The organism is Roseofilum sp., from assembly GCF_982964205.1.
Map to the genome: position 1 here is coordinate 36,982 of NZ_CEZBFX010000003.1, position 98,776 is coordinate 135,757.

The 98,776-nt window shown below is 45.0% G+C and carries 78 protein-coding genes and 2 pseudogenes; 42 read left to right on the plus strand and 38 right to left on the minus strand.

Annotated features, from left to right (window positions below; translation table 11 throughout):
• The 11 genes from AC3A14_RS01380 to AC3A14_RS01430 form a co-directional block, all read right to left on the minus strand.
• Nucleotides 1-2,202 (minus strand): hypothetical protein (locus AC3A14_RS01380; RefSeq protein ID WP_487778897.1); only part of this gene is annotated, 2,202 nt, incomplete at its 3' end.
• Nucleotides 2,203-2,310: 108 nt separating this feature from the next.
• Entirely contained in the window at nucleotides 2,311-2,769 is a 459-nt protein-coding gene (locus AC3A14_RS01385; protein ID WP_318732715.1) for a hypothetical protein, read from the minus strand.
• 151 nt (nucleotides 2,770-2,920) lie between these two features.
• Nucleotides 2,921-4,672, minus strand: a complete 1,752-nt coding sequence (locus AC3A14_RS01390; RefSeq protein WP_318732714.1) for a pentapeptide repeat-containing protein — start codon at nucleotides 4,670-4,672, stop codon at nucleotides 2,921-2,923.
• Nucleotides 4,673-4,807: 135 nt separating this feature from the next.
• Nucleotides 4,808-6,313: a hypothetical protein gene (locus AC3A14_RS01395; RefSeq protein WP_318732713.1), complete on the minus strand. Its 1,506-nt coding sequence runs from the start codon at nucleotides 6,311-6,313 to the stop codon at nucleotides 4,808-4,810.
• Nucleotides 6,314-6,332: 19 nt separating this feature from the next.
• Entirely contained in the window at nucleotides 6,333-7,115 is a 783-nt protein-coding gene (locus AC3A14_RS01400) for a TIGR03943 family putative permease subunit (protein ID WP_318702157.1), read from the minus strand.
• A 9-nt stretch (nucleotides 7,116-7,124) separates the two neighbouring features.
• A complete protein-coding gene (locus AC3A14_RS01405; protein WP_318732712.1) occupies nucleotides 7,125-8,153 on the minus strand; it encodes a permease in 1,029 nt (342 codons plus the stop codon).
• Nucleotides 8,154-8,306: 153 nt separating this feature from the next.
• A complete protein-coding gene (locus tag AC3A14_RS01410; protein WP_318732711.1) occupies nucleotides 8,307-10,598 on the minus strand; it encodes a GumC family protein in 2,292 nt (763 codons plus the stop codon).
• Between the two features lie 75 nt (nucleotides 10,599-10,673).
• The gene (locus AC3A14_RS01415) at nucleotides 10,674-11,999 is read right to left on the minus strand and encodes a polysaccharide biosynthesis/export family protein (RefSeq protein ID WP_318732710.1); all 1,326 of its coding nucleotides are present in this window, start codon (nucleotides 11,997-11,999) and stop codon (nucleotides 10,674-10,676) included.
• Nucleotides 12,000-12,006: 7 nt separating this feature from the next.
• On the minus strand, nucleotides 12,007-12,735 hold the full coding sequence (locus AC3A14_RS01420; protein WP_318732709.1) for a cyanoexosortase B system-associated protein: 729 nt from the start codon (nucleotides 12,733-12,735) through the stop codon (nucleotides 12,007-12,009).
• A complete protein-coding gene (gene crtB, locus AC3A14_RS01425; RefSeq protein WP_318732708.1) occupies nucleotides 12,728-13,645 on the minus strand; it encodes a cyanoexosortase B in 918 nt (305 codons plus the stop codon). Before crtB ends, AC3A14_RS01420 begins: the two co-directional genes overlap by 8 nt.
• Before the next feature lie 56 nt (nucleotides 13,646-13,701).
• Entirely contained in the window at nucleotides 13,702-14,847 is a 1,146-nt protein-coding gene (locus AC3A14_RS01430) for a DegT/DnrJ/EryC1/StrS family aminotransferase (RefSeq protein WP_318732707.1), read from the minus strand.
• A 122-nt stretch (nucleotides 14,848-14,969) separates the two neighbouring features.
• Here AC3A14_RS01430 and AC3A14_RS01435 point away from each other — a divergent pair, with 122 nt between their 5' ends.
• Both AC3A14_RS01435 and AC3A14_RS01440 read left to right on the plus strand, forming a co-directional pair.
• The gene (locus tag AC3A14_RS01435; protein ID WP_318732706.1) at nucleotides 14,970-15,329 is read left to right on the plus strand and encodes a Dethiobiotin synthetase; all 360 of its coding nucleotides are present in this window, start codon (nucleotides 14,970-14,972) and stop codon (nucleotides 15,327-15,329) included.
• Nucleotides 15,330-16,183: 854 nt separating this feature from the next.
• The gene (locus AC3A14_RS01440) at nucleotides 16,184-17,362 is read left to right on the plus strand and encodes a homospermidine biosynthesis protein (RefSeq protein ID WP_318732705.1); all 1,179 of its coding nucleotides are present in this window, start codon (nucleotides 16,184-16,186) and stop codon (nucleotides 17,360-17,362) included.
• Nucleotides 17,363-17,661: 299 nt separating this feature from the next.
• Here the strand turns inward: AC3A14_RS01440 and AC3A14_RS01445 are convergent, their stop codons facing one another.
• From AC3A14_RS01445 to AC3A14_RS01455, 3 genes are all read right to left on the minus strand, one after another.
• A complete protein-coding gene (locus AC3A14_RS01445) occupies nucleotides 17,662-18,414 on the minus strand; it encodes an MORN repeat-containing protein (protein WP_318732704.1) in 753 nt (250 codons plus the stop codon).
• Nucleotides 18,415-18,501: 87 nt separating this feature from the next.
• A complete protein-coding gene (locus tag AC3A14_RS01450; protein ID WP_318732703.1) occupies nucleotides 18,502-19,383 on the minus strand; it encodes a hypothetical protein in 882 nt (293 codons plus the stop codon).
• Nucleotides 19,384-19,543: 160 nt separating this feature from the next.
• Nucleotides 19,544-20,317, minus strand: a complete 774-nt coding sequence (locus tag AC3A14_RS01455) for an RNA polymerase sigma factor SigF (RefSeq protein ID WP_318702144.1) — start codon at nucleotides 20,315-20,317, stop codon at nucleotides 19,544-19,546.
• Nucleotides 20,318-20,685: 368 nt separating this feature from the next.
• Here AC3A14_RS01455 and AC3A14_RS01460 point away from each other — a divergent pair, with 368 nt between their 5' ends.
• A complete protein-coding gene (locus AC3A14_RS01460; RefSeq protein WP_318732702.1) occupies nucleotides 20,686-21,381 on the plus strand; it encodes a RibD family protein in 696 nt (231 codons plus the stop codon).
• Nucleotides 21,382-21,479: 98 nt separating this feature from the next.
• Nucleotides 21,480-22,664, plus strand: coding sequence for a GNAT family N-acetyltransferase (locus tag AC3A14_RS01465; RefSeq protein ID WP_318732701.1), 1,185 nt, complete (start codon nucleotides 21,480-21,482; stop codon nucleotides 22,662-22,664).
• 35 nt (nucleotides 22,665-22,699) lie between these two features.
• On the opposite strand, the gene pdxR is transcribed toward AC3A14_RS01465, so the two are convergent.
• Nucleotides 22,700-24,154, minus strand: a complete 1,455-nt coding sequence (gene pdxR, locus AC3A14_RS01470) for a MocR-like pyridoxine biosynthesis transcription factor PdxR (RefSeq protein ID WP_318732700.1) — start codon at nucleotides 24,152-24,154, stop codon at nucleotides 22,700-22,702.
• A gap of 121 nt (nucleotides 24,155-24,275) precedes the next feature.
• On the opposite strand from pdxR, the gene AC3A14_RS01475 reads away from it, so the two are divergent.
• The 6 genes from AC3A14_RS01475 (at nucleotide 24,276) to katG (ending at nucleotide 32,694) form a co-directional block, all read left to right on the plus strand.
• On the plus strand, nucleotides 24,276-24,941 hold the full coding sequence (locus AC3A14_RS01475) for a pyridoxamine 5'-phosphate oxidase family protein (protein ID WP_318732699.1): 666 nt from the start codon (nucleotides 24,276-24,278) through the stop codon (nucleotides 24,939-24,941).
• A gap of 295 nt (nucleotides 24,942-25,236) precedes the next feature.
• Nucleotides 25,237-26,904, plus strand: coding sequence for a BCCT family transporter (locus AC3A14_RS01480; protein WP_318735836.1), 1,668 nt, complete (start codon nucleotides 25,237-25,239; stop codon nucleotides 26,902-26,904).
• 78 nt (nucleotides 26,905-26,982) lie between these two features.
• Nucleotides 26,983-28,011 (plus strand): dihydroorotase, encoded by a 1,029-nt coding sequence (gene pyrC / locus AC3A14_RS01485; protein WP_318732698.1) that lies wholly within the window; start codon nucleotides 26,983-26,985, stop codon nucleotides 28,009-28,011.
• A 71-nt stretch (nucleotides 28,012-28,082) separates the two neighbouring features.
• The gene (locus tag AC3A14_RS01490; RefSeq protein ID WP_318732697.1) at nucleotides 28,083-29,924 is read left to right on the plus strand and encodes a nuclease-related domain-containing DEAD/DEAH box helicase; all 1,842 of its coding nucleotides are present in this window, start codon (nucleotides 28,083-28,085) and stop codon (nucleotides 29,922-29,924) included.
• 42 nt (nucleotides 29,925-29,966) lie between these two features.
• Nucleotides 29,967-30,296, plus strand: coding sequence for a low molecular weight protein tyrosine phosphatase family protein (locus tag AC3A14_RS01495; protein ID WP_413039080.1), 330 nt, complete (start codon nucleotides 29,967-29,969; stop codon nucleotides 30,294-30,296).
• A 235-nt stretch (nucleotides 30,297-30,531) separates the two neighbouring features.
• A complete protein-coding gene (gene katG, locus AC3A14_RS01500) occupies nucleotides 30,532-32,694 on the plus strand; it encodes a catalase/peroxidase HPI (RefSeq protein WP_413039081.1) in 2,163 nt (720 codons plus the stop codon).
• A gap of 167 nt (nucleotides 32,695-32,861) precedes the next feature.
• On the opposite strand, the gene uvrB is transcribed toward katG, so the two are convergent.
• Entirely contained in the window at nucleotides 32,862-34,850 is a 1,989-nt protein-coding gene (gene uvrB / locus AC3A14_RS01505; RefSeq protein ID WP_318702136.1) for an excinuclease ABC subunit UvrB, read from the minus strand.
• Between the two features lie 187 nt (nucleotides 34,851-35,037).
• On the opposite strand from uvrB, the gene AC3A14_RS01510 reads away from it, so the two are divergent.
• Both AC3A14_RS01510 and AC3A14_RS01515 read left to right on the plus strand, forming a co-directional pair.
• Complete coding sequence (locus AC3A14_RS01510; RefSeq protein ID WP_318702135.1) at nucleotides 35,038-35,553, plus strand: hypothetical protein; 516 nt, start codon at nucleotides 35,038-35,040, stop codon at nucleotides 35,551-35,553.
• Nucleotides 35,554-35,847: 294 nt separating this feature from the next.
• Complete coding sequence (locus tag AC3A14_RS01515; protein WP_487778898.1) at nucleotides 35,848-36,981, plus strand: RNA-guided endonuclease InsQ/TnpB family protein; 1,134 nt, start codon at nucleotides 35,848-35,850, stop codon at nucleotides 36,979-36,981.
• Nucleotides 36,982-37,001: 20 nt separating this feature from the next.
• Here the strand turns inward: AC3A14_RS01515 and AC3A14_RS01520 are convergent, their stop codons facing one another.
• Nucleotides 37,002-37,163, minus strand: a complete 162-nt coding sequence (locus tag AC3A14_RS01520) for a hypothetical protein (protein ID WP_318702132.1) — start codon at nucleotides 37,161-37,163, stop codon at nucleotides 37,002-37,004.
• An 873-nt stretch (nucleotides 37,164-38,036) separates the two neighbouring features.
• Between AC3A14_RS01520 and AC3A14_RS01525 the strand changes: the two genes are divergently transcribed.
• The gene (locus AC3A14_RS01525) at nucleotides 38,037-38,678 is read left to right on the plus strand and encodes a PEP-CTERM sorting domain-containing protein (RefSeq protein ID WP_318731764.1); all 642 of its coding nucleotides are present in this window, start codon (nucleotides 38,037-38,039) and stop codon (nucleotides 38,676-38,678) included.
• A 188-nt stretch (nucleotides 38,679-38,866) separates the two neighbouring features.
• On the opposite strand, the gene AC3A14_RS01530 is transcribed toward AC3A14_RS01525, so the two are convergent.
• A complete protein-coding gene (locus AC3A14_RS01530) occupies nucleotides 38,867-39,310 on the minus strand; it encodes a rhodanese-like domain-containing protein (protein WP_318731763.1) in 444 nt (147 codons plus the stop codon).
• 606 nt (nucleotides 39,311-39,916) lie between these two features.
• On the opposite strand from AC3A14_RS01530, the gene AC3A14_RS01535 reads away from it, so the two are divergent.
• From AC3A14_RS01535 to AC3A14_RS01560, 6 genes are all read left to right on the plus strand, one after another.
• A complete protein-coding gene (locus AC3A14_RS01535; protein ID WP_318731762.1) occupies nucleotides 39,917-41,746 on the plus strand; it encodes an AAA-like domain-containing protein in 1,830 nt (609 codons plus the stop codon).
• 37 nt (nucleotides 41,747-41,783) lie between these two features.
• Entirely contained in the window at nucleotides 41,784-44,261 is a 2,478-nt protein-coding gene (locus tag AC3A14_RS01540) for an AAA-like domain-containing protein (protein WP_318731761.1), read from the plus strand.
• A gap of 661 nt (nucleotides 44,262-44,922) precedes the next feature.
• The gene (locus AC3A14_RS01545) at nucleotides 44,923-45,789 is read left to right on the plus strand and encodes a hypothetical protein (RefSeq protein ID WP_318731760.1); all 867 of its coding nucleotides are present in this window, start codon (nucleotides 44,923-44,925) and stop codon (nucleotides 45,787-45,789) included.
• A gap of 56 nt (nucleotides 45,790-45,845) precedes the next feature.
• Entirely contained in the window at nucleotides 45,846-47,216 is a 1,371-nt protein-coding gene (locus tag AC3A14_RS01550; protein ID WP_318731759.1) for an aldehyde dehydrogenase, read from the plus strand.
• A gap of 7 nt (nucleotides 47,217-47,223) precedes the next feature.
• Nucleotides 47,224-47,892: a DUF4033 domain-containing protein gene (locus tag AC3A14_RS01555; RefSeq protein WP_318702125.1), complete on the plus strand. Its 669-nt coding sequence runs from the start codon at nucleotides 47,224-47,226 to the stop codon at nucleotides 47,890-47,892.
• Nucleotides 47,893-47,932: 40 nt separating this feature from the next.
• Nucleotides 47,933-48,799 (plus strand): Uma2 family endonuclease, encoded by an 867-nt coding sequence (locus tag AC3A14_RS01560; protein WP_318719067.1) that lies wholly within the window; start codon nucleotides 47,933-47,935, stop codon nucleotides 48,797-48,799.
• Nucleotides 48,800-48,970: 171 nt separating this feature from the next.
• Here the strand turns inward: AC3A14_RS01560 and AC3A14_RS01565 are convergent, their stop codons facing one another.
• From AC3A14_RS01565 to AC3A14_RS01580, 4 genes and pseudogenes are all read right to left on the minus strand, one after another.
• Nucleotides 48,971-49,981, minus strand: coding sequence for a dihydroorotate dehydrogenase-like protein (locus AC3A14_RS01565; RefSeq protein ID WP_318702123.1), 1,011 nt, complete (start codon nucleotides 49,979-49,981; stop codon nucleotides 48,971-48,973).
• A gap of 97 nt (nucleotides 49,982-50,078) precedes the next feature.
• The gene (gene nifJ, locus AC3A14_RS01570) at nucleotides 50,079-53,639 is read right to left on the minus strand and encodes a pyruvate:ferredoxin (flavodoxin) oxidoreductase (protein ID WP_318731758.1); all 3,561 of its coding nucleotides are present in this window, start codon (nucleotides 53,637-53,639) and stop codon (nucleotides 50,079-50,081) included.
• Between the two features lie 298 nt (nucleotides 53,640-53,937).
• Nucleotides 53,938-54,171 (minus strand): HypC/HybG/HupF family hydrogenase formation chaperone, encoded by a 234-nt coding sequence (locus AC3A14_RS01575; RefSeq protein ID WP_318699306.1) that lies wholly within the window; start codon nucleotides 54,169-54,171, stop codon nucleotides 53,938-53,940.
• A gap of 189 nt (nucleotides 54,172-54,360) precedes the next feature.
• Nucleotides 54,361-54,714 (minus strand): annotated as a pseudogene (locus tag AC3A14_RS01580) (DEAD/DEAH box helicase); the annotation flags it as partial.
• Between the two features lie 397 nt (nucleotides 54,715-55,111).
• Here AC3A14_RS01580 and AC3A14_RS01585 point away from each other — a divergent pair.
• Nucleotides 55,112-55,624: an RNA polymerase sigma factor gene (locus AC3A14_RS01585; RefSeq protein WP_318699304.1), complete on the plus strand. Its 513-nt coding sequence runs from the start codon at nucleotides 55,112-55,114 to the stop codon at nucleotides 55,622-55,624.
• A gap of 824 nt (nucleotides 55,625-56,448) precedes the next feature.
• Entirely contained in the window at nucleotides 56,449-58,554 is a 2,106-nt protein-coding gene (locus tag AC3A14_RS01590) for a lipoxygenase family protein (RefSeq protein WP_318731756.1), read from the plus strand.
• 1,023 nt (nucleotides 58,555-59,577) lie between these two features.
• Here the strand turns inward: AC3A14_RS01590 and AC3A14_RS01595 are convergent.
• Nucleotides 59,578-59,724, minus strand: coding sequence for a hypothetical protein (locus AC3A14_RS01595; RefSeq protein WP_318731755.1), 147 nt, complete (start codon nucleotides 59,722-59,724; stop codon nucleotides 59,578-59,580).
• 190 nt (nucleotides 59,725-59,914) lie between these two features.
• On the opposite strand from AC3A14_RS01595, the gene AC3A14_RS01600 reads away from it, so the two are divergent.
• From AC3A14_RS01600 to AC3A14_RS01615, 4 genes are all read left to right on the plus strand, one after another.
• Nucleotides 59,915-60,397 (plus strand): PIN domain-containing protein, encoded by a 483-nt coding sequence (locus tag AC3A14_RS01600; protein ID WP_318731754.1) that lies wholly within the window; start codon nucleotides 59,915-59,917, stop codon nucleotides 60,395-60,397.
• On the plus strand, nucleotides 60,384-60,572 hold the full coding sequence (locus tag AC3A14_RS01605; RefSeq protein ID WP_318731753.1) for a hypothetical protein: 189 nt from the start codon (nucleotides 60,384-60,386) through the stop codon (nucleotides 60,570-60,572). Before AC3A14_RS01600 ends, AC3A14_RS01605 begins: the two co-directional genes overlap by 14 nt.
• A gap of 207 nt (nucleotides 60,573-60,779) precedes the next feature.
• Complete coding sequence (locus AC3A14_RS01610) at nucleotides 60,780-62,468, plus strand: 4Fe-4S binding protein (protein ID WP_318731752.1); 1,689 nt, start codon at nucleotides 60,780-60,782, stop codon at nucleotides 62,466-62,468.
• Nucleotides 62,469-62,656: 188 nt separating this feature from the next.
• A complete protein-coding gene (locus tag AC3A14_RS01615) occupies nucleotides 62,657-63,370 on the plus strand; it encodes a class I SAM-dependent methyltransferase (RefSeq protein ID WP_318731751.1) in 714 nt (237 codons plus the stop codon).
• Nucleotides 63,371-63,455: 85 nt separating this feature from the next.
• Here AC3A14_RS01615 and AC3A14_RS01620 read toward each other — a convergent pair whose 3' ends face one another.
• Nucleotides 63,456-64,205, minus strand: coding sequence for a Uma2 family endonuclease (locus AC3A14_RS01620; protein ID WP_318698364.1), 750 nt, complete (start codon nucleotides 64,203-64,205; stop codon nucleotides 63,456-63,458).
• A gap of 59 nt (nucleotides 64,206-64,264) precedes the next feature.
• On the opposite strand from AC3A14_RS01620, the gene alaS reads away from it, so the two are divergent.
• Both alaS and AC3A14_RS01630 read left to right on the plus strand, forming a co-directional pair.
• Entirely contained in the window at nucleotides 64,265-66,901 is a 2,637-nt protein-coding gene (gene alaS, locus AC3A14_RS01625; protein ID WP_318731750.1) for an alanine--tRNA ligase, read from the plus strand.
• Nucleotides 66,902-66,992: 91 nt separating this feature from the next.
• Nucleotides 66,993-67,583, plus strand: coding sequence for a Uma2 family endonuclease (locus tag AC3A14_RS01630; RefSeq protein WP_318731749.1), 591 nt, complete (start codon nucleotides 66,993-66,995; stop codon nucleotides 67,581-67,583).
• A gap of 54 nt (nucleotides 67,584-67,637) precedes the next feature.
• On the opposite strand, the gene dndD is transcribed toward AC3A14_RS01630, so the two are convergent.
• Both dndD and dndC read right to left on the minus strand, forming a co-directional pair.
• Nucleotides 67,638-69,665: a DNA sulfur modification protein DndD gene (dndD, locus tag AC3A14_RS01635; RefSeq protein ID WP_318731748.1), complete on the minus strand. Its 2,028-nt coding sequence runs from the start codon at nucleotides 69,663-69,665 to the stop codon at nucleotides 67,638-67,640.
• 51 nt (nucleotides 69,666-69,716) lie between these two features.
• On the minus strand, nucleotides 69,717-71,357 hold the full coding sequence (gene dndC / locus AC3A14_RS01640; RefSeq protein ID WP_318731747.1) for a DNA phosphorothioation system sulfurtransferase DndC: 1,641 nt from the start codon (nucleotides 71,355-71,357) through the stop codon (nucleotides 69,717-69,719).
• A gap of 98 nt (nucleotides 71,358-71,455) precedes the next feature.
• Here dndC and AC3A14_RS01645 point away from each other — a divergent pair, with 98 nt between their 5' ends.
• Entirely contained in the window at nucleotides 71,456-72,655 is a 1,200-nt protein-coding gene (locus tag AC3A14_RS01645; protein WP_318731746.1) for a DNA sulfur modification protein DndB, read from the plus strand.
• Nucleotides 72,656-72,912: 257 nt separating this feature from the next.
• A complete protein-coding gene (locus tag AC3A14_RS01650; protein ID WP_318731745.1) occupies nucleotides 72,913-73,347 on the plus strand; it encodes an NUDIX hydrolase in 435 nt (144 codons plus the stop codon).
• Here AC3A14_RS01650 and AC3A14_RS01655 read toward each other — a convergent pair.
• The 3 genes from AC3A14_RS01655 to AC3A14_RS01665 form a co-directional block, all read right to left on the minus strand.
• On the minus strand, nucleotides 73,328-73,984 hold the full coding sequence (locus AC3A14_RS01655) for a hypothetical protein (RefSeq protein WP_318731744.1): 657 nt from the start codon (nucleotides 73,982-73,984) through the stop codon (nucleotides 73,328-73,330). The two genes, AC3A14_RS01650 and AC3A14_RS01655, sit on opposite strands and share 20 nt — an antisense overlap.
• A 102-nt stretch (nucleotides 73,985-74,086) precedes the next feature.
• A complete protein-coding gene (locus AC3A14_RS01660) occupies nucleotides 74,087-74,416 on the minus strand; it encodes an MgPME-cyclase complex family protein (RefSeq protein ID WP_318698356.1) in 330 nt (109 codons plus the stop codon).
• Nucleotides 74,417-74,528: 112 nt separating this feature from the next.
• A complete protein-coding gene (locus tag AC3A14_RS01665) occupies nucleotides 74,529-75,254 on the minus strand; it encodes a pyridoxine 5'-phosphate synthase (RefSeq protein WP_318698355.1) in 726 nt (241 codons plus the stop codon).
• Nucleotides 75,255-75,376: 122 nt separating this feature from the next.
• Between AC3A14_RS01665 and AC3A14_RS01670 the strand changes: the two genes are divergently transcribed.
• The 6 genes from AC3A14_RS01670 (at nucleotide 75,377) to AC3A14_RS01695 (ending at nucleotide 85,062) form a co-directional block, all read left to right on the plus strand.
• Nucleotides 75,377-76,498: an RNA-guided endonuclease InsQ/TnpB family protein gene (locus tag AC3A14_RS01670; RefSeq protein ID WP_487778899.1), complete on the plus strand. Its 1,122-nt coding sequence runs from the start codon at nucleotides 75,377-75,379 to the stop codon at nucleotides 76,496-76,498.
• 183 nt (nucleotides 76,499-76,681) lie between these two features.
• The gene (locus AC3A14_RS01675; protein ID WP_318698354.1) at nucleotides 76,682-78,379 is read left to right on the plus strand and encodes an ATP-binding protein; all 1,698 of its coding nucleotides are present in this window, start codon (nucleotides 76,682-76,684) and stop codon (nucleotides 78,377-78,379) included.
• Nucleotides 78,380-78,472: 93 nt separating this feature from the next.
• Nucleotides 78,473-81,631 (plus strand): PAS domain S-box protein, encoded by a 3,159-nt coding sequence (locus AC3A14_RS01680; RefSeq protein WP_318731742.1) that lies wholly within the window; start codon nucleotides 78,473-78,475, stop codon nucleotides 81,629-81,631.
• Nucleotides 81,632-81,646: 15 nt separating this feature from the next.
• A complete protein-coding gene (locus AC3A14_RS01685) occupies nucleotides 81,647-82,756 on the plus strand; it encodes a hybrid sensor histidine kinase/response regulator (protein ID WP_318731741.1) in 1,110 nt (369 codons plus the stop codon).
• A gap of 649 nt (nucleotides 82,757-83,405) precedes the next feature.
• On the plus strand, nucleotides 83,406-84,401 hold the full coding sequence (locus tag AC3A14_RS01690; RefSeq protein WP_413039099.1) for an RNA polymerase sigma factor, RpoD/SigA family: 996 nt from the start codon (nucleotides 83,406-83,408) through the stop codon (nucleotides 84,399-84,401).
• 127 nt (nucleotides 84,402-84,528) lie between these two features.
• Nucleotides 84,529-85,062, plus strand: coding sequence for a hypothetical protein (locus tag AC3A14_RS01695; protein WP_318731739.1), 534 nt, complete (start codon nucleotides 84,529-84,531; stop codon nucleotides 85,060-85,062).
• Nucleotides 85,063-85,065: 3 nt separating this feature from the next.
• Here the strand turns inward: AC3A14_RS01695 and AC3A14_RS01700 are convergent, their stop codons facing one another.
• Both AC3A14_RS01700 and AC3A14_RS01705 read right to left on the minus strand, forming a co-directional pair.
• Complete coding sequence (locus tag AC3A14_RS01700; protein ID WP_318731738.1) at nucleotides 85,066-85,626, minus strand: ExbD/TolR family protein; 561 nt, start codon at nucleotides 85,624-85,626, stop codon at nucleotides 85,066-85,068.
• Nucleotides 85,627-85,676: 50 nt separating this feature from the next.
• Nucleotides 85,677-86,087, minus strand: a complete 411-nt coding sequence (locus AC3A14_RS01705) for an ArsR/SmtB family transcription factor (protein WP_318698348.1) — start codon at nucleotides 86,085-86,087, stop codon at nucleotides 85,677-85,679.
• Nucleotides 86,088-86,230: 143 nt separating this feature from the next.
• Here AC3A14_RS01705 and AC3A14_RS01710 point away from each other — a divergent pair, with 143 nt between their 5' ends.
• Nucleotides 86,231-86,398 (plus strand): metallothionein, encoded by a 168-nt coding sequence (locus AC3A14_RS01710; RefSeq protein ID WP_318731737.1) that lies wholly within the window; start codon nucleotides 86,231-86,233, stop codon nucleotides 86,396-86,398.
• Nucleotides 86,399-86,468: 70 nt separating this feature from the next.
• Here AC3A14_RS01710 and AC3A14_RS01715 read toward each other — a convergent pair whose 3' ends face one another.
• Nucleotides 86,469-87,170, minus strand: a complete 702-nt coding sequence (locus AC3A14_RS01715; RefSeq protein ID WP_318731736.1) for a MotA/TolQ/ExbB proton channel family protein — start codon at nucleotides 87,168-87,170, stop codon at nucleotides 86,469-86,471.
• A 184-nt stretch (nucleotides 87,171-87,354) separates the two neighbouring features.
• Between AC3A14_RS01715 and AC3A14_RS01720 the strand changes: the two genes are divergently transcribed.
• Nucleotides 87,355-87,657: a YkvA family protein gene (locus AC3A14_RS01720; protein ID WP_318731735.1), complete on the plus strand. Its 303-nt coding sequence runs from the start codon at nucleotides 87,355-87,357 to the stop codon at nucleotides 87,655-87,657.
• Between the two features lie 57 nt (nucleotides 87,658-87,714).
• Here the strand turns inward: AC3A14_RS01720 and AC3A14_RS01725 are convergent, their stop codons facing one another.
• Together AC3A14_RS01725 and hslO are read right to left on the minus strand one after the other, a co-directional pair.
• Entirely contained in the window at nucleotides 87,715-89,790 is a 2,076-nt protein-coding gene (locus AC3A14_RS01725) for a hypothetical protein (protein WP_318731734.1), read from the minus strand.
• A gap of 242 nt (nucleotides 89,791-90,032) precedes the next feature.
• Entirely contained in the window at nucleotides 90,033-90,935 is a 903-nt protein-coding gene (gene hslO / locus AC3A14_RS01730) for an Hsp33 family molecular chaperone HslO (protein WP_318697911.1), read from the minus strand.
• A 119-nt stretch (nucleotides 90,936-91,054) separates the two neighbouring features.
• Between hslO and AC3A14_RS01735 the strand changes: the two genes are divergently transcribed.
• Nucleotides 91,055-91,444 (plus strand): hypothetical protein, encoded by a 390-nt coding sequence (locus AC3A14_RS01735; RefSeq protein WP_318731733.1) that lies wholly within the window; start codon nucleotides 91,055-91,057, stop codon nucleotides 91,442-91,444.
• A gap of 154 nt (nucleotides 91,445-91,598) precedes the next feature.
• A complete protein-coding gene (locus tag AC3A14_RS01740; protein ID WP_318731732.1) occupies nucleotides 91,599-92,837 on the plus strand; it encodes a molybdopterin molybdotransferase MoeA in 1,239 nt (412 codons plus the stop codon).
• Here the strand turns inward: AC3A14_RS01740 and AC3A14_RS01745 are convergent.
• Together AC3A14_RS01745 and AC3A14_RS01750 are read right to left on the minus strand one after the other, a co-directional pair.
• Nucleotides 92,834-93,324: pseudogene (locus tag AC3A14_RS01745) on the minus strand (DUF29 domain-containing protein). The gene AC3A14_RS01740 and the pseudogene AC3A14_RS01745 overlap by 4 nt on opposite strands.
• 149 nt (nucleotides 93,325-93,473) lie before the next feature.
• Nucleotides 93,474-93,662 carry a hypothetical protein gene (locus AC3A14_RS01750; protein ID WP_318697908.1) on the minus strand — a complete coding sequence of 63 codons (189 nt, stop codon included), beginning with the start codon at nucleotides 93,660-93,662 and terminating at the stop codon, nucleotides 93,474-93,476.
• Nucleotides 93,663-94,075: 413 nt separating this feature from the next.
• On the opposite strand from AC3A14_RS01750, the gene AC3A14_RS01755 reads away from it, so the two are divergent.
• The 3 genes from AC3A14_RS01755 to AC3A14_RS01765 all read left to right on the plus strand — a co-directional run bounded on the left by AC3A14_RS01755 (nucleotide 94,076) and on the right by AC3A14_RS01765 (nucleotide 97,269).
• On the plus strand, nucleotides 94,076-94,399 hold the full coding sequence (locus AC3A14_RS01755) for a hypothetical protein (RefSeq protein ID WP_318697907.1): 324 nt from the start codon (nucleotides 94,076-94,078) through the stop codon (nucleotides 94,397-94,399).
• Nucleotides 94,400-94,461: 62 nt separating this feature from the next.
• Entirely contained in the window at nucleotides 94,462-95,181 is a 720-nt protein-coding gene (locus AC3A14_RS01760) for a DUF1997 domain-containing protein (RefSeq protein ID WP_318697906.1), read from the plus strand.
• A gap of 177 nt (nucleotides 95,182-95,358) precedes the next feature.
• Nucleotides 95,359-97,269 carry a serine/threonine-protein kinase gene (locus tag AC3A14_RS01765; RefSeq protein ID WP_318697918.1) on the plus strand — a complete coding sequence of 637 codons (1,911 nt, stop codon included), beginning with the start codon at nucleotides 95,359-95,361 and terminating at the stop codon, nucleotides 97,267-97,269.
• Between the two features lie 10 nt (nucleotides 97,270-97,279).
• On the opposite strand, the gene AC3A14_RS01770 is transcribed toward AC3A14_RS01765, so the two are convergent.
• Together AC3A14_RS01770 and xth are read right to left on the minus strand one after the other, a co-directional pair.
• The gene (locus AC3A14_RS01770; RefSeq protein WP_318720108.1) at nucleotides 97,280-97,927 is read right to left on the minus strand and encodes a response regulator transcription factor; all 648 of its coding nucleotides are present in this window, start codon (nucleotides 97,925-97,927) and stop codon (nucleotides 97,280-97,282) included.
• 13 nt (nucleotides 97,928-97,940) lie between these two features.
• Entirely contained in the window at nucleotides 97,941-98,732 is a 792-nt protein-coding gene (gene xth / locus AC3A14_RS01775; RefSeq protein ID WP_318697904.1) for an exodeoxyribonuclease III, read from the minus strand.
• Nucleotides 98,733-98,776 lie beyond the last annotated feature (44 nt).

A 98,776-nucleotide genomic window follows, 5' to 3' on the forward strand; every position in this document is an offset into this window, starting at 1 on the left:
TTCTAAAGATTCCTCTAATGCGGGAGGCTCTAAAGTTTCTTCTGTCTCCCACAATTCTTCTGTCTCTGAACTCGCGAATGGATCTTCTTCTATTTCTACCAATTCTTCTTCTAAAGATTCCTCTAATGCGGGAGGCTCTAAAGTTTCTTCTGTCTCCCACAATTCTTCTGTCTCTGAACTCGCGAATGGATCTTCTTCCATTTCTACCAATTCTTCTTCTAAAGATTCTTCTAATGGGAGAGTCTCTAAAAGTTCTTCTGTCTCTGAACTGGCAAAAGAATCGTCTTCCGTTGCCACCAATTCTTCCACTTCTAAGGATTCTTCTAATACGGGAGTTTCTGACAGCTTTTCTGTTTCCCACAATTGTTCTGTTTCTGAACTCGCGAATGGATCATCTTCCGTTTCCACCAGTTCTTCCGTTTCTAAGGATTCTTCTAATGCAGAACTCTCTGATGTTTCTTCTGTCTCCCACAATTGTTCTGTTTCTAAACTAGCAAATGGATCTTCTTCCATTTCCGCTAATTCTTCTGTTTCTAAAAAATCCTCTAATGCAGGATTCTCTGAAAGTTCTTCTGTTTCTACCAATTCTTCCTTCTCTATGGATACTTCCTCTGAGGTAGGAAAGGGTTCCTCTTGTTCTTGGTCGTGGCTTTCAGTAACTATTTCTTCTAGAATCGCTTCCTCTAAGGATTCTTCAGAAGGGGTTTTATCGGCAGATTCAGTGGGGATTTCTATTGATGCTCCATATTGGGCATCAAATTCTGCCATAATATTATCTTCGTCAGAAAATTCAAAATTCGGTAAGCTTTCTTCGGGGGGTTCAGAACTTTCAACAGAGGATTCTTGCAGGTCGGTTAGCCCTAAATTGCTTGAAGAATCAGCACCCTCGACATCTGCGTCCAATATACCGATGAAATCTTGATCGTTGGATGCAGTAATTTCAGATACTTCCGAGATGGGTAGATCGGCGCTTTCCATTTCTGATGAGACTACATCAATAACTGGAAAAGTTTCTAATTCTGAGTTAGTTAGATTAGCGGATTCTTCTACTGTGTCGTTAGTTTCTGTGCTTAATTCTTGAGTGTTTATGTCAGAATCAAAGGCTGCCATAATTTCATCTTCTTCGGGATCAAAACTGGAGAAAGATGAATCGGTTTCTGATTCTGAAGAATCTAGGTTTGGAGTGGATAAGTCTGTGTTGAGTTCGGGAATTTCGGGAGAGTCTTCAATGGGAATTAAGGGTGGTTCTTCGATCGCCCCAGCATCAATAATTTCTTCGGTTGTTTCTAAATCTGATACAACCGAATCTGAGTAGGTGGCATCAAAGGCACTCATGATCTCCTGTTCTTCATCATCTAGAGGTTCTTCAGATTCGATATCTAGAAGATTACTCTCTTCATTGGACGGTTCTGGCGCGAGTGGCTCTTCGGGTTCAGAGGCTTCTGCGGATGAGGTGATAGCAACGGCGGCGGCTGTAAATCCGGCAGCAGCAGCAATAGTTTCTAGGCTGAGATCGGTTTGTTTTTGGCTCTCTGATGGCGATTCGGGTTCATTTTCCCCAAAAATATCATCCAGGGGGTCTGAGGGGGGTTGGGGCTTAGTTTCCGTGGGCTGGGTATCGAAGGAGTCAAAAAAGTCATCTTCTAGTTCTTCTGATGGAGATGGGGAGGTTTCTGGGTGGCGATCGCCTTTTTCTTGGATAGTTTCCTCTACTGTTTCTGCCACTGGAGGGACTTCTACCTCCCACTCCACTTCTGCGACTTCTTCTAAAGAGGAAGAACTATTCTCTGTGTCTTGAGCCGCCACACTTTCGAGATGAGTAACCACCGTCTTAAACTCTTGCTGTTGCATCTCCGCCCACAAGCCAAAGAGTTTTTGAATACTGTTGAGATTGCGTTTAATAATTTGCCGACTGGAGCGAATCTGATTAATATGGAATTCCCGCAATTCTGTAAATGGCCCATTCCCAACAAAGTGGCTACCGACTTCTGTATCGATTTCACCATCAACGATATTAATTCGGCTATGCATCCGATAACCGGGCTGGGCTTCGGGTTCCTCATCTGGGTTGGCACTATAGGGATCGGCTAAGGATATCCACGTAGTGATTTCCAGTTCTATTGATTCACTTAAGGCGGTTTTCAAAGCCTCAAGGAGTTCCCCAGCTTTAATTGCTTCCCGAAAGTCGTCAGTGGCTGCCATGATGATAGTTCCTCGTTAATCGATGCCGGAAGCCGATACTCGACCCCACTTGAGCAAACCTGAACCTCTGTCTATGCTATCTGAATTTGCACAGGTTTGATACCCTTCTTAGGAATCTATCTGACTCTTGAGTAGGTTAGATGATTTCGAGCTAGAGAGTTGGGCTGCTTGAGCAGAAGAGATTTTCTTCATGCTTGCTGCCAAGATAGCAAAGAGTTGCTCTAGATTATCTAAGTTTTGTTCCAGAATATCGCGGCTTTCGTCTATTTGACTTATGTGAAAGTCTTTGAGATCGGTATAAGGGCCATTACCTACAAAGTGGCTCCCTACTTCGGTATCGATTTTGCCTTCAACAATATTGATGCGAGTCCGCATCCGATAACCCGATGTTGAAGGCTCTGGAGCATTTGAGTGAGTGGGATGAGATTGAGCCGTACGTTCATAGTGAACGCCGTCAGCAACCCAAGTTTTAATATCAAGTTCGATCGCTTCGCTCAGAGCGATTTGTAGAGCATCTTTGATCTTTCCGGCTTTGAGCGCGGCTTTGAAGTCATCACTGGCTGCCATGACTCAATCCCCCTATCGATTTTGTGTCTCTGATTAGGCTTTTTAGCCCGCTTTAGAATAATTATCCGCGATTGAGCATGAATGATCAAGGGGGTTGCTCATTAAGCGGCAGGGAATAGAGGCTCGATCGGGCGATCGCCTTGATGCCTGTCTACTCGGAGGAATTGTCCTGTTTCTGCTTTTTCCACAAAATCGCGATCGCCACCCGCACCGACTTCCCCATCATGGAAAGCCGCATTTCTGGATAAGCCTTCTTTTCCCATTGAATCAAACTCTCTCGAAAGGCTTCATCTTGCTGCGATCGTTGCACAATAGCTGACACAATCACCTTTTTCTGGAGTTGCTCCAGGGCAATCCCTTCCTGTTTCAAATAATTCAATAGCCGCTGGATATTATCCACAAACTGCTCCGGCATTTGTGAAAACAGGATGGACTTAATTTGCTTCGAGGTTTCCTGATACAACTGCTGCTGGCGATCGGCCATCGGCTTAGGAGGAGGGGGGGGTGGCGGACTCTGATTCACAACCGGCCGAGACACCGGTAAATTCGGATGCTTAAGCATAGCCAACAATTGATGGCGACACAACGTAAACCGTTCTTTAACTTCTGGATATAAATTTAGGATTTGTTCAGAAATAATTTTGGCATTGACCACATGATTGGCCAATAATCGCAGCAAATACTGATGATCCATCGGGACATAGGACTCAATCGTTAAGTGCAACTCCAAATTTTCCTGTTGCAACTCTGCCAAAGTGAGGATCAAAACCTCCCAATTGGGCGGTTCACTAAACAAAACTTCAATCGTGGTGCTACTTTCTTGATATTCTTGACCCAGTTCTCCCGGCTCAAAGTTGCGATCCACTGGATAGCGACTGGCTGGACTTTTGGTTGTAAAATTAAACCGTCTCCACAAAAAATGACAACTAACCTTCGATAAATCAACGCCCTCAATTTTCCAATTTTGGATACAAGCACCGTTTAAATTTGCACCATCTAAAATCGTCCGGATTAATCGAGTTTCTAGTAACAACGTATCCGTCATATCGGTTTCACCCAAATTGGCATCGCTCAAATAAGAACCACTTAAATCCGCCCTTCTGAGATTAGAGCCGCGTAAATTAGCATGACTCAAATTACCCTGTAATAAATAAACATCTTCTAAATTAGTACGCAATAAATGGGCATTCTTGAAACTTGTTTTCAGCAAATAAGCTCCCGCTAAATCTGCCCGACTCAAATCGGCTTGATCCAAAATGGCATCACTTAAATCCGCCCCCGTCAGAATCACCCGATGTAAATCTGCTCCTGTTAAATTAGTCGATCGCAAACAACAGTTGAGTAAATTCGCCTCCGTTAAATTCACCTCAACTAAAATGGCATTGCGTAAATTCGCCTCCTCTAAGTGACTCTCCCGTAAATTCGCCCCCGTTAAATTTGCCCCCGTTAAATTCGCATAACGAAGATTCGCTTCCATTAACTCAGTTTTACTTAAATTGACACTCGTCATTTTTGCCCGCTCTAGATTAATTTGATCTAGGGTGGAATTTTGTAAATCTGCGCTCGTTAAATCTGCTTCTGTGAGGATTGCCCAATTGAGTTCTGCCTCCTGCATTCGAGATAACCGTAAATCTGCCTTCGTTAAATTAGCACCACTACAATTACAACCCTTTAACTGACTACTGGTTAAAACGGCATTACTTAAATCAGCATGTCGAAAACAAGCACCTGTAAGATTAGCTTCATTAAGGGATATCCAAGTTAAATTGGCTCCGGTTAAATCTGCTCCAGTCAAATCAATTTGACGCAGATTCATGCCACTGAGGTTAGCTCCACTGAGATCTACATGGGCAAAATCCCGTTCTCCTTGTCGATAGCGATTGAGTAGCTCTTGTGTTTCCATGAAAACTGGTGATGAGTTCCCTGAACTGGAGTAAAATCGGGTTAAAATTGACCGGAGCTTTTACTCCAATCCCCCTTAGTGTACTTTCAACCGGTTTACCATAGGAGGAAATTAGAACCCAATTGGATCAGTCTCTTAAGGTAACCATTGGGGATAGAAGCCTTTTAAGGGAAGAACTTCAGGCTTAATTTGAGGGTCTTCCATCAGTTTTTGAGCATCGATAATCGGTAATATCCAAAGATTACTGTTATTGCTCTGTGAGTTATCTGGGGTAGGCGGAGGGGGTTCTTCCAGGATATCAGCTTGATTATGATCGAATAGAAGAGCGACTCCATCAGGGGATAAACTCATCTCGATGTCCCGTTGATTCGGTAGACCAATTAAGGGAATTTGCTCAGTAGTTTCTAGATTAATGGCAGTAATATAGGGCAGTTCTTGGTAGAGTTCTCCAGGTAACAGTTTGGAGAGTAGACAGTAGAGCGTGGTTTGGGTCGGATCAAATTCGCATTCTCGAATTGAGCCATTGGTTTTGAGCAGTTCTTTTTCAGTTCCTTGGTTGGTAATTAGATAGAGCGATCGCGTATAGTCGGGATTAAATTTGATCATTGTAGCGGCTGAACCATCTGGCGCAAAACTGAGAACTTGACCAAATTTGGGCAGAAAGTTTAAGGGTTGGTTTGTCGATTCAGATTGATCCGGATAGAGGGGAAGCAGAGCAACTCCTTCTCCTTGGAGCAGGGCAATCGCCTGGGAATCGGGAGTAATTACAAACTCTCCTCCCGGTTGATTTTCAAGGGGATAGGGGTCTCCTTTTTCTGGAATTAGCCATAGTCCAAAGTCGCTCGGATCTTCACGATTCACCCGTTGTACGACAATGGTTTTACCGTCAGGAGACAGATCAAAGGCCAGGTTTTGATGGGTTTCGTTGTCTAAAACTTCATCCACAATACCAGCATTTTCCTCGGATTTTAAGCCCGTAGTGGTTGTGTAGAGTTTTTGCTCAATAATTTCATCTGCCGCTTCTTCCGTATCTCGGGCGGAAAATAGGATGCGATGGCGATCGGGATAAGGCTTAAAGTCCATCACAACCAGATTAGGAGGAGTGAGAATCTCTAGATGATTCTGGGTCAGGTTATACAGAATTAAGCGCCCAGACTCTTCATTTTCATTGCCAATATAGACAAACACGCGATCGCGAGTTCTAAATTCACCAACAAAGGGTTGAATTATAGTTCCTTTTCTAACATCAGAATATTGATCTTTTGCCCCTTCAATTTGTATCTTGAATTGAGTGCCATAGGGCGCAGGCTTATTTAACGTATAAGCCATTCGCCGACCAGCCCAACTCGTTTTACCTGATAAAGACGGTTCGATTTTAAGATTATTCTCTACACTTTCCCGATCCATGGGATGGCTAAATTGCAGAATAAATGCCTTGTCTTTTGCTGTAATGACTCGATCGTTCCAGGTGAAAGCTCTTACTCTAGGAGCCGCATTGCTGCCTGTAATAATCAAAAGCAACATGACGACACAAAGAACGCTGACCACACTGACTACAACTCGATCGAGCGGTTGCCAATCCTTGACTTTAGGCTGGATTTTATCGGCGTAAAAATCCATTAAATAGTTGGGAAGATTCATTCTTTAATCAATTTCTTAATTAATAGTTATAAGGATTTTTGGGTTCTGGAATTGGCTGCACCTCCTGAGCCACAATCACCAACTTGCGGTTATCATTCAAAACTTCAGTCGCCATTGCTCCCTTAATTTCTACCCAACTATCTTGAGCATAGGTCTCGCGAGATTCTGGAAATTTGACTGGTAAACCAATAGGATAAGCATCTGCCGCGCAACACGTAATAATAAATCGAGACACTAATCCATATTCGGGCGGAAAATCTGGAGGATGAATCACAAATCCACTCACCTGCACGTTTTGCCCTGTATAGGCATCGGGTTCAGGATACACATTCAATGTTCTCACCCATTCCACCAAAGATCTATCCTCTGGTTTAGTCACATTTGTAAATGACTGAGGTGTAATTTCAGTAATCGGGATAAAATCATTAACTCCCCGCTTCAAAGCCGTTTCTGAAGTAAACGCTTGAGGTCTAACGGTTAGACCCACAATGGCGGTAAATAATAACAGATAGCAGCTTAAGCTCTGGGGTAATAAGCTCACATGCTCTCTCACATTGGCGGCATTTCGAGGACGCTCAACCAAACTTTTTTGGTAATGCTTCCACAGTTGCCATCCCTTCACTCCACTGAGTCCAAGTAAACATGCTCCAGCAATAATGATCAGCCAATGGTAGGCTGGGTGAATCAGTAAATTCAATTCTCCACTGATCCATAATTTAATTAATAAAAATCCCCATAATCCGGTGGTGACCACATCTAAGGTGGGAAGCCAACGCTGAGGCAAACGGAATTGATTCATCATTCTTGAAAATTAATCAACCATGTGATATAGAAAGGTCAACACAAAAGTTAACTGGGCTGCTAAAACCAATAAATAGATAATCGCCCTGGGTTTGAACATCGATAACATCAAGCCTACACTTTTGATATCAATCATCGGCCCAAAGACCAGAAAAGCTAATAATGAAGCGCTGGTAAATGTGGAGGCAAAGGAGAGGGCAAAAAAGGCATCAACGGTAGAACAAATCGAGACCACTGCCCCTAAAATCATCATGGCAACAATTGAGGTGACAGGGCCGGTACCGACCGCTAGGATGAGATCGCGAGGCATTCCTACTTGAATCAAAGCGGCGATCGCACTGCCAATCACCAATACTCCCCCCAGCTCCCGTAATTCCTGTAGGGCATTATCCATAAACAAGCGCCAGCGATAAGACCAAGGCTGTTTAACTAAATCCTGGGATAATTGGGTCATTTCCCAACTCGATTCATCCAGCTTTAGCCGTTTGCCTTGCTCGCCAATAATATAGGTTCCTGATGTCAAGAGGGACAAGGATTCATCTTTCTGTTCATCCCAGTCAGAATCTTTAAGATCGCAAGCCGGCATTAAGCGCACCATACCCGGCTGCAACAAAGGGCGTAAATCTGCTTGTGAACTGAAGATCCAAGCAATTCCTGTCGCAATGAGCAATGAAAAGATGACCCGAAATACGACCAATTCCGGTTGGTCTCGAAAGGCTGTCCAAGTTGACCAAATCACCACCGGATTAATGGTTGGTGCAGCCAGCAAAAAGCCCACTGCCACTGAAGGGGGAAATCCCTGAAGCAAGAACCGGCGAGCAACGGGTACGTTACCACATTCACACACCGGAAACAGAAAGCCAATCGCACTTCCTGCTAGCGCTCCGAGTAAGGGTTGTTTGGGAATCAATTGTAGCAGTTTGCGCTCATCGATAAAAAACAGGAGCGCACTAGAGAGGATGACTCCCAGTAAGAGAAAAGGAAAAGCTTCAACAATGAGGCTTAAAAAAATCGTAAAGGCAGTTTTGAACTGAGTCATTGGGTTCAAAGGTTCAAATGGGTGAAGAGCGCTCCTTCAGGATCAAATGGGAGGAAAGGGTTTGCCCAGTTATTGTATCTGAAAATTCTTCATAGAATATCAAACCCCTGTCGATCCTTTCTCCAATGAGTTCCTGCATCCGGTTCGGTGAGGTTATGGTTTTGTGCTTTTTTCTCCAGGTCGTGATGTGGGAGTCTTGCCATTACCATTATGACCGTTACGACCATTATGACCGTTATGGCCGTTATGACCATTACTATAAGAGTGATAACTTCCCTTATAACCATTGAGGATAGGTTCAGAGTCAGCCTCTTTATTGAGTTCAGCCGTTTCGACGATCGGAGGTGGAGGTAGGGGCTGAATATTCATTTCTTCTGCATTAATGACAACGCCCAATAAACGGTAGTCTTCCGAATCTTCTAGGAGGTCAATTTTGTCGGCTAAATCGTTGCTGACGGTATAACCGGCACGGGTGACGAGGATTATGCCATCGGTATAGCGCTCTAGAATTAGAGGATCGTTACAGAGGTTGAGGGCAGAAGCATCAACGACGACGAAGTCAAACCGTTTACGGGCATCTTCGAGGAGAAGACGCATTTCTGCTGATTCCACTACAGCGGCTGCATATTCATAGGGGCCAAAACTGGGAACCATGTAGAGGTTTTCAATGTTGGGAACCAGGCGAATACAGTCACTAATTTGGCTATAGTAGCGCAGGGGTTCAAGGGTGGAGTTGGAATCGGGAACGATTTTTAGGGTTTCGGCATTGGACGGGTTGCGTAAGTCGGCTTCGATGAGGAGGGTACGTTTTCCGGCTCTGGCGGAGGCGATCGCCAAATTATAGGCGGTCACACTTTTTCCTTCCTGGCGATCGCAACTGGTAACTAGCACTACTTTCGGTTTTTCTTCCACTTGCCGCAGGGTAGAGCGGAACCGTTCATAACTATCCAAATAGGGAGAATGGCGAGAGAGCATCATGGGAACCTCTCCCCCAGAACCATCCCACTCTTCCACGAAGGGTAAAATCCCCAAAATTTGCACTTCGCGCTCGGTGACAAAGGCTTGAATATCTTCCAGCGTTTGCATAGTGCTGGCTAAAACCATACCCAAACCAAAGATGGCTCCTGCACCCAAAATCATACCCCCGACTGCCCCTGCCGGTAGGAGCAGCATAATGGGTAAAGGGGCTGGAGGGGTAATCTTTTCGCCTAGTCTGGGAGGTTGGGCAATATTTAAATTGCCCACGGTTTCCGCTTCAGCCGTTTGAGCATCAATCAGTTTGGCTTGAATCGTGTCATAAAACTGTTTGGTCAAGACCACCTGTTGTTCTAATCTTGCCCGTTCTGCTTGCGTGTTGGGCAACCCAGCATATTCCTCGATTAATTCTGTGGCAATAGTTTTAGCCACTGCTAATTCTTTTTCTAAGGTTTCTTTCTGGGTTTTGAGTCCGACCAATTCTTGGGCGATCGCCTGCCTAGCCGGATCGAGGCTACTATCCTTACGAATTTGCTCACCACTTCTCAATGGTGCCGCCAATCCATCCCCTCCGACTACCTCAGTCGCTCGCACCGTTAACAAATTTTCTGTTGATGCCAATTGTCGCCTTAACTCAATCATTTGTGGATTATCCGGGCGCAGGGTTTGACTGAGCAATAATTCTTGAGACTCTAACTCATAGAGCTGAGTGCGCAACCGGCCAATAATCGGATCGGCACTTAAGGCGGCTGAAGCATAGGCTTGATCGGGATTTAAACCCAACTGCTGTTGCAGACTCGCCATTTGGGTTGTCACAGTCTGAATTTGCAATTCTAACTGTCGCTGCTGCTGCTCATTTTGCGTAATTAATCCGGGAAGTTGAGTCCGTTTTATTTCAGCAAACTCCGTTTGCCGAATAAACACTTCTAGCTCATTTTCCGCCTTGCGTAGCTCTTCTACCACCTTCGGTAAGCGCTCATTTAGGGTTTCAATAATCGCTCGCAAGCGACTGGTATTAAGGCGACGGCTTTGCTGAATTACTTCCTGCACTAACAATTCAGTGATTTGTTTACCCTGAGACTTATTATCCCAGGTCACATATACATATAAAAAGGATGGGGTTTTCCTGTTATATCTAATTGAAGATCCTTTCCGTAAATCCCTAGGGTCAATCTGGATTTTAGGAGACTCGGAAACCGTTTGTAAGACCTCATTCGTTAGGAGTAACTCTTGGGCATTTTCTTCAAGCTGTTCACTTTGGGCCTGGATAGCTGTTCCGGTTTCCGAAATCGTTATGGGAGGAGTGGTAATTTGCAAGACGGATTGAAATCGATAACTGGGAAGCCCTTGTGGGGGTTGAAGCACCGCAAATCCTCCACCCCCAAGTGCCCCTATCATCAGGCCAATGGGAATAGTTAACCAATATTTTCCAAAGGCGATTTTATATTTTTTGATCAGCGGTGAAGTCATGGTTCTATCCAGGCTACTTACAAATACAAGTCCCTCATGTCTACTTTAACCTAAGCTAGCTTGAAGAAAAGGGATTTACTGGCTGGGAGAGGGTGATGGGGCTGGTGCGGGCGCTGGGGCTGGTGCAGGTGATGGGGCTGGAGTAGGTGATGGTGTAGTCCCGGGTGTGGGTGTAGGAGTCGTTCCAGGTGTGGGTGTGGGAGTAGGAGTGGGGGCAGGAGAGGGAGACGGATTATTCAGGTTGGTATCAACTGTAAAGACATCGGTGACGTTATCTCGGAATTGTCGCCAAAACAGAAGAAAGGTGAGGACATCTTGAAACGGTCGGGTAATTCGAGTTAGAGTTACGCTCAGTCTCGATAATAAGTTACGATTGACTACGATAATGTCATTATCTAGCAAGCGAATATTTTGGGAAACATCTCCTAATATGACACTGCGAGCATTAATAACTTTGGTGACCACTCGTCCCTGTTCTTGGTCAAAGCGAATTAACCCTACTTTACTCAATTTAGCATCTTCAAAATTGGGCCCGATCGCCGTAATCGCATCAGCAAAAGTACTGCCATTCGGTAATGTAATTGACCCCACATTATTGGTGGTATAGCGCACGACATCAATAGCAATCGTCGGTTGGGATAAATTGGATTCTGCCGCTAACTGATGATCGTAGTCAATATCATTAAAATCAATTTTAGGCACAATAATGATATCGCCATCTTCAAGCCGCAGGTCTTGGATTCGCTGCCCATATTTAAGGGGAGTGAGTAAATCGACAGAAGCTTCTAGGACTGAACCATCTAGCAAAGTTCGACGAATAATAATGTTACGCAGGTCAGCCGACTGAGTAGATCCTCCAGCCGCTACCAGAGCATCAGCCACTAAAGGAAGGGGAGCAGAAGGCAGAGGATAGGTTCCTGGTCGCAAGACTTCACCGGTAATAATTGCTTCAACGGGTCTACGATTGCCTAGAGTAACCAAGACATCCGGTTCAATCACAAATTGATTTAAGCCAAAGCGTAATTTCTCCTCGACTTCTTCTAGGGTTAAGCCTTTGAGGGTTAATCGTCCCATTAAGGGGACAATAATATTCCCTTCTAAATCCAGTAGAGCTTGAAAATTCAGATCGGGAAAATTGGTCACATTAACTGTAATTGAATCTCCAGAGCCTAGGCGATACACATCAAATTCTGGAGGGGGAGCCGTGGGGAATTGATTATCGAGTTCCAGAATTTCCCCTTGGTTTCTCAATCTCTCTCGTGCGTCTTCGAGGAGTTGATCGACAGAAGCTGGTTGATCCACATCAATAGAGGGGAGTTGTCCGTTAGCCTGAGAAGGCAAAAACAACCCCACACCTAATGTCAGACTAATGGTAAGGTTAAAATGCCGTGAGGGAGCCATAGGAAGTTTATTCTACAGGGGCTTGACTAAAGACGGTTTCCATTAGAGTGGTTTGGATCGTTTGTACCAAGGAATGGGTGATTTTCTCTGCTTCTTCTATATCTCCTAGGGCTTCAATGGGAATCATTAGACAAACGGCCATCCAAGGAGCGCGATCGCCTTGGGTTTGGGCTAGGCGATCGGCTATAAACCAATTGACTGGCGCTGGATCTCCCCCATTGGGCCAAGCGTACCATTGCACCAGAGCATAGGTTTGTGTAGGATTCCAGCCGCGAAAAAACCGCGATCGCACTCTCCCCCCTTGACCAGACTCTGTATCGACTTCCCACGTCTTCATTTGATAAGAATCAGTTTTCCAGTCCCTGAAAACCTGTTGCACAAACCCATTCACATCCACCCATTCCACTCTGGGTTGGTCTAGGTCTGAATTTTGAATTAAAAACAACAGAATGACTGGTTCTTCCCAGTTGCCTTGAAGTTGTTGATAAGACCATTTATGACCTCCTAAACCGAGTTCTCTCTGCTCAAGGGTTTCCCAACCTGAGAGGGTTAATCCGTTTTTACGGACTTGTCGCAACTGTTTTAAGGCCACTACTTTGGGAGGAGCCTGCCATTGCCACGATCCGTTGAAGTATCCCGGAATCGTACCTATGGCTAAAATGACCACCATAAAGCCAAGCAATACCCATAGGAGCAAAGACTGTTTTTCCGTTTGAGGAGGCGGCTGATCATTCATCTGAGTTAAGGGGTTCAAGGGTTTCATCAGACTCTTCTAACTCTAAATAGTCGTCGCGATTGATCCAATTCAACAGAAGCACCACCAAACCCAACATCCCTGCGGAGTATAAATCTCCACCCCAACTTTCATGTAACCAATGAAATACTGGGTCGTTGCCTGTGCCATGAAAGTAGGTGAGTAGGCTATTGCGGATAATATTGGCTACCACACTAATAACAATTGACCCGGCTAATAAGGAGATGATTTTACGTCGAGAGGCGATCGCACCCGTCCAGTAAAGAAGCATTAACGCTACATAAAGACTGGTAAAGAGCATTTTCAATCCCGCACAGTGGGGGGCAACTTCTACGAGTCTTCCCCCGGTGGAGAGATAAATCCCGTTTACGGTAACATCCATTCCCACAATACCAGAGAGGATAAATCCTGCCATGGTAGAAATAAAGCTTTGTAAGGGGAGAATATAAGGCTCGATTAAATAAGGGATTTCTGTGGGAGTGGCCAGAGCAACTAAAATGAGGGGAAAAGCTTGTAATTTCAGACCTGGAATACCTTTTAACCACAAACAAATCCCAATGAGCATCAGGGGAAAGGAGAGATTAACAATATCGGGTAGTCCAGTCATGTAGAACACTCCACCGAGTCCGAGGAAAAAGCCACCTAGGGGATGGAAGTCGTCAGGCAGTTGTGTCCATTGCTGGCGTTTTTCCCAGAAGGCAATATAGACGGCAAAGGGTAAGCCAATTAACCCATGGCTAAAGTATTCGTGTTCAATACTGATACTTTTATTCATCCAGCCATCATACCAATGGAAGAGCAAGGGGGCATAGAGAAGGATGAACAGGGCGATAAGAGCATAATTGAGCCAAGATTTGGGTATGGAACTGGGAAAGGAAGATGGTTGAGTCATCGTGTTTTTAGGGAATGTTTTTGAGGGAATAGGGAATGGGGAATACGGGGTTTTATTTAGTTTTTCTTAACTGCTAAGGCGATCGCCTCAACAACTCGCTCGATTTGTTCTAAAGTAATCCCTGGGAACATGGGTAGGGAGAGGATAGACTCGCAGAGTTGTTCGGCTTCAGGAAAGTCTTCCGCATGATAACCTAGATGGGCATAAGCCGGCTGTAGATGGCAGGGAACTGGATAGTGGATACCGGTTTGAATGTTAGCAAGTTTGAGTTCTTCTTGTAGCGTATCTCGGCTCAGGGGACAGCTTTCTAAGAGGCGAATCACATAGAGGTGATAAACATGGCCGGCACCACTGAAGTTGGCGATCGGGACAAGACCGGATGCAGCCAAGGGAGCGAAGAGGCGATCGTATTCTTTTGCAGCTTGGTTGCGCTGTTGGTTCCAGGTGAGCAAGTGGGGTAACTTCACGTTTAGAATAGCGGCCTGGAGGGTATCTAAACGGCTATTAGTTCCCAATTCAGTGTGGTAATATTTGCGCGGCGCCCCGTAATTTCTTAGCGTTTTCATATTGCTCTCCACCTCTGGATCGTTGGTTAAGACCATACCTCCATCTCCAAATGCGCCAAGATTTTTACTTGGATAAAAGCTATAGGCAGCCGCTTTGCCGACAGAACCTGCCGTATACCCTTCTCGATGGGCCAAATGTGCTTGGGCAGCATCTTCAAAGATAAACAAATTATGGGTTTGGGCAAAGTCTAGGAGGGCTTGAGGGGAGACCATTTGACCATAGAGATGAACGGGAAGAATGGCTTTGGTTTTGGGAGTAACTAGCTTTTCGGCTGCTTGTAGATCGATTAGGGCACTGTTTGGATCGCAGTTGGCTAAAATGGGGGTTGCTCCTGAGTGTAGAACACCGATGAGGGTGGCGATGAAGGTGTTGGCTGGTAAGATGATTTCGTCTCCAGGTTGAATGCCACAGGCTTTTAAGCCAAGGGCGATCGCATCGGTTCCACAAGCGACTCCAATACCATACTGAACTCCCGATTTTTGAGCAAATGCGACTTCAAAGTCTTTGACGGCTTGACCCAAGATAAAGTCGCCTTGCCGCAGAACCGCTAACATGGCTTCATCAAACTGGGTTTTCAGAGGTTGGTGTTGGATCGAGAGATCCACAAAGGGAATAGTTGTAGAGGATGGGTTCATTCGCTAATGACGATCGCAAGTTTAATCTTTTCCGAGTTTGGCATTAAGGGATAGAAAGTGGCAAATTACTGGAGTTTGTGATGTGCTGATATCAAAATTTATCGTTTTTGGGAGAGTATTAGATGGACTATAAGACGGCTTGTGAATTTGCGATCGCCCAAGGGTTACCTACTGGCGAAAATCCTGATGCATTTTTACTACGCCTGCAAGCGGGAGAGCCACCCGTTCCGGGGCAAGTTACGTCTTTACTGTTAGCACTCAGTATTATTGCTGAACAATCCCAGGAGCAGCAGTTATTAGAGCGGCGCTTGGTATGTGCCCTGCATCGGTTAGCCATGGAAAGTCGCCAGGCTTTTGTGCAACATAAACAGTCTGGTCTCATTTGGCCGCCCTTGTTAGACCAGGATCTGACCCGAATCGCGATCGCCGTGGGGAAAATTTTCGCCCCCCAGCAGGCGATCGCCCTTCGTCCTGGACAATAATAGCCATTCCTAATTGTTTGTGTGAAATTGATCCTGAAAAATATTTGCCTTTTGTTAACCTGATTTTGACCAAATCTTAGTAAAAATAATGAGAATGTATAGCAGCCTTTAAGCCTTGAATAGACCCCTAGGATATTCCCTTAATGGCAATCTAGATAACTAAATTCCAAAAAATACAGTTTTCTTAAACTTCTGCTATAGTTGAAATAGGCGGTCTCTAAATAGGTGTTAAGAAGAAAATTGAACTATCCTCCCCTGACTGGATACCCCTGGCAAGGCTTGTGGTATCTAGAAATGAAACTCAAGCGTAGACGTAAGTCTGACCCCACGATCTCCTGGGTGGATGGCTGTGAACCCCCTAGTCCGATCTGACCGGTCTGTAACTGTTAGGTTTGCCCTACCCTCAACTGAAGTTGGCAAACTGGGCCGGTCAATCAGCTAAATACAGCGTATTCTGCTTTGCAAACATAAACACCCTAGGCAAACACTTGTAGTATTGATGCTTGGAGCCTTTGAGTCCGTTCCTCATAGCAGAAGTGCTGTAAGTCCTGAACATGACCCCTTGGAAAGAAAAACCCAAGGTAAATGGACAGTGATTTAGCTGCTCAGAAATTGAACCCTAATTAAGCTTTAACGATCTCTAAAAATCCAGGAATACAAACCCAAAGCCAGCTAGAAATGGATTTCTAGACATGGTTTTTGAGGGTATTTTCCCATGATTGCCAAAAACTGGAAGGGATAAAAAAACTCCAAATTAGGGGTTGATTCTTCCTGGGAATTCTCGATGTCTTGCTCAAAGAATGATAGAGAATCGGTATCCCAATCAAGCAGATTAGAAAATAGGAGAATTTATCATGTCTCGCTTACTCAAAAACAAAATTGCACCGGCTCCTTTGCCCACAGAAATTAGTGTAGTCGATCTGATTGATGGCTACTTTACCGCCTACAATTCAGCACGACTGCGGGAAATTTGCCACTTGCTCACCCAGAAAGTCATGCAGCCGGGAGTCACTGTCGGTGTAAGTCTCTCTGGAGCCATGACTCCAGCCGGATTTGGGGTGGGAATTCTAGCACCTCTCATGCAACAAGGCTATATTGATTGGATGATTAGCACGGGAGCTAATTTATATCACGATCTGCATTATGGTTTGGGAATGAGTCTATATGCAGGCAGTCCCTTCTTAGATGATGTGAAATTGCGAGAAGAGGGACATATCCGCATTTATGACATTGTGTTCGACTACGATGTGCTATTAGAAACTGATGCCTTTATCCGCCAAACCTTGAAAGCACCAGAATTCCAAAAACGGATGGGAACGGCTGAATTTCATTATCATTTGGGGCGGTATATCTGGGAAATTGAACAACGTTTAGGTATTGAAAATCCTTGCTTACTCTCCACAGCCTATGAATGTGGCGTTCCTATCTATACCTCTTCTCCTGGGGATAGTTCCATCGGTATGAATGTGGCAGCTTTGGCATTAGAGGGATCGGATCTCATGATTGATCCAGCCATTGATGTTAATGAAACCGCAGCCATTGTCTATGGCGCTCGGAATTCCGGTATTCCCAATGTGATGGGGAGAAGTGCGGCGTTGATGATTGGTGGCGGTTCGCCGAAAAACTTCCTGTTGCAAACTCAACCCCAGATTCATGAGGTTTTGGGTTTAGAAGAACGGGGTCATGATTATTTTATCCAGATTACCGACGCTCGTCCCGATACCGGAGGATTATCGGGAGCAACTCCTTCAGAAGCAGTGAGTTGGGGGAAAGTAGACCCGAACGAATTACCCAATAGTATTGTGTGCTATACCGATAGCACGATCGCCTTACCGTTGATTAGCTCCTATGTGAGTAAAAAATCTACACCCCGTTCCCTGAAACGGCTGTACGATCGCCGTCAGGAATTGTTAGATCGCTTAAAAGCGGACTATCAGGCGCAACCAAAGGCTTCTGGGGTGGCTCAACCGAAAGAAATGAGTGCTGCTGCTCCGGTCGTCACTTATCCGTGCGGCACTCCTATCCGTAAATAACGTCACTATTTGAAGAATAACCTTTTCTTCACCCTAATCCTTCTCTATTTTCTGGAGAAGGATTTTTTTGCTTGATGCCTCGCTTCTGTGACTTTTGCACAGTGCGATCGCTAAAATATTGACTAGAATTAAACGCAAAATTTTTTAGGAATCACTGTGCATTGAGTCCGATGAGAATGTCAATTGTATTGGGTTCAAGATCTTGAATGAGGATAAAATACCATATTTTATCCTCTTGTTTTCGGCATTGAGCTAATATTCAATATTTCTGGGGAAAACGATGTTTCACGATCTCAAGATTAATTCACGAACTCACCATCACGGAAGCGTCCAGAGGTTCGCTGACCATCAGGAGAAATAAGTACACCTTGACCATGGGGAATACCACCGCGTAATTCTCCTTCATATCTTGTACCATCGGAAAAGACACATTGAACATTAGCATCTAATGCTTCATTAAAAAAACGACCTTGACAACGGGTTCCATCCGGACGAATGAGTGCACCTTGACCAAAGGGTTCACCCGCAAAAAATTCTCCTTCATAGCGACTTCGATCGGGATAAACAAACCGTCCTTTGCCTTCAGGCTGACTGCTGGTTACATTGGTACTGAGATTCGTGACTAATCCAAAGGTTCCCTCATAGTATTTTCCATCAGGAAATACAGCGCGGCCATTCTTTAAAATTCCGTTTTCAAAGACTCCTTCTAGACGGGCATCATCAGCTTTAATAAAGACTCCTCGACCGTGGGGTTTACCGTTGAAAAAGCTGCCTTGATAGCGATCTCCTTCTGCATGGACATAAACCCCTTGACCGTTAGGTAATCCTCCCTGAAGTTCCCCCTGATAATTATCTCCATTGGGATAATTACATTTAGCCACCCCATCGGCAATGTCAGGGACGCAAGAGGGAATTAATTCTTCATCTGGAGTACCCAAGGAATCTCCTCCCAATTGGGCGATCGCCCCCTCCATAATCAGTATCACACTTAAACCACTCAAACTTAACGCAGCTAAACAAGAATATCCCCAGGTTTGTAAGGATCTAACCATAAGCTTTAGGCAGGATTGATTAGTGTTCATCAGTACCCCCATAATCTTACTCCCAGTCTAAAATAATAGCGACCAATTGATGAGGCATTATATCTCTGGGGGTAAGGGAGCTGCCCCCACTGGACGGGTCACTTCTTGCCCATTCTCTTCTAAAACGACCACCGGTTCGGCCGGGGTATAGACATCAATATTTTTCACATATACCGAACCGCCGCCGATATAATCCCCTACTCCTACATAACGGGTGTCTTCACCAGGGGATTTCACAATAGCCTTCACCACCTGTCCCACTTGTACCACAGCCGACACTTCCACCGCTCTAGCCGTATTCGGAGGCGGTGGCCCTATTGGCCCTGCTGGGGCAGCAGGTACGGGTTGAAACCTCGGATCTATCCCTAAATTTGGGGGCGGTTCCACTTGTGGCAGTTCTGGTATTGATAGAGGTGCAATTTTAGGAATCGCTGGTGCTACTGCTCCATTACCTGAACCACTACCAGCATTATTAGGAGGTGTAGGAGGTGTAGGAGGTGGAGGCGGTGGGGAATCTTCGACGATGATGGGCGGTATACCCCCTGCTGGTCCGCCATTGTCTGCACCACCATTTTCTGATCCTCCGGTAATAATAATGCCTGGAGGATTAAAAGGATCTTTTTGTCCCGTTGTATTGCTCACGGACTGTACTCGATCTTCAACATTGGTAGATTGTTCCAGAGTCGATTGGGGGGGAGGTGGGGCGGGCGGTTCTTGCGCTTCCGGTTCCTCTTCTTCTGGAAACACTTCTGCCGGAGCTTCGCCTTCAGTTCCTTCCGTTTCAGTTCCTTCAGGGGGAGTGGTTTGGGGTGCAGCCGCTACGGGTTCGGGTGGAGGGGCTTCTGCGGCAGGTTCTTCTCCTCCACCTCCAATTAAACCACAACTGGATAAGCCTAGGCTTAAGATACTAAGGAATAGGACTAAGAATGATGAACGCATGGAAACCCCCCACGATTAGCACGATTAGCTGACGATTGAGCAACTGGGTTAATGGTACTGCTATTTTAGGCTGATTTTGGGGGAATAGGGAATAGGGAATAGGCTGTTCTCCCTCTCTCCCCACTTTGAGATTGTCGAACGGGTTTGGGGGATGAGGGCTTCAGATCTCTGTCATCATTACTTTTTTCAACCGCTCTAGACCTTTTTTCACCTGTCGAGAGACAGTAACGGCGCTAATGCCCATCCGTTCAGCCGTTTCTTTTTGGGTGAGGTCGTAGAGAAAGACAAATTCCAAGACTTTGCGGGTACGATCTTCTAAGTTTACTAGGGCTTGTTGGAGACGGATTTGGTCTTCCATGGCTAACTGGAAACTGCGATAGCGATGGTCGGGAACCAGTTCCCCTAAACTGGTGGCTTGTTCGCCTTCATCTGTGACGGGAGCATCTAGGCTGAGTAGCGAGCGATTTTTAGAAGCAAGTTTCACCTCGTGCCATTCTGCTACTGATAAGCCCATAGCTTCAGCGATTTCTAGATCTTTGGGATAGCGGTTGAGTTTAACTTGTAAATCCCGAATCGTACTTTCAGCTTGGCGCTGTATCGTTAACCAGCGTCGAGGAATACGGACAGTATTGCTGCGATCGCGCAAATAATGTTGAATTTCACCCCGAATGTAGGGAATCGCGAAAGAACTAAAGGCATGGCCTTTGCCCAGTTCAAATCGTTCTATAGCTCGAATGAGACCAATACACCCAACTTGAAGTAAATCATCATATCCTTCACTGCATTGGTGCATCCAGTGATGGGCTTCTTTCCTGACTAAACCAATATTCGATTTGACAATTTTATTCCGCAATTCTAGGGAAGGATTTTGTTGATAAGCCGAGAGCCAATCAATATTTTCATATTTTATATCTTGGGAAGCTGGAGTTGCCATTATCTTGAGTTGGGTTTTGGTAGATGTTTGAACGTTAGAACATTAATTTACGAGGTCATCCTAAAATATGATTAATATAGCACTCACTGTATAGTCTAAAGATTTTTGTAATTTAGGCTATGATTTCACCATAGACCTAACTGTGTTCTTCATCACAATTTTGAGGTTAAGGATTACTCGAGATCGTTTGCACCCTGCTTCTGATATGGGTATTGAGGGATAAGAAGCTTAATCCCTGAATTTACTTTCCCATCCCTAGCCTATCAAGCATCTTCCCTTGGAGGCAAGCAAATTTTTCTATAGAGCAACATTAAGCAACATATTGTATACTTTCTGAAAGCTCTTACTCCTATACTTATGACTATACTATGACGGGTTTTGCGGTCGATCGCCCCCACATTACAGCTATTCTTGCCATGAGTGCCGATGGCAAAATCTCCGACAGTGACCGTTCCCCTGCCCGGTTTGGTTCTACGGCGGATAAAGCCCATCTCGAACAACAAATTGCTAAAGTGGATGCTGTCTTATTCGGTGCAGGAACCCTACGCGCCTATGGCACAACTCTGAGTATTTCTGATCCCCAACTTCTACAGCAACGCCAGCAACAGCAACAGCCGCCCCAACCTGTACAAATTGTAGTCTCTCAAACTGGCAATCTTGATGCTTCCTATCGCTTTTTTCAACAATCCGTTCCCCGATGGCTGCTCACCACCCCAGAGGGAGCAATTCCCTGGCAAAATCAACCTGAATTAGCACCACAATTTGACCGTATTCTCACCGCTCCTACCCATGAAGGGGGCTTCTATTGGAATGGGATTTTTGTCCAGTTCGCCCCATTAAATCTCAAGCGCTTGGCTATCCTCGGAGGAGGAGCGCTAGTAGCAAGTTTACTCGCGGGAGATTGGATTGATGAATTATGGTTAACCATATGCCCAGTGCTTTTAGGGGGCGCAACTGCTCCTACTCCGGTAGATGGGTTAGGTTTAAGTGTGCCCAAATCTCTAACTCTCCTCTCTGCTCACCCTGTAGGACAAGAGGTGTTTTTACACTATCAATTAAATTAGGTAATAAGTAATGGGTAATAGGAGAGGATGGGGAGGATCATTGATTCCCCTAATTGTTTAATTGTTTAACTATTAATGATTAATGATTGAGTTGTCTCATGCGTCAATATTCAATTCGCTGGATTTCACAAATTTCTGAAGTGTCTCAACAGGAATGGGATGCTTTGGCGCAACCGTTAAAAACACCGTTTTTGGAGTGGGAATGGTTACATAATATGGAAGCGTCGGGGAGTGCTACGGCGCAAGCGGGTTGGCAACCTTGTCATTTAACAGTATGGCACGATCGCGCTCTGGTCGCTGCGGCTCCATTATATGTCAAAGGTCACAGCTATGGTGAGTTCGTCTTCGATCGCCAATGGGCAGATCTGGCTTATCGTCTGGGAATTGAATATTATCCGAAGTTGTTGGGGATGAGTCCGTTTACACCCGCATTGGGCTATCGGTTTTTGGTCGATCCTGCCGAGGATGAGGAGAGCTTAACGGAGATTATGGTTGCTGCCATTGACCAATTTTGCGATCGCCATCAGATTTCCGGTTGTAATTTCCTGTATGTCGATCCTCAATGGAAACCAATGATTCAAAAATATGGCTTTTCTGGCTGGTTGCACCATAGCAGTATTTGGCATAATCAAGGCTTCCAGACATTTGATGATTATTTGGGCATGTTTAATGCCAATCAACGGCGCAACATTAAACGCGAGCGTAAAGCCATTCAAAAAGCCCAATTAACCATGAAAGTCCACAATGGAGAAGAAATTACCCATAATCTGCTCTCGGATATGTACCATTTTTATAGCCATCACTGCGATCAATTTGGCTGGTGGGGGAGCAAATATTTAACCAAGACCTTTTTTGAGCGCCTTTACGATCATTATCGCCATCGCCTGGTATTAAGTGCTGCTTATCGGGAAGGGAACGATCGCAAACCGGTGGGGATGTCTTTTTGTGTCACTAAAGCCGATCAACTTTATGGACGCTATTGGGGCAGTTTTGAAGAATTGGATTGCCTGCACTTTAATGCTTGTTATTATACACCTATTGAGTGGGCGATCGCCAACGACATTCAACGCTTCGATCCCGGTGCTGGAGGACGACACAAGAAGCGGCGCGGCTTCCCCGCAACTCCCCACTATAGCCTGCATCGATTTTACAATCAACGATTAATGCAAATCATGAAAACCCACATCGATCAAATCAATGAAGCCGAGCAATTACAAATTGATGCCATTAATGAAGAGTTACCGTTTAATCAGACTCAAGACTGGGTTCAACACCCCTATTGAGGGATAGAACGCAAAGTGCTGTAATGTCTTTACGGCTATAGAACTTGGCCGATCGCCCGAATCCCTTCTTCGATCTGAGTTTCATTGAGCTGAGAGTAGCCAAAAATAAACTCCCCCGAGTTAGGAGCAGCCAAATAATAACCCCGGGCGCTGATCAAGCCGACATCTACACTTGCTGCCCGTTGAATGATGCGATCGTCAGGCAAATCGGTTTCTAATTTCGCCATTAAATGAATCCCCGCATTGTCTCCCAAAATCGAAACTCTGCTCCCAAAATTCTCGTTCAAGGCTTTTACTAATACTTGGCGGCGCTTATTGTAAAGATGTCGCATTCGTCTAATATGTCGTTCAAAGTAAGCTTCGGTAAAAAAATCGGTGAGGGCATATTGCTCTAGCATGGAACAATGGCGATCGCACAGCCATTTTGCCCGACTCACCAGGGGTATCCAAGCCGTTGGCACGACTAGATAACCCAGGCGCAACGAAGGAAAGAGAATTTTAGAAAAAGTCCCCACATAGATTACGATGTTGTGGCGATCGAGTCCTTGTAAGGCAGGAATGGGGCGATCGCCATAACGATATTCACCATCATAGTCATCTTCGAGGACGAGGGTTTCGGTTTGTTGCGCCCATTGCAGTAGAGCGAGTCGTCGAGAAAGCGAGAGAGTTGCCCCAGTGGGAAATTGATGGGACGGAGTGACATAGACAAATTTGAACTGATGGCGATCGCGATCCAGTGCGTCTACCTGCAATCCTTCAGCATCCACGGGAATGGGTTGCAGGTTCGCCCCTTGTCCTGTAAAGCAATACCGCGCCCCCAAGTAGCCCGGATCTTCCATTGCCACCCAATCTCCCGGATCGAGGGTGAGGCGGGCAATTAAATCGAGAGCTTGTTGAGACCCGTTAACCATCATCACCTGTTCGGGAGTGCATCGAACCGCGCGAGAACGCCCCAAATAATTGGCGATCGCCCGTCTCAGGGGCATATATCCCGCTGGATCGGAACCGTAATCCATTAGCGTTGAGGACGTGCGGCAATGGCGGACTAGGAGTCGCCGCCACAGATCCATAGGAAACAAATTCGCCGCCGGATTGCCATAGCGAAAGCTAATCCGGTATTGGGGACTCGGACCTTCGAGCGATCGCCTCGTTAGTAGATTTGTCGCGAATCGAGACAGGCGAGTGAAATCCGATGATTCAGATGCCCCTTGCTCGACAGAGTTGGCGTGTAAATAGGCTTCGGGGAGTTGAGCGCAAACAAATGTGCCCGATCCTCGACGAGTTTCTAAATAGCCTTCGCTAACCAGTTGCTCGTAGCTCTGGGTTACGGTGATTCGCGAGATATTGAGGGACTGAGCTAATTGTCGAGAGGGGGGTAATTTTTGGTTGGGCTGAAGCCGTTGCTGCAATACGGCACGGCGTAATTCTTCTGCAAGCTGCTGATATAAGGGGGTGACAGAGGCGCGATCGAGAGACAGGACTAAATCCATAGTAGATCGATTGAACTCAAAAATTGGACTGATCTAAAAACTATAAATTGGCTATTGTTCGAGACCAATTTAGGCTCTATCTTAATCCTCATCAGCATCCAATCAATCTGGAGATCTACCTATGTCCACTACAAAACCGCTGCAAGTGACCGATCGCTCTGCCGTGAAACGTAATCCCAAACGGGGATGCTACGATCGCGCCACGATCGACCAAATTTTGGATGAAGCACTGGTCATTCACGTTGGTTTTATGGCCCATAATCAACCCTTTGTCATTCCGATGAGCTATGGACGAGATGGCGATCGCCTCTATATCCACGGAGCCGTAGCCAGTCGAATGCTCAAGAATTTAGAGCAGGGCATTGAGATTTGCGTGAGTGCCACTATATTGGATGGCATTGTCATTGCGCGATCGCTCTTTCACCATTCCATGAATTATCGCTCGGTGATGTTGTTTGGTCGTGCCACATTGGTTGATGATGAGCAGGAAAAGCGGCACGCTCTCAAAATCCTATCCGAACACATTGTCCCCGGGCAATGGGAACAAGCCCGCCAACCGACACCGGCTGAAATGAAAGCAACAACGGTATTGGCTTTCCCCATTGAAGAAGGCTCTGCCAAAGTCCGCAGTGGAGATCCTAAGGATGATGCTGCTGACTATGAGCTACCGATCTGGGCAGGACAATTACCCCTGAAACTTACCCCTGGCGTTCCCATTCCCGATTCTCAACTGCGATCGGATATTACCGTCCCTGAGAACCTGTTGAATTATCATCAAGGTGCATAACAGCATAACTTTGTTTGCTCTGTTCTGGTGCGCGATCGCTCCAACCATAAGTTGATTGCTCAAAACTATAGCGCTTCGCGTTAGGGAATGGAGATTAGAAGAGACGGCAAGGCTTGATTGTGCCCGTGAAGATTTAGATGATTATCAATGGCAACCAGCCAAAGATCAAGGCGTTTTCATTGTTGGCAAAAAACCAGATTAGGAGTGAGCAGAGTTTAATTTCAGAGAAATCCCGTAAAGATGATACATTGTAGCCAACATGCAACTACTTTAAGGAGGATTGACTGAAATTTCCATGCACGATCCATCAAACAAGCGATCTCATCTGTCCAACCCTCACCGAACACCCGGAGATACCAACATTACCCGCTTTCCTGGATTTGATTTTCATCCAGAGGTTTTTATCACCTCCGGGATATTAATCCTACTGTTTGTCCTGTTGACTGTTCTGTTCAAAGAACCGGCTGAAACGGCATTTGGACAAATTCAAACCTTTATTGCTGAAGGAATGGGCTGGTTTCTGATCTTAGCCGTCAGTATTTATCTGAGTGTGGCCATACTGCTGGCCCTGAGTCGCTTTGGCTCAGTCCGCATCGGTGGCCAGGATGCTCGTCCTGAGTTTCCCACCTTTGCCTGGCTTGCCATGCTGCTGTCCGCTGGCATGGGGATTGGGTTAATGTTTTGGAGTGTGGCTGAACCGATTTACCACTTCCAATCGCCACCGACGATTTTAGGAACGATTGAACCAGGAACCAACGATGCAGCGCAACAGGCCCTAAGTATTACCTTTTTCCATTGGGGATTTCATGCTTGGGGTATCTATGCTCTAGTTGGCCTGGCACTGGCCTTTTTTGCCTATAACCGTGGATTGCCCCTGACCGTCCGCTCTGTATTCTATCCTCTATTGGGAGATGGCATTTATGGTTGGATGGGCAACGTTGTTGATGTCTTGGCTGTCACGGCAACCCTGTTCGGCTTAGCCACCTCCCTGGGGTTTGGAGTACAACAGGTGAATGCTGGGTTCAATTTCTTATTCGATCTTCCCATTAACGCTCCAGTTCAAGTTGTTCTGATTGCTATTATCACTGGATTTGCTACCGCATCAGTTGTGTCAGGTCTCGACGCTGGAGTCCGTCGGTTGAGTGAATTAAACATGATTTTGGCTGCCATCCTGATGGTCTTTGTGCTATTAGCTGGGCCAACCATTTTCCTGCTGGGTACATTTGTACAAACCACAGGATTTTATCTGGCATCCTTACCCACATTCAGCTTTTGGACTGAAACCTTCCAATCTACGAGTTGGCAAAATAGCTGGACCGTTTTCTATTGGGGATGGTGGATTTCTTGGTCTCCATTTGTGGGGATTTTTATTGCCCGTATTTCCAAAGGGCGTACAGTCCGGGAATTTATCTTAGGTGTGTTGCTGTTGCCGTCGCTGCTCACCTTCCTCTGGATGTCAGTTTTTGGGGGAACTGCACTAAACCTGGAATTGGGTGATAGTCCTGGCATTATTGCAGATGCTGTTAATGCTGAAGTAGCCACAGCCCTATTTGTGATGCTACAGCAACTGCCCTTAACAGGTCTTACCTCTTTTGTTGGCATTATTTTGGTGGTTGTGTTTTTCGTAACTTCCTCTGATTCCGGTTCCCTGGTTGTCGATAACTTAACATCGGGTGGAAAATTAGATTCTCCTGTGCCTCAGCGAGTATTCTGGGCGGCAATGGAGGGTGTGGTGGCAGCCGTGTTGCTTTTAGGAGGAGGTTTGACGGCCCTACAGACGGCTGCAATTACCACTGGGTTGCCCTTTGCGATTGTTCTGCTGGTAATGTGCTACAGCCTTTATCGAGGACTTGGGGAAGAATACGCTGTGATTAAGTTGAAATCAAGTTCAGCAGCAGCCCCTACAGGGCAGACTCAGATTGAAACCGTACAAAAACCGATTGAAAAGGGCCCCATTTACTAGCCAGTTTGATTCCTAGTTTCGACTTTGGAACTAGGGATCTCTAATCCATGGAGATCCAATCCAGTTTATGATGGGAGGATGCAACAGCTTACCTTGACTCGACCTGATGATTGGCATCTCCATCTGCGGGATGGTGAAGCGCTAAAAGCCGTTTTACCCTATACCGTGCGACAGTTTGTCCGTGCGATTATTATGCCTAATTTGAAGCCCCCAGTGCGATCGCTCGCTGATGCTGTTGCTTATCGCGATCGCATTCTCGCTGCCATTCCCCCAGGCAAACAGTTTGAGCCATTAATGACGCTCTATCTCACCGATAATACCAGCCCAGAAGAGATCGTTCAAGCGAAGGACTCCGGGTTTGTGAAAGCGGTGAAATACTACCCATCCGGAGCAACAACCAATTCAGAATTCGGGGTTACAGATATTCGGAAGTGCGATCGAGTCTTTGAGACCATGCAACAAGTAGACTTGCCCTTATTACTCCATGGAGAAGTCACCGATCCAGACGTGGATGTATTCGATCGCGAAAAAGTCTTTATCAAGCAACATTTAATTCCCCTCAGACAGCGATTTCCCAAACTGCGCGTCGTACTAGAACACATCACCACCTCAGATGCCGTGGAATATGTCCTCGAAGCGGACAATATCGGCGCAACCCTCACCCCCCAACATCTCTTATTTAACCGCAATCGCATCTTCAAAGGCGGTATTAATCCCCACTTTTATTGCCTACCCATTTTGAAACGGGAAACCCATCGTCAATCCCTTCTACAAGCCGCAACCTCCGGCAATCCCAAATTTTTTCTCGGCACAGATAGCGCCCCCCATACCCGCACCAGTAAAGAAAGTGCCTGTGGCTGCGCCGGTTGCTTTTCCGCCCTCCACGCCCTGGAATTATACGCAGAAGCCTTTGAGAGCGTTAATGCCCTCGATAAACTAGAAGCCTTCGCCAGTTTCTACGGGCCAGATTTTTATCAACTTCCGCGCAATACCGAACAGATTACCTTAACCAAAACCACCTGGAGAATTCCCGATGAAGTGCCCTTTACCGAATCTGGGTTAGTGCCTTTACGCGCAGGACAGGAGATGACCTGGCAAATGATTTGAGATGGTATATTTTCCTTTGGAATTGGGTACTCTGTCGGTATGCAGTATTCGTAATATTCTCCAAATAGATTATGGCAAAGTGTTTTCCATCTTTAGAAGAGATTGAGCGTTTTCGAGTTCCTCTTGAACCAGGTGAGCGTCATCTACTTGATTTTCTACTTCATCACCTTGACGACAATTATGAAATTTATGTCCAGCCTTTTCTGAATGGCGATCGTCCTGATTTAATAATTGTTCGCCAAAATTCAGGTGTATTAGTGATCGAGGTTAAGGATTGGCATTTAAGGAACTACTTAAATCCTAAGGGTGGACTTTCATCGTGGAAGCTATGTAAAAATAATGGACAGATTCGCTCTCCCTTGGCTCAGGTAGAAACCTATAAACAGCATCTTTATACACTTCATATTAATTTGCTATTTGAACGCAAGATTCAGAACAAAAAATGTTTTTCAATTGTTCAAACTGCTATTTACTTCCATAATGAGACTACAAAGGATGCTCAAAGTTTCTGTCATAGTGTGAATTACACGCATATACTAGGATATGATGCTCTGAATACTCAAGATTTTAATAGGTTGCTTGAGAAAGCACATCTTAAGCATCAATCATTGATGTTTGATGATGACTTGTATCAGAGTTTTAGGCGATTCTTAAGACCACCGGAACATATCTCTGACATGGGTAAGGATATTCAATACACAAAACGACAACAGAATTTAATTCAAAGCCAGCCAAAAACTCGTCAGAAAGTTCGTGGATTAGCTGGTTGTGGGAAGACAAAAGTTCTCGCAGGTCGTGCTGTTGCTGCCTATAGTCGTACAAAAGAAAGAGTTCTTATATTGACGTTTAATATTACGCTTCGCAATTATATTCACGATCATTTAAATGAAGTTCGCGCCCCTTTTCCTTGGTCTAGATTTGAGATTACAAACTATCATCAATTTTTCAAAACACAGGCTAATAGCTACGGGGTTGAATACAATGATTTTCTGAAAGCAGCCGATGAAAAAGATTTCTTCCATCCTGTCAAAAAAGATATACAACGCTATAAAACTATTTTAGTAGATGAAGTACAAGACTACAAAACTGAATGGCTGCGCTTGTTGGTGAATTATTTTCTTGCAGAGGATGGTGAATTTGTTGTCTTTGGTGATGAAAAACAAAATGTTTATGGTCGTAAAATGGGGGAGGATAGCTTTCCTGTAATTCCTTCCATACCGGGTCGTTGGAATCAATTAAATCAGTCATTTCGTATGGAATTAACTACATTGAAAATTGCTCAAAAATTTCAGGATTTTTACTTTAAGAATTTGTATGAATTAGATAGCGATCTTGTGAGAAATCAGAGAAACATATTTGAGGAGCCTGCAAAATTCAAATATTATGAGCAACCCTACAATAGTGATGAAATATTCCAGCTCATCCGTAATGAAATTGTATTACTCAATATCCATCCCAATGATTTAGTAGTGCTGGCACCAACACACGAAATTATTCGTGCTTTAGAATATAGGTTTCGCCATATTGCTCATGAGAATACAACTCATGCAGGTGAAACAGAAGAAGAGTATCTCTCTCTTTTACAAAAATATAATCTTGAGAATTATGAATTTCCTAAAGAAAATCCAGACTTCAAGTCTAAACTACAAGAGATTCAGCGTGGACGTAAGTTGCATTTTTGGCCCCATGCTGGAACCGTTAAGCTCTCAACTATCTACTCGTTTAAGGGCTGGGAAGCTCATTCTCTTGTGTTGGTTCTTAGCAATGTGAATAGTATCGACGAGCAAGAATGTCTCCATGAGTTGATTTATACGGCGATAACACGCGCTCGTAAAAACTTAATCATAATTGACTGTAACAGTCTATATAGTAAATTCTTTAGCCCTATTGCTAAAAACTTTTTGGAGAATTGATTTATATACAGTCTATTTTTTACTCTCGCTCAAATGGTGTTGATCGTGAAATTACTTTTCGTTTGCAGTAAAAATCAGCTACGCAGCCCTACAGCCGAAGCAATATTCGCCGAGTACGAAGGATTAGAGGTCGATTCAGCCGGCATAGATCGAGGAGCTGAAATCCCTCTGGGTACTGAAGAGATCGAGTGGGCCGATATTATTTTTGTTATGGAGGAGTCTCATCGCAGAAAACTCTCAAAACAATTCCAGCCGTGGCTCAAGAATAAACGAGTAGTCTGCTTGGATATTGCTGATGAGTACGAATATATGGAGCCAGCTTTAGTAGAATTATTGAAGAGGAAAGTTCTACCTCTGTTGGGAACTTTTTGATGAGATAGTCTGGCGTTGTTGGGTGTGAGGATAAAGACGAATCCATTGCCATGATTCTGTCTAACGTTAGATTGAGAGACAACAGTTTAAGTGAGTAGGTATTGTCGATCTTGATGGAAAAACTACATTGGATTGGAGATCGCTGTATGTGTTTTGAAAAACCTAGTGTTAATCCTAATTGAAGATAATATACATATTGTAAGCCACACAAGGAAACAGAATAATGAATGATAATGTGACAACCACCAGCGGTAAATGTCCGGTGGTACACGGGGGAATGACAACAACTAGCGTGGCCAACGTAGAATGGTGGCCCAAGGCACTCAACCTCGATATTTTGAGTCAGCACGATCGCAAGACCAATCCGATGGGGGCAGACTTTAACTATCGGGAAGAAGTGAAGAAACTTAACGTAGCTGCGCTCAAACAAGATCTACATGCCCTGATGACCGACAGCCAGGACTGGTGGCCAGCCGACTGGGGTCATTATGGTGGGTTGATGATTCGCATGACCTGGCACGCAGCCGGTACCTATCGTATTGCCGATGGTCGCGGTGGTGCGGGTACAGGTAATCAGCGATTTGCACCCCTCAACTCCTGGCCGGATAACACCAACCTGGACAAGGCACGTCGTCTGCTTTGGCCGATCAAAAAGAAATATGGTAACCAGCTCAGTTGGGCGGATCTGATTGCTTACGCAGGTACCATCGCCTATGAATCCATGGGGCTAAAAACCTTTGGCTTTGCCTTTGGACGGGAAGATATCTGGCATCCCGAAAAAGATATCTACTGGGGTGCAGAAAAGGAATGGCTCGCCCCCAGCAACAATCCCCAAAGTCGCTATTCTGGCGATCGCGATCTCGCAAATCCCCTGGCTGCCGTGATGATGGGGCTGATCTATGTCAACCCTGAAGGCGTAGACGGCAATCCCGATCCCCTCAAAACCGCCCATGATGTGCGCGTGACCTTTGGTCGCATGGCCATGAACGACGAGGAAACCGTCGCCCTTACCGCTGGGGGGCACACGGTAGGTAAATGCCACGGTAACGGTGATGCTGCGTTGGTTGGTGCAGAACCCGAAGCCGCCGATATCGAAGAACAGGGCTTGGGTTGGGTCAACAAGACCAATGGCGGTATTGGCCGCCATGCCGTAACCAGTGGTATTGAAGGAGCCTGGACGACCTATCCTACCCAGTGGGATAACGGCTATTTCCAGATGCTCCTCAATTATGATTGGGAACTGAAGAAAAGTCCGGCAGGTGCGTGGCAGTGGGAACCCATCAACACCAAGGAAGAAGACAAACCTGTTGATGTTGAAGACCCCACAATTCGCCGCAACCTAGTCATGACGGATGCCGATATGGCGATGAAGATCGATCCTGAATATCGGCAGATTTCCGAACGCTTTTATCGCGACCCCGAATACTTCTCTGAAGTCTTTGCACGGGCATGGTTCAAACTGACCCACCGTGACATGGGGCCAAAAACTCGTTACATCGGCCCTGATGTGCCGCAAGAGGACTTAATCTGGCAAGATCCGATTCCTGCCGGAAACACTGACTACGATGTTCAGACACTCAAGGACAGAATTGCCGTTAGCGGTCTGAGCATTAGCGAAATGGTCTCTACTGCCTGGGATAGCGCCCGAACCTTCCGGGGGTCGGACAAGCGCGGGGGGGCTAACGGGGCACGGATTCGTCTGGCCCCGCAGAAGGATTGGGAAGGCAACGAACCGGTGCGTTTGGCCAAAGTGCTGGCTGTCCTGGAAGGTATCGCAGCCGATACGGGTGCCAGTGTTGCCGATGCGATCGTCCTCGCTGGTAACGTCGGTATCGAACAGGCGGCTAAGGCGGCTGGTTTTGAGGTTACGGTTCCCTTTTCTCCAGGTCGTGGCGACGCAACGGACGAGATGACTGATGTCGAATCGTTTGCTGTGCTAGAACCGATCCATGACGGCTACCGTAACTGGCTCAAGGAGGACTACGCTGTTAGCGCCGAAGAGTTGATGCTCGATCGCACCCAACTGTTGGGTTTAACTGCTCCTGAGATGGTGGTGCTGGTTGGCGGTCTGCGCGTGCTGGGAACCAACTATGGCGACACTAAGCATGGTGTGTTCACGGAGCGAGAAGGGGTATTAACCAATGATTTCTTTGCGAACCTAACGGATATGAACTATCTGTGGAAACCCGTTGGTAAGAACCGGTATGAAATCCGCGATCGCAAGACCGATCGGGTTAAGTGGACGGCAACACGGGTCGATCTGGTCTTCGGCTCCAACTCAATCCTTCGTTCCTATGCCGAAGTTTATGCCCAGGATGACAACAAAGCCAAGTTCGTGCAAGACTTCGTGGCAGCTTGGACAAAGGTCATGAATGCTGACCGCTTTGAATTAGCCTAACTTTGGGGATGCCTTCCCGCGCTGTTGAGGGAAATATCGTCAGTTTTGGATAAGCTGAAACCCTTATTCTGTTTTGGGCTGCACTTCCCCTTCTTTCATCAAATCAGCCACAAAATGCCCTTAACCAAAACTGACGTTATCTAACGATCGCAACTCGATATGCCTTGTTAATTATTCATTTGCAAGGATTTAATCCGATCGCGCAATTGAGCCGCTTTTTCAAACTCTAAGTTCTGGGCAGCAGTTTTCATCTCGGTTTCCAATTGGTGAATGAGTTCTGGAATCTCTTCTAAGGGGACTGCATCTTGAGCAACTTGACCGGGGTCTACCCCCTGGGCATTGAGGCGACGAGAGATGTCTAGAAACGCCAGGATGCTGTTGTCGGCAGATTTTTTGATCGGTTTGGGGGTAATGCCATGGAGTCGATTGTGGGCCATTTGAATGCCACGACGACGTTCGGTTTCGGCGATCGCCTTTTCCATACTGTCTGTCAGGCGATCGGCGTATAAAATTGCTTGTCCATTTACGTGACGCGCCGCCCGACCGATGGTTTGAATCAGGGAACGATAGGCCCGTAGAAAGCCTTCTTTATCGGCATCCAAAATAGCGACTAGGGACACTTCCGGTAAATCCAAACCTTCTCGCAATAAATTCACCCCAATTAAAACATCAAATTTCCCTTCCCGTAAGTCTTGTAAAATTTCAATCCGCTCAATGGCTTGAATCTCGGAATGCAGATAGCGCACCTCAATAGAGCGCTCTTGTAAATAGGTGGTTAAATCCTCCGCCATCCGTTTGGTTAACGTCGTTACTAACACCCGTTCTTTGCGCTTAACTCGTGCTTTAATTTCACCAAGCAAATCATCAATTTGTCCTTCTATGGGACGAACTAAAACTTCTGGATCAATTACTCCTGTAGGGCGAATAATCTGCTCAATAATTCGGTCTTCCGATAGGTCTAATTCCCAATCTCCGGGAGTGGCGGAAACAAAGACACATTGATTGACTTTTTGCCAGAACTCTTCCGCTTTCAGGGGGCGATTATCGGCGGCACTAGGGAGGCGAAAACCATGATCGATTAACACACTTTTCCGTGCGCGATCGCCGTTATACATGGCTCTGATTTGGGGCACGGTGACATGGGATTCGTCAATCACCAAGAGCCAATCTTCTGGGAAATAATCGACTAAACACTCTGGGGGTTCTCCTGGTTGCCGATTGGCTAAATAGCGGGAATAGTTTTCCACTCCATTACAATAGCCGACTTCTTGTAATAACTCTACATCATAACGGGTGCGCTGGTCTAAGCGTTGGGCTTCCACTAATTTCCCGGTGGTTTCTAAATGTTGAATGCGCTCTTTTAATTCTGCCCTAATTTGTTCGCAAGCGATGTCAACTTTCTCCTTGGGAGTGACAAAGTGACGAGCGGGATAAATACTCAGACTATTGCAGGATTCCAAGGCATTTCCGGTGGTCGGATCGATATAGTAGATGCGATCGATTTCATCGCCGAAAAACTCAACTCGAATAATCCAGTCTTCATAGGCTGGGGCAATCTCTAAAATATCCCCTTTTACCCGAAAATTTCCGCGACTTAGTTGGGTATCATTGCGGGTATATTGAATCGTGGCGAGTTCTCGCAATAGTTGCCGTTGATCGATTTCTTGTCCGATTTCTAGGCGAATGGCTGCTCTGAGGTATTCAGTTGGCATTCCCAAACCATAAATACAGCTAATAGAAGCGACAACAATTACATATCGATGCTCGAATAAAGAGCGGGTTGCTGAATGACGGAGCATATCAATTTCTTCATTGATAGCGGCGCTTTTTTCAATGTAGGTATCGCTTAAGGGAAGATAGGCTTCTGGTTGATAATAATCGTAATAACTGATAAAATATTCCACAGGATTGTGGGGAAAAAACTGACGCAATTCATGGCAAAGTTGGGCCGCTAGGGTTTTGTTATGGGCTAAAACCAACGTCGGTTTGCCGACTTTAGCGATCGCCTGGGCAATGGTATAGGTTTTTCCCGTTCCCGTAGCTCCCAAAAGGGTTTGATAGCGATGTCGGCCGTTTAGGGTTTGGGTTAATTGGGCGATCGCCTGGGGTTGATCTCCCGTTGGCTCAAAAGGTGCATCTAGCTTAAATCCGTCCATTTAATGATACCGATTAAGAAACCAAAACAACCAGCTTAATCTATGATTACATTTATTTACAGATTTTTGTGTTTTTGCACAGTCTTTCGTAAACTAGAAAGAGTTTAAACTTTTTTTAAAGTTTCTTACGTCTATCATTTGCCCCTATATAGACAAACCTCTGTGAGCGGTAAAAAGGCAATGGGTTATGAGCGATAAAACCAATAACGGTACAACGATCAGCAGCAGTGCAACTCCAGACCAATCCTCCGAACCGGCTTCATCCAGTGCCGCTGAGACTCCCAAACCTGTGACATCTCAAGATAAGGAAAAAACTCCGATGACTCAACCCCTGAAACTTGGCTCTAAGCCAGAAGCAACAGCTACCATTAGCGAGCAAGCGACTCGTTTGTCACCCTTACCCGGAAACCGTCCGGTGGGGACAACGGATCTGAAAATTAGTAATGCTCTCCAAGTGGGGCCCCTTCCGGGGAATCGACCCATTGAAGCGAGTCATCTGCAAGTGAACAGTACCCTATCTTCTGCTGGTACTCGTCCCATCATCTCCACTGGACTGAAGATTAAGGAAACCTTCGCCACGTCTGGGAATCGTCCCGTATCTACCACCGATTTAAAAATCAGCCAAACCATTACGGTAATGGGAAATCGCCCGGTTGCGGATAACAATATTGATGGGCCCGATTTAATGGGATATCTTGACTAAACATTTCCGCATAACCAGCCATCTGTTAGTCTACAAGCACAAACCTGAGTCAGTTGTACTGCCCAGGTTTTTTTGTGTATAGCGCTTTGCGCTGATAATGGTTAATGAGAACGGCTTAAGCAAAATGAATCAGATATTCTCCATAGTTGGGAACCCAGCTCATCCATTCACCTGGCGAAACTTCACGTAAAGCCTCCGATACGTTTTTCCTCCCCGTCGCTGTCTTCGCGGGGAGGAAAAACGAACGGCGAGTTTAGTCGCCTGCATTCACCTAGGTGAATTAATAATATAGCCATGAAACAAACGTTGACGATAGTTTGCCAGCTTAACCCCACGCCAGAACAAGCTCAAAAGCTTGATAAAACTCTGGTGGCGTTTGCTGAGGCTTGTAACTACGTCAATGAAACTGTAAACCCCAAAATCAAGAATAAGAACCGGATTCAGGCAGAGACCTATAAAGAAATCCGCAGTCGATTTGGCTTGTCGGCGAATTTGGCTGTAAGGGCTTGTGCGAGGGTAGCTGCCAACCGTAAGGTAGGCAAGCCAGTTAAGAGCTTCAAGTCCACATCAGCGGACTATGACGCTCGTATCTTCAGCTATCGAGAAAAAGACCAATCTGCCAGCCTGACAACAGTCGATGGCAGATTGGTTATGCCAATGGTTCTCGGTAACTACCAGATCGGTAAACTGAAGGGACATACCCCTACGTCAGCCACGCTTTGCAAACACCGGGATGGACTGTTCTACCTGCACGTCCAGGTCAAGGACGAAACCCCTGAGCCGATCAATGATTCGGGGGTTAAAGGCGTTGACCTGGGGCGTACAGACTTAGCGATTAGCTCAGAGGGGGAGAGGTTTTCAGGGAATGAGGTAAAAGCGAAGCGAGATAGGTTTGCTCTTCGTCGAGCTTCTATCCAACGGAAAGGCACAAAGAGCAGTAAGCGACTGCTGAAACGGCTATCTGGCAGAGAGAAGCGTTATCAGACATGGGTAAACCACAACATTAGTAAACGGATTGTTGAGTGTGCATACTCAGCGAATCAAGCGATTGCGCTGGAAGACTTGACCGGGATTCGGGAGCGTACCAACCAGCAGCTAAGAAGCAAAACTGAGCGTAGGCGTTCCAATAGTTGGGCATTCTATCAACTCAGGATGTTTATCGACTACAAAGCAGCGGCTAAAGGTGTCCCCGTTGTTCTGGTGAATCCTGCGTACACCAGCCAGACTTGTCATCGATGCCTGCACATCCACCCCGAAAAAGGAAAGTCTTACCGTTCTGGCAAGACTTTCAAGTGTGGGTATTGCGGATGGAAAGGTGACGCTGACTTGAATGGAGCCAACAATATCAAACGTCTTGGAGGCGTTGTAACCCGCCTCGAAAGCGCCAGCCTGCTGTCTTGCTCTCTGCTAGACAGAGTAACAGGTTAGGGCTAGAAAGCCCCGTCGCTTTAGCCCGGGGATTGGTTACATAATAATAGGGCTTCATCTGCGGCCCAATGGCTGGGGCGTTCCGTTAGCATAATCCAGGAATCGGACTGGAGGGGACTCGAAAAGGAAGTAAAACCGGATTGAGTGGCGATCGCCTTTGGCGATTGAGTTAAGATGGACATCCTTCAAACTCCTGACCTCAGGGTAGAGGCACTTGCATCTTTTCCAACCATAAATCAATTTTCAAAACTGTATCTCAAAATACAAAAAAGTCATTAAATCGTACATCCTACCCCATTCAGCTCTTCATAAATCTCAAAACTTACTCATTTGTTTTTGAGCAGGTCGTGCGATCGCACGACCTGACCCGAGTAGTGGCTGAGTCAGTCGTACTGTCCAGGTTTTTTCTCTGGGAATAGGGAATTATAAGCGTCTCGATCTTCATCAAAACTTCATATGGCTCTATGTAATGATCGATGAATATGAAGAGTCTGTAAACTCTGATTTTCCCAGAGTTTTCCCGGTAGAAGTTCTCAAAAGACCGGTCTACCATAGAATGATGAGGAAAGCGATCGCTTCCTTTGACTTTAGTCCAACTCCCAAGGCAATTCCTGAAGCCAGTGTTGTGGCTCCTTTAGATCTCCTAGCGACGGGGAGGTTCACGATCAACAGAAGAGGCAGTCAGACTCTAATCCGATCTCAATACAGAAATACGGATGTTTAATTTCGGTTATCCGCAGAAATGCAGGAATAGGTACGGAGTCAAAAAGAGTAGATCTTTTCCTAAACTGAAAATCCCTGGGATAAATTCCGTAAAAATCAGCAATTCTTTGCCCATAGTCCCCAGAAAACAAGAATTTCAGCTTTTCAAGGTATCCGTAAACTACGGAAAATTAACCTCAAAATCATAAAAAAACGCTCTAACATGAAGAGTCAGTAAAATGTGTTTTTTTCTGTGGACACTCCTCTACTGTGTGCCTATCATGGAAATATCAGGAGGCAAGGACAGCACAATGATCTGCTGATGCCAAGTGTTAAGTTCTAGGAATTATATAATGATGAAATCTGCTATCTCTAGCTTAATTGGTTCTACACTACTTGCGACTACGTTCCTTGGCTTCTCTGCTGTTGATGCTCACGCGATCGACTGTAATGACTCAACCGTTACCGTGGCAGGAATCTCCTTCAGTGCTTGTGCAGAAGGTTCAGGTAACGATACCGGAGCTAGGTCAACTCTAATTGGAGATCTCAATGGTGGCTTATTCTCCGATTTAACCACCAACTGGTCAGAGGCTGGTAAGTCCGATGATGGTAATGATGCTGTCACAGCAGCTAACGGTTCGACGAGTGGTGGTTGGAGTGTTGATGGTGACTTACTGGACTTCGGAGCAGATGGAACCACGACCTTTGCCTTGAGCCTCAAAGCTTCTAATAAATACAGTGTTTTCCTGTTCGAGAATATTAGCCAAAACCTTTTAGATGCAGATGGTTTCCTCTCTGGAACATTTACAACTAATGGTGTATCCACGAATGGACGAGGCAAGGCACAAGCGCTCTCCCATTCGACCTTATGGGCATTCGGCAATGGGGAAGAGCCATACAATCCTCCGGCTGATGTTCCTGAACCTAGTGCTGCTGCTGCTTTAGGTCTGCTGGCTGCTGGACTGTTCGGTATGAAGAGAAGAGCCAGTAAATAACATTCTGGGATAGTTGAGTTCTTAATAGATTTCTCCTGATTAACAATAGATGCGTTGAGTGCTTTCAGTAAAATTTGTAGATCGGATGAGGGGGTGAGATTCACCCCCTATTTTTTAGCCCTTGGGAATGGGGAATAGGGAATAGGGGAAAACCGGTTGTTTTTCTACTGCCGACTGCCGACTGCCGATTAAAAGAGGTTGGCTTCTGTGGTGGCAGGAATGGTTTTCCGCCAGGCTTGAATGCCTCCTTCTAGACTTACGGTTTCAATACCGGCTTGTTCTAGGATCTGTTGGGCGATACCGGAGCGAACTCCAGAGAAGCAATAGAGGATAACTAGACGATCGCTGGCTAATTGACGAATTTTTTCAATCGCTTCTCCTGATTCAATTTCTGCTAGGGGAATTAAAGGACTCTCTCCAATGCGATCTTGGGCATATTCTTGAGGGGTGCGAACATCAATAAATAGGGCTTGTTCGGCTAAAATTCCGGGCTTATCAGCCGCCAGTTGCCTGACTTGAGTCACACTAATTTCGGCGATCGCCTCTTGGCTATTACCCGGAAGAGCGCAACCGGCGATCGCAGCACTTAAATATAAACTTGATAGAACTAAAATCCAGCGTTTCGTTTGCATAAGAGATATAGTGCTTCGCGCTAGGGAATAGGGAATAGGGTTGTGGTATATGATTGTTTCGATATTCTATAACATCCAAAGAACTGTCATCGATCAGCTCGATCTCGACTATAACGCTGTTAATGGCAGAAACCTAGTACCCATTACCCATAACCAACGTGTAGCGTCCTTTAAAAAAAATAGTGCAGACTGCAATCAAGTAGCCTGCACATCAGTTTGGAACACGACTTAGCATCAAAGGAGCAGAGATCCTCAAAGCCTTACTATCTCTGAGGAGTTGAGCGCTATATAAAAACTCAACTCACCCTAGGTTCAAGCAACTCATAAAGATTCGTCTCAAGGATAGGCAAACCCGAAGGTCAGACCAAACAGGACAATGATGACTCTGATGCTTCTACTATGACTGACGTTAGGGAGATGAGGGGGTTTTGTGTAAGCAAGATTCACAGAAGCGATAATTTTCACCCATTGCTCTGTGATGTGGTGTTTGCATACACAATTGTCCTCAGTGGCAGTTCTGACGATATTAATAAACAATAGAAGAAGATTCGGGTTCTCTTAGAGCCATCGTCTCATCCCCGATGTGTTGTTTCTTTGTGTAATCTGATGAACCAGATTCAGTTTATCCAATCCTTTGCTAATCTTACCCCTAGGCGACAAGAAGTGCTGCTGAAAGTGTTAGCCGGTGAAGAAGATACGGCGATCGCCGAACAGCTTTATATTCAACCGGTGACGGTACGCAAACATATCCAACATATCTGTGATGCATTTTTGGGAGATGTCGATCCGCAAGAAGCGGGATATTCCCGTCGTGGGGAATTAGTTGCGCTGATCGCTAAATATCGTCCAGAGTTAATTGGGGAAGCGCTGAAAACCAGCCGGGAACCCCAACCCCAAAAACATCATATCCTGCTCAGTTACTATCAAAGTCCCACCGATCCGCCTTTAAGCCTGATTTCCCAACTCTACGAAACCCTGAGAAACTCCGGTTATACGGTGACTTTAGCCGATAATTGCCTGCGGATGGCCAAAAATGGCTTGCAACAAATTTACCGAGAATTGAATACCTGTGAAGAGGTTTTACTATTGCTTTCGCCTCTTTCTGCGGTGAGTGAAATGATTACCGAAGAGGTGCGAATTGTCAAGTCTTTACAAGAGTCTCGTCAACAAGGACTTCCTCATATTATTCCGTTAGAAATCAAGAATTCATTTAGCTTGCTCAACCACGACTTGCGGGGATATTTACAGGATTTACCGAGGTTAAGATGGCGATCGCCAGATGATACTCCCAAGTTAATTAAAACCCTATTGCAACTGTTGGCTGAGGGCGATCGCCAGCAGATGAACGAACTCTCTCCCCCAGAGCAACCCACCAATCAATCCTACGCTATCTTACCCAAATCTCCCCCCCAACCCATTGCCGAACCCGAAATACCCAGAGGACAAGTAGAGCTGGCCTCAGCATTTTATATCGAACGGCCCAGAATTGAAACGCGATGTTATGAGGCGATCGAAAAACCCGGAGCCTTAATTCGCATCAAAGCACCTCGACAAATGGGAAAAACCTCCCTTATGGCTCGAATCTTACACCATGCCTGCACCGTTGACTATGCCACCGTTCCCCTCAGTTTTCAACTTGCCGACAGCAAAGTCTTCACCGATCTTGAACTCTTTCTCAAATGGTTTTGTGCCAATATTAGCCTGCAAATAAACCTCCCCGTTAACTTTGAAGAGCATTGGAACAGCATTTTTGGAGCCAAAGTTGCCTGCAAATCCTACTTTGAGAACTATATTCTTCCCTACTGCGAATCTCCCCTAGTTTTAGGATTAGATGAAGTCGATGTGGTTTTCTCTTTTCCCGACATTGCCTCAGACTTTTTTAGCCTCCTGCGAGCCTGGCATGAAGAAGGGAAAAACCGAGAGATTTGGAAACAACTACGCTTAGTCGTTGTCCATTCCACAGAAGTCTATGTTCCCATGAGTATTAACCAATCCCCCTTTAATGTCGGCTTACCCATTGAACTCCCCGAATTTCCCCCTGAGAAAATCCTCGAACTCGCTCATCGTCATGGCTTAGATTGGACAATCTCAGAAGTCAATCAACTCATGTCTATGGTAGGAGGACACCCCTATTTAGTCCGATTAGCACTCTACCATATTGCTCGCCACGAAATAACCTTAAAAACAGTCTTAGAAACAGCGGCTACCGATGCAGGATTATATAGCGATCATTTAAGGCGACACTTATGGAATTTACATCACCATTCTGTTCTAAAAGAAGCCCTCAAAAAAGTAGTAACTAGTCCCCAAGAAATGCAACTGGAATCCATCCAAGCATTTAAGTTACACAGCATGGGGTTAATCCATGTACAAGGTCACAATGTCATCCCTAGATGTAATTTATATCGTCAATATTTTCGAGTCCAGCTCTCTTGATTTTTTTTTCAGTGTGGTGCGTTTATCTAGGGGAGTCATGAATAACACATTTACAAAAATGTATGAATATCAATTTGGTGGTAGCTTACCCCTGAATTCTCCAACTTATGTGGTTCGTCAAGCCGATGCTGATTTATTTCGCGGGGTTCTAGCCGGAGAATTTTGCTATGTTCTCAACTCCCGGCAAATGGGAAAATCCTCTTTACGAGTCCGCACCATTGAGCTACTCAGAAACCGGGGAATTGTTTGTGGGGTAGTCGATTTAACTGCTATTTTTAGCTGCAATATCACCACAGAAGAATGGTATGCTGCCTTTGCCTATTCGGTGTTAAGTAGCTTTAATTTAGTCGATAAAGTAAATTTACCCAGATGGTGGCGCGATCGCCTCTCTTTTCCTCCCGTCGAGCGGCTGCGTCTATTGTTAACCGAAGTCATTTTATTTCATATCCCCCATAATATTGTCATTTTTGTCGATGAAATTGATAGTGTTTTGGGCTTAAAATTCCCAATTGATGAATTCTTTGGCTTAATTCGATCTTGCTATCAAAATCGAAAAAAAAATCCAGACTATCACCGCCTCACTTGGGTTTTATTGGGTGTTGCTAGTCCATCAGAACTCAGTTCTCAACCTGAAATCAGTCCTTTTGATATGGGTCTAGAAATTCAGCTCACTGGATTTCAATTCCAAGATTGTTTAGGGTTAGCAGAAGGATTAGTCATGAAAGCCAGAGATCCCAAAATAGTTCTCAAATCCATTTTAAATTGGACAGGAGGAAAGCCATTCTTAACCCAAAAGTTATGCCATTTAGTCGCCAATGGAGATGACTTTATTTCCCTCAATCAAGAACGCAAAACAGTCCATCAGTTGGTTTATAGAAAAATCCTCCATAATTGGGAAACTCAAGATGAACCAGAACACCTCAGATCTATTCGCGATCGCCTGCTTGAAAGTCCCAATCGAAAGTCTTTATTAGAGTTATATTGGCAAATTTTAAAGCAAGGTGAAATTCCATCAGAAGAGAGTCCACAGCAAACTGAACTACGGTTGAGTGGTTTAGCGATTAAATTACCATTTGGCCATCACTATGCTCGTCCTATCCTCAGAGTTTATAACCAAATTTATGCCGATACGTTTAACTTTAAATGGCTGGAGAGTTGTCTGGGGTATAGCCCGGATAAATCCGTTAAATCATTGACCAAGAAATGTTTATCAGATGAACAAACTCTTTACGATCATCTTCTGTATTGGGTGCAAGAAGAATCTCCGGCTGTGATGATTCAAAGAGTTCATAAATTGCTGATTGAAGTTATTGGATATCCAGATATTGAAATCAGTGCAGTTATTCGACGGCTAGTTATTCAAGTCCCCGAACAACATCAGTTTAACAAAATCTTGAATCGCTGTTTTTATATTTTAATCAATCATTGGCAAATGCGCGCTGCATCAAAAATCGCCATTGTTGGATTAATTGCCCTGTTCAATCAGCAAAAAGAAAACCAATATTCTTATTCTTCTCCTTTGCCGAAATATGTTGACCAACTCAAAAAGATGGTCGATCGGTTTTGCGAAAGTCATGAATACAAAATGATCGACAAGCTTTTTGTTGAGCCGATTATTCACGCAACAGTTAAAGAGTTTGAGGAAACTGAAGATTATCAATTTCTGCGTATTTTAATTAAAAATAAATCTGATTCTAAATCAAAATTATCGCCCATTTTAACTTCTCCACTCAAAACCCAAATTCATCGATACCCTTATCTCTATCGCTATTCTCTCGTGTCTTCTAGTAGCTCAAGGGAACACCAACAACTGTTGCAAGAAATTCAAGCAGAACGGCAATGGGAATTTGAACTTAGTCTATCCCAATATGCCAAATATTTAATTAAAAAAACATCAGGTGTAGCCAGTCAAAAGCCTTTTGCTAATCCCACCTTGCTTAGTGACCAGGATTTGTATTTAGCGATTAAACAGTTTACAGGAAAAGTGGAAGGAAATTCTAGTTATAAAGATTTAGCTAGAGCATTCCTAGAACACACAGAACAAGTTGAGTCATATCAAGAATTTAAAGATGATTTTTATCAGTATATCATTACCGCAATTGATGCTGATTTTCGGTCTCAGCAATTTAATTTCAAATTAAGACGACAACTCAAAAGTTTGTTGCCCGAACAAGATAATGAAGGATTTAATTCACTGTTGCTCAATCAAACTTGCGAGAGACTATTGAGGTTTTTGATTGAGAGTCCCAACGATCCAAACCACTATATTTTCATTAATTTAATTGCGAGCTTAGGGGAACTCAAGACTAGCGCTTTGTTGCTGAAAGTTGTTTTGATTTCTGGACAAAGTCAATCTAATTTAGGACGACAATTATTTCAGTGGTTTAATTATTATGAGTCTAAGCCTCTGGATCAAATTCAATGGTTTGTTAATTTCCTGGAAAATATCAATATCGCGTTAGTGATTAATAATGAAACCCTCGATGTCCCTTCTATTCAAAACTATCTCAAATAACTTGATTTAGGGTTTGCTGAAAGAATGAGCTGTGCAGGTTAGACAATAGACAATAGAGAGGGGAAATTAGCAAGATAGCTGTCTCTGTATCTATCCGATGGAGCGTTACGGGAACTTTTCCAAGTCAATGTCCGACTATAGCCTTTTTTGGGTGGTGACTCCAGGAGGATTGGATTAAAACCTGTTTCTGTCTGGGGAAGGGGTTCGCCTGTTCTCGACTTGATCGGTGGAGTTTTAAGTTAAATGTCAAGTTTTGTCAAAGAATGCAACATTTCAGCAAGTCTGCCGATGAGTTTGGCACAGTAGAGAAAGGAAGGGATATAACGGCTCAATCCTGACTCACCTGCCATCTAGGTGGACTGTCATTGTAAATCTCACCATCTTAACCGTTTAGATAACCATGAAGTTTAACTATTACACCTTTTGGCTCCCATTATGGGCTTATCTTCAGCAACCCTTGTTTAACCCAGAGTCTCCCACGATCTGGAGTCCCCAGCAATTTTGGTATCGCTATCAATTAATCCTTCTGGAGCGATGCTGGGAGAGGAGTCATCAGGAGGGACATCCCCAGGCTTGAAGGGACTCTCAGCGATGAAGGATAACAGAACAGCGATCGCTTGAATGGTAAACTGACAGGCGATCGCTATCCTTGTGGTTAGATATGCTCAAACGATATAGTCGATTCATCTGGGTTAGTATGGCGATCGCTATGCTAACAATATTTCTCCCTAACCTTTTGACTGCTGCATCAGCACAACTTCCCCCTGTTGTTGGTGGCGCTCAAGAATCTCAAACCACTGCTGACAGCTCCCAATTAGTCTATGGTACAATCTCCCTCAATGGACGTAAGCTTTTTGATGTTTCCGATCGTCCTTCTCTAGCCCAAAAAACTCGCCGACACCAAACGCCTTTACAGCAGCGCATTATTCAAATTGAAAGTAGACTTAAGCAAGTTATTACCACCGAATTTAACCCCAAAACTTTAAGCATTACATCCAAAGAATACCAAGGATATACCGTTTTAATTTCCTCCGATCTTCCTCCGTTTCAACCGATACCCATTGTGGAGATCGCAGAGAGAGATAGTCAATTGTATGGACAACTGATTTCTCGCTTAACTCCTAATGCTATTGAAAGATTAAAACAAATCCTAATTAAAGGCTATGAAGAACTACAGCCGACCTATATACACCGCCAAATCAGGATTTCTATAGTCATTGTAGGCGCTACAATTTGGGTCAGTGTGATTTTACTGTATGTAGAAAGATTAATCAAGTTTAGATTCAAAAGAAATACTCAAAATCAGCCAAGAGGAGCCGATCGAGAACTCCCCCTAGAAGATCCTAATCTAGACCCTCGATTATCCACTCCAGATCGAGATCTTAACCAAAAAGAACAAAAGGAAATATTTCGGTTACAAACTCAAATTTCACATGGGCTACAATTACTGATAAGGAATGACCTATCGCCGAGAATTAGAGAGCAAGGATGCTATGGATTCTTCTATTTTATGGAAATCGCAAAATGATCTAGAATGTGAAGGAGGATAATATAAGAAAAACATCAAGATTTTAATCATAGCTTATGATAATTAACGGCGAACAACTGATTGCTCAACAGAGAGATTTTTTCCGGTCTGGACAAACCAGAGAGTTGAAATTTAGAAAATCTCAGCTTCAAAGGCTGAGGGCGGTAATTGAGCAAAATAAATCCAAAATATTGGCTGGATTGAAAGAGGATTTAAATAAACCTAAATTAGAGGGTTATTATGAATTTAGCCCGATCGCCGAAATTGATTATGCCTTAAAGAACTTAAATCAATGGGTAAAACCGAAACGCACCTTCACTCCCTTCGTGATGTGGCCTTCTGTCGGCGAAATTTATCCGGAACCCTTGGGTGTAGTGCTGATTATCTCTGCTTGGAATTATCCGTTTAATTTGGCCATAACGCCCCTGGTGGGAGCAATAGCAGCGGGAAATTGTGCTGTGGTTAAGCCTTCGGAGATAGCCCCCAAGACTTCCGGAATTTTAGCAGAAATCATTACTGAAAATTTCGATCCTAACTATATTGCTGTACTCGAAGGAAATGCCGAAGTCAGCCAAGAACTCTTAGCCCAGAAATTCGATCGTATTTTATTTACGGGTAGTTCTAGAATTGGCAAAATCGTCATGGAAGCCGCGGTGAAACACTTAACGCCAGTGACGTTAGAGTTGGGAGGAAAAAGTCCTTGTATTGTGGATCGAGAGTGTAACTTGGCTTGCACAGCGCGGCGGATTATTTGGGGTAAATTTATCAATGCCGGACAAACTTGTATTGCTCCAGATTATGTGCTGGTAGATCGGCGAGTTAAAGCCGATCTAATTCAAGCGATGCTGTCTGAAGTTAAAGCTTTCTATGGTGAAAACCCGGAAGAAAGTCCAGATTATGCCCGCATTGTGAATGACAAACAGTTTAACCATCTCCAGGGATTACTGCAAGAAGGGAATATTCTTTGTGGAGGGCACACCAATGCGGAAACTTGCTATATTGCCCCCACTTTGATTGATGGAATAACCTGGGATTCCTTGGTGATGCAAGAGGAGATTTTTGGACCAATTTTACCGATTCTAGACTATGGTGAGATTGAGGAGGCGATCGCCGAAATCAATCAACGTCCCAAACCCCTCGCTCTCTATCTCTTCTCCAAACGCTCCCCAGTTCAGCGCCAAGTGCTACAACACGTCTCATCGGGAACTGTCGCTCTCAACGATACGGTTTTACAGTTCAACATTCCCCAACTGCCCTTTGGGGGAGTTGGACAAAGTGGCATGGGCCGCTATCATGGATTGGCAAGCTTTCAAACCTTTAGCCATTACAAAAGTGTCTTAAGACGCTGGTTTTGGCTGGATCTCAACTTGCGATATCCCCCCTATGGCAACAAGCTCCAACTGTTGAAAAGACTCCTGAGATATTAACCGCATCATGACTGTGCCCGAACCTACCTCTTACCACGACAATCTTTGCGATCGCCTGTTTATTGCCCTTTTTACCCGCAAAATGGCTGCTGTGGTGGGTAAAGGTAGTTCAAAAATAGGCTATGAAGGCTTTGTTGATGTATCCCAGAAAATCATGCAGGGACGCAATTCCTTAGAACAACAACAATTGGTGAAAAAGGTCTTAAATTCCCTGATTCCTGCTCCCATTTTAACCATTATCCGGACATTGACCTCCCCTACCCAATGGGTGTGTGAAGCCAATGCCTGGTTTGCAACGCTCTTATTTGAATGGTTAGTTGGTCCGTGTGAAACGAAGACAGTAGAAATAAAGAATAAAAATCAAACAATTCGGCAACAAAAAAGCGCAGTTCAGATTAAAAAATGCCGCTATTTAGAACAAAGCGGATGTGTGGGAATGTGCATTAATATGTGCAAACTCCCGACTCAAGACTTTTTTACCCAGCAATTTGGCATTCCCTTAACCATGACTCCCAACTTTGAAGATTTCAGTTGCGAAATGGTATTTGGACAATATCCCCAACCTTTAGAACAAGAAGCCGCCTTTGAGCAATCTTGCTTAAAAGATCATTGTGCGATCGCCTCCGTGAAGCCTGAACCCTGTCCTCGCGTGCGCGATAGGTTAAATAATAAGTAATAAGTAAATTGTTACAATACAAGCACCCAACCTAAACTCCATGACCATGTCTCCCACCGAAACTATTTTCAAACGGGTTTCTCCTCCCTTCCCTGGAAAAGGAACCCTGCCCACCATGTACGATCTGCCTAGTGAAGAAATAGGAGATTCTGGATTGCCTGACCTGTATCATCTGTGGCAAGCAGAACTCTGTAGTGCCACATTTCATCCTCCAACCTATCCCCCCGAACAAATCTTAGTTGCTGGAGACTTAAATCTCTACTATGACCCCGAACATACCCTATGGTACAAGCGACCGGATTGGTATGCTGTCGTAGGAGTGCCTCACCTGTACGATGAAACCGAAGCTCGGTTAAGTTATGTGTTCTGGCAAGAAGAAGTGCCACCGATTGTGATGATGGAACTACTCTCCCCAGGAACCCGCAATGAAGACTTAGGTAAAACCGAGCGACAGGGAAAACAGCCAACCAAATGGGAAGTCTATGAGCAAATTCTTGGTATTCCCTACTATATTGTTTTTGACCGCTATCGAGACAAGTTGCAAGTTTTTCAACTGCAAGGAAATCGCTATCAAGAGCAAGAACTGACTGAATCGAAATTCTGGTTTCCGGAATTAGAATTAGGACTAGGATTATGGTTCGGGAAATACCATGGATTAAAACGACAATGGTTACGCTGGTACGATGCAGAGGGAAATTGGATTCCCACGCCAGAGGAAATAGCTAATCGTGCCCAGCAGGAAGCTAGTCTTGCCCAGCAAGAAGCGGAGAGAGCTAACCAACGAGCTAACCGTGCTGAAGGTGCCCAGCAAGCAGCTATTCCTCGGCTGTTGAGTATGGGTTTGAGTACCAAGCAAGTTGCTGAAGCCTTGGGATTATCGGTTGAAGAGGTGAGTCAGTGGGAATGATACAGTGCTTTGCGCTGTGATGCGGGGATAGGGGGATGGGGAGATAGGGGGAGCAAACAATAGACTTGATGGAGCTTTTAGCTGTTCTATATAGCAGGTTAAGCTGGTGTGTTTACACAAAATCTGTAGGGGCGAAAAAGCCCCTACCTGCGGTCTATGTTGAGTTGTGAACTAGACTAAACTATGGGTTGGAGTATAAGACGTAATCGCCCGCATATACTGCGCCCGTTCATAGGCAGACTCATCTTCACAATGGAGTTGGGACATAGAACCCTGCATTTGCTTCACGGACTCATAGCCATGCTCTTCCATCCAATGGTTAATTTCTTCTTCCATCACTTGGATATGGTGAATTCCATGACGGAGCAGGGTAGAGCAAACCTGGGTGACTGATGCGCCAGCCATCAAGAGTTTAATCGCATCATGACCCCGTTGTACGCCACTGGTGGCAGCTAGGTCGCAATCAATACGACCATAAAGAATGGCAATCCAACGCATGGGCAAGCGCAAGTCATGGGTACTGCTGAGGACAGAACCGACTTCTACCTCTAAATCTTCGGCGTTAATGTCTGGTTGGAGGAAGCGGTTAAACAGCACTAACCCATCTGCTCCGATTTCACTAAAGCGTTTGGCCATATTGGCCATGTTGCTGAAAAAGGGGCTAAGTTTGAGAGCAATGGGAATGGTGACTTCTTTTTTGACTTCGCTTAAGGTGTCGATATAGTTTTGTTCTACCTGTGCGCCACTCATGTCAAAGTCAGTGGGGACATAATAGATGTTTAACTCGATCGCGTCTGCGCCCTCGTCTTGCATGAGTTTGGCGTATTCCACCCATCCACCAGAAGAAAAGCCATTGAGACTGGCAATAATGGGAATATTAACGGCTGCTTTGGCTTGGCGAATGTGCTTTAAGTACAATTCTGGGCCGACGTGAAACTCGTCAGGTTCTGGGAAATAGGATAGGGCTTCAGCAAAGCTTTCTGTGCCATATTCGAGGTGATGGTGCAGTTCAAATTTTTCTCGCAGCAGTTGTTCTTCAAAGAGGGAATGGAGGACAACGGCAGCAGCACCGGCATCTTCGAGACGTTTAATGGTGTCGATATCTTCCGAGAGGGGTAGGGCAGCACTGGGAACGATCGGCGATCGCAGATTGAGACCTAAATAGGTTGTGGTTAAATCCATGGTAATGGGTAATGGGTAATGGGTAATGGGGAATAGGGAATGGGGAATAGGGAATAGGGAATTTCCCCCTATCTCCCCATCTCCTACTCCAAGGGAGTTACTCTTCCGACTTCAGACTCCGTTCGGCGAGATATTTATACATTTCCCACCGGGTATTGACATCTTGTTGCGCTTCTTTCAATAAGCGTTTTGCGTCTTCTGGTTTGGTTTTGGTCAACATCTTGAACCGGTTTTCGGCGTACATGGAGTCTTTAACGCCTTTCTTGGGCGATCGCGAATCCAACTGTAGGGGATTTTCACCTGCCTCCGTGCGTCTGGGATCGTAGCGGTAGAGCAACCAGCGACCACTTTCTACAATTGCCTTTTGATGGCTCATACCAGTGGTCATATTAATACCATGGGCGATACAGTGGGAGTACGCAATAATCAAGGAGGGGCCGTCATAGGCTTCAGCTTCTAGGAAGACCTTGAGGGTATGTTCATCTCGCGCCCCTAGAGCCACAGAACCCACATAGATATTGCCGTAGGTCATGGCAATCAGACCTAAATCTTTCTTGGGCGCAGGTTTACCACCGGCAGCGAATTTAGCGACGGCTCCCCTGGGGGTGGCTTTGGACGATTGACCGCCCGTATTGGAGTATACTTCCGTATCCATCACCAGAACATTCACATTCCGGCCGGATGCCAGCACATGGTCTAAACCACCATAGCCAATGTCGTAAGCCCAACCATCACCGCCAACGATCCAGATGGATTTTTTCACCAAATAATCGGCTAAACTGAGCAATTGCTGCGCGTCTGGGTCGGTATTACCGGCGAGGAGTTCTTTCACTTGGGCTACATATTGCCGTTGCTCGTAGATATCCGCTTCGGTTTTTTGGCCATTATTGAGGATTTGACTAACTAAGTTATCCCCTAGGGTGCCGGCTAATTTTTGCACCAGTTCGCAGGCAAATTCTTGATGTTTGGAAATGGCCAACTGGAAGCCTAAACCAAACTCGGCGTTATCTTCAAACAGGCTATTGGACCAACTCGGCCCCCGACCTTCACTGTTCACACTGTAAGGTGTAGTGGGTAAGTTACCGCCATAGATAGAGGAACAACCGGTGGCGTTAGCGATGACCATGCGATCGCCGAATAACTGGGTTGCTAGTTTAATATAAGGCGTTTCCCCACAACCGGCGCAGGCTCCAGAGAACTCAAACAGAGGTTCTTGCCATTGCTGTTGGCGAATACGTTCTAAGTTTAAGGCCGCGCGATCGGGATTGGGCAGTCCGAGGAAGAAGTCCCAATTTTGGCTCTCTTGTTCCCGCAAGGGTAACTGAGACTCCATGTTAATTGCCCGTTTCGAGGGCATGGATTTGTTCTTCGCCGGGCAGATATCGACACAAACGCCACATCCCGTGCAATCTTCGGGAGCCACTTGAATGGTGAATTTTTGTCCAGCAAAGGCCTTATCTTTGACATCGATAGACTTGAAGCTTTCCGGTGCATTGGCTAAAGCACCGGCATCATAGGCTTTACCGCGAATTGTGGCGTGGGGACAAACAGCAATACACTTGCCACATTGCACGCAAACATCCGGGTCCCAAACCGGAATTTCTTGAGCTACATTCCGTTTTTCCCATTTCGAGGTTCCGGTGGGATAGGTTCCATCGCAGGGGAGCTTACTGACGGGTAGGCTATCTCCTTGCCGGGCAAGCATTACCCCTTCCACCTCCTGCACGAATTGGGGAGCAGCGTCTCCAATGGCGGGTAAAATATGCAGATTGCTATTGGCACCGCCGACGTTGACCTCATAGAGGTTATCCAGGGTTCGATCGACAGCTTTGATATTCAATTGAACAATTTCTGCCCCTTTCTTACCATAGGTTTTTTCGATCGCCTTCTTAATTTGAGCGATCGCCTCATCCCTGGGTAAAATTCCTGCCAAGGCAAAGAAACAGGTCTGCATAATCGTATTGATCCGATTTCCCATCCCGGTTTCCCGTGCCACCTGGTTGGCGTTGATGACGTAGAATTTCAGACCTTGGCGCACAATTACTTCTTGGATTTCCAAGGGGAGTTTATCCCAGACCTCTTCTGGACCGTAGGGACTGTTAAGTAGGAAAACTGCGCCCGGTGCTGCCGATCCCAACACTTGGAGTTTTTCTAAGAATGTCCATTGGTGACAGCCAATAAAGTTAGCTTGGGTAATCAGATAGGTGCTGCGAATCTGATTGGGGCCAAACCGCAGGTGAGAGACGGTAACCGCGCCGGATTTCTTGGAGTCGTAAACAAAGTAGCCTTGGGCATAGTTATCGGTATCGTTGCCGATAATTTTAATTGAGTTCTTATTGGCTCCAACTGTACCATCGGAACCCAAACCGTAGAACATCGCCCGCACAACACTATCGGGTTCGATAGAGAAGCTGGGATCGTACTCTAGAGAGGTGTTGGTCAAGTCATCGTTGATGCCGACAGTAAAGTGGTTTTTCGGTGATTCTTGGCTGAGGTTATCCAAGACGCTCTTGACCATGGCGGGGTTAAATTCTTTGGAAGATAAGCCATAGCGTCCAGCCACAATTTTAGGCACACTCCGTTCACTGAGCGGAGTCGAAGTGGCTTCGTAGAAGGCAGTCACCACATCTAAGTAGAGGGGTTCGCCAGATGCGCCAGGTTCTTTGGTGCGGTCTAAAACGGCGATCGCCTTTACGGTTTCGGGAAGAGCGCTAATGAATTTACTGCCGTCCCAGGGGCGATACATGCGCACTTTTAGCACGCCTACTTTTTCCCCTTGAGCGACGAGATAATCAATGGTTTCATGGGCGGTTTCACAGCCGGAACCCATGAGAATGACAACGCGCTCGGCATCGGGTGCGCCGTGGTATTCATAGGGTTGATATCTGCGTCCAGTCAGTTGGGCGAACCGATCCATGGCTTTCTGCACTTCTTCGGCGCAGACATCATAGAAGGGGTTGACGCTTTCTCTGGCTTGGAAGTAAACATCCGGATTTTGAGCCGTTCCGCGCAGAGCGGGGCGATCGGGGGTTAGGCCGCGCGATCGATGGTCGTAGACGGTGCGATCGTCAATAATTGCCCGCAGGACACTCTCTTCGAGCAGTTCGATCTTTTGCACTTCGTGGGAAGTCCGAAAACCGTCAAAGAAGTGGATAAAGGGCACACGGGACTTAAGAGAAGCTGCTTGAGCCACCAGCGCTAAATCATGAGCTTCTTGTATCGATGCCGAACACAGCAGAGCGCAACCCGTTGCCCGCGTTGCCATCACATCTGAATGATCCCCGAAAATGGACAGAGCTTGAGCCGCAACCGAACGAGCCGCAACATGCAATACGGCTGCCGTTAGTTCCCCAGCAATTTTGTAGAGGTTGGGAATCATGAGCAGCAACCCTTGAGATGCGGTAAAGGTCGTCGTTAAAGACCCCCCCTGTAGCGATCCGTGGACTGCTCCTGCGGCTCCTCCTTCACTTTGCATTTCTACGACTGAGGGTACGGTTCCCCATAGGTTCGGCCGCCCCTCCGACATCCAGGCATCTGCCCATTCTCCCATCGGAGAGGAAGGAGTAATGGGATAAATGGCAATGACTTCGTTGAGTTTGTACGCAACACGGGCTACTGCCTCGTTGCCGTCTAGTGTTGCATAGTTTTTGGTGTTCATAGGTAATTCGAGTCCTTTCGGTCTACGACTGAAGATGAATGGACACAGCTCAGGGGCTGTTGACCTTTTTCCCTAGGTTGGGGGTCTAATTTCGAGAGTTAAAACAATCATTTCATTGTTTTTCTCGATCGGAATTTTATCGGGGTGAAAACTTGCACTCTCCTGAGAAGTTCAATGGTGCAAACCCTAGGATTGTGCAGGGATTATTTTCGGGTAATTTGTTTGGTTCCTAGTCCAGTCAATTCTTTTCCGATCATGTAATAAGTCCCTACAGTTTGGAATAGGTTCTTAATCTTATTTAACTGAATGTATTAATTTGTTGTAAATCAGCTAGGGTTTGTTCAGCTTCATTTTGATCGACAATTGATAGGGCAAAACCGACGTGAACTAATACATAGTCATGGATTTGAGCTTCGGGGACATAGGCTAAACTGACTTCTTTGATTACGCCTCCAAAGCTAACGCGACCCATTTTTGTCAGGGGATCTTCACCAGAGATGCTAATAAGTTTTCCAGGCACTGCTAAACACATTTTCCACCTCTTTAGATTTAATCTTCTTTTAAGCATTCGTTAAGATAAATGCTTGCTTGCTAGGAGTATCATACAATGGGGAAGTAGAAGGAAAATTCAGTTTTTTTTTAATAATATTATCGTAGGGTGGGCAGGATATTGCACCTAGAAGTTGAATAATACAGCACTTCGCGATGCTATATTCGTTAGAATGTTTCCGGTGAGTAGCTCCGTTGTTACTGATTCCCATTCTTCTGTATTGCTGGAGTTAATGGTAGCGGCTTTGATGTTAATTCTGGAGGCGGCGGCGATTTGATTTCGCATGAGGGCAAGTAGGGGAGAAATGAGGAGGGTGGGGCCATTTCCTCGATCGCGCAGAAGGCGAGTTGCGAGAAAATAGACTAGACTTTTGCCCCAACCGGTGCGTTGTACTACCAGGAGACGAGCTTGATTTTCGACTCGGGTTTCAATGGCTTCCCATTGTCCCTCTCTGAATTCTGCTACGGGGTTGTTGAGAGCAATGCGTAGAAAGTTTAAGGCTTGTTGTCGGAGTTCATTAGGCATATGAATATACAACTCAAAGAGGTAGAAGTACGTCATAAGTTCGTTGTTGTTATAACGCTGCTGGCGATCGCCCGTTAATTCCGATGTCAAGTTTGTCTCTTTCGTCTGCCTCAAAATCGAGCTAGTTTTAGATTAACCTTAATCAGGCTAGAAGCCTGAACTACTGTCTACTGTTTAATAGCCCACCAAAATCCTCGATTCCATGTTTGGTGCTTGACTCCACTAATGTCCATGGCACTTCTGCCAAGACTTTTTTAAATTTGACAGTGACTTGGGTTGTTGACGACAGCAAGCCTGGAGCCTAGAATAGAAGTAACAAAATTGCAAACAGAAAATTGATAAAACCGGGGTGCCTAACTTAATTTTTTTGTATCCGAAAGGAGACGTAGTTACAAAGATGCTAGATAGGTACAAAAGAACTGTAGGTATTGATTCGGTGTTTTTGCGGGAGTGGCAACAGTATCAAGGCTGTCTCTACCGTTGCTGTCTCCGACGCATGAGAGGGAACCAAACGGAGGCGGAAGATGCTCTGAGTATGGCTATGCTTAGGGCTAGGGAGGGTTGGCGAACCAGCAGCAAAGCTATTGATAATGTGAAGGGGTGGTTGGTCAGATTGGTGAATAATCTTTGCACGAACCTGCTTAAAAAGCGCGATCGCTTGGTCTTCGAGATTGTGGAGGAGCTATGGGTTAGCCAGGAAGAAGAACCAGATCTTGCCGCTACGCGGCAAGATCTCGAATTTTTTTTTGAGGGAGAGGTAAATAATTTATCTCCCAAGTTGCGGGAGACTTTTTTTCTCTACTGGAAGGAGGAGCTGTCTTACAAGGAGATAGCGGAACGGTTGGCCATTTCTCAGGGGACTGCCCGCAAGCGGGTTTCTAATGCCAGGGCCATTTTGCGAGAGCGATAGAACGAGTATGACGGAGTGGCAGAGGACTCTAGTTCTTCGTTGGCAGCGGATGTGGAAGGGACGAGTGCGGATGAGTTGTCGGTGGGGGAACCTGCCTCTGGTAGGTTGGGTGAAGCGAAGGGGAACCCAACAAGGGTTAATCCAGCAGAACTGAGGCCAAAAGAAGAACTCCAACGGTCATTTCTGTCGTTGCCAAGGAGAGAGCAATCTCAAAGGCCCAAACGTTGTTCCTTGTGCGTAAGTCCCGAACCCTGGCTCAAATCTAAATTGCGTATGGAGTAAGTTGGACTTGATTCTTCGACCCCAGGCAGTCGGGGCTATTTTGGTAGGACTTACGCAAAAAAACGTATTTCTGTCATTGCGAGCGACAGCGAAGCAATCTCAAACGTCGAATTTTCGTCAACCATGGGTAAGTCCTGGGATTAAGAATAGATATCAATTTGAATTGCCCGGGAGATGGGTCTGGTGCTATTTTGCGTCAGGCCAGATTGGACGCGGGAAAAAAAGGTTAATCGGTAAGGGGCGCTCGGTATTTGGTAAAACCCAGCTTCTTTCTCTGCCTTTCAGGGGGCCTTGGGTTCCGGTTCCCAGCAGCTTACCTACGGAAAAAATCGCCCTGTTATCGGGAAAATGGCCCGGTCGTCCTCCTTAAGAAAGAAATTTTCTCTATTTTTAGGTAGAAAAGTTCATAAACTGCCACCCAAAATAGTCTTATTAATAGAAGGAGCGATAGAGCTTGTCTCCAAGACGTTGCTGACCGAGGGCGTAGAATCTGCTTTAGGTTCTACAAATCTGACAACCAGGGTTTTTTAAGGAGTAAAAGGGTGAATTTTTTAACGCGAGAAGTTACCAAAGCGATATACCGCATTGTAACGTTTTTGGCACAAGGAACTTTTGCCAATAGGCTTATTTTGTCTAATAAATATGAATACGACTACCAAGTTCTAGCTCCTCTAGCTATGACAGATGCACCACCTAGCCTAATTCCAGGACTACCTAAACTGCCTGCAAAAGATGAACTTCCCAATAAAAAATGGCTGAGTTCAGTAATCGCAAGTATTGCGAGTCAGAAAAGCAAGCCTCCTATGAGTGCACCTGGTTGGAGTGGGGCTGAAATTGATTCGTTAGAGTCGATTAGCGAAGAAATTAAAGCTGCTGAGGGAGAAGAAGAGCTAAAAAATGCTGTTTTAAAACTAAAATCAACTCTGGGATTAGGAGATACTGGCCAGGGATGGCAAGGGTATCCTAAAGCTGCAAATGACGTTCAGTTGGAAGGCAATTTTAGGGAGGAAGATGAGTTTGACAAGATTGATAAAGAAATAGATGCTTGGTTAAGCAAGAGGATAGAGGAAGAGTCTCCAATTTTTTTAAGTGCTGGCGACATCGAACAAGCTGAAGAGGTCGAGGAAAACAATCGCGAATTGTACGGACATCTCCAGGAAATTACCAAACTTTTAGGGCGAGAATTAATTGAAAGTTCGACGGATTTTCCAGAGCCACCTCAAAGTGCTGGTCCCAATCCTACTCTGGTAGATTACGAAAGGTTAGTTGGGTCGTTAAGCATAAAGCCGGCAAGTTTAAGCAATTTTCAACAAGATAAAGTTTTTGCTTATATGCAGGTAGCCGGACCTAATCCAGTTATGCTGAAGCAAATCAAAAAAGTTGATTCTGGCTTGTCAATTACTCACGAACAATACCAAGGTATTGTGTTCGGGGATTCTCTAGAGGCGGCACTACAAGAGGGGCGACTTTATCTGGCAGATTATTCTAAGCTGGAGGTTCTCTTAAGCGGTAACTTTGCTGGCTTGCAAAAGTATATGTATGCTCCAGTGGCTCTATTTGCAGTGCCACCAGATAAGCATTCAGACCAGAACTTGCTGCCCGTAGCAATTCGCTGCAAACAGGCTTCAGGAAACGATAGCTGCGTGTTTACTCCCAGGGATGGAGACAACTGGATGACGGCTAAAACTGTCTTGCAAATGGCAGACAGTAATTATCACGAGCTAATTTCTCACTTAGCTCAAACCCACTTGTTTGTCGAGCCGTTTGTTCTGGCGACTAATCGCTGCTTTGCCGATAAAAACCATCCCGTAAGGCTTTTGCTGAAGCCTCATTTAGAGGGCACTATATTTATTAATTACGCCGCCCATAAATTTTTACTAGCACCAAAAGGCCCTATTGACTCCCTATTGGGTGCTACTATTGGCAGTAACTCTCAGTTAGCTATAAAAGAGGCTCAAAGCCGCTTGGCTAACTTTAATGAGGTTGCTTTTCCTGGGACTTTAGAAAAACGCGGCGTTAATAATTCCAAACAGCTACCAATTTATCCTTACCGGGATGACGGGCTGCGGGTTTGGGATGCGATTAATCAGTGGGTTAATGAATATTTGCGTCTGTTCTACGAAAGCGATTGCTCTGTAGAGACGGACGAGCAACTACAAAGCTGGGCCCATGAATTGCTCTCTAAGGGAGGTTGTCACATTGGCGAAGAACGGGACGGTCGAATTAAAACCCTAGATTATCTAGTCACGGCGGTTTCTACAGTTATCTTTACAGCTAGCGCTCAACACGCTGCTGTTAATTTTCCGCAGGGCGGCTTGATGACTTACGCGCCAGCATTTCCTTTGGGTTGCTATTCTCCAGCACCGACACAACCCCAACAGCAGCAAAACTTTATGGGGCTGTTACCACCGTTAGAGCGAGCGGAGTTGCAAGTAACAGTCCTTTATTTGCTTGGCTCGGTTTACTACACGAAACTGGGGGACTACTCAGGCTCGCTTTTTAAGGATGAGCGAGTGAAAAAGGCTTTGGATAGCTTCAAGGAGAAACTCGCAAACATCGAGAAGGCAATTTTAAACGAAGACAGTCAAAGGCTTGTGTCTTACAGGTATTTGCTGCCCTCGAACATTCCTCAAAGCATCAATATTTAGGGAGCATCTCAATTTTGAATAAAACCAAGAATTTGAGGCTTTTTGGAAATTGGAAATCGGGAAAATGGCCTTGTCATCTTCCTCAAGAAGGAAACTTTATTAGGACTTACGCAAAAAAACGTACTTTTGTCATTACGAGGGGCAGCGAAGCAATCTCAAAGGTTGAATTTTCGTTAACCATGCGTAAGTCCTGTCTATTTTGAGGCAAAAAAGTTCACAAACTGCCACCCAAAACTGTCTTATTAATAGAAGACAAAAAACAAAACCTGGAGTAAATAACTGGATAGTTCGTGCGTTTTGGTACATGAAATTCAACTATAAGATTTGAAAAGATACGATTCTGACGTATAAAAACTTTCGGCTGGACTTGCAACAAGAGGGAATAATAACGGAGCAATCTTTATCTAATGGCCACAAAATAGCAGCAAAAAATTATAGTATGCAGACTGCTAATGAAACGTTTGCGACAGTTTATATGGATGTGGCGAAAGTAATCGATAGTTCGCTTGCGTGGTATAAATATTCTATTACGGACAAATATTACAATATCAACAATATGTTGTCGTTAAGCGAGTTATTTGATATGTATTGCGAAGATGTCTGTAAACCAGACAAAAATTGTAGTTTTAATCATGACGAACTAACCAATATAGGTAATTTTTTTATCAGTAGTTTTAAACAGTCCAATAAGAAGTCGTGCAAGCAACTGTTATACGTCTAAAGGATTTGTCGGTGGGGGTGGTGCGTTGCGGCTAGGTCAATATTTATCGTGAAAACCCATAATTTATCGATGCCGCAACACACCCTACCGAGGGCGACACCATCGACAGAACCCCGAATTCAATTTTGGGTTAAATTCACATATTTATTGATGGGATTTGTTGGTGGGGGTGGTGCGTTGCGGCCAGGTCAATATTTATCGTGAAAACCCATAATTTATCGATGCCGCAACACACCCTACCGGGGACAACACCATCATAGGTAGGGTGTGTTATGCGGCCAGAAAATGTGAATGGTGACAAATCAATCATATTTCCGCATAACGCACCATTCATAATTACGCGATCGGCTCTGTTCGATTGTATCCTCCGTTCCGCAGGTAGCCGCGATCGCCTTTTCGATGCTTCTGGCTTGGGGAGGCAACTGGTTGTAACAGATGTAGTTTGCCAAATTATGCGATAATTATTATTCTCATTCTTTTGTGCTAATGTCATCACAATATTGCTGCCCGGACTTCCGTTGAAGCTGTCGAAGAAGGAATGCTATTGGCTCCTAAGTTTGACCCCAATGGATTCATCCCCGTTATCACTACGGATGCTGCAACCGGCAAAGCCGAATTGCAGATCGTTCGAGGTGAGCCATGAGCCAGGCCTATGTCATTTATCCTGATATCTGTTGCCTCAACCGTCCACTGGATGACTTGCAACAATCAAAAGTCAAACTTGAAGCTGAAGCAATGCTGTCTATCCTCCAAAAATGCGAAGATCGAGAGTGGTTACTACTCAGTAGTGATGCAATTCGGTTTGAAATCGCCAGAAATACCGATTCATCCAAGCAAGAACAGCTAGAAGCTACCTTATCCATTGCTCAAACCCATCTCTCCTCCACGCCAGAAATTGAAACTTCTGCCCAGGAGTTGATGCAGCTAGGATTTAAGCTCTACGATGCCTTGCATTTGGCATTTGCCCAGTCAGCGTCCGTCGATATTTTTCTGACCACCGACGATCGACTTCTGCGAAAAGCCAAGCAATATCCTGAAATAGTGACTATCCCGGTTGAAAATCCAGTTGTTTGGTTGATGAACCGATTACAAGAGGAAAATACAAACCATGAAACAAGCTGAAATTAGAAAAAATGGCTACAAAGCTTTGACTGATTCGCTCGGAGTCGTTGGTATGTTGCGCTTCCTTCAGCAACTCGAAGTTGGCAGCGGTGACTACACGCTGGAACGGCATCAAGCAAGCGTTCCCACCCTTGAAGAATTTCAACAATTTACCCATACAGTCTATAAGCCTTAATATAACTTTTACGATGTCCCGTATCTTTGAACATTTTTCTTGTTTAAGTCCCGATAACCGATCGCCTAGTCCTTTGGAACTAGACCGCTCTAGTCTTTTTGTGAAGGGGGGGTTAGTGCTAGTGTGAGGTGGATTTGGGTGTTTAGAGTCAGGTCATCCTCTAGCTGTGTTTCCTAGGATGGAGACAAGTTCAAGGAGGTACTGACGATGTTACAGAATGTTCCTGAGAAGCAGATGAGAAAGGTACGATCGCTGTTGGCGATCGCCTGGTTGCTTTTAATTGTGTCTCTGATCTATGACCCCATTTCACCCCTGTTAACCCATCCCGATACCCACTGGAGCTTACTGCGTCTCGATCCGAGGTTATTCGATCCCAAAGAGTGTCACGAGGTGATGACGGTGCAAGGGCAGTGTTTTATTGAGCGTCCCTATGCGATCGCCACCCGACTCTTTTGGGGGGTCATTATCGGTGCAGTCATCTGTATCGTTTTTCTCTTCGGTCATGAAAGTTGGCGCAGAATGTGTCCCCTATCCTTCTTTTCCCAACTGCCTCGTTTATGGGGAATTCAACGGCAAAAACAAACCACCAATCCTCGCACCGGTAAAGTGCGCTCTGAAGCAGTAAAAATTGACCCCAACTCTTGGCTTGGTCGCCATCATATCGCCTTTCAGTTTGGATTTCTGTTTGTCGGTTTGTGCCTGAGAATGTTATTTTTAGACTCCCATCGTCTCCTGTTGGCTGCTTTTCTGAGTGCCACTATTTTAGCCAGTATAATTGTCGGCTATTTATTCGCGGGTAAAACCTGGTGTCAATATGTTTGCCCCATGGGGCCAGTGGAATTATTCTACACCGGTCCCAGGGCATTATGGGGCAGTCCGGCCCATGAAAAAACCACCTCTAAGATTACCCAATCCATGTGCCGGGCGATCGATGAAACCGGGAAAGAAAAAAGTGCTTGCGTTGCCTGTAAATCTGCTTGCTTTGACATTGACGCAGAACGCAGTTATTGGGACTCTTTGAAAGACTCACAGCGTAAGTTTTTCCATTATGGCTATGTGGGGCTAGTGTTGGCATTTTATTTATATTACATTTTCTATGCTGGGGACTTAGACTACTTTTTCTCTGGGGCTTGGACCCATGATGGGGAGCAAGTGCAACGAATCTTGACCCCTGGATTCTATGGATTCAATCGGGCAATTCCCATTCCCAGATTGATTGCCGTTCCTCTGACATTTTCAGTGTTCACGTTAGGGAGTTATGGAATCTTATGCCGTCTAGAAAAAGCCTATAAAGCCTATTGTCTACGCCAAGACCGAGAATTTTCAGTAGAAAAAGTGCGCCATCATCTATTTTCATTTTCCACCTTTGTGACATTTAACTTTCTCTTTTCTGTGGGAACCCATTCTACGTTAGAGTTATTTCCAAAATGGCTAGAGTGGGGAATTCAAGCTCTGGTTCCAATTTTAAGCGCTACCTGGTTTTATCGAACTTGGAATCGCTCGTTAAGTACCTACCATAAAGAGAGTGTAGCCAGTAGCTTGCGTCGGCAACTGAGTAAGTTAGACTTCAATTTTTCTGAATTCCTAGAAAATCGTTCTTTAGAGGATCTCAAAGCAGAAGAAGTCTATGTTTTGGCTAAGGTACTGCCTGGATTTAGTCAAGGGTCTAAGGTGCGGGTTTACCAAGGAATTTTGCGGGAAATGTTAGAGAAGAAGATGACAGGTTCTCAGGAGTCTTTAGAGTTGTTGACTCAGGTACGCTTGTCTTTGGGAATTGGGGAAGAGATGCATTTTAAGGTACTATCTGAGTTGGGGGAAAAGTATCCAGAGCTGTTATATGGCGATCGCCCGTTAATTCAGATGTCAAGTTTGTCCCTTTCTTCTCCCTCAAAATAAAGCTAGAATCGGAGTGGAGTCTTTCATCTAAAATAGTGCATTATCGATGGATGAGGGCATGGGGTTATTCTTCCCCTTCCTCTCCATCTTTTTCTAATGCATCAAATTAGATAAAAGAATTCACTCCTGCTATACTAGAGAGGATCTATAATATTACAGCGCTTCGTGCTAAGGAATAGGGAATAGTTATGACCCAAGCACAAAATCAATTTGATGTCACCCAGTACTTTGATGAAAACTTTTCTGCTCAATACGATCGTAAAATTCACTCATTTTGTCCCAGTTATGATGCTTTACATCAAATGTTAATCCCTTGGTTGCAAGAATTACCAGAAAATGCTAATTTTCTTTCGGCAGGGGCTGGAACTGGGAAAGAAATCGTAAACCTCGGAAAAGTTTTTCCCAACTGGAGTTTTGTTGCTGTTGATGCTTCTTGCGATATGCTCAATGCTTGCCATCAGAGGATCAAAAATTTGGAGATGGAGAGTCGAGTCACATTGGTCAACAGCAAGGTGAATGACTATAAATTCCCCGGTGGATTTGATGGCGCATCATCTATCTTTGTTGCTCACTTCATTAGAGATAAGCAAGAAAAGTTAGCCTACTTCAGTTCACTTGCTAGGAATTTGAAGCCCGGGGCAATTCTAGCGATCGCCGATCTGTTTGGCGATCGAGAAACGCTTGAATTTCGTCGATTGCTGAATGCTTGGCTCATGTCTTACGCACGCCATGGTATCTCTGAAGAGCAATTGGATCGGGATCGAGAACATATAGAAAGAGATGTAGACTTTATCTCCGAGAGGGAATTATTTTCTCTTTTAAATCAGGCCGGCTTTATCAAGCCCCTAAAATTTTACCAAACCTATCTATTTGGCGGTTGGATCGCCACTCGAAGCAGTTGAATTAAAAAGGTAGGCGCGATCGCCTATTCAATTCTAACGTTGTTAGCAGATTGTCGATCGACAGAGCCACCCTACCCGCCTTGGGTTATCTGTCTTCAGACAAGTCTCGCAATTGTTCTCGATATTGGGCTAGCATGGCTTCCATTTGTTGGAGTTGTTCTTGCAATTCTTGGTTAGTTGCTTGCAATTCTTCCTTAGCTTTTCTTTCTTGTGCAGCACTCTCCCCAGGCGTTAGAACTAACTCACCTTCAGGCGTAAACCAACGGAGTTGTTGGCGATAAATTCCTAAATATAATCCTAACGGCTCACTCCACAACAAGCCTTGTTCGTTGGGTTGAATTTCTTCATATTTGCCATTGACTAAATGGAAGCCTTTGAATTCTAAACTTTCTGGGTTGGGGTCAAACCAGAAATAGTTGGGAGTGCCAAAGGTGTCTTGGTAAATTTTCTTTTTCTTTGTACGGTCGGTTTGGGCGGTACTTGGAGATAAAATTTCAACAATCGCATCGGGATACTTGCCCCCTTCTTGCCAGACGACCCAACTTTTTCGCGGTTTGCGCTCGGTGTTCATAGCGACGAAAAAATCCGGGCCGCGAACGCGGGGAACATTCTGTCCGGGAGGAGTGTAATAAATACTGAGGTTACCGGCAGCAAAGAAGTCTTGGCGAGATTGCCAATGCCACTCTAAACTGTTTAGCAGTACCATCAGTTGGGCTAAGTGGAGATAACTTTCCAATTCCGGTTCATCACTTTCTATTTCACCTGAAGGAAAGATAGCATCTTCTGTGATTTCGGGTACAGGGGTTGTTGGGTGCTGAGTTTCGATAATAGACATGGGCGATCGCGTGCCAGGTTTCTCTTAAAATAAAGATGTATTATAACTTGGAAACTGCTATGGCTCCATCTCTTCCATCCCTGACCGGTGCTGAAATTCGGCAAACCTTTCTCGATTTTTATCACCAGCGCTCTCACAAGATTTTACCGAGCGCGTCCCTCATTCCTGAAGACCCGACCGTATTATTGACGATCGCCGGAATGTTGCCGTTTAAGCCCATATTTTTGGGTCAGCGTGCGGCTGAAGTTCCCCGTGCTACCACGTCTCAGAAATGTATCCGCACCAATGATATTGAGAATGTGGGACGTACTGCCAGGCATCATACCTTTTTTGAGATGTTGGGCAACTTTAGCTTTGGGGATTATTTTAAGGAACAAGCGATCGCCTATGCTTGGGAACTCTCCACCAAGGTGTTTCAACTCCCCCCAGAGCGTTTAGTTGTCAGTGTATTCCGAGATGATGATGAAGCCTTTGCTATCTGGCGCGATCGAATTGGCATTCCCGCCTATCGCATTCAGCGCATGGGAGAAGAGGATAATTTCTGGAAATCTGGCCCCACTGGCCCCTGCGGCCCCTGTTCGGAAATTTACTATGATTTTCACCCAGAATTGGGAGATGAAACCTTAGATCTCGAAGATGATACCCGATTTATTGAATTCTATAACCTGGTTTTTATGCAATATAACCGGGATTCTGAAGGCAATTTAACGCCCCTGCAAAACCAAAATATTGATACGGGACTGGGGTTGGAGCGGATGGCGCAAATTCTCCAAGATGTGCCCAATAATTATGAGACAGATTTGATTTTTCCGATTATTGAAGCCGCAGCGAACTGTGCCGGAATTGAATATGACAAAAGTGATGAAAAAACGAAGGTTTCCCTGAAAGTGATTGGGGATCATGTGCGCGCTGTGGTACATTTGATTTCTGATGGCGTGAGTGCGTCCAATATTGGCCGGGGCTACATTCTGCGTCGGTTAATTCGTCGGGTAGTGCGTCACGGCCGGTTGTTGGGAATTACGGAATTATTTACGGAAAAAGTGGCTGAAGTGGCGATCTCCCTTTCCGAAGGAGCTTACCCCAATGTGCGGGAGCGGGAAACCCTGATTAAATCGCAATTACAGCAGGAAGAATCGCGCTTTTTAACCACCTTAGAACGGGGTGAAAAGCTGCTGCAAGAGATGATTGAAAAGGTCTTAAAGGCAGGACAAACGGAAATTTTGGGTAAAGATGCATTTAAGCTTTATGATACCTACGGTTTCCCCTTGGAATTAACCATGGAAATAGCTGAAGAACAAGGGTTGACCGTAAATCAGGAAGGGTTCAACTCATCGATGCAACTCCAAATAGAGACTTCTCAAGGGGCCCATGAAACCATTGATTTGATGGTGCAAGGGTCTTTGGATCGGTTGGCTGAACATATCCATCCGACTCAGTTTACGGGATATACGGAACGGTCGGGGATGGCGCAAATTCAGGCGCTTTTAGTAGACGGAAAGTCCGTGGAAATTGCTGAAGCGGGAATGTCAGTACAGATCGTCTTAGATAAAACTCCATTTTACGCAGAATCCGGGGGACAAGTGGGCGATCTCGGTTATTTGTCGGGATCGGATGTGTTAATTCGGATTGATGATGTGCAAAAAGAGTCGGATTTCTTTATCCATTTTGGCCGTATTGAACGGGGAATCGTAAGCCTGGGAGACTCAGTAACCGCGCAGATCGATCGCGCTTGTCGGATGCGGGCCCAAGCCAATCATACGGCGACCCATTTGTTACAAGCTGCCTTGAAGAAAATTGTCGATCCTGATATTGGTCAAGCCGGGTCTGCGGTCGGGTTTGACCGTCTGCGCTTTGATTTCAATTGTCCCCGCGCTCTCACGGCTCAAGAGTTAGAGCAAATTGAGGATTTGGTGAATACTTGGATTAGTGAAGCGCACGGGGCGGATGTACAAATTATGCCTTTCGATCGGGCGAAGGATAAGGGTGCAACAGCCATGTTTGGCGAGAAATATGGCGATACGGTGCGCGTGGTGGACTATCCAGGGGTGTCCATGGAGCTGTGCGGGGGAACCCACGTGCAGAACACGGCAGAAATTGGCTTGTTTAAGATTATCTCCGAAACTGGGATTTCTTCAGGAGTGCGCCGGATTGAGGCGGTTTCTGGGGCTGCGGTGCGGGAGTATCTGCAAGTGCGGGATGCGGTGGTTCGGGAATTGGGCGATCGCTTCAAAGCCAAACCCGAGGAGTTGGTGGAGCGGGTCAGTAGTCTGCAAACTGAGTTAAAAGCAACACAGAAGCAGTTAGAGCAAGTACAGGGAGAATTGGCGATCGCCAAATCGGATCAATTGCTTTCCCAAGCAGAATCTGTCGGTGAAGTACAGGTATTAGTTGCACAGCTTGATGTCGATCCCAATTCCCTCAAAACGGCTGCCGAACGGTTATTACAAAAGCTCGGTGAAGGCGCTGTCGTTTTAGGTTCCGTTCCCGAAGCCGATAAAGTCAGTTTAGTCGCTGCCTTCAGTAAATCCGTCAATCAAAAGGGCTTACAAGCCGGTAAATTTATCGGTCAAATTGCCAAAATTTGTGGCGGTGGAGGCGGTGGGCGACCCAATTTAGCCCAAGCCGGAGGGCGCGATCCCAGTCAGTTACCCACAGCTTTAGAAACAGCGAAAACCCAGTTAACCGAAGCCCTCTAATCTCTAGTTTATGTAGGGTGCGTTACGCTGTTGCTCACGTACCCTACTGCTTAAAAATTTATCCATTACCAGCGCGTAGCGTTATAGTGCCATGAACGAATTGATCGCCACTTCTAACCGAGAAACTCAATTACGTTGGACAAGTTCTGACCTGGATTTACTGCCTGATAATAGCAACCGCTATGAAATTATTGATGGAGAACTATTCGTGACTAGAGCGCCTCATAATAAGCATCAAGATACCTGTGGAAATCTTTACTATGAGTTGAAAACTTGGTCAAAAAGAACTGGGTTAGGGTATGCAGTTATGGGTGCGGGTGTATTGTTTAGCGAGGGGGATGATGTGATTCCGGATGTGATTTGGATGCAGAAGGAAACGTATACGTCCTTAGTGGATGAATCTGGACATTTCCGGGGCGCACCTGAACTGGCGATCGAGGTTTTATCGGCAGGTACAGAAAATGAAAGGCGCGATCGCCAAGTGAAGTTAAAACTCTATTCATCTAGGGGAGTTTTAGAATACTGGATTGCTAACTGGAGAGCTAAACAGATAGAGGTCTATCGCCGCAAGAATGGGATTTTGAAATTAGAATTAACTCTATTAATTGAGGATGTGTTAACCTCTCCTTTATTGCCTGAGTTTGCTTGTCCTTTGTCGGAAATTTTTACAGAAGAATATTAAGATTGATACAATCCGGATGGGTCTATTGTTCCCTCACCCCTGTCTCCCTATCCTTTACCAAAAATAACCGTCTTCGATGGTGGTTTGGCCGTCAGTGGGGTTGTATTTCAGTAGATATTCGCGACTAATGGCTTCTTGATAGCGTAGATTTTTGACTTCAGTTGGGGCAATTTCGGTATCAGTAGACAAGAGAATAACTTGATGGGAGGCGCTGGGAAAGTAGCGCTCGATCAGGTTTTGGCGGTGGGAGGAATCTAGGCGACCAAGTGGAGTATCAATAGCTACGGGAAGTTGGCGACCGGAGACTCTAGCCAGTCCCCAAAGAAAGGCGATCGCCAATAATTGCTTTTCTCCAGCAGATAGGCGGTGTTTGGGCAGGGGTTGCCCCTCGCAATCATACAAGGATAAGCTGTAATCTTCAGTACTAATCACGACGCGCTGAACGAGGTCAGATTTGTGAAGTAGGTAGCGGAAGCATTCAGTAACTTGGTTTTCAAGCTTATTGAGCTTTTTCAGGGTCAATTTTTCTCGATATTTTTCTAGTATCGTTTTCACCCTAGCAATGGAATTGATGATATGGGTCGCATTTTCCCGCTTCAGAAATTTATCGCTGTACTCTTTGAGTTTCTTTTTCGCTTCGTCGATGCTGCGCTCAAGCTCTCGCAGTTGCCGATGTTTGTATTCTAAATCAATTTCTAATTTGGTCTTTTTGTCGTTGGTTTGTTCTTTTTTATTCATTAATTCTTGGTAGCGTTCGGGAGAAGCAGCAACGGTGAGTTTGCGCTCGATATCCATCAGTTGCTGTTCTAATTTTTCTAGATATTTGGATTCCGCATTGGCTTTTTCCCGTTGCGTGGGAATATCGTAGATCATTAGTTTTTCTAGGGTTTCTAGCTCTTCGGGTGTGGCGTGCAACCAGGTGTTTTCGGGGGCTAGTATTTCTTGAGCTAAACTGTGGTAATCTTGCTGTAAAAAAGCTTCAATATCTGTGGTTTGGGAATCTGGAAGTTGCAGGGTATGCAGATAGTCGAGCAAACGGCGATCGCGCTCCTGAATGCGATCGCGGGAAATTTGTGCTTTCAGGGACTCCTGTTCCGCTTTTCCTTGAGCGATCGCCGGCTCGATCAGGTCTTCAATCAAGCTCAGGGGTAAGGAGCTGGCAGCTAAACTCACCAGTGCATCCCGAGTCTGTTGGATTTTGGCTTCCTCGCTCTTTTTCTGTAAGTCAAGCTGATGGCGTTCGGCGGCGATTTTCCCCCCTTCGGAAACAAAGGTATTTTCGGCTTCTTTAGCCTTTTTAACCGCCCGTTTGAGCATATGTTCTGTATTCTTAATTTCTTGGGCAATGCGCTCCTTGTCCCCATCATAACCCTTGAGCTGGCGGTCAATTTCCTCTAAATTACCCAATTCCTGCTTATCCGCGATCCGCTTTTGGTGACGACGGGATAAGATCTCTAAGTCGGTATCCAGGCGATCGGCTAATTCTAATCCCAATAAAGATTGAATGGCTTGCACAATTAACGGAGGAGGAGCATCAAGATCGGCCAATTCTTTCATCTGTTCGCCATCAAATAAAAACAGATTAGAAATGCCCAAAGGTAACAAGTTTTCGATATAATCATCCCAGGTGTCTCTGAGGGTATTTTCGGGAAATTCACCCTTACCATTCAGAATTCCCAGGGTATCTTTACTGTCTTGCCTTGTCCAATAGCGGATGATTCGCAGTTCAGTATAGAATTGAGAGTCAGGATCATCAGGGTTTAGAGTATCCGTTTTAGCAATTTTACTGCTATCGCCAGAAATAATCTGCACTAACAGTTCTAACCGAGTTTTTTCTCGATCTTCAATATGGCGGTTAACACATTGTTTCAGAAAATTACTGTAACTGAGATTTCCTCGTGTAGAACATTCGGCGCGATGTCCATAGAGAACTAAGCGAATGGCATCCATAAGGGTGGTTTTCCCTCCTCCATTCATTCCTCCTAACAGCAGTATAGGTTTACCATCGTTCGGACGCAGGTTGAGGACTTGTCTCCCCTTATAAGGGCCGAAGTTTTCTAAAACAAGTTCCAAGAAAATCATATCAATTAAAAATGATGGGGTTTTTAGCGTAATTAGAAACCGGGTTTCTGATTATAGGGATTCAGACGAGGAACTAAATTTGATGTCTCCCCAACCTAAACTGAGTTGTTGAGTTAGGGGTTCGGGTTCGGGTTGGTTGTCTGGATGGTTCGGATTAGCTTTTTCAGGATTTTTAATGAAGTATTCGACTTTCTGCGCGTCCCCTTCTAAAGCGGCGTTTTTGATAGCATGTTGAAGATAGGCATCTTTCAGGGCTTCATTTTGTTCGCGAGAACTCGATTTAAAGCACTTGCTCAAAGCATCATAAATACCGGAGCGACTGCCTTTGTTTTGATATTGGCGTTCGGTATTGAGCAGTCTCGCCAGTAGCTCAAATTCCATGGAGTCCTTATCAGTGACTTCTTCTAGAACGCTCCACTCGTCTATACCGAGCAGGGTACGATCGCCCTCTGGACGGCGATCGATAAATTCTTCTCCCGTAACTTCTTCATAAATTCGCGGTAAGCTATCCTCAAATTCATGTTTTTCTTCTAACCAAATGCGGCGAATTTCGCTCAATTCTTCCAGAGTTATCAATGTTATTTCTCCCATTTCTGGCGGTGCAGTTTTGCGAACTTTTACCTGTACTTCGAGCAGTCGTCTCAGTAAGTATTCGCGCCATTCTTTTTTATAGGGACCGGGAATGGGTTGAAGTTCTGTGTTTTTATCTGTTCCCTGTATTTTGCGTTCAAACAGTTCTACTTTTCCATAAATGCGCCGAAAATCTCGTCTGTCTCGATCATCTTTTAAGTCTAGTTCATTGCGAATATCTAAAAGGGGTTGCAGCCATTCCTTTTCTTCATCATTTTGGATCATCGCTTCCATTGATTTATCCTTATTTACCATCGTACAAACCCAGCAACCAAACCGAGAACTTCCACAACTCGGAGTTGAAGTATCGACGACTAGGGGGCATTCGTTATCGGCAGTTGCTCCCCGATACATAGAAAATAGATCTTTGTTGTTGATTCCCCAAGGATTTTCCCATTGCATGAGGTACATCCAAACTTCATCGGTTCGCCAATCTTCAATTGGGCTATATATTAAGGAATTAGGTAAGCAGGGATTAGGACTTAAGCGCTCACGCACTCTTTTAGCTTCATATTTTTCTATCCGTGTTGCACGTACAAAACTTTCCGCTTTACGAATTCCTAAAACAACAATCGTTTCACCATAAGTTCTAATCACGTCTCGGATAAAGAAGTTCACTGGCTGAATTTTCATTCTATCTGTACACCACCGAAAACCTGGGCGAGGCGCAGGATACCCTTTACCCAGCAAACAAACCCAAAAACTATCTTTGAAATTTGGATAAAGTAAGTGAGCCTCAATGGGCATTGCCTGCTCTTTTGCCGACTTTCTAAGATTTCTGATCGATTCTTTTACCCAAGCAGCAACAATAGGATTTTCAACTAAAGTATCTGTGGTGATGACATGAACTGTTTTAGTTCTGCGCTCTATCGGTAGTCTAGATAAGGCATTCCAGATAAGCTGTAAAATTACGGTTGAATCCTTACCACCACTGTATCCTATCACCCAAGGAATTTCATCTAGACAGTAAAGATCCTGAATTTCCTCAATGAGTTTCTCAATCGTAATGATAAACTCATCAACGGTACGCTGTGGCAAGAGTGAAGGCTGAGTTGCTGTCATGACAAAAAATCAGTATTTTGGGAGTTGGTAATGTGACTTTTTTTTGTTACCATATTAAAATATCAGTTAGTTACAAGTTTTTACTAGATTCTTACAATATGTCTACACATAGTGACTCAAACACCCAACAGCCATTAGCACTTGATGAAGTTTTAAGCCCCTACTTTGCTCAATACTACCAACATAGGTGCTATCCTGCCTTAATTTTTTATCAAGGAGGCCGGAAGATGTTACAAATCAATGTTCCTGCTTACGATCTATCGAATCTTTTACAAGCTAAACCTTCTACCAAGAATAATCCAGATTCTGGAAAAAATCGTCCAGTTTTACAGAAACATGCTGAAGAAATTAAAAAATATATTCTAGAAAGGGTTCGCAAAAATAGGCCATGGGTACTAGGAACAATCACAGCTAATGTTGATGGTTCCCAAATTAAGCTTATTGAATTAGGGCGAGGTATGGGTTTAGTCGTGATTCCCGGTAATGTGAAGTTAGACATTACTGATGGACAACATAGAATCCGTGCAATCGATGACTTAACAAGGAGTCCAGACATCCAAATCATTGGAAATCAATATTTTCCTATCACTTTGATTCTAGAATCAGACCTAAAACAATGTCAAACTGATTTTCGTGACATGGCATATACTAGACCTTTGGACAAATCCCTACTTGTATCATTTGGAGAATTTGAAGGGCGAATCGGTATAGCTAAAAAATTGATTGAAGTTGTCCCAATGTTTTTCAAGAAAACTGAGCAATCCGAAGTCACACCAGCCACACGAAAAGAATACAAGCTAATTTATAAGATTAATTATATTGTTCAATTTGTGAGTTGTGCTTTCAGTAATAATAATAAAGCAGAACTGAAAGATTATGATGTTGAAGCTTCATCTAATGTTTTGGTTAACTGTTGCAACGAATTTTTCCAAAATTGTAGTGACACGAAGTATATTTTTGAAACTGAGTTTGAAACTTTAACTTGGGAAGATGTGGTCAGATTCCAAAATCAGTGTATTTTGAGTATAAGTGCTGGCTTACAAATTTTAGGACATTTATTTTATCTGACGTATGATTCCCACCAAAATGTTTTGGATTCTCACAAAGTATGGAAACTTTCTCAACTAGATTGGTCAATAGGTAGTAACTTATGGGTAGACAATTTAGTTAGACCAAACCTAACTTCTAGAGATCCTAACAAACGATACAAAATTTTATCTGGCAGAAACAGTATGATACCAGCCGTGAACCGAGTTAAACAAGAATTAGGGTGGCTTGATACTTTTGAACCTTTCTAAACTCCTTCAATTCAATATAACTTCCCATGCCTTCAACTCACCCGTCAACATCGATTTCCAAACCGGTATTACCTCCGACATCACTCGCCAAAACTGTACCTTCTTTCCCCACTACCTCTTTAGTATTACACACTTTTTAAAAAACAATTCAAGTTTTAGAAAACATTGAAGATAAGGTTGCTTATCTTCTCGCTTGCGTCCCCATCTTCCCATTCCCCACCTAAACTGAGAGAGAACAGGACAATTGGGAGTTTATCATGGATACACAATCCACTCAGGTGGCTTTAGCGGTTCTGTATCGCGAAAATCGTTATCTGATGCAATTGCGCGATCGCATCCCAGGCATCCTATATCCAGGATTTTGGGGCTTGTTTGGCGGTCATTTAGAGCGGGATGAGTCCCCAGATGAAGGTATCCGACGGGAATTACTCGAAGAAATTGCCTATTGCCCCCCACACTTGGATAAGTTCGGCTGTGATAGAGATCCGGGGATTGTGCGCCATATTTATCATGGTGCGTTAACCGTGCCACTGGAAAAATTAATTTTGGGTGAAGGATGGGATATGGGGTTAATGACTCCTGAACAAGTGCGGGAAGGAGAGGCATTTTCAATCAAAGCCAATGAAGTTCGCCCCTTGGGAACCCCCCATCAACGCATTGTCCTGAGTGTAATTAACGCCGGTTTGGGGTAAGTTGTTGCACTTGGCGAGCATCAACCAGAATAGCTAAAAAACCGCGATCGCTTAACGACATTAAGGTAGCCGTAGCTTCTTCTTGATTGCTACTCTGGAGTGCCAGTAAATAAGAATTACCCTGGAAATTCACCCAAGGAATCGCCTTGTTCAGAAGGATTTGCAGTTGCTGAGGAGCATCCTGTCGATTGTTGGCATTGACTAATACTGCAAACCCCGAACCGAGGGGCGAGCCGGGGTTGCTTGGCAAGACGGGGGGATTGAATGGACGAGTCCCAATTTGACCTAGGGGGGGTGCAACCATAAAAGCGGGTAAGCCCGTATTCTCGTAAATATATTGGCTCCAACGCTCACTCACCTGGGCGTTGGCTAAGTTGCGGATTTGGGTAACAATTTCGTTATTATATTGGCAGATTTGGGCCGTTTGATTGGAGGGTAAGAGATAGTTCAGCAGCAGTTGTTGGCTAGAGGGGTTGGGTGTGCGCACGAAAACCATATATTCCCCTGGGTTTGGCGGAGGACAGGAAAAGCGGTTAGTTTGACTCCAGGCAGGAATAGAAGAGAGGAAAAACGTCGATAATCCGGCGATCGCACTCACAAATTGAGTCAGACTAGAGGAGTTAGGGTAAAAAGGCATAAGATGTAGAATAGAGTCTTTGAGTGGGCAATCTTACCCTTGAGCTATCTTTGCCTACTGCCTAACCCGTTTAGTCTGAACAGGTTATCCGTCTTAGGAAACTTAAGACGAGGCAACAAGGGAAGCTTTGGGGTCAGGAATAGCATCTGATGGGGCTTCAAATTCACCCGTCAGCACATATTCTAAGCGAAGTTTGAGCCAAGTGATAAGTTGAGGATCTGTTGAGATAATCGCGGCTGCCGGTTGGGGGCATTTGGCTTTAGCCCCTGCAAGTTCAGGTGCTTCCAGAAATGCCGGTTGAGCAATTAACCAAAAGTCAATATCTTTTTCTTTCTCTTTGTAGTTACGGGTTCTTTCCCGAAAGACTTCTTCGAGAGGTTCGTCTTCCATGAGGAATTTCTTGCTGGCGAGGACGTAGTGATAAGTGGTCATAGGGTTTGGTTTGGATGAACACAGAGTGTTATTTTACCGGTAAATGGTTATTGGGAAAAGGCAATGGGTAATGGGCCATGGGCAGTAATTTCCGTGTCCTTGCCCCCCATTCCTAAGGTGTGGTGCCGAGGATAGCGTGTTTCATCTCTCGAACCGCTCGTTCTAGGCCGACTAGGACAGCCCGGCTGATAATAGTATGGCCGATGTTGAGTTCTTCCATGCCAGGAATACAGGCAACGGGGTAAACGTTCCAATAAGTGAGACCATGGCCAGCGTTTACTCGTAATCCTAGGGTACAAGCTCTATCACAGCTTTGGGTGAGCAAATCCAGTTGTTCTTGTTGTTCATGCTCTTGGTGCGCTTCGGCGTAGGTTCCGGTATGGAGTTCAATAAATTTGGCTTTGATGTCCGCTGAGGCTTTGATCTGGTCAAGGTTCGGATCAATGAAGAGGCTCACCGGTATGCCCGCATTTTGCAAGGTTTGTACCACATCGGCAAGACGCTTTCCTCCAGCGATAACGTCTAAACCGCCTTCTGTGGTCACTTCTTCTCGACGTTCCGGAACCAGCGTGATATAGTCAGGTTGGATTTCTAAGGCGATCGCCACCATTTCCTCCGTAGCCGCCATTTCTAAGTTCAGATGAGTCCGCACTGTCTGGCGCAATAATTGTACATCTCGGTCTTGAATGTGGCGACGGTCTTCCCGAAGATGCACCGTAATCCCATCTGCTCCACCAAGTTCTGCGAGTACTGCTGCTGCAACCGGATTGGGTTCTACGGTTTTGCGAGCCTGGCGGATAGTAGCAATATGATCGATATTTACACCTAGGGTGGGCAAAGATCTATCTCCTATGGGTTAATCTCATGGGTTTTCTATGGATTATTTTACCAGAAAAATTGGGTTTAAAGCCCCGCCCTTCCAGGGCGGCTTTTTCGGCACTCTGGTGTTATAATCCTATCATGAGAACCCTAAAGTTTAAGCTATACCAACATAAACGAAATAGATACCTGAAGCGACAAATCAATGGGGCTGGGGTCATCTATAATCATTGCGTAGCACTTCATAAGCGCTACTACCGCTTGTGGGGTAAATACTTAAACTGTGCCCAACTGCAAAAGCATATTGCTAAGTTAAGAAAGTGTAATCGTTTTTGGCAGTTAGTTGGCTCTCAGGCGGTTCAAGACATTTGCCAGCGCATAGATAAAGCTTATAAGCTATTCTTCAAACATCAGGGGAAAGGTTTTAGACCGCCGGGTTTTAAGAAGGTTAAAAAATACAAGTCCTTCACCTTAAAACAGGCAGGTTATAAATTCCTAGGTGGCAACCGGGTAAAAATAGGCTCTAAAGTCTATCAGTTTTGGCAGAGCCGGGAAATAGAAGGCAAGATTAAGACTCTAACAGTAAAGCGGACACCATTAGGTGAACTGTTTATAACTGTTGTAGTCGATAGCTCAGAAAAACTTATCACTCCTAAGTCTGGTAAAACAGCAGGGTTTGATTTTGGCTTGAAAGATTTCCTCACTTGCTCAGAAGGATTCAAGATTAAATCTCCTTTGTTCCTGAAGCAGTCCATCCAGGAGGTTCGTGAAGCGTCTAGAGCTTTATCGAGCCAGAAAAAAGGCTCTAAGAATTGGCACAAGGCAAGGCTCAATCTGGCTCGCAAACATGAAGCCATTGTTAATCGTAGGCGTGATTGGCACTGGAAATTAGCTCATGAATTAACAGATCGCTTTGATGTTTTGTACTTTGAGACCCTCAACTTGAAAGGAATGCAACGACTTTGGGGTAGAAAGATTAATGATTTAGCCTTGACTGAATTCCTTTCCCTTCTTGAATGTGTAGCTGCCAAAAAATCTAAGCGTGTGGTTTATATCGATCGATGGTTTCCCAGTTCTAAGACTTGCTCTGAATGTGGCCATGTACTCAATGAACTGAAGTTAAAAGAGCGTCAATGGTCTTGTCCTTCATGTTCAACTAAGCATGATAGAGACTTAAATGCGGCTAGAAATATAAAATCAGTTGGGGCATCAACTGATTCGTTAGGCGATGTCAGACAGTCCCAGACTGCTATTGCTGTTTGACCGGAGAATCCCCACGCCTTTAGGCGTGGGGAGTATGTCAATCTAATTTGGTGAAATGAAACTTGAATCAAAAACGAGTAATCTCCCAGACATCCTTCAATAGATCCTAATTTTTAAAGCTCCATCGAGTCTGTGGTTTGCTCCGCCGATCCCCCATCACAGCACAAAGCGCTGTAATTGCTCATGACTCCTCTCGGTTCTGTTGTTCAAGGTTCCCTTTCTAAAGGATTAGAAGTGCGCTTGCATCCCGATGTATCGGTTGAAGAAATGCGGGTGGGCAAGTTTTTGGTGATTCAGGGGAGGCGATCGCGGTTTTTCTGTCTCTTGACTGATGTAACCTTGGGAACGGCAAGTCCGCGCATCTTAGCCAATCCCCCCGATCCGAATAACTTCTTTTTGCAAGAAGTGTTAGCTGGCAGTAGTACCTACGGAACCCTAGAAGTTACTCCCATGCTGATGATTACCCCAGAAGAACAGACCATTGCTCCATCGCGTTCTGATTCTCAATCCAATTTAGCCTCATTTTCTGCCCAAACTTCTGTTGATTTTACGCTCAAACCGGTTAAAACCATTCCCAGTCACTTTAGCCAAGTGTATGAAGCGCAAGAACTAGACTTCCGCACAGTATTTGGTTGGGAAGATGACCCCCAGCGTCATAATTTTTCTATTGGTCAACCGGTAGATATGGAGGTTCCAATTTGCATTGACTTAGACCGATTTGTAGAGAGAAGTAACGGTATTTTTGGTAAATCAGGAACTGGGAAATCCTTTTTGGCTCGTTTATTACTGTCTGGCATTATTAAACAGCGAGTTGGAGTTAACTTAATCTTTGATATGCATTCTGAATATGGTTGGGAAGCCGTTTGTGAAGGCAAAACAGTTAATACCGCGAAAGGCTTAAGACAACTGTTTCCGTCCCAAGTGCAGGTGTATACCCTCGATCCAGAATCAGCCAAACGCAGAGGCATTCGAGATGCCCAAGAATTATATTTAAGTTTTGAGCAAATTGAAGTTGAAGATCTGGCTTTAGTGCAACAGGAATTAAACCTATCTGAAGCGAGTTTAGATAGTGCCCTCTTGCTCAAAACTCAATTGGGACGCAATTGGATCTTACAGCTTTTGAACATGAGTAATGAACAGATCCAAGACTTTTGTCTTGATAATAATGGGAGCAAGTCCTCGGTTACGGCGCTGCAACGGAAACTCAATCGCCTCACCCAACTCAAATATTTAAGGGGAGCCAGTCGCCAAAATCCGTTTGGGCAAATTCTAGATACGTTAGCTGCGGGTAAGCATGTGGTGATTGAATTTGGTTCCCAAGCGAATTTACTCTCCTATATGTTAGCGACGAATATGATTACCCGCCGAATTCACCAATCCTATGTGAAGAAAGCCGAACATTTTTTACAGACGAAGAAATCGAGCGATCGCCCCCTGCCCCTCGTGATCACCATTGAAGAAGCTCACCGGTTCCTCGATCCGAGCATCAGTAGCCAAACCATTTTTGGCACGATCGCCAGAGAAATGCGCAAATACTTCGTTACCCTCCTCGTCGTCGATCAACGTCCCTCTGGAATCGATAAGGAAGTGATGTCCCAAATGGGAACCCGTGTAACCGCTTTATTGAATGATGATAAAGATATTGAAGCTATTTTTACCGGTGTTTCTGGAGCCGGAAACTTGCGATCGGTTCTCTCGAAACTCGATTCTAAGCAGCAGGCTCTAATTCTAGGTCATGCTGTTCCCATGCCGGTGGTCGTCCAAACTCGTCCCTACGATCAACAATTCTATACCGAAGTCGGTGAAACCGCTTGGGAAGATATCCCCGATGAAGATATTTTTGCCGCAGAAGAAGCAGCAATGAGCGATTTAGGGTTTTAGTCCTTACACCAAAATTTGCACTTTTATAGCACAATAACAATGGGATCAACGGGAGCATAACCCATCAATGGGGCTTGAGATAGTCAATCAAGAATGTCGAGGTCACAACACGATTGGATAGAGGGTTATACCATCTTCCTTCAGGAGTATCTACAAGAGGGGCGATTATCTCCTGAAATTGGAGACTGGATACAGGAGGCGATCGCCGCCCAAATTCCCCTATCCACCCTATTTCAGTGGCATCATCACAGTTTATCCCAGTTTTTACAACAGGATCTCAACCCCGAACATTGGCCGCCCTTACTCGAACAAGCCGCAACATTTCAAAGCCACAATTTAAGTCTTTACAACCTAAAGAAAAGTGTAAACCATCTGGTTGCTGGGCCAGTCTTAGGCCAAGAAAGTGCCAATATTCCCAGTAAAGAACAAGCACTTAAGCTCAGAGAACGTATGGAGTTTGAGCATTTAATCAGTAGCATGTGTACCCAGTTTATGTGGTTAGACTTCCGAGAACTCGATCGGGAAATAGAAACTGCTATTGGTCGTTTAGCTCAACATTACCAGTGCGATCTCGCCTATCTGTTTCAATTGGGGGACGATCGCCAGATAGCCCAACTCCGGTATCAGTGGTACGATCCTCAGATTAGTCCCTTACCCCCCCTCTGGCATCAAATTCCCGTAGAATTTACCCCTTGGTGGATGAAACACCTGAACGAACACCAAGCCATTCCTATCCATTCTTTACAGGATTTTCCGCCAGAAGCCAAAGCCGAACACGCGATCGCCTCCGCGATCCAAGCTCAATCTTTACTACTACTTCCCCTGATCGATAGCGATAAATTAATAGGATATCTAGGATTTTCCACCATTCGGCAGCCTAAAATCTGGGAAAAAGATTGCATTAAACACCTCAAATGGGCCAGTGAATTACTGACTTGTACCTTAAAGCGAAAACAGGTAGAACTCACCTTAGAACATCTCCATGAACAAATGGAATTATCGATTGAGCAGCGCACCCAAGAACTGCAAGACATTAACTCTCAACTTCAAGCGGAAATTCGAGAACGCCATCAGATTGAAAACGCCCTACGCCAAAGTGAAGTGCGATTTCGTCATATCTTTGAAGACTCTCCCCTAGGAATTGCCATTCTCAATCCTGAGTATGGCTTAGAACGAGTTAATCTATCCTTGTGCCGGATGTTAGGCTATTCTGTCTTAGAGTTGCAATCCGTCAACTTAGTCGATTTACTCCATCCTAACGATCGAGACTTAACTCAGACTCTCCTCAACCGGTTGATGAAGGGTGAAATTCCGTCTTTTCAGGTCAAGCAACGTTGTATTCATCAGAGTCAGGAATTTTTGTGGGTCAAAGTCATTGCTTCAGTCATTTCCACCTCTGACTCGTTGATACAACCGTCCCAGGTCAGTCCTACCTATGGAATTCTCATTGTTGAAAATATCACTGAGCGAAAACAGGCCGATGAAACCCTAAAGTTAATTCAATTTACCCTTAATCGGGTGATGGATTCTGTCTTGCTTATTGATGCTCACGGTCAACTCATTTATGTCAACGATCGCGCCTGTCAAACTTTAGATTACCGCCGCGATCAATTATTACGGATGAATATCGGGGAAATTTATCTTTCTTGCCGCACGTCTCCTTGGACGGAGTTTTGGACTCAGGTAAAATCCTCCGGATTTATGCGTGTTGATTCCGTCTATCAGAGCCAATCTGGTGTAGAGATTCCTGTAGAAATTAATTTCAATTTTTTTCAGTATCAAGGATTAGAGTATAGCTGTGCGATCGCCCGAGATTTGCGCGATCGCCAAAAAGCAGAAGCGGCTCTAGAGAAAAGTCAACAACTGCTGGCTGCATCCCAGAAGGCGGCTGGGTTAGGGAGTTGGGAGTTTGATCTGCTCACCCAAGAAATTTTTTGGTCGGATGAAGTGTTCCGCATTTTTGGCCAAGATCCCACTATGGAGAGACCTCCAACCTATTCTCAACATATTCAACAATATCACCCTCACGATCGGGCCCAATTTCAACAGGTCATTCAACAGGCAATTTCTGAGGGAATAGAATACGATTTCGAGTTACGCATTCTTCGGTCTTCGGGTGACGTTCGTACGGTTTGGGCCCAAGGACAACCTATTTTTAATGATCGCGCAGAAGTAATTAAACTCTTTGGACTTATTCAAGATATTACGGCTCGGAAACAGGTGGAATTAGCCCTGAAAGACAACGAAATGCGCTACCGTACCCTAGTCTCTCACATTCCAGGAATTATTTATCGCTGTTTACCCAATCAAGATTGGACAGTAGAATTTATCAATGATGCCATTGAAGATATCATCAGTTATAGCGCGGATGACATGATGTCTCGGATGGTACCGGGATTAGCTATCTTGCTCCATCCTGAAGATTTACCTTGGGTACAAGAGCAGGTTAAGTTAGCTCTAGCCCAACACGCTCCCTTTGAGCTAGAGTATCGAATGATAGCCCGTGATGGTACGATTCATTGGGTTTATGAGAAGGGTAAAGGAGTGTGGAATGAGCAAGAGGAGCTAGTTTATCTCGATGGTGCCATCTTTGATGTGAGCGATCGCAAACAAGCTGAAGCACAACTCAAAGCGTCCTTAGCGGAAAAAGAAGTTTTGCTCCGGGAAATCCACCACCGAGTCAAAAATAATCTTAATATCATCTATAGTTTACTCGACATGCAATCTCGGCAAGTCAGCGATCCAGGTCTGAATGATTTATTACTCGATAGCCAAAAACGCCTCAAAACCATGGCTTTAATTCATGAGAAGCTCTATTGCTCGAAGAGTATCTCTCGCATTGATTTTGCTGAATACATCCATAGTTTGGTTCTCAGTATTTCCGCCTCCTATCGGATGCAATCAAATCAGATTAACTTAGAAATTGAAGCCGATCCCGTAGAACTAACTATAGAAACCGCCATTCCAACCGGTTTAATCATCAATGAATTAGTCACCAATGCCTTAAAACATGCCTTTCCAGGCGATCGAGAGGGAACCGTGTGGATTAAATTCCGTGAAATTAACCATGGACAACTGGATTTAAAGATCATTGATAATGGGATAGGACTATCCTCTGGGGTGAGTGGGCAACAATCCCCTTCCCTTGGAATGCGTTTAGTGTCTATTCTAGCCGATCAGTTAGATGCCGATCTTGAAGTGCAGAATAATAATGGAACAGGTTTTCACTTCAGATTTGAACAATGTTCTTAATCAGGGTATTGAAATATGAATAATTTTGCCAAGATTTTGATTGTTGAAGATGAGTTGATAGCGGCTCATAACTTAGCAGATAATCTTCAAGAATTAGGCTATGAAGTATCTGGCGTGGTTAAGACTGGAGAAGCGGCAATCAATCAGGTAATGAAAAATCCTCCAAGCTTGATTTTGATGGATATTAAGCTCCAAGGAAATATGAGTGGGATTGATGCGGCCCGTGCCCTACAAGATTATGATATCCCCATTATTTATTTAACCGCTTTTAGTGATGCTAAAACATTGGAAGATGCTACAGAAACTTTAACCTATGGATACCTGAATAAACCGGCTAAGTTAGAGGATATAAAATCAGCGATCGCTCTCTCTATCGCTAAACACAAAAAAGATCGAAACATTAAAATCCTTTGGCATGAAGAGAAAAAACTCAATGAGTTAAAATCTCATTTTGTATCCATGATTTCCCATGATTTGCGTGCCCCTTTAACTCATATCTTGGTTTCCCTTGAAATTCTTAGACAATATGGGGATGATTTGAACTTATCTCAAAAAAATAAGCAGTTCGATCGGATGCAAGTTGCCATTAAAAATATGACGTTGCAACTTGAAGAAATGCTAACGATTGATCAAGTTGAGTCTGGCAAGTTACCCTTAAATCCTACATCTATTGATATCGTTGAGTTGTGCAGAGAAAGATTGGATTACTTTGAGATCATGGCCGATCAAAAATGCTCCTTAGTATTTGAGTGCAATCGAGAATCTTTTTATCTTTATCTTGATGAAGATATTCTGGGGCATATTCTCAATAATTTATTGTCCAATGCGATTAAATATTCACCAGAAGGGGGGACAGTATGTATAACCTTAACCCCTCAACCCCATGCAATGCTGTTAGAAGTGAGCGATCAGGGTATTGGTATTCCGACGGAAGATCTGGAGAATCTTTACAGTCCTTTTGAACGAGCCAGTAATGTAGGTAAAATTAAGGGGACTGGTATTGGCTTGTATATTGTTAAACAAGCTATAGAATGTCACCAGGGCACGATTGAAGTTTCTAGTCAAGTGGGAGTGGGTACAACCTTTCGGATTAGGTTACCTTCTCTGATGAATCATTTTCATTAGAGCGACAGCCAATACAGTTAATAATGAATCATGATCATGCCCCTGGAGTTTGTTACCCTAAAGGGGTTGATTTAATCAACAAGTTACGATATACTACAAATGAAGTTGACTAAAGCTTGAGAGCTTTTCTAGTGGGGTTTCAGGAACTCAATGGGCAAAAATTCGTCGTCTCAACCCATGGCCAAAGGTTCGGCAATCTCCATGATGAACCGAACTGACATATCGGGAGAAAATATTCAATCCTAGATCTTAGAGACGGAAAAGGAGAGGAGATGACTTTCTTAAAACAAAGTTAAGTAAAAAAACTCAGTCTAATTGGGTGAAGAAAATTCACCTGAAAGGAGGAGGTATAACACCAGAGGTTTAACTTACTCTTAGAAATGAAGCAAGTTAGACAACAACCGGGAATTCACCCCATCCTTGAAAGATAAGTTACACGTTAGGGAATCTCCTAACGGAACCAGGGGTCAGAAGGTCGCTGAACTGATTGCTCCAGTCCAAGTTGTCAAGTTTTGGCGACGGATCGGGAACCCTAGGAATAGATATCCCCAATACAGATGTCCGGGAAACGTCTACGAAATTGAGTAGACGGTTTTTAAGCTCTCAAGTTTTCAGTATTAACCCCGATCATCACAACGACCTAATCCTAATGCCTAAAACCATGACCAAGACGCAAACCAACACCCAAACGAAGCTCCCCACCTATAAGGCAGATATGGTAAGGACATACCTGCATGAAATCGGTCGTATTCCTCTGTTAAGCCATGAGCAAGAGATTGTATTGGGTAAACAGGTTCAACAGATGATGCGGTTGATGAATGTTAAAGAGCAGCAAGAAGACCAACTCGATCGCCCCATCAGTGACGAGGAATGGGCTGATTTGGTGCAGCTCGATTCTCAAGAGTTGGATCGGATGGTCAAGCAAGGTCAACGAGCCAAACAAAAAATGATTGAAGCGAACTTGCGTCTGGTGGTGGCGATCGCCAAAAAATACCAGAAACGGAATATGGAGTTTCTGGATTTAATCCAAGAAGGAACCCTGGGACTCGAACGGGGAGTGGAAAAATTTGACCCCATGAGGGGCTATAAATTCTCTACTTACGCCTATTGGTGGATTCGTCAAGCCATTACGCGGGCGATCGCCCAACAAGGGCGAACCATTCGCCTACCGATCCACATCACGGAGAAACTCAACAAAATCAAAAAAATTCAACGAGAACTCTCCCAACAGTTTGGTCGCAGTGCGACTCCTACGGAAATCGGCCAAGCCTTAGACCTGAAACCGGCTCAAATCCGTGAATACCTCACCCTCTCCCGTCAACCCATCTCCCTAGATCTACGGGTGGGAGATAACCAAGATACGGAACTCCAAGAACTCTTGGAAGACGATGGTATTTCTCCGGAACACTATGCCACTCAAGAACTCCTGCGCCAAGACTTGCATCATCTGATCGCTGACCTCACACCTCAACAACAAGAGGTGTTGAACTTACGGTTTGGACTCACGGATGGTCATGAGTTATCTCTCTCTCAAGTCGGTCAGCGCATGAGTTTAAGTCGCGAGCGAGTCCGCCAACTGGAACGACAAGCCTTAACCTACTTACGTCGCCATCGGGGTCTGGTTCGTGAGTATTTAGCCAGCTAAGGGTTGGTTGTGTTGTCTCCAAAATCGAAGAAGCACCTGGCTTGAATGCCAAGAGATCCCACAGGTGCTTCTAACAGAATAAAAAATGCTGATTTATAAAATCGATTTTTCTGAGGAGGAAACTAGGGTGCTTGAATTTTTATCATCTCAGATGCAACGCTTAACTTCAACGTTGGTAAACTCTTCATCGGTGCTAACGCCTCTGATCGTTACCCTCATGGTCTCCTTGGGAAATGGCGCTCCGGCCTTGGCTCAAAATACGTCTAGCTCTCCTGAAAGTTCCCAGGCTGAAGCGATCGCTCAGTTTCCAGATGGGGTTTATTTTTATGGAGAATCTCCTCAACTGGATCAATTAGGTCAAGCCTATATGGTGTTTGAAACTCGTCAGCAGCAGCTTTTGGGCGCTTTTTATCTTCCCCATTCTTCCTTTGATTGTTTCTATGGACAGGTTGTCCAAAACCAACTCACTTTGACGGTGATTGATAGTTACGATCGCACTGCTCATGCTTATGCAATGGCTTTGGAACCTGTGGCGATCGCCTCTAGTCCAGGCTCTCCAAACCTCCAGTTTGAGCCAGAAGGCTTTCATCGAATTTCACCATTGAGGGATGCCGAGCGTGGGTATCTAGAAACTTGTCGCCAAGATTTAGGAAATAATTAACCCTTATTCCTGGGTTTCTGAAGTCTCTGGTGCTTCAGGTGCTTCAGGTACGGTCGTTGTCGGCTCTGGTGCAGGAACTGGAGTCGGTAAAGGCGTTAAACCGGGAATCCCTAAATCCAGATTCGGAGGTTCTGCTGGGGTAACTTCCGAGGCGTTCACCCCTGTGGGAAGCGTTGCCAATGCCACGCGATCGCCGCCCACAGACCGCATTAAATCTAAAATTTGGACAACATCTTCATAAAGAGCTGTTTTTGAGGCATACAGTACCATTAATCCCTGTGCATTCTGAATCTGATAGGCGAGTAAGCGCTGTCGCAATTGATCCCTGGGGACTAATTCCTGTTCAATATAGGTTTGACCCACCGTATCCACACTAACAATTAACATATCCTGCATTTGGGTGGTTCCGGTCTTGGCACTCGGCAAATCCACGGTAATCGCTTGCTGGCGGGTCAACCCCACGGCCGCTAAGATGAAAAAGGTCAAAATGCAGAAAATAACGTCAATGAGGGGAATAACTTCGATCCGCGCCTCTTCTGTTGGATTATCCCAGTTGATTTTCATGGTTTAGTATTATAGAGTTTTGAATCCTCTGGCTGCCATACACCACAACCCTATTCCCTACTTTCGTCCAGGTGTTCGGCAACGGTGTGATAGAGATCGAGGATATGGCGATCGTCTAGATAATAATAGACTTTTCGTCCCCGTTTTTGGTAACGGACAAGCCGGTGAGCGCGGAGGGTTCGCAGTTGATGGGAAACAGCAGATTCCGTTAACTCTAGGGTCGTGGCTAAATCGCACACGCACAATTCTTCCGTAGCTAATAAGGATAGGATTCTTAAGCGATTGGGGTCTCCGAGAATACTAAAGAATTCTGCCATTCTTTGAGCTTTCCGAGGATGCAGAAGATGAGACTCTAGATCTTGGCGGTGTTCTGTATCTAATTCCTGGTGGGGCGAGCAGTGAGGGGAGTCACCCGTTTTTAGGGAGGCAATGGACTGGGAGAGGTCAGGTTGGGATGGCATAGAGGGAGTAATGAAGTAATGAGTAAGTGAATAGACTATTCTTTGGCTCCTTATTCAAATTTAACAATCTCTGAACAAGTTTTCAAGATTTATGTGCTAATATATGAATGTCTATTCAGATATTCAGTAAAGGAGACAATCTGATGGTAACTGTGACCCAAATGAAATGTGCTTGTGAGTCTTGCCTGTGTGTTGTTGATGTGGAAACTGGGGTACAGAACAATGGCCAGGTTTATTGCAGTGAGGCTTGCGCCAATGGCCATCCTGACGGTTCAGGCTGCGGACATCACGGATGTGGGTGCAACAAATAAGTTGGATTGAAACCCAAAAAAGTCCGGGAAGATCTCACTTTCTTAATGAAGAGGGAGATCTCCCTCTTCATTAAGGAGCATCGGAACCATCCGCTTTCACGGAATCTTTGCGTAATGTGCGGGGAGTTTTTTCTAGATAATCGCTTTCCTCATCCGACCAATGTTGACGATACAATAGCTCTAGCTCACTTCCAGCGCGGCGAAAGAGCTTCACTTGCATAAAAATCAAGCCTTGAAATAAGCGATAAAAGGCAACAGCAGTAATTGCAATGACCAAACCCACAGCAGTACTAATTAAAGCTTCCCCAATCCCCAAGGTTACCCCACGGGTAGAAGACGTAGCTAAATCGCCAATACTAATAGAGCCTAAGGAATTAATTAATCCCAACACCGTTCCCAAGAGTCCCAACATAGGAGAGAGGGAAATAACTGCCTCTAGGATTTTATCTCCTCGGCGCATGGCAGCCAATTCATCATCGGCTGCTGCTTCCAAGGCTAACCGAAAGACCTCCGGATCGGGATTTCTCAGCCGTAAAGGAGCATAAAGAAATCGACCCACAGGTTGATCGCTAGTGCGTCGGGCAATTTCCGGTGCAGTTCTCCAGTCTTCCCGTGCAGCTTCGAGAATTTGCACAATCAATTCTTTTTCCTTGGTTAAGACCGTCCACCAAAACCATAACCGTTCAATAATAGTACTGAGGGCAAGTACGGATAAGAACAGTAATGGGCCAATGGTTAACCCCCCCTTCTCTAAAATTTCTGCGATCGTCATAGTTATCTGGTTTTCTGTGCCTAAACGCTGGGTAATGGATCGGTGTTCTTCGATTGTCTTACATTTTAGGATGTTCGGAGTTTATTATCAGGTTTTCCCTTGCAGTCGAGCTAGGTGGGGAAATCCTTACCCGCATTTTAGATAAGAGTTTGCCACAATGGAGGCAATGAGAGAAAGAGATTCTATGAGTAACCCAATTCAATCCCTGTACACCTGGTATCGGAATATGATTCGTAATCCCCAGTATCGCTGGTGGATTATTTTGGGGACGTTAGTTTATATTTTTAGCCCCCTAGATATTTCCCCGGATATACTTCCGATCGCTGGTCAAATTGATGATGTGGCAGTCATGGTCATTTTGCTTTCGGAGGTCTCCCAACTAATTTTAGACCGAGTGAAAGCACAACAGCCATCAACGCCCACCTCCCCCAGTAGTGAAACGACTTCCAAAAACACAGTTGATGTGGATGCCGTTTCCCTAGATTAGGCAGGGAGTCGAGAGACATAGAGACGCGGGGACGTGGAAATGGCCTATTATTCCTTGTTACTTGGGATTAGAAATCGGTAACACCTCCAAACCCGGTACTGGAGTAACAGACTCTGGTACATCAAGTACCGGAGGAGCCGGTTCTGGGGTATAAACGGGAGGAGCTAGACGCGCTTCCCAAGACCTAAGTTGGGATTGAGCGCTGGAATAGAGACTATGGCTAGGGGGAATTTTAACGGCAATGGCGATCGCCCCTGGCAGATCGTAACTGGATCGCGCTTGTGCTAAACTCAGCAATTCTTGCCCCCAACGATTGATTTCCTGTTCAGCACTCGAACGTAAAGGATGTTCCCAAGGGATTTGTTCAGCTCGATTGATAGCTGCAACTAAATCTTCTGGCGAACCCTTAGCCGCTATTTGTTGAGCCGTTTGTAGATTATCCTGTCCCCTCATTTCCCATCGCCAATCCTCAATTAAACCATTAGCTTCATCAGAAAGAGCGCGACCGGGAGAAATTTGGCTGGCTGAGGCGATCGCCCCGCTTAGATCGCCCAAATTGGCATAATTTCGCGCTTGATCCAGATACGGTCTATCTTCCAGACGCTCTAACTGATCCGCCCACAGACGAATTTTCTCCTGAGCTTGGGGATACAACGCCCGTCCAGAGCCAATCCGTCGGGCCTCATTAATGGCAGATTGTAAAGAGAGAGCATCACCCGCAAAGGCCAAACTTTGGGCATTATTTAAATAGGGCCGATCTTCAATCCGCTCCACTTGGTCTTGCCAACGGTCAACTTTCTCTTGGGCTTGAGTATAGAGAGTGCGACCGGGACTAATCATACTCGCTTCCTGAATAGCCGATCGCAAATCCTCCAGGGTTCCGCCTATGGCCAAAGATTCAGCCCGATTCAAATACGGCCGATCTTCAATCGTTTGGATTTCAGTATTCCAGGTATTCAGCAAAGTTGAGGCTTCCTGATAGCGGGGATTATTGCTAGAGATTAAGGACACTTCTGCCACCGCTTTGGCCAAATCATCCACCCCACCACCACGAGCCATATTACGAGCTTTTTCCAATCGAGCCACATCTTCAATTTCCCGTTCCCATCGAGAAATTAGATTTTGAGCTTTGCCATAGAGAGGTCGTTTAATATCAATCTGTTTCGCTTGAGTAATCCCTTTTTCTAATCCTGAAACGGTATTACTCCAGGTAGATTGATGAGCCTTAGCCAAAACCGTAAAATCTTCCACCTGTTTCTCCATTTGGGCAGTAGCCGGAATTCTTTGTACAATAGAGATCGCGCCTTGGGCATCTTGCTCCTCTAACTGCTCTTCAGCCACCTCCATCATCTGGCCCCCCACTTTACGGATCAGATTTTGAGCCTCTCCATACAAATAACTCGACTTCTCAACCTTTTCCATTAACTCAATCGCCTTGAGCAAATCCTCCACCGTTCCTAACTCTGCCAAATCTTCTGCCTCGGCCAACGTTTTACCATCTTGACGAGACATTTGGATCAATTGCGTCAATTCTTGATAGCGGTTTTCTGACCAATAAACATTATCGATCTTGAGCAATTGTGTCGCTTGGCGGAAGGCCTGAGTCCATTGCCGTTTGCGGATTAAATTTTCTGTTTCTGCATAAATCTCTTCCGCCTTATCCCACATTCCCCGCCAGCGTTGCAGCCGATTATTGACCAAATCGGCTGCTGTGGTATCACTGGGAATATTTTGCGCTGTAGCGATCGCCTCTTGCAACTTACCTTGTTCAAACAGCATATCCCCCAAAACCAGCATATTTTCTGCCCAATCCTCAATCGATTGATTAATCCGAGGTCGTAAGGGATGATTCATCGGCAACGCATTGACAATTTCAATCGCCTCTAAATACCCTTCTCCTGTCTGCTCTTGAGCTGCTAATTCTGCACAATGCAACCGTAGAGAAGCGGAAGCCGTTGCCCATTGAACCTGGTCACAGTTGGGTAACTTCGGCAGTTTTACCAAAGTCAACATACTTAAAAAACCTAAACCTCCTGGCACAAGAACGATCAGGGCAATCCAGAATAACCAGGATTGAGGGCCGATATTCTGAACCTTGAAATTGGGGTCGGGGGTATGGGATGGAGAATTCATAGGGCCAGTTTGGGAAACTTGCTATATTATGGGGGCAATGCAGGCGATCGCCAATCAACAAAGCAAAAATAGCGCTTTGAGCTAGGCAAAAGGCAAAAGGTAAAAGATTATCGGGCTAGGTTTGAGACTTGAAGAAAAGTCCTAAGAACCTTGGCGGTTCCGATAATTGGTCTTCTTATCCTACCGTTGTCGTTCAGAAACGCCAACCGATCGAGCCTGAATAAAACTTCGGGTTGGCTTCTCTAAGAACCGGTATTACTTTGTAAATCTTCAATCAATTCTGCCAACTGATCGGAATTAATGTGATAGACTTCCTGACAAAATTCACAAGTGGCTTCTGCACCCTCATCTTTTTCGATCATATCTTGTAGTTCTTCCTGTCCTAGTAACTTCAACGCTCCTAAGACCCGATTCACCGAACAGGGACAATAAAACTGCACCATCTGAGTTTCTGGAAAAATGTGCAGATCGAAATCCCCCAACAAATCCTGAAAAATTTCTGGCAGCGTTTTATGGGCCCGGAGCAGAGGAGTAAACCCAGATAACTGAGATACACGAGATTCTAAAGCACTCACCAGCTCTTCGTCTTCGGCTGCTTTCGGCAAAACTTGCAGCAAAAGTCCCCCAGCCGCTTGTACTCCATCGGCATCTACAAAGACCCCTAGGATGAGAGCCGAAGGAGTTTGTTCAGAAGTGGCCAGATAATGGGTTAAATCCTCACCAATTTCTCCAGAGACTAATTCTACGGTGGTGGAATAGGGATAACCATAGCCCACATCTCGCACCACATATAAATAGCCTTCCCTACCGACTGCTCCTCCAACATCCAGTTTTCCTTTCTCATTGGGGGGTAGCTCGACACTGGGATGGTGGACGTAACCGCGCACCGTACCATCTAAACCCGCATCGACTAAAATCGAACCTAAAGGACCATTCCCATTCACCTTAATCGTTACTCTCGATCCCGGTCTTTTCATGCTAGAGGCAAATAATAATCCTCCCGCCATGGTGCGTCCGAGCGCTGCTGTCGCCACATAGGACAGGTTATGTCGTTGACGAGCCTCATCCGTGAGGCGAGTAGTAATTACGCCCACTGCTCGAATACCACCCTCGGCTGCCGTTGCCCGAATTAACTGGTCTACCATAAAACCCCTTACATTTCTTTACACTTTCCTTATTCTAAACAGGGAAGTGAACTTTACATCAGTGACAAATCTCTCTGGCATACTGGAGAAGGGAACTCTTGCAATTGAGATTGATAGGTATGTTTGGGACATTTCAATCGAGTCAGTTACGGATAGAAGTTGAGGCTTCTGAAGCTAAGATTCGTCAGAGTCTGTTGTATCCCGATCGCCTGCGTCAGTGGTTATGGCCGCAAACGTTATCGGAGGGGTTACCAGAACTATTGAGTGCTGGAGTTACGTTTACGAGTAGGATAGGGCCGGTGGCAATCGCCCATCAAGTTGACTTGGCTGGCGATCGGCACTTACGCTTACTCCTAAGTCATGGCATTGACGGCTTCCATGAATGGATGTGGGGCGACGGATGGATACAGTCCCGACTTGAAGGAGTGACTTTACTACCGCTCAACTTAGGTCAAACCCTCAGTTTACTCCGACTCAAACAATTTTTAACCCAACCTGATGAATCCTGATATCTGCCAAAGAGGTTCATCACAATCCCGAACAAGAGGTGATTGTACAATTGATTGTCCTTGGTTTTCACGACCCAAATGCACGGAAATTTACAAAATTTGCCGTTAATTAACAACTCTCTATTCCCTATTCCCTATTCCCTATTCCCTAACCATGCTACCTGTTGCCGAAGCTGAACGCTTAATTCTCGATCGCATTTATCCCCTCAACCCCGAAACTGAGTCTCAAATGGTCACCCTGGATAAAGCCAGGGGGCGCGTACTGTCTCGTCCAGTCACCAGTAGTCTCGATTTTCCCCATTGGGACAACTCAGCCATGGATGGCTACGCTGTTCGCTATCTGGATGTGCGCGAGTGTTCCCCAGAAAATCCGGCAGTTCTGGAAGTTGTGGGAGAAGTGCCGGCCGGTACAGTGCCTGATTTCACTCTACAGCGAGGACAAGCCGTCCGCATTTTTACGGGAGCGATGATTCCCAATGGTGCAGATACCATCGTCATGCAGGAAAACACTCAGCTACAGAACCAAAAAGTGTCGGTTTTGAGGGCTACTAAATCCGGAGAATTTATCCGCAAACAAGGGAGCTTTTATCAAGCGGGTAATATCTTGCTGCAATCAGGAATGCTCGTCAATATGCCCGAAGTTGCCATTTTAGCGGCTGCCCAATGTAACCAAGTTAGCGTTTATCGTCGTCTGAGAGTTGCAATTTTTGCTACAGGAAATGAATTGGTTCCTTGCGATCGCCCCTTAGCACCCGGTCAAATTGTAGACTCTAATCAGTATGCTCTTGCTGCCGGGATTGCCCAAATGGGAGGCATTCCGCATTGTTTTGGCATTATTCCCGATGACCCAGAGGCGACTCAAAAAGCGATTTCTGGAGCCTTATCCATGGTGGATGTAATCATTTCTTCCGGGGGAGTTTCTGTCGGAGAATATGATTATATTGACCGAATTTTGAAAGAATTAGGCGCAACGCTCCATGTGACAAAAGTAAAGATAAAACCCGGTAAACCCTTAACCTTTGCCACATTTATCGAAAGCTCAATTCCCAGTTGTTTATATTATTTTGGTTTACCGGGAAATCCAGTTTCGGCATTAGTTTGCTTTTGGAGATTTGTACAACCGGCTCTGAAAAAGCTATCCGGTTATAGCCGTGGATGGCAACCGAAATTTGTCCTAGCCCAAAATCGCTGCTTATTACGTGGAGGCCCCAGAGAAACCTATGTTTGGGGAAATTTAGCTTATACTCCCCAAGGCTGTGAGTTCGATTTAGCTCCAGGTTTGCAAATTTCCGCTAATTTAATTAATTTAGCTGGAACCACCGGGTTTGCTGTAATTCCCGCAGGAAAAGATCGGATTCATCCAGGAGAATGGGTGCAAGTTTTAACAATTTAGGACTCAAAACTGGAGTGGTCTGCGGCTTGATTTTCCGGCCAATAGTTGATATCTAGGGTTTCGGTTATGGAAAACAGACACAGTTCTGGAAAATCATCCCTGTTGATTCCGGTTTCAATCGCAGCTCGCTGGCGTGCTTTTGCATAACAATCCTCAAAAATTTGGTTAAAATATTTTTTAGGCTGGGGCTATCTCGAAAGGCTTTATGAATGCGATCGCGATGTTCGTAAATGGTATAGCCCCAGCTATTGGTCTGTTTTTCAGTTTGATATTGGTATTTGAGTACGTGCATCAGCAGGATTTCCAGGTTACTCTCGATCTCCCATTTCTCACTTTTCCCCATATCTTCGAGTTCTTCTGCTAGATGCTCTAGATCGATGCGATCGAGTTGGCGATCTCGTAACAACTGTGATGTAGTTTCTAGCCACAGGTAATAGTTGCGATTGTAGAGATCGGGGAGGAGAGAGCGATCTCTTAAGGCTTCCATAACCCTTGTACTGTTGCATTTTCTGCTACTCTAGCATAGTCCGAGGCTGATGAAATCATTATCGAGTCCTCCCCAGATGTTACAGCGCAAAGCGCTGTTATGAAACACAAGCTTGAATCCTCTCTCTCCATGTACCACAACCCTATTCCCTATTCCCCAGCGCAAAGCGCTGTATCTGCACCGATTCCGCCTAAAATGACATCGTTTCCTTGGTGTCCATAGAGTTCATCACTGCCTGCATTACTAGCAATAATATTTGCCCCCGCTAGTCCCCAAACAATATCATTTTCCTGGGTTTCAACGATTATGTCATTTTCTTGTGTCCCGAAGCGAATCATCAGTCTAGTCTCTCGATCGGTAGATGTTTAGCCCTTGCAGTGCGGGAGTTAGAGGAGAAAAAGAGGTGAAATCAGATGGATTCTGATTTCAGTTCCTCTTGCATTTATGTCTTCGTGTCTCCATACTAACTTATCTATTTTAGCTAACAAAAACTGTTTTGAAGATTAAAAGAAATTAATGATTTATTGTGTGTTTTTTGGGCAATTTACTAACAATATCAGATTGAAGGGCAAAAACTGACTCAGTTTGACTCATTTTTTGCAAGTGGATCGATTGCCAGTTGCCTCCTACCCCGAAAATGTAAATTTATGTAACAATTTCGCTCAAAGTGCATAAAAATTGAGCTTAAAAACTGAGAACCCTATAGAGAGGTCATGCACTTCTCTAGTTGTTGCAATCGCAAGATAGGGTTATGGCAGATACACTCACAGCCTCCAAAGCCGGACTAGACAACGTTTATAGAGCTATTCGCCAAAAAGGATGGACAAAAACTCAAACCGCTCTCTGGTGGCATGATGCTCAAACATCGCAAGCAACCCTACGCAGGTTTTGGCGTAGGATTCCCATCGATCGACATGCATTTCAAAAGATTTGTCAGGTTGCGGGAGTAGCCTGGGAGAGCGTCACGGAAATTGAATCGTCTTCAAGCTCACCAGAAGAAAACAAGAATAAAGACCTCTTAAGGGATTTGAGCCTCATTGATTGCATGGTGATCCTATTGCTCCTGAGAACCTAACCCTGACGATCTGGTAATACAATGGAATATCTCAATCTGGTTTCTAGGAGGTTTTTCTCGTTTTGACAGATGCTTGTTCTCAAGATTCCGGCTCTGAAAACCACGTTTCCTCTCCCGAACAACCTCAGCGATCGCCCAAATTCGGAGATCGCTTCAAAGCCTTGTCCTCTAAAGTATCTCAGGCAATGGGCTTTGAATGGATGTACTTTCATCTCAACTATGCCGACTGTGTAGAACTCTATGCACCAGAGACTCTAGTTGCTACTTATGTCAACGATCACTCGAGTTGGTTTACTCGGTGTGCCCTACCGATGAAAGCGATCTCTATCGGCGACAATGCCTATGATTTACTCATTGGTCGCTATGGAGCGCTTCAATTTGAAGTTGAAGTTAGAATAGGACTCGAACTGATTCCCTGTGATGAAACAGGAGTTTATCGCATTTGTAGCATTGAACTCCCCAATTATACGCCCCCAGGTTATCAAGTAAACTTCCACGGACAATTTTATCTGGCCGAAATTCCCTGTTGTCCTACCCCAGAATATTTCCAGGAACTGCAAAGCTATCTCATCCTTCCCTCACCTCTACCGGAAGTGATGACACGCTGGGAATGGAGTCTAGATCTAACAGTAGGCGTAAGATTTCCCCAGTTTATCCATCGCTTACCCCAATCTTTGATCCAAACGACTAGCGATCGCCTCCTGCAACAAATTGTCCGCGAAGTTTCTCGCCGTTTGGCGAAAAAAGTACAACAAGACTTTCATAAAACCCTAGCCAATTAGGGAATAGGCAATAGGGAGTAGGGAGTAAAGAATAAGTGATTTCCCGGTGTCTGCAGTGTCTGGAGTGTCTCCCAATCCCCTTATTCCCCCACGCCCCCATTCCCTCACCCCTACCCCAACCTTACCATCCTCTGTCAGAATAGATTAGAAACGCGACTATTGTTTGCTCTTCCGGCTATGGCCTACTGCTTAAACCCCAATTGCAACCACCCCGAAAATCCACAGAATGCAGGGGTTTGTCAAAACTGTGGAAAACCCTTAACAGAGCTGCTTAGGGGTCGATATCGAGTTCTCAAACCCCTGGGACGGGGGGGAATGGGTCGTACCTATCTCGCGGTTGATGAAGACAAACTTCGCAGCTTCTGCGTGATTAAACAATTTTCTCCCCAAATTCAAACGACAGGAGAACGACGGGACAAATCGGTGCAAAAGTCCACGGATTTGTTTTACCAAGAAGCCATGCGGTTGCATGAATTGGGAGAACATCCACAAATTCCCACCCTATTAGCCTATTTTGAACATCAGGAACAGTTGTATTTAGTTCAACAGCTTATTCGTGGCCCCACCCTATGGCAAGAGTTAAGGCATCAAGGGGCATTTAGTGAGAAGCAAATCTGGGATATTCTCGAACAATTATTACCGGTTTTAGGGTATATACACGGCTATAAAGTGGTGCATCGGGATATTAAACCCACGAATATTATTCGCCGTAAACAAGACAAAGCACTGGTGTTAATTGATTTTGGCATTGCCAAACAGTTAACGGCCACTGGAATGGCCAGAGTCGGTACAAAAATTGGGACAGAAGGGTATGCTCCTATAGAACAAATCCGCAGTGGTCGCGCCTATCCGGCCAGTGATTTGTATAGTTTGGGGGTGACTTGTATTCATTTGCTGACGGGGTTATCGCCTGATGAATTATTCGATCCGTTAACGGGGAATTGGCTATGGCGAGAAACACTCAAAGAACAAGAGATTGTAATTAGCGATCGCCTGGGACAAATTTTAGATAAACTGCTCAAAGATATTGTCAGCGATCGCTATCAGTCAGCCCAAGCTGTGATTGCCGATATGAACCCTGTGCCGAGTCCCCCCAATGTGATTGTACCGGAAGGGTATTTAATCTCTCCTCCTGCAGTTCAAGATTGGCATTGTGTCCATACCCTCCATCACCATAGTGGTAAAATTCAGGATTTAGCTATCCATCCCCAAGGCAATCTTTTAGCCAGTTCCAGTGAAGATAAAACCCTCTGTTTGTGGCGGATGAGCGGGCAAAAATTAGAGAAGGTTTCTCTGCTGTCTACCTTAACGGGTCATGAGGCTTCTGTGGGAGCTGTTGCTATCCATCCTGAAGGGGAATTATTAGTCAGTGGGAGTCATGATAAGCGGATTTTATTTTGGCGTTTACCAGAGTCTATTGATAAACAAATTGTTCACACCCAACCAATTTTGGTTTTAAACGATCATCGTGATTGGGTAAATACTCTGGTGTTTAGTCCCAGTGGCAGTTTATTAGCTAGTGGCTCAAACGATAAAACCGTACGAGTGCGACAGTTAGCCGTGACTCCAGATGGCGAATGGGAACAATTACTTTTGTTAACCTTAACCAGTCATACGGATGCCGTAAATGCCTTAGCATTTAGTGCTGATGGTCGCTGGTTAGCCAGTGGAGGAGAAGACCGAGTGGTGAAGGTTTGGAATGTGGAAACGGGAACGCTCCATTTAAATTTACCGCGCCATGCGCAACGGATTAATGCGTTAGCGTTTAGTCCCCGTAATCGGATTTTGGCCAGTGGTAGTGATGATGGTACGATTCGGATTTGGGATTCACTCAAGGGTCATCAAATTCGCACGTTAACTGAACATGGCGATTCTATTTTTGGCTTAGTGTTTAGTCCTGATGGTCAGGTATTGTTGAGTAGTAGTCGCGATCGCACCATCAAAATCTGGGACTTAGAGAACTGGAAGTCCATCTCTACCTTAGACGATCACTCCTGGTGGGTGAGGGCGATCGCCTTAAGCCAAGATGGTTTAACCTTAGTTACCGGTAGTGGTGATGCCACCATTAAAATTTGGCGTTGGATGTGAGGGTTATCCTTCATCCATTACTGCTGGAAAACTTGGTATTGATCAGGATAGCCGCTTGAGTGCGATCGCGGATATTAAGCCGACTCAAAATATTGGCTACATGGTTTTTCACCGTGCGCTCAGAAATATACAAGGTTTTGGCAATTTCCCGATTACTATAACCCGCACCAATGAGCTTCAAAACCTCCTGCTCCCTTGGGGTTAACAGTTGTAACTCTGGTGGTGCAGAATTCACCTCTGGTTCGGGTTGACTGGTAAGCATTTTTTCTAATAATCCTGGCCCCAAATGGGTATAACCTTTATGAACCGATCGAATGGCTTCGGCTAAATCTTCTGAGGGCGTATCCTTTAATAAATAGCCCTTCGCACCGTAAAGCACAGCTTGGGTGACATATTCATCATCATCAAAGGTGGTTAAGACCAAAACTTTAATGTGGGGACACTGCTCTTGCAACGCTTTAGTCGCAGCAACCCCGTCCATAACCGGCATCCGTACATCCATTAAAACGACATCCGGTTGTAAAGATAGGGATCGTTCAACGGCAACTTTGCCATTTTCAGCAGCTCCAATTACGTCTAGATCGGGTTTGGTTTGTAGGAGACTCGATAATCCTTCTCTGACTAAGCTTTGATCGTCTACTAATAATATTTTGATCATAAAAAAATAGGGATTAAAACTCGACAATTACGGGAGTATGATCGCTCGGTTTAGACAAGTGTCGAGGGGCGATATCAATGATACATTTTGAAGCTCGATCGCCTAACGGAGCCGATAAATAGTGATGATCGATACGCCAACCTCGCTGACGCTTAAAGGAATTTTGGCGATAATCCCACCAAGTATATTGACCTTCTTCTTGGTTGAATTTCCGGAAAGCGTCGGCTAATCCTAACTTGAGAATGCGTTGCAAGGCTTCCCTTTCTTTGGCAGTCGTTCCGGTTTTTTGGCTATTGGGAGAAACGTCAAAATGCACATCCCGATCTTCCGGAACAATGTTAAAATCGCCACTAATACACACCCCTTGGGGATGGCGCTTGAGGAGAATATCAAGATAATCTTGTAGAAGCGAGAGCCAATCTAATTTATAGAAATATTTATTACTTTCAAAGTCGCCACCATTGGGCACATAAACTGTGATAATGCGGATATTGTCTAAAACTCCGGTAATTAAACGCTTTTGCTCGTCAAACTCCCCCACCCGATCTGCGCCTAAAATGGGGCTAAAGCCACTGCTGACATCCGAAAGGGGCGATCGCGTAATCAGGGCGACACCATTATAAGCCTTTTGGCCAGAGATATAAACGTGATATCCTGCTTCTTCAAAGGGCGATCGCGGAAATAGATCGTCAATTACCTTAGTTTCCTGCAACCCCAACACATCCACTGGGTTATCTCGCAGCCAATTCAGAACAATATCTAGTCGGGTACGAATCGAGTTAACATTCCAAGTGGCAATTTTCATTCACTGTAGCGCTTCGCGCTGGTAATGGGTAATAGGGGGAGAAG

Coding starts and splice junctions, on each gene's coding strand:
- AC3A14_RS01385 (WP_318732715.1), bottom strand. CDS start 2,769: ATGGCAGCCAGTGATGACTTCAAAGCCGCGCTCAAAGCCGGAAAGATC.
- AC3A14_RS01390 (WP_318732714.1), bottom strand. CDS start 4,672: ATGGAAACACAAGAGCTACTCAATCGCTATCGACAAGGAGAACGGGAT.
- AC3A14_RS01395 (WP_318732713.1), bottom strand. CDS start 6,313: ATGAATCTTCCCAACTATTTAATGGATTTTTACGCCGATAAAATCCAG.
- AC3A14_RS01400 (WP_318702157.1), bottom strand. CDS start 7,115: ATGATGAATCAATTCCGTTTGCCTCAGCGTTGGCTTCCCACCTTAGAT.
- AC3A14_RS01405 (WP_318732712.1), bottom strand. CDS start 8,153: ATGACTCAGTTCAAAACTGCCTTTACGATTTTTTTAAGCCTCATTGTT.
- AC3A14_RS01410 (WP_318732711.1), bottom strand. CDS start 10,598: ATGACTTCACCGCTGATCAAAAAATATAAAATCGCCTTTGGAAAATAT.
- AC3A14_RS01415 (WP_318732710.1), bottom strand. CDS start 11,999: ATGGCTCCCTCACGGCATTTTAACCTTACCATTAGTCTGACATTAGGT.
- AC3A14_RS01420 (WP_318732709.1), bottom strand. CDS start 12,735: ATGAATGATCAGCCGCCTCCTCAAACGGAAAAACAGTCTTTGCTCCTA.
- crtB (WP_318732708.1), bottom strand. CDS start 13,645: ATGACTCAACCATCTTCCTTTCCCAGTTCCATACCCAAATCTTGGCTC.
- AC3A14_RS01430 (WP_318732707.1), bottom strand. CDS start 14,847: ATGAACCCATCCTCTACAACTATTCCCTTTGTGGATCTCTCGATCCAA.
- AC3A14_RS01435 (WP_318732706.1), top strand. CDS start 14,970: ATGGACTATAAGACGGCTTGTGAATTTGCGATCGCCCAAGGGTTACCT.
- AC3A14_RS01440 (WP_318732705.1), top strand. CDS start 16,184: ATGTCTCGCTTACTCAAAAACAAAATTGCACCGGCTCCTTTGCCCACA.
- AC3A14_RS01445 (WP_318732704.1), bottom strand. CDS start 18,414: ATGGTTAGATCCTTACAAACCTGGGGATATTCTTGTTTAGCTGCGTTA.
- AC3A14_RS01450 (WP_318732703.1), bottom strand. CDS start 19,383: ATGCGTTCATCATTCTTAGTCCTATTCCTTAGTATCTTAAGCCTAGGC.
- AC3A14_RS01455 (WP_318702144.1), bottom strand. CDS start 20,317: ATGGCAACTCCAGCTTCCCAAGATATAAAATATGAAAATATTGATTGG.
- AC3A14_RS01460 (WP_318732702.1), top strand. CDS start 20,686: ATGACGGGTTTTGCGGTCGATCGCCCCCACATTACAGCTATTCTTGCC.
- AC3A14_RS01465 (WP_318732701.1), top strand. CDS start 21,480: ATGCGTCAATATTCAATTCGCTGGATTTCACAAATTTCTGAAGTGTCT.
- pdxR (WP_318732700.1), bottom strand. CDS start 24,154: ATGGATTTAGTCCTGTCTCTCGATCGCGCCTCTGTCACCCCCTTATAT.
- AC3A14_RS01475 (WP_318732699.1), top strand. CDS start 24,276: ATGTCCACTACAAAACCGCTGCAAGTGACCGATCGCTCTGCCGTGAAA.
- AC3A14_RS01480 (WP_318735836.1), top strand. CDS start 25,237: ATGCACGATCCATCAAACAAGCGATCTCATCTGTCCAACCCTCACCGA.
- pyrC (WP_318732698.1), top strand. CDS start 26,983: ATGCAACAGCTTACCTTGACTCGACCTGATGATTGGCATCTCCATCTG.
- AC3A14_RS01490 (WP_318732697.1), top strand. CDS start 28,083: ATGGCAAAGTGTTTTCCATCTTTAGAAGAGATTGAGCGTTTTCGAGTT.
- uvrB (WP_318702136.1), bottom strand. CDS start 34,850: ATGGACGGATTTAAGCTAGATGCACCTTTTGAGCCAACGGGAGATCAA.
- AC3A14_RS01510 (WP_318702135.1), top strand. CDS start 35,038: ATGAGCGATAAAACCAATAACGGTACAACGATCAGCAGCAGTGCAACT.
- AC3A14_RS01515 (WP_487778898.1), top strand. CDS start 35,848: ATGAAACAAACGTTGACGATAGTTTGCCAGCTTAACCCCACGCCAGAA.
- AC3A14_RS01520 (WP_318702132.1), bottom strand. CDS start 37,163: ATGTCCATCTTAACTCAATCGCCAAAGGCGATCGCCACTCAATCCGGT.
- AC3A14_RS01525 (WP_318731764.1), top strand. CDS start 38,037: ATGATGAAATCTGCTATCTCTAGCTTAATTGGTTCTACACTACTTGCG.
- AC3A14_RS01530 (WP_318731763.1), bottom strand. CDS start 39,310: ATGCAAACGAAACGCTGGATTTTAGTTCTATCAAGTTTATATTTAAGT.
- AC3A14_RS01535 (WP_318731762.1), top strand. CDS start 39,917: ATGAACCAGATTCAGTTTATCCAATCCTTTGCTAATCTTACCCCTAGG.
- AC3A14_RS01540 (WP_318731761.1), top strand. CDS start 41,784: ATGAATAACACATTTACAAAAATGTATGAATATCAATTTGGTGGTAGC.
- AC3A14_RS01545 (WP_318731760.1), top strand. CDS start 44,923: ATGCTCAAACGATATAGTCGATTCATCTGGGTTAGTATGGCGATCGCT.
- AC3A14_RS01550 (WP_318731759.1), top strand. CDS start 45,846: ATGATAATTAACGGCGAACAACTGATTGCTCAACAGAGAGATTTTTTC.
- AC3A14_RS01555 (WP_318702125.1), top strand. CDS start 47,224: ATGACTGTGCCCGAACCTACCTCTTACCACGACAATCTTTGCGATCGC.
- AC3A14_RS01560 (WP_318719067.1), top strand. CDS start 47,933: ATGACCATGTCTCCCACCGAAACTATTTTCAAACGGGTTTCTCCTCCC.
- AC3A14_RS01565 (WP_318702123.1), bottom strand. CDS start 49,981: ATGGATTTAACCACAACCTATTTAGGTCTCAATCTGCGATCGCCGATC.
- nifJ (WP_318731758.1), bottom strand. CDS start 53,639: ATGAACACCAAAAACTATGCAACACTAGACGGCAACGAGGCAGTAGCC.
- AC3A14_RS01575 (WP_318699306.1), bottom strand. CDS start 54,171: ATGTGTTTAGCAGTGCCTGGAAAACTTATTAGCATCTCTGGTGAAGAT.
- AC3A14_RS01585 (WP_318699304.1), top strand. CDS start 55,112: ATGCTAGATAGGTACAAAAGAACTGTAGGTATTGATTCGGTGTTTTTG.
- AC3A14_RS01600 (WP_318731754.1), top strand. CDS start 59,915: ATGAGCCAGGCCTATGTCATTTATCCTGATATCTGTTGCCTCAACCGT.
- AC3A14_RS01605 (WP_318731753.1), top strand. CDS start 60,384: ATGAAACAAGCTGAAATTAGAAAAAATGGCTACAAAGCTTTGACTGAT.
- AC3A14_RS01610 (WP_318731752.1), top strand. CDS start 60,780: ATGTTACAGAATGTTCCTGAGAAGCAGATGAGAAAGGTACGATCGCTG.
- AC3A14_RS01615 (WP_318731751.1), top strand. CDS start 62,657: ATGACCCAAGCACAAAATCAATTTGATGTCACCCAGTACTTTGATGAA.
- AC3A14_RS01620 (WP_318698364.1), bottom strand. CDS start 64,205: ATGTCTATTATCGAAACTCAGCACCCAACAACCCCTGTACCCGAAATC.
- alaS (WP_318731750.1), top strand. CDS start 64,265: ATGGCTCCATCTCTTCCATCCCTGACCGGTGCTGAAATTCGGCAAACC.
- AC3A14_RS01630 (WP_318731749.1), top strand. CDS start 66,993: ATGAACGAATTGATCGCCACTTCTAACCGAGAAACTCAATTACGTTGG.
- dndD (WP_318731748.1), bottom strand. CDS start 69,665: ATGATTTTCTTGGAACTTGTTTTAGAAAACTTCGGCCCTTATAAGGGG.
- dndC (WP_318731747.1), bottom strand. CDS start 71,357: ATGACAGCAACTCAGCCTTCACTCTTGCCACAGCGTACCGTTGATGAG.
- AC3A14_RS01645 (WP_318731746.1), top strand. CDS start 71,456: ATGTCTACACATAGTGACTCAAACACCCAACAGCCATTAGCACTTGAT.
- AC3A14_RS01650 (WP_318731745.1), top strand. CDS start 72,913: ATGGATACACAATCCACTCAGGTGGCTTTAGCGGTTCTGTATCGCGAA.
- AC3A14_RS01655 (WP_318731744.1), bottom strand. CDS start 73,984: ATGCCTTTTTACCCTAACTCCTCTAGTCTGACTCAATTTGTGAGTGCG.
- AC3A14_RS01660 (WP_318698356.1), bottom strand. CDS start 74,416: ATGACCACTTATCACTACGTCCTCGCCAGCAAGAAATTCCTCATGGAA.
- AC3A14_RS01670 (WP_487778899.1), top strand. CDS start 75,377: ATGAGAACCCTAAAGTTTAAGCTATACCAACATAAACGAAATAGATAC.
- AC3A14_RS01675 (WP_318698354.1), top strand. CDS start 76,682: ATGACTCCTCTCGGTTCTGTTGTTCAAGGTTCCCTTTCTAAAGGATTA.
- AC3A14_RS01680 (WP_318731742.1), top strand. CDS start 78,473: ATGTCGAGGTCACAACACGATTGGATAGAGGGTTATACCATCTTCCTT.
- AC3A14_RS01685 (WP_318731741.1), top strand. CDS start 81,647: ATGAATAATTTTGCCAAGATTTTGATTGTTGAAGATGAGTTGATAGCG.
- AC3A14_RS01690 (WP_413039099.1), top strand. CDS start 83,406: ATGCCTAAAACCATGACCAAGACGCAAACCAACACCCAAACGAAGCTC.
- AC3A14_RS01700 (WP_318731738.1), bottom strand. CDS start 85,626: ATGAAAATCAACTGGGATAATCCAACAGAAGAGGCGCGGATCGAAGTT.
- AC3A14_RS01705 (WP_318698348.1), bottom strand. CDS start 86,087: ATGCCATCCCAACCTGACCTCTCCCAGTCCATTGCCTCCCTAAAAACG.
- AC3A14_RS01710 (WP_318731737.1), top strand. CDS start 86,231: ATGGTAACTGTGACCCAAATGAAATGTGCTTGTGAGTCTTGCCTGTGT.
- AC3A14_RS01715 (WP_318731736.1), bottom strand. CDS start 87,170: ATGACGATCGCAGAAATTTTAGAGAAGGGGGGGTTAACCATTGGCCCA.
- AC3A14_RS01720 (WP_318731735.1), top strand. CDS start 87,355: ATGAGTAACCCAATTCAATCCCTGTACACCTGGTATCGGAATATGATT.
- AC3A14_RS01725 (WP_318731734.1), bottom strand. CDS start 89,790: ATGAATTCTCCATCCCATACCCCCGACCCCAATTTCAAGGTTCAGAAT.
- hslO (WP_318697911.1), bottom strand. CDS start 90,935: ATGGTAGACCAGTTAATTCGGGCAACGGCAGCCGAGGGTGGTATTCGA.
- AC3A14_RS01735 (WP_318731733.1), top strand. CDS start 91,055: ATGTTTGGGACATTTCAATCGAGTCAGTTACGGATAGAAGTTGAGGCT.
- AC3A14_RS01740 (WP_318731732.1), top strand. CDS start 91,599: ATGCTACCTGTTGCCGAAGCTGAACGCTTAATTCTCGATCGCATTTAT.
- AC3A14_RS01750 (WP_318697908.1), bottom strand. CDS start 93,662: ATGATTCGCTTCGGGACACAAGAAAATGACATAATCGTTGAAACCCAG.
- AC3A14_RS01755 (WP_318697907.1), top strand. CDS start 94,076: ATGGCAGATACACTCACAGCCTCCAAAGCCGGACTAGACAACGTTTAT.
- AC3A14_RS01765 (WP_318697918.1), top strand. CDS start 95,359: ATGGCCTACTGCTTAAACCCCAATTGCAACCACCCCGAAAATCCACAG.
- AC3A14_RS01770 (WP_318720108.1), bottom strand. CDS start 97,927: ATGATCAAAATATTATTAGTAGACGATCAAAGCTTAGTCAGAGAAGGA.
- xth (WP_318697904.1), bottom strand. CDS start 98,732: ATGAAAATTGCCACTTGGAATGTTAACTCGATTCGTACCCGACTAGAT.